This window comes from Psychrobacter namhaensis (assembly GCF_016107545.1).
In the GTDB taxonomy this organism is placed as follows: domain Bacteria; phylum Pseudomonadota; class Gammaproteobacteria; order Pseudomonadales; family Moraxellaceae; genus Psychrobacter; species Psychrobacter namhaensis.
Genome location: NZ_JABASS010000012.1, coordinates 1 through 91,829, shown reverse-complemented (window position 1 = coordinate 91,829; position 91,829 = coordinate 1). Strand labels below are relative to the sequence as shown.

The following is a 91,829-nucleotide window of genomic DNA, read 5'->3' as shown; positions in this document are numbered from 1 at the left end:
CGTAGCGCCAATGGTAGTGTGGTTCGCCCATGTGAGAGTAGGTCATCGTCAGCTCCTTATACTTAAAAAGAGTCATCCTTAACCGGGTGGCTCTTTTTTTTATCTTTTATTCCTAGTGACCTACCCAGCAAATCCTATTGAAAGGATTTGCTCTTGCGCTGCCTTGAGGAGGAATAAGCGAAATACGGTTTCGCCCGACGCAAGACAAAAGCTATGCTCGCAGTTAGCAATGCTTTGCCTTAATGGCGCTCTTCTCGTTCGTCAGCTCTCTATTCCTGATTTGCCCCTTGATATTAACGTATCAAGGGGCTTTTCTTTGTGTGTGGTTTGTTGGGGTTGTTTGGAGCTTTCACAATCAACTGCTTTCTACCGCTCCTCATTTGAACGTTTATGTGTGAACGTCACTTCTTTGCTTAAACCTATTGCATAAAACTCATACCGGACCCTAAAACTCACATAAATATATTTTTAAAATGATTTGACTTATATCATTTTAACTGATAATTTTAAATGGTATGTTATTGAAGCTAACCACATGGAAGTATTAGCTGATTAAATATAACGGCACGTTAGTGGCTTAAAGCACTAAATATAAGTGTTACTCCTATTCTCATAATTATCAAAAGGAATTGATAATGAAGTTAGCTCCTCTTTTTTCAATAGGTGCTTTAGCAGCTATTAGTCTTTTAGGCTGTTCTAATCCATCGGCTAGTACTGCTAATGGCTCATCAGCGACCTCTCAAGATCCCACTGTCTTACGTTTTTCTCACTTTTGGCCAGCAACTTCCTCTATTAGCACAGAAGTATTTGAGCCTTGGGCCAAACAAATAGAAAATGACTCTAATGGTCGCCTAAAAGTAGAGCTGTATCCTTCAGCGGGTCTTGCCAAAGCAGATGTTACTTATGAAGCTGCTGCGAAAGGAACGATAGATATTGGTTCACAAGCTCATGGCTATACCAATGGTCGTTTCCCTTTGACTCAGATCACTGAGCTTCCGGGCTTATCGAATTCAGCCACCCAAATGGGTTGTATGCTGCAAACCCTTTATAATGATGGCACACTTGCTAGTGAATATGAGGACACACACCTTTTGTTCATGTATGGTGCGGGTCCTGGGTCGCTTCATACGACGGATAAGCTGATTCGAACACCAGCAGACATGAAAGGTATGCGTATCCGCCGGCCCTCTGCGGTTGCTGGTGATATTATTGAAAGTGCGGGTGCGTCGCCTGTCGGATTACCTGCCAATGACATGTATACCTCGCTACAGCGCGGAGTCGTTGATGGGCTAAGCTTCCCTTGGGAGGCGGTAACGGCCTTTAAGATTGACGAGATTACTAAGTATCACACCAATATCCCTTTTTATAGTTCGGCACTTATGGTCACTATGAATAAGGACAAGTATGAAAGTTTACCTGATGATTTAAAGCAAGTTTTGGATAAAAACTCAGGGATGGCGCTGGCCAATAAAGTTGGTGAAGTGTTTGACAAGCATGACCAAATGGCCATACAAGCTGCCAAAGATAAAGGCGATGAAATCATTGAAATACCTGATCCCCTAAACGATCCAGACTGGAAAGGACCGCTGCAAAAAGGAACACAAAAATACCTAAGTGATGTCAATGCTTTGGGTCTAGACGCTGATAGTGTCTATGAAAAAGCGAAAGCTGCCAGTGCCGCCTGTAAAGTGGTATAACTCTTTGGAGGCGCTTTATGACATTCTTAATAAAACTTAGTACCCTCATCTCAAGGCTGTGCCAATTTATTGGTGGCATCAGCCTTATCATTATCGTCCTAACCACCATGTTAGACGTGACTGCCCGCTACATCTTCAAGCTCACTGGTGGTGAGCTTGGATTTACGGTCAAAGGGGGTGTGGAGATTGTCTCCTACTTTATGCTGTTTGCGTTGCTGGCCGCCTTTGCCGCTTTCGTCGAGCGCTCACAAATCATCGTCGACGTCTTTACCCAGAAAATGCCTCAGTCCATCAAAGGTTACTTGATGGGCCTCTTCATGCTTGGCTTCTTCTTTATTGGCGTTGTCTTTACTTGGGGTCTTTATGAGAGTGCCATTGACGCGCTTGAGTACGGCAAAGTCACCCAAGATCTGCGTATATCCATGATGCCCATTTATGCCATCAGCGCCTTTTTAAGCCTGTTGCTCGCCATTCGCTCACTGATCGAATCTATTAATATCTTTAAGACAGGCGAGTTCTTTGATGCCGAGGAGACAGGCGCATGAGTCCAGAAATTATCGGTGCAATTGGCTTAATCGTCATGATCTTACTGGTCGTCTTACGTGTACCGGTAGCGCTTGCGATGTTAGGTGTGGGTCTCGTTGGGTTTGGTGCGGTCACCGCCCCTAGCGGCGCCCTACAAATGCTCAAAGACATCCCAGTCGATGTCTTGGCCAAATATGACTTTAGTGCCATTCCTTTGTTTATTTTGATGGGGGTCTTTGCCACCCATTCGGGTATGGCGGGCAAACTGTTTGAAGCCACCCGAACCATATTTGGTGGGGTGAGGGGAAGCCTTGGTATTGCTGGTATCGGCTCCTCTGGTATCTTTGCTTCCATTTCAGGCTCATCTCTCGCTACCGCTTCTACTATGACGAAAGTTGCCTTACCACAGATGGAGAAGTACGGTTATCAGCCAGGCTTTGCCTGCGGTGTCCTTGCTGCTGGCGGTACGCTGGGTATCATGATTCCGCCCAGTATTGCCTTACTGGTCTACGCCATCTTAACGCAGCAATCTGTTGGTGATATGTTCATTGCTGGCTTCTTACCGGGTATGCTTGGCATGGTGATGTATTCGATCACGGTCATGATCATGGTGCGCTGGAAGCCCCACTTAGCGCGTCGCGGTGAGTCTACGCCTTGGAAAGAAAAGCTTGTATCATTAACTGGTCTGATACCCTTTAGTTTTATCTTTATTGTGATTATTGCTGGTATTTTCTTTGGGTTATTTACCCCAACAGAAGGGGCAGCTGTAGGTGCTTTTGTTTCTTGGGCTTATGCTTTTGCCAAAGGCATACGTATGAAAGGATTGAAGCAATCGCTCATTGAAACGCTCGCACTATCTGCGGTGGTGTTTTTTATGCTGCTGGGTGCAGAGGCATTGGGCTACTTTATCTCAGTCTCTCGCTTGTCTTACTCGCTCGCGACTTGGATTGGTACACTCGCAGTCAGTCCGATGGTGGTACTCATCTGTATTTTGATTATGTACTTTTTGCTTGGGCTGTTCATGGATGCTTTAGCGATGTTGGTCATTACCATTCCTGTGGTCTATCCCATCATAGTTGCTTTAGGGTTTGATCCGGTATGGTTTGGTATTATTGCGGTGTTGACGGTAGAGCTTGGTTTGATCACGCCGCCCATGGGGATGAATATTTTTGTCATTAAAGCGATGGCACCGCACATTAAGCTGTCCGATATGTTCCGCGGGGTCGCGCCTTTTATTGTCTCTGATGTGATTCGTCTGGTTATTTTGGTTGCGTTCCCAGCCATATCTCTAGTGTTGTTAACGTAAGGGCTAACGATAAAAGAAAGTCTGAAGAGTTGGTAAGCCGTTGTCTAACAATTTATCTATGTTTTAAGCCATATTGTGGTCATCACAATGTGGCTTTTTTATGGGAAAGCGATAAGTTGGTTTAGAGGCTAGACTGCTCACCATCATATAAAAATAATAAAGACACTTTGAGCTGTTATTTTGTCCGCTCAAGTTCAAGCATCGTTGTACGGTTAAGTTATATTGCACAGTGATAACTTTTCTTAGCATTCTAAGGGCGGGTGAATGTAGTAAACTGGTAGATATTTTCGTATAGATAACATGATAGGCAGAGAAGATACATGGCAGTCGATTTTAGTAACACGCTAATAGTCGCGATTTCTGCAACCGCGCTTTTTGACTTAACAGAGTCAGAAAATTATTTACTGCAGCTCTTAGAGCAGCGACCTACCAGCGCTATTAAAGAGTTCCGTGACTACATGACCGAGCGTGAAAACGATCCTTTGAGTATTGGTGCTGGCTATCCGTTGATCAAAGCACTGCTCAATCTAAACGACTACTGTAATACAGATGGCACAGAGTTAGAGATTGAAGCACCACTAGTGGAAGTCGTTATCGTCTCAAAAAGCAGTCCAGATACAGGCATCCAAGTACTTAACGCGATTCTTGAACACGGGCTTAACATTTCACGATCAGCGTTTATTTCAGGCAGCCTTGTTGCGCCTTACATTAAGGACTTTAACGTCGACTTGTTTTTAACCACCAACCGTGATGATGCGCAGCAAGTTGCCGACGCTAATATCTGCGCTTGCGCGATACTCGATGCGACGCCTGTAAACACGTATGAGTTAGATACCAATCAGCTACGTATCGCTTTTGATGGAGATGCGGTGCTATTTGATGATTCAGGCGAGCTACTTTATAAGCAAAAAGGTCTGCGCGCCTTTCATGATCGTGAAATGCAGATGCGTGACTTACCCATCGAAAAAGGCCCTTATGCGGAGTTACTGATTAAGCTATCAAAGTTACAAGAGCGCCTGCCAGCTGGTCTCAAATACTCTCCAGTAAAGATTGCATTGGTGACCGCCCGTAACGCTCCCGCTGATCTACGTGCGATTAAGACACTACGAGAATGGGGAGTCAATGTCGATATGGCGTTTTTCTTAGGTGGCCTAGAAAAAACAGCAGTACTGAGAACGTTTGCTCCCCACATTTTTTTTGATGACTCGATTAAACATATTGATGCAGCACGTAGCTTCATTCCTACTGCCCTGGTTCCCTATCATTCGACATCATTACTACACGGCGACAGTTACTTAACGGCGGATAAAGATGCGTCCTTGTTGGCTTTTACACCGGTAGAGCGCCCCCTTTTTGCTGTGAGTCATTAAGGTGGTTCTAAAAAAAGTAGGGCAACAAGAAGGTCATTCACAAAAAGACAAGGTGTGGTATGAATTGGCAGCAGTTATTCAGCTTGATTGTGATACGAATAAAGCAGGTGATTGGTTTATATGCTTTTGTATTAATACCCATGTGGGGTATGTTTTTATTGAATGAAGCCGCGCTGTTTGGACTGTGGAATATTTTTGGTATTGTCCCGCGTGCTTTAGATGTGGGCAGTCTGATAGGGGTGTTTGCTTCGTGGACGATGCATGGCAATTTTCCGCATTTACTTGGTAACACTGTCACGTTGTTACAAATTTTATTCTTGTTTGGTTTGTTTGAAAAAAATGCTTATCGTACTGTGCTAAAGCTGATTGTCGCCTCTGGTTTGGTCACTTGGGTGATTGGCTCACCATCTTCTATTCATATTGGTGCTTCAGGACTGTGTTTTGCGATGCTCGGTTACATGATAGGCGGCGCCGTGTTTGCTCGTCGCTGGGGATATCTAGTGGCCTGTATTATTATGGGGACTGGCTATTGGCTGACTATCAAGCAAGGACTAATGCCCCAACAAGGCATCTCATTTGCGGCGCACTTTGGTGGTTTGTGCGCCGGACTACTGTTAGGAGCTAACTCAAAGCATACTTATTCAGCAACTTCGCAGCGCTATTAAATGCCCCAAACACATAAAATTTGATAGAACCGCTCTCATCGTTATGTCTCAAGATCGATCTATTGCTCACGCTTATGGCATTGCTAGTTTTTATCAGTGCAAATACTGGTGAATAATGGATCATCGGTCGCCAAATCTCGCCATGCTGTTGTTTGCTTCACGTGTTCATCAATCGACAGCTGGCTACCTTTTTCGGGTAACACATAGTCTGCGCGTGCAGGGATGCTGCAATCGATGACTTGTGGCACTTTTTGCACGCTTCTACGCCGTTCAAATAAATACAAATTGACCAAGTATATATTTGGGTTGTTGATTTGCACAGTGGCGTTGCCAACATCGGCAGCTATAAAACGTAATATTTGTGGCTTAGCATATGACCATGGGCGGAACCATTCGGTACTCTCCGCGGTTTTTACGACTTGCACGCCTTCTGGTAGCTTACTTACTTGTTGACCATACCAGTTATATTCTTGGTGTATTTGAAAAGCAAACATGCCGATAGCCGCAAATAGAGGGATCAGCCATTTGGGTGCACGTTTGCCTGCCAGTTTACTGAGATGAGTTATGATTAGTGCCAGCCCAGCCATACCAAATGCGGCAGCTATGGTAGCGATAAACTCAAAAAGCATAAAATCTTCCTTAATACGATAGGCACATTGAATAAAGCAAAAATCCACAAACTTTTATAATAAATAGGAGATAAAAAAATCACTCACAAGCAGCTACTGCCTGTGAGTGATATATGGTAACTGACAATATATCATCATTTGGAAGCTTAGTGGTCTATGGCTCCACCAGCGCCACGTGGCGAACGAACGCTTTCTACCAATTCTTGGATATGTAACGGCGGTGCTTTAGTCGCATACGAAACAATAAACGCTACGATAAAGTTCAACAATGCCCCAATCGCGCCAAATGATAATGGCGAGATACCGAACAACCAGTAGTCGGCTGTATCAGGGAAGTTTGCCGTACCGCTGATGAAAAACCAGCCTTTAAAGACAAAGATATAAACCAAGATACTAATCAAACCTGTCAGCATACCAGCGATCGCACCAATATTGTTAACACGTTTAGAGAAAATACCCATCATTAGCGCAGGGAAGAGTGAGGCACCAGCGATACCGAATGCTAATGCTACCACCTGTGCTGCAAACCCTGGTGGATTAATACCAAGCCATGTAGCAACGACAATCGCGACACTCATGGTAATACGTGCGACTAGTAGCTCACCTTTATCACTAATATTTGGATTAAGATTACGTTTAATCAAATCATGACTGATGGCTGAGGATATCGCCAGTAGCAGACCCGCGGCTGTTGATAGTGCTGCGGCTAGACCACCTGCGGCGATAAGTCCAATAACCCATGGTGGAAGCTGGGCAATCTCTGGGTTGGCCAATACTAAGATATCAGCATTGACATCAAGCTCGTTACCCGCCCAACCTGCATCAGCAAAGCGGCCATCAACTTCTAGATCATGTGCGACACGTGCTGTCTCAACAGCAGTGGTCGCGGCAGCCACATCACCGCCCTCAGTTTGTGCAGTGACTAATGCAGTTTCTGCAGCGCCAAGTCCACTGTCGTTATACATCTGAATACGACCATCATTATTAAGGTCAGTGTATTTAATGAGGCCCGTGTCTTCCCATGTTCTCATCCAGTCTGGACGTTGATCATAGTCGATAGCAGGCTCTGCGACACCTTGTGGATAGATAGTGTCGATAAGGTTTAGACGCGCCATAGCACCTACTGCAGGCGCAGTAAAATACAGAAGCGAGATAAACACTAACGTCCAACCAGCTGTCCAGCGAGCGTCAGCCACTTTAGGGACGGTAAAGAAGCGAATGATAACGTGTGGTAGACCAGCTGTACCAATCATAAGCGATAAGGTAAATAGCACCATATTTAGCTTATTAGGGACATCAGCGGTGTAGGCTGTGAAACCTAAATCAGTCACTACCTGATCGAGCTTGGTTAAGATAGGAACGCCAGATTCCACATGGTTTGAAAATAAACCCAAACCTGGAATTGGATTGCCCGTCAACTCAAGTGAGATGAAAACTGCAGGAATGGTATAAGCAATCATAAGAACCACATACTGCGCAACCTGCGTGTAGGTAATCCCTTTCATACCACCAAGGACCGCGTAGAAGAAGACCACAACAGCTGCAATGATAAGACCAGTCGTGTTCTCAACTTCTAAGAAGCGTGAGAAAGCAACACCAGCACCCGTCATCTGACCGATAACATAAGTGGTCGATGCGATAATCAAACAAACCACTGCGATCATAGCGGCGGTCTTAGAATAAAAGCGATCGCCAATAAAATCAGGAACGGTAAACTTACCAAACTTACGTAAATAAGGCGCAAGTAACATGGCGAGTAGAACGTAACCACCCGTCCAGCCCATCAAATACGTTGATGCACCATAACCACCAGCAGCAAGTAAGCCTGCCATCGAGATAAATGACGCCGCACTCATCCAGTCAGCAGCGGTTGCCATACCATTCACCACTGGATGCACGCCGCCGCCTGCAACATAAAACTCACTCGTTGAACCAGCACGCGCCCAAATCGCAATACCGAAGTAGAGAGCGAAAGATAGACCTACAAAAATAATATTAATCGTAAATTGACTCATGGGGCTATTCCTCGTCTACACCGTATTGTTTATCTAACTTATTCATACGCCAAGCGTAGAAGAAAATTAAAATGATAAATACCCCAATGGATCCTTGTTGAGCGAACCAAAAGCCCAAATCGGTCCCACCGATTCTAATACCTGCTAAAAGAGGACGTAATAAAATTCCAAACCCGTAAGAGCATAGCGCCCAAATAATCAGGCTGCCTAAAATGAGACGGACATTGGCACGCCAATAACCGGATGGATCGTTGTGGTTTTCCATAGGACAACTCCTTTTGTCTACCTAAAATACAATTGTTGGTCTAACCCTAATAAATTACGACGATTTGGCACTTATCGATTGCGATGACACTATCTCTACAGCAAAAACTTTGCTTGATAGACAGCCAATACCAAGTAATCTAACAGCGTTAACACAAACAACAATATGAGAGAGGCTTTGGCTATTTTTTATCACTTAAATGGCCATAAAAAATAGATAGGTACTGCTTTATAAAGTAAGCGTTACAAACAGTGAGACCGTTAATGTGTAACTATAAACACGCGTATTTAACCTGTTGTGTTTGCAAACAATCACTCAATCGTCAGGTATCGCATTGGTCACTTTGATTAAGACTGCCATGTAAAAGGCACAGGGTTTATCGAGGAAGAAAGGGGAGGTAGGACAGTCCGCTGTCTTTTTCGCAATCTTGTCTTCCTGACAAGCCTCTTAAAGTTTTTAATGCTTTCACCATTCATGCAGATTATTGAATGGTTAATTTACACTAACATTGATAAAATCGTTTTATCAACAATAAAACATAAAAAATATTCATATAAATCAAGGTTATTTATAATAATTAGTATGTAAGTTGCCACATTAGACGTTGACATCATGGTGATAGTACGTAAACGGTCTAGTTTATGCTATTAAATTGTTACTCAATACATTCTATAGGATATCAAGTGTAAGTAACATTTATTTTATAAATAAAGTTACTGAGTTAATAACCAAACGTGATGATTGTAGACAACCTTATAACTATAGAATGCACGTGACATTTTGATCTCCGCCATTTTAAGTATGCGTTTTTAAGGTTAGAATTGGGCGACAACGATATCAATAAGACATACAAGCAAGATATATAAAGGGTAAATGAGGAGTCCGTATGAGCGAAGGGGTAGCAGGTTGGTTTAATAACATCGTGAATTACGGTGTTGGTATTATCTGGGGAAACAATGATTGGTTGATCGCGAGTAATCCTTGGTACGGACTGTTAATGTTCTTACTGATTGGGGCTGGCCTGTATTTCACCGTGGTCACACGCTTTATCCAGTTCCGTCATTTTGGTCACATGTGGCAATTGTTACGTGTCTCCAATCAAGGGCGTAAAGATGGTGGTATCAGCTCGTTTGAGGCCTTGATGACATCGTTAGCGGCGCGCGTTGGGACCGGTAATCTGGCCGGGGTCGCGATTGCGATTTATCTCGGTGGTCCAGGGGCGGTATTTTGGATGTGGATGACAGCGATCGTTGGTATGTCGACCAGCTTTATCGAATCCACCTTAGCACAGGCGTACAAAGTCCCACACAATGATAATGTCTACCGCGGTGGACCTGCTTATTATATTGAAAAAGGTCTCGGTAAGCGTTGGTTAGCCATATTTTTCTCAGTGTGCCTGCTCGTGGCTTTTGGTTTGGCGTTCAACGGTGTACAGTCAAATACCATTGCTCAAGCGACCAATGAAGCCTTTGGGGTGCCAACGTGGATGACAGGCGCGGTCTTGGTGGCCTTAGTTGCGCCAGTGGTCTTCGGTGGTTTGCGTTCGGTCGCGCGTATCGCGGGTAAAATCGTACCCATCATGGCGATTTTATATATTTTGTTGGCCTTATTTATTATCGTCACTAACTTTAGCCAGTTCCCAGCAGCGATTGTGTTGATTGTCAAGTCAGCGTTTGGTTTTGAGCAAGCAGCTGGCGGGGTTATTGGTTATGGCATTGCTCAGGCCATGATCAACGGTATCAAGCGTGGTTTGTTTTCGAATGAAGCGGGTATGGGTTCAGCACCGAATGCTGCTGCAACGGCGAAGAGTCATCCTGATCATCCCGCGGTGCAAGGGTTTATGCAAATGCTGGGGGTGTTTATGGATACCCTTATTATCTGTACAGCAACTGCGTCAATCATTATTTTGTCTGGTGTGGTCGATCCAAATGTTGAGCAAGAGGGTATTCAGCTCACTCAGTTGGCCCTATCGCAGTATGTTGGTGACTTAGGCATTATCTTTGTCGCGATTGCTATTTTCTTCTTTTCGTTCACCTCCATCATTGCTAACTATAGTTATGGTGAGTCAAACCTTGAGTTCATCTCTGGCACCAAAAATGCCAAAGTCATGATCATGATATTCCGCTTTATGGTGCTGGGCATGGTGTTTGTCGGTGCCGTTGCCAGTTTGCCAGCGATCTGGAACTTTGCTGATCTATCGATGGGGCTGATGGCCTTGGTCAACTTAGTGGCTATTTTACTGTTGTCTCCTGTGGCGCTGAGAATATTGCGTGACTATGAGCGTCAAGTGAAAGAAGGCAAAACAGGCGATCAAATCAAATTTGACCCTGATGATTTTGTGAAGCTAAAAGATGAAGCCAATCGTGATGCTTGGACGGATTAAGCTGAAAGATTCATATTGATGGTTAAACGTATCAGTATAAAAAAGCGCCCTTCTTTTATATAAAAGAAGGGCGCTTTTTATTGGCGTACTGTTACTGTCTTAAAACAAGCATTATCGCAGTTGCGATTTACATGTTTGGATAGTTAGGACCACCGCCGCCTTCTGGTGTTACCCAAGTAATATTCTGCGAAGGGTCTTTGATATCACAGGTCTTACAATGAACACAGTTTTGGGCATTGATGACGAACTTGGCGCCCTCAGCGTCTTTTACTACTTCATAGACACCAGCTGGACAGTACAAACGTGCTGGCTCAGCATACAACGGCAAGTTGATCGACACAGGTACTGTCGGGTCGGTCAATTTTAAATGCGTCGGCTGATCTTCAGCATGGTTGGTGTTAGATATAAAGACCGATGACAATTTATCAAACACCAATTTACCATCAGGCTTTAGGTAGGTTGGTTGATAAGCATGATTGGCACGTTCTAGTTGATCATAGTCTGGGCGATTGTCATGTATGGTAAATGGCATCTTACCTTTTAGCAGGTTGTGCTCAATAAAGATAAAAGCGCCACCCATGAACTGGCCCATACGGTGCATCGCAGGTGAGAAGTTGCGCGACTCGTAATTGTCTTGATAGAGCCATGACTCTTTATACATCGTGCTATAGGCAACGACTTCGTCATGTTGACGATCTGCTTGCAGTGCCTCAAAGATAGCTTCGGCTGCTAGCATACCTGACTTCATCGAGGTATGGGTGCCTTTGATTTTGGCTGGGTTCAAAAATCCAGCATCATCACCGACCAATACGCCACCTGGGAAGGTAAATTTTGGCAATGAGTTCAAACCACCTTTAGTCAGCGCACGCGCGCCGTAAGAAATACGCTTACCGCCTTCTAGCACCTCTTTGATGACAGGGTGAGTTTTTAAGCGTTGCATCTCATCAAATGGAGACATGTATGGGTTGTGATAAGACAAGTCAGCGACCAGACCAAAACTGACTTGGTTGTTTTCATCGAAGTACAACCACCAACCACCGGTAGAGCCAGTTTCTGTTAATGGCCAGCCAAGACCGTGCATGACCACGCCTTGCTCGTGTTTTTCTGGCGCAACTTCCCACAGCTCTTTTAGACCGATACCATAGTGCTGAGGGTCAGAGTCTTTATCAAGACCAAAACGGCTGATTAAGCGTTTGCCCAAATGACCGCGGCTGCCTTCGGCAAAGATGGTGTACTTGGCCAGTAGCTCGTAACCAGGCTCAAAGCTAGGCTTCGCTTCGCCATTGGCGGCCACACCCATATCACCTGTTAAGATGCCTCTGACTGAACCATCGTCGTTATACAAGATATCATCGGCAGGGAAACCTGGGAACATCATGACTTCAAGCTCTTCTGCCTGTACGGCCAACCAGCGAACCACATTACCCAGCGAGACAATATAGTTACCGTTATTGTGCATCGGACCTGGAATTAATGAATCAGGCACTTTGGTAGAGCGCGTGGCTGAGTTTAAGTAGTAGAAGCGATCTTCGGTTGCTGGCACGTTAAGTGGCGCGCCTTTTTCTTTCCAGTCTGGGATCAGCTCGTTCAAAGCACGTGGCTCGATGACGGCGCCAGACAAGGTATGCGCACCGAACTCAGAGCCTTTTTCAACCACACAAACCATAAATTCATCATTGCCGGCTTTAATAGCGAGCTGACGTAGACGGATGGCAGCAGAGAGACCAGCAGGTCCACCACCGACGATGATGACATCGAACTCCATTGATTCACGTTCAATCTCAGGCTCTGATGCGACAGGCTCTACTACTGACTCTGGCGCTTTTTCCGCAGCAACTGTTTCAGTTATTTGCTCTTCTTGAGTCGCAGCTGTTGGCTCTGCCGTCTCTGTTGCTACTGGCGTGCCCGTATTCACAGTGTCACCATCCATGACTGGCTTTTGATTGTCTTGCTCTTGCATACCTACTCCTAAACTTTTAGTGGCTTATCTCAGGGCATCATTAGCTTAACAATTAAATAATAGATTTGCGGCGCTAACGCTACTCAGACATATGGCTGCCCAATAAAAACTGCCTTTGTGACATCAGTTGACCACGTTGCTGTTAAGGTCAATTATTTAAAGACATCAACCTATGACGTAAAGTGTGTCATTAACACAACACCCACTTGACCAATTCAATAAAAAATCGTTACTCATTATAAAAGAAAAGTCTTACAAACACGATACGCATTTATGAGTATCGGTGTTAAGGTAAGTTTAAGATAATAAGGGTATTGACGTAATATGGTTTCATCATACCCGAAACTAAAATTTATAGTAATAATAGATTTGCCAAACTTTGAACACTAGGTAAAGGATGACAAGATGAATAACGATAATAAAAGCATCACGGAAAATGATAACAGTGTGGCTAACTCCCCAAACGACAAGGTATCCAACCTAAATAGTATGGAAGCACTCAGTCACTATCTAAAGTCTACTGCCGGTGAGCGGGCAGGTCGTGCCATACCGCCACTAGAAAAGTGGCACCCTGAGAATGTGGCGGATATGGACTTAGTCATAAAGGCAAACGGGGAATGGTGGCATGAAGGAGGACAGATGACCCGTGAGTCATTGGTGAGCTTGTTTGCCACTATTTTATGGAAAGAAGAAAATAACGGCAAGACTGAGTACTTCTTAAAGACTCCTGTACAAAAAATCCGTATCCAAGTTGAGGACGCGCCATTACTGATCAACGATGTGGGTATAGTCTATGAAGGCGATACCAGTTGGTTGGAATTTACGACGACGACGGGCGATGTGCTACGGCTAGATGAAGAGCACCCCATCATGTTAAAGACGTACAGTAATCAGGAAGTCGCAGTCGAAGCGCAAGTACGGCCCTATATGCCTGTGAGAAATGGTTTAACCGCACTTATCGGTCGCAATACTTTTTATCATTTGACCGAAATTGGTGAGCTGACCGAACAAAACGGCGAGACGACTCTCACCTTACAAAGTGGTGGTAAGTCTTATCAGCTGTCGATGCCAGCCAACTAAGAATCCGTCACTATTTAGAGGAACCATTTAAAGCAACTGATGAACAGCAATTTATTCATTGCAATCCACTGTATAGGTACTATAATTTTTTACGGAACGATTTGCTAGCTACACGCTGCATCGTATTTAACGCACTTTATCAGTGGCTAACTCGTATTAAGATGATGATATGTATATAAAAGTAGCGGTAGCATAACGATGGATATTATCGTAGGTAATGCCAGCAATGTGGTTGAAAAAGGGACAGACACGGTTAGTGGCAAGACTTTGAAGGAGGCTACCACGGCAAAAATAGGGGCCAATAAAGCAGATATTAATAACATTGCTGTTCAGACGGCTTTGACAAATAAAGACCGCAGCGCCCCAATAGGGTTGTTTGACTCTGGCATTGGTGGTTTATCCATTTATCTACATTTAGCCCAGCAGCTACCTGCCGAGCGTTATGTTTATTATGCCGACACCCTAAATGTACCCTATGGCAGTCGTGATAGTGATGATATTGAAGCCTTAACACTCACCGCAGTAGAGTGGCTGTATAAGCAGGGCTGTAAACTCATCGTCATTGCTTGCAATAGTGCCTCAGCCTACGCGTTGGAGACCGCAAGGCGGTGTTATCCTCAGCTGCCCATCGTAGGTTTAGTGCCTGCTTTGAAACCCGCAGTACTGGCGAGTAAAAGTGGCCGTGTGGCGGTATTGGCGACTAAGGCAACCTTGAATGGGTCATTGCTTAATGAGGTTATCAACCACTTTGCTCACCCCAATAACGCGGCAGTCATCAAGTATTTTGATCCCCAACTGGTGCCGTGGGTAGAAGCAGGGATGCCAGAACAGGATGACACAGCGCTACGCTTACGCCAGCAGCTACACACATTTGCGAATGATGGGGTAGATCAGTTGGTGCTAGGCTGTACGCATTATCCGTTTTTTAAAGCGTTTTTATTAGAAGAGATTGCCCAGCAGCAATTATCGATACAGGTAGTGGATTCTGGGCAAGCGATTGCTGAGCGAGTCAAGCAGCTGTTGGTGGCAAATCAAATGTCTGCACGCTCTGATAATGAAACAGAGGGGCGTTATTTAGACAGTAGTGGGGCAGATAATAGTCTATCAAAGCCGTTGAACCATACTAAGGACGGCAAGCAACTCCCACTAACTTTTTATGCCACAAAATCTGATGATAAACTGGACGTTTTAATAGAGCGTCTGCTGGGTAAAAAGGCAGCGTTGCAATACTACTCTAAATAGCCGCTATTGATATTGATTCAATCAATTCCATAACCTAAATAGTGATTTAATCAAATAAATTGAGCTCATCTTTGTAGGATTATGCTAGGCTGTGCCCAGCAAGATATTTGTGCTGTACTTGATATCATACTCTTTTATGCCACGACCTAAGTTTAGAGGTAACTGTGTCAAACTGTCGCTATCATATTCATGTCATATGCGCTGACAATGATCAATTGCTGGTCTTAGACAGCTTATCGATCTTCTTTCAGTCTCGTGCGTTCTTAACCCATGATGTGTCGAGTAAACTACCAAAAGCGTCACTATATGGGCGCCAATGCATTGACTCTTGCGATTATGCGTTGATGATCATCGGAGACAGCTACGGTACGGTACAAAAAACGGGTGTTAGCCAGATGCATTTGAGTTATTTAAATGCCAAAGCCAAACTCAAACCTTTACTGATATTCATCAAAAACCATCATCAGGATGCCAATATCAGTCGGCAACTACAAGAATTCATTAAATCAGTGACTCGGCAAGACAACGAGCTCTATTATTATGATACAGAAAATGACATCGAGCAATTACTTGTACAAGCTTATTATAATGTCGTGAGTAATCATAAAGTGTCTGGTGGTTGGGTAAGAGCCAGCGAGGAGATGATCAAGTTTAGCCAGCAAACGGTGGCCGAAAGATTTGCCGATCTTTTAGCGACTAATAAAGCCAATAACCAAGACAGCAACGCTGATGATGAACTCATAGCAGATAAAGTTAGTAGACCCATTGTGTTAATGGAAGCCTTTGACGTTAAATATAGCGCACAAGCTTATGAAGGCGGCAACTTAACAGACGTCTCTAGAACCATGCTGCTAACGTGGCGAGAGATATTGGTGGTACTAATGAACATTCCGTCACCCTTTTCCAGTTATGGATTGCAAAACGCTATTAACCGCTTAATAGCATCAAAAGCTGAGCGAGACATTAAAAAAGACATGCCAAATGTCCACGCCGTCTCACGCTGCCAAATTTTCCAAGATGATCTAAACAATCTGCAACGCCAGCTGGTGGCTGCAAGTTGGATCCAGCTAACCACCTACGGTACTCGAGTCTCACAAGAGCTTTGGAAATTGACCGCTTATGCAAAAAACCTATTAAGTAATGAAGATATCTAACCTTAACCATCAAAATTGAATGCGAATGGTGTTGGGCTTCTCCCGCTTAATAAAGCTAAGCATCATATCGGTTATAAAATCTCGTCTGCGCCTATGACTACGTTTTGTAATACAAAGCATACGCGTCAATGGTTGTGAATCTAAGCAAGACTGGTAATAATAGAATAAAGCAGCGAGTAATATCGAGTGCATCATTTATATTAAAATTACAACCAGACAGACCGTACAATCATACTGACCAATTAAGGAGAGCGCATAATGAGTAACGCTAAAAATGATGAGTTAAAAAGAGAGCTTGATGGCCTAGAAAAATCTATGCATGATGCGGATCAGTTTCACACCTTAGAAGAGCAAGTGGCAGATATGAAACGTCGCGGCATCGATCCGAGTCAAGTATATAAAGAGATGGATAGAAAAGAAGAGGATGAAGATTGGGGCGATGCCACTTGGAAAGAAAATGGCAAATGGGAACCAAAAACGCCTGCTGATTTAGATGAAAAAGCCCGTGAAAACTGGAATGGTGATAACGGCAAGCCAAATCCGCCCCCTATCGTCTAAATGTATATTGAAGCGTTGTGGTTTAAATATTAAAGTTGCTAGATAAGTGATATTAGAAAATAACGCTCATAAAAAGGCCACGCTATGGTTAGCGTGGCCTTTTTGGTGCAACTATGAATGCACTTATCACTGGTTCGATCGGGTACTACAAACCTTCATCAATACGGACAAGCTTTACGACACCATCAGAACCCGTGACCCGGCGATAGCGTGTGTTGCCAGAGCGTGATGGTTGAGCAGAGGGCTGGGATGAGTAAGTAGTAGGATTGGTCGTTTGTTGCTGGATCAGTTGTCCCATACGATCGGCAGGGGCAGGATTCAAGGGCTGGCTATTTGCTGGTTGGCCGTACTGATTATCGTATTGTGAGCTGCTAGGAGCCATGTTACCTATGATGGTGCGGTAGAACTTTTGCCCTGCACGGCCATCGGCTGGAAAAATACCGCGACTAGATTGGTATTGCTGGATAGCAGTGCGGGTATTATCACCGATGATGCCATCAACACCGCCAATATCGTAACCGGCGTTTAGTAATGCCTGTTGAATATCTTTGGCTTGCTGGCGACTGATACCAGGGTCGTCTGTTGGCCACGCGGTCACAAAATCAGTCTTGCTGCTGTCTTCACGCGTGATTAAGTCTGATAAGTGAGCGATTGCCAATGCGTAGTTTTCTGACGCATTGTACGAATAAAACGTGTCAAAGTTTTTGCCGACCAAAAATGCAGGGCCTTCCAATCCAGCGGGTAACAATAAGCCTGCGCGGCTCAAGTCGTAAGGTAGCGGGCTACCGTTGGCAAGCGTGATACCTTGATTGCGCCAATGACTGATAGATTTTTTATCTTTGCGGTTAGAGGCGGCCCAAAAACCGCTAGGTAGCTTGACTTCATATCCCCATGGCTCGCCCGTACGATAGCCACGTTTGTCTAAAAAGTTAGCGGTAGAGGCAAGCGCATCGGGCACGCTATTCACCAAATCACGACGACCATCGCCATCAAAATCAACGGCTAGCTCTAAAAAGGTGCTTGGCATAAATTGCGTCTGCCCAAAGGCACCTGCCCACGAGCCTGTCATATCGCTTGGCGCAATATCACCATTTTGCACGATTTTTAGCGCGTTAGCATACTCACCTTGGAAATAGCTTTGCCGACGATCAAAACACGATAGGGTCGCCAAGGACTCAAATAAGGGTTTTTTGCCCAGTGTCTGACCAAAATTGGACTCCACACCCCACACCCCTAATACGTGCTCTGCCTTTACCCCATAACGTGATTCAATTTGGCGGAGTGTATTGCCCCACTGATGCTTTGCCCGAATACCATCTTCGACCCGCTCTTTATCCACTAGTGCTGAGAGATAATCCCACACGTCTTTTTGAAACTCCGGCTGGTAGTTAAGTGATTGGATCACGCTAGGATCAGGCTGGCTGGGACGATAGTTGTTAAAGGTAAAACCATCGACACCGCGGAATTTGCTAGAATTTTTTAAGCCATCTAAACATTGTTGAAATTCAGCGTTAGATAAGTCTGGGGCTGGTGGACGGGCGGCTTGAGCAGTACTGGCAAGGCTGATGCCAACAGCCATACTGAGCAGCGATAAAGCAGAGAGGGGAGTCAAACGCATGAAAATATCCTATAAACATCAAAGTAGGTAGCAGAAAGTAAAAAAGGAAAAATGACTTTAACTTAGAGTAACCAATCTAAACAGTAAAGAAAAGCGAACGAAGTGCCACGGTCATAAATGGTTACTATAAGCTGACGTTAGCGTGAGATTATGAGAAGTTTTGGAAAAGATGACCGTTTAATCAGTATCAAATGATTAAAAGTCTGTTAATAGCAACCTATAGCTGAAAAGTTAAAATAGGTACAGCGCTACTGGTATTTAATTGCCCGTGAGTGCTGTGCCTACACTACTCGATGCTACGCGAAGTCAATACCAGTCGCCCGTGGCATAGTATGTGCCAGTTTTATTTAGGATTGATTATATCTACCTATTACTCACTCAATAACCAAACCTGCTCGGAAACTGTTAGGTCAGGCGCAGAACCAATAGTGGCAGGCTCACGTGCCAACTCGGTAATTTGATAACGATTGCCATAGTATTGTTGTACTTGCTCACCACTCACTGAAAAAGGCGGACCATCCTTTTTACTTTGATCATAATGAAGGGTGATTACCAACTGTGGGGCGGTGCCGCTAAGCAGGCATATTTGCTCACTATATTGTGTACGCATATCGGCTGGCAGGGCAATCAATGCTGCTTTGTCATATACCGCATCGATAGAGCCAATATCTGTGGAGGTCAGCGCAAAGATATCGGCGACCCATAAGGTAATAGTTCGCTTAGCCTCACTATCTCCCAGCTCTCCTTGATAACATTTAATCTCGGTGTTTTCTGCATGCTGATATATGGTGGGCTGGATGTTTTGTTCAGCAAAGAACGCTTGCACAGCTGACTCAACCAACTCAACACCCACCACGTCAAAACCTTGTGCTGACAGCCAGACCATATCAATTGATTTGCCGCATAAAGGGACAAAGACGCGGCTACTGGCTGGAAAATTTAATGCTGACCAATATTTTATTAATAGTGAATTGACCTCAGACTGATTAAAGCCAATGCGTTTCTCTTGCCAACGATTTTGCCAAAATTCAGGATTCATAATATAAGCCTATCGGTAAGGGTTGTTATCATAAGGCATTCTTTGATTTTCAGTCCATTATCATAACGGTTTATATAAGAATGTTTAACACAATAAAAAGCCAAACACCTATTGTCTAAGCGTTTGGCTGCCAGTAAACATAACATTTTTATCCAGTCAATCGTTTAGCTGACCATGTATTGACTAAATTCTTTGCGCAGTTTGGCCAGTTTTGGCGGTATGGCAAAGTTACAATAGGCTTGACCTGGATTTCTATTAAAGAAGTCTTGATGGGTTTCTTCCGCTTTATAAAACTCAAGGGCAGGGTGCACTTCTGTGACGACATTGATACCCATGTCACGCAGTTTGTTGATTGTGCGGTCGATGGTGGGCTTTTGGTCTTCATCGGTGTAAAAGACGACGCTGCGATACTGACTGCCGACATCATTACCTTGACGATCCATGGTGGTGGGATCATGGGTCGCAAAGAAAACATCAAGTATCACTTCTAATGGGACGACAGACTCATCAAATTCGACTTTGATGACTTCGACGTGTCCGGTGTTACCGCTACAGACCGCTTCATAATTAGCAGAGACAGCATCGCCGCCCATATAGCCTGATACCACAGACTGCACACCTTTCACGGATAAAAATACCGATTCGGTGCACCAAAAGCAGCCGCCACCTAATATAATGGTTTGCATAGTTTATTCCTATTTTTATAAGTATATAACAGGGGCTGAGTACGATTCGTACACTCAGCAAGACCTATTTAGCTTAGCAGGGCATCTGCTAGCGCTAAGTAACAAACAGTAATGTTATAATGGGCTTTTGCTATCTGCGCAAGCTTTTACAAAACGATTAATAGCGTCAAGCAACACTGCTACCTACTTCCTAACTTCAGTTTTATTTTCAAAGAAAGAGTCGCACCATGAGCCAATCCAATCCTGCTACCGTTAAACATGATACCTTATTTGACAAACCGTTTACCACGCCACTGGATAAGGCCGCGCGTTTTTCCTTTGATGAGCAAGTGGTGGCGTGTTTTCCCGATATGATTCGTCGTAGTGTTCCGGGTTATGGGCAGGTGTTAGCCATGCTGCCTATATTTGCCCGTCGTCACTGTAAGTATCGCCAACAGAGCGATAGCAGTCAGCGTGTCAGCCGAATTTATGACTTGGGCTGTTCATTGGGCGCCGCCAGTATGGCGCTGGCTGGCGAGTTTGACCCACAAGATTTGCAGATCAAAGCGATCGATATCTCACCCGCTATGACGACTGAAGCGGTTACCTTATTAAGTGATAACTATCCTGAACACGATATAGAAGTCATGACAGCGGATATTCGCGATGTTAAGTTTGAGCCGTGCGATATGGTGATTTTAAACTTGACGTTACAGTTTTTGCCAGTCGCTGATAGGGTGGCGGTGTTAGAGAAGATTTATGCCGCGTTAAGCGAGGGCGGGATATTGGTGCTCACTGAAAAGACCCATGCGTTTGATGAGCAATACGATGCGTGGTTGGTTGAGCGGTATTATGACTTTAAGCGTGCCAATGGCTATACTGAGATGGAAATTAGCGGCAAACGTAATGCGCTAGAAAACGTCCTTATTACCGACACATTAGATGAGCATCACGCGCGACTTGATCAAGTTGGTTTTGCTCGTCATTTGACGTGGTTTCAGTTCTTAAACTTTGTGTCGATTGTGGCGTTTAAATAGTGCTGACGTGACCTTTATATATCACGTCGCTTTTTAAAAACCCCTTTCACACTCTTTTTTGATTCATACGGTATCTGCTTTTATGCTCAACGACACCATCACTCACGCCGAACGCGAACTGTATTTAACCCTATTAGAACTGGCTCAGCAGCAGCCGAGTGCTTATAAATGGCTCACACAACTGCCAACGTGGTTGAATGATATCAAGGATAAGGCCAACTATGCTCATGCGCCTGCTTATCAAGCATCGGTCGTACGTTTGCCAGACTTAACGATTGATAAAGTCAGTTTAGATAGTGACATACTGACGATTGACGCGGCGCTGACGGACTCTGAGCGCAAACAAACCACTGCATTGTTAAAACAATTGATGCCATGGCGCAAAGGGCCTTTTCAGATTGGTCGTAGTCAGGCCAATAACAGTCAAAGTAGTAGCGAAAAAAGTGAGCCAATATTTATAGATACGGAATGGCACAGTGATTGGAAGTGGCAACGGGTCGCACCGCATTTAGGCACGTTAAAAGGTCGCCGCGTGTTAGATGTGGGCGGCGGCTCTGGTTATCACGGCTGGCGTATGGCAGGGGCTGGTGCGGACACGGTCATCATCATTGATCCGTCTTGTTTATTTTATCATCAGTTTATGGCGATTCGTCATTTTGTCGGTAGCGCTGACGCGCATGACACAGGCCGTTACCGTACCCATTATATTCCAGTGCCGCTCGAGGCACTGCCTGAGCACAGCCAGCTGTTTGATACGGTATTTAGTATGGGCGTGCTCTATCATCGTCAGTCGCCGTTTGAGCATTTACAGCAGCTCAGAGGGCAGCTGGTAAAAGGTGGTGAGCTGGTGCTAGAAACCTTGGTGGTTGAAGGCGACGCCAATACGGTACTGGTACCGCATGACCGCTATGCCCAGATGAATAACGTGTATTTTTTGCCATCAGTAGCAGCGCTAATGGGCTGGCTAGAAAAGGTTGGTTTTACAGAGGTACGCTGCGTCGATGTAGCCGTGACTTCTACCCATGAGCAGCGTAAAACCGAATGGATGAGTTATCATTCGTTGGCAGATTTCTTAGATCCCAATGATGCAACCAAGACCATTGAGGGCTATCCTGCTCCGATGCGCGCAACGCTCATCGCAAAAAAATAAGCAAACCGTTTGTACTAATAAATAGCGTGTTTAAATAAAAAGAAGGTGAGGGGTAGCGGTTGCTGGTTATATAAACCATCTTTTAAAGGCGACTTCTAGCAATAGCTTGAGCAAAAAGCCTACAAAACCTGCGCCCAGCGCTAAGAAAATCCAAAAAGTACCCGCGCGCCCAGCGTCTGACGTTTTAGAGATATCCCACATGATAAAAAATAAGAACGCGATGAAGATGGGTAATAAAACATACAGTCCCCAACTGGTGATCGTACTGGCAGCAATAGCAAACATGGCATAATCCTATAAAAGTAGTAACGCATCTTCTATCTTTAAGAAGACCAATACAAACGTTCATTATAACGCGGAAGCGAATGGGTATAAACTGCTGCTAAGGACGAGCAACAGTAACGCTACAATTAGCGTGATTCATTTATCTGTACCAACCGGCGGTATTGTTATTGGTCTATTCGTACCGATTTCATCAGCGTTAGCGTATAGATAAGTCTTTTGGTCCGACTAGTGATTTAGGTCAGCTAGCATAACCGTAAGATTTTAGTGCTAATTTTGGGGCAAATGGTGCAATAAAGCGCAAAGGTTGTTATATTTACAGGTTACTTATCTTTTTGCATGATTTTATCCCTTACAGTGTCGGTCGCTATTATAATAAGCAGCTATCGACTGCTCGTATTCGTCAAAATTTCGTCTTGTTTTTGTTGTTTATTTAACTGAGTTCAAACCCTATGTCACAAACCCAAATTGATACACTTGCCTCCTTATTTAATGATGCCATTCATACTCTACAGGCAGATGGCACGCTACCGGCTGATTGGCAGAATAACAGCCAAATCACTCGTACTAAAGATCTTAGTCATGGTGATTTTGCCAGTAATATCGCGCTGACTGCTGCTAAGGCGGCCAAAGCCAATCCACGCCAGCTCGCCGAAAAAATCGTCAATGCCCTGCCCAAAAATCAAGACATTCGCCAAGTAGAAATCGCAGGCCCAGGTTTTATTAATGTCTTTTTAAATGCTGAAGCCAAATTTGCTGTATTAGATGATATCTTTACCTTGCAAGATCGTTTTGGTTTAAGCGACCAGTTTGATGGGCAAAAGATACAAGTGGAGTTTGTCTCTGCCAATCCTACGTCTAGTCTGCATGTCGGTCATGGACGCGGTGCCGCATTTGGTATGAGTGTGGCAAACTTGCTAGAGGCGATTGGTTATGACGTTACGCGTGAGTATTATGTCAATGACGCGGGCCGCCAAATGGATATCTTGGCGACCAGTACGTATTTACGTTATTTAGAGCAAAGTGGTGAGCAGGTAACGTTCCCAGTCAATGGCTATCAAGGCGACTATGTCAGTGATATCGCCCAAACGCTAAAAGCGCAACATGGTGATAGCTATGTCCACAGCTTTGCTAAAATTGCTCAAGGCGTGCCAGCAGATGCGCAGTTTGAGACAAATGCTGAGGGCGAAAAAACATTGCTATCAGGTGATAAAGAAGCGCACATTGATGGTCTGATTGCCAACAGTAAAGCGCTGCTTGGTGATGGCTATGAGCTGTTTTTAAATGCAGCATTGAGTAGTATTTTGGCCGACATTAAAGACGATTTAAATGACTTTGGTGTGAGCTACGAGTGCTGGTTTAGCGAAAGATCTATTGATAGTGAGATCGAGCCTGTCCTACAAGTCTTAGATGACAAAGGCTATCTGTACGAAAAAGACGGCAATATTTGGTTTAAGTCGACCGATTTTGGTGATGAAAAAGACCGAGTGGTACGCCGTGCCAACGGTCAATCTACTTATTTTGCCTCTGATATTGCCTACCACAAGAATAAGTTTGACCGTGGCTTTGATAAAGTCATTAATGTTTGGGGTGCCGATCACCATGGTTACGTCCCACGAGTAAAAGCGGCTTTATTAGCCCTCGGTATCGATGCTGAGCGTTTAGATGTGGTGCTCGTGCAGTTTGTAGCCCTATGGCGCGGTAGTGAAAAAGTTCAAATGTCATCACGTTCAGGCAAGTTTGTCACCTTACGTGAATTGCGTCAGGAAGTCGGTAATGATGCGGCGCGTTTTTATTATGTGGCCCGTAAGCCTGAAGTACATGTTGATTTTGATTTGGAGCTTGCCAAATCACAAAGTAAAGACAATCAAGTTTATTATATTCAGTACGCACATGCGCGCGTCTGCCGAGTGTTAGAAAAACTACAAAACAGTGGTTTTGTGGTAGACGATACGATTGGTTTGCAGCAGCAAAACTTGCTTAGCGCCCCCAACGAAGATGAGTTGATTAAACTGCTAGCAGGGTATCCAGCGACGTTACTACGCGCCGCGACCGGCTATGAGCCGCATGTGCTGACCAACTATCTAAAAGAGTTGGCCGCCTTGTTCCATGGTTGGTACGACAGCAATCGTATCTTGCCCGTGAGCTTGACCTCAGGTGAGACGCCAAGTACAGACGAGATGGACTTGATGCAAGCGCGTCTGCGTTTGTCTAAAGCGGTTCGGCAAGTATTGGCCAATGGCCTTGGTTTATTAGGGTTGTCTGCACCGTCTAGCATGTAGTATAAATAGATGATTGAGAGCAATAAATTGATAACAGTTAGATTCAGTAGGGAGAACCAGATCCATGCTAGCCAAAAAACCTAAAGGTGCGACTGAAAAGCGCAAATCGAGTAGCGTGTCAGGCTTATTGTGGATGTTTGTTGGGGCGATATTGACCCTTATGATCGGGGTATTTATATACCTATCCCCATTGTTTGATTTCAGTCCAGCTGACAGCGCCGCTGAAAATGATCGACAGGTAGAACCACGCGTCGATACGGATACTGATAATGGCGATTATGAGTTTTATGATATCTTGCCCAATCAAGAAATGGCCACTATTCCTGATGAAGACATTGCTGAGATGGATAACGATCAAATGGGTGACATTGGTGACTTTGAGCCTGACGTGGTGGTTACCCAACCTGAGGATACGTCAGCCAGTAATGACGATGCGGGTAACTTTGGTATCGGCGAAAGTACCACGATTGAGCCTAGCCGTGGTAACAATGCGGCAACCAGTAGCAGCGATGATATCGTGATCGTAGAAGAAGATGCGACCTATGATGGTTCGACGCCGGCGAGTAGCGGTGGCAGTTCAGCCAATCGGACAAACAACGCAGGTGCAGGTACGGCGAGCGTTCAGGCCGCTAAACCTGCTGCCACTTACATTTTGCAGATCAATAGCTTTGGTGATGCAGATGAAGCCGATCGCCGCCGAGCGCAAGTGCTCATGGCTGGGGTCGACGCGAGAGTGGTTAAAAATACCACGGGTAATGGCTTGCCCATTTATCAGGTAATCTCACGTCCGATGAATAGCCGTCAAGCAGTTACCACTGCCCAGCAGCGCCTGCAAAATAACGGTATTGATTCTATTATCGTTGAACAGCGCCGTTAGACAGAGTGGCTTTTGATAAATTTAGTGGTTTGTGATTAATAGAAAAAGCGTCGCAATGACGCTTTTTTTGTCTCTTATTTTTAGGAGAGTGGTTTGTTTCCTTTGGTATAGTGTGTCTTATCAAAATTTCCATAAAGAGTATGGCTATGACTGTATCTAACTTAGTAACACCGCCGGCTGGTACTATAAAATCATTTTTTCAAAAGTATTTTATCGATGCGTTTACTGGCATGGCATTAGGGCTATTTGTCACCTTGATAGCCGGTCTTATCATCTCGCAAATCGGTGGCTGGTTAGATCTTCCAGCATTGATAGCGGTGGGCAAGCTTGCATCAGTACTAATGGGGGCTGGTATCGGCGTGGGGATTGCTTATTATCTAAAAGCGCCAACGCTGGTCATGCTCAGCTGCTTGGTGGCGGGGATGCTGGGTGCTCATTCTGAAGCGCTGATGGCGGGGACCCTATTTGCGCCGCAAGTGGGAGGGCCTGCGACATTTGTGGCGTTACCTGGCAATCCGATAGGGGCGTATTTGACCTCCGTATTTGCCTATCGCGCTGGTACGTGGGTGGCTGGTAGGACCAAATTAGATATTTTATTGGTGCCTCTTGTGGTCTGCGGCATTGCTCTATTGGTCTGCGCCCTACTTAATCCGCCTATCGTCGCGGCTGTGGCTGCGATTGGCCAAGGTATCCATGCTGCCACTGAATTACAGCCGTTATTAATGGGTATCGTTATTGCAGTCGTGGTTGGTATTTTATTGACCCTACCGACGTCGAGCGCCGCTATTTGTATCGCTATTGGGCTTGGGGGATTGGCGGGTGGGGCGGCAGTCGTTGGCTGTGCTGCGCATATGATTGGTTTCGCTATCGCAAGTTTTAAAGACAATGGTGTTAGTGGCGTGATATCTCAGGGTTTGGGCACCAGTATGTTGCAGATCCCTAACGTGCTTAAAAAGCCATTGATTCTACTACCTGCGGTCATCGCCAGCGCCATCGTTGGGCCTATCGCAACAGTAGGTTTTGGGCTGGCGTGTACGGCGACAGGTGCAGGTATGGGTACTGCTGGATTGGTCGGGGTGTTTGGCATCATTGAAGCATCGCAAGGAATGATGAGTACGACACAGTTATGGACAGCCATTGTTTTATTGATGTTTGTTTTGCCGGCTATTATTGCTGGCACAGTGGCTTACTTGATGCGCCGTATGGGCTGGTTGGTCGCTGGTGATATGAAATTGCCTTAAGTTTTAGGCGTTTATTGATGACATTAGAGATCAAAAAGCCCAGCTCTTTTTATGAGCTGGGCTTTTTTATGAGACATTTTAATGCGTTATGTTTGACTTTATTTCTATTAACGGCGTACGTCTACAGGCGCACCGCCTTTTGGCCAATCCTTGTCTTTATTGGCTTTTACTGGACGTGGCAGCTGAGTAAAGTAGCTGGCCACATCGATGGCTTCTTGGTCAGTAAGGGTGTTGCCTTGGCCAAAAGGCATTTTACCTTTTACAAACGATGCGGCTTTGTATGTGCGCGCCATACCTGCGCCATCATTAAATGAGTGCTCTCCTGCGATGGCTGGATAGACGTAAGTACCATCATCATTATACTGCCCTTCACCGTTTTCACCATGACAGGTCGTGCAGGTCTTAGCAAAGATTTCTTTCCCCTTTACAGGGTCTGGGGTTAGCGTATTATCAACTTTTACAAACCCACGGCCTTCAGGTGAGACACCAATCGGCATATCTTGCGATAACCAGGTCATATAAGAGATAAAGGCATTCATCTCATCTGAGTCCATATCTAATGGTGTGCCGTTCATTGAACGCTGAAAACAACCATTGACACGCTCTTGTAATGAGTTGACTCGTGCATCACGTGAGCGATAGATAGGAAAAATACCTGGTAGGCCGTTCCATGGTGCAGCGTAAGCCTCTGAACCATTGCCTAAGTGACAGCTGGTACAATTAAGCTTATTGCCTACATTATTGGGCAGCTCTCGATAAGTATGGTTGGCAAGCTCCAATCCTCGACGGACGGCTGCGCCATACTCATCATCAGGGATAGTTGACGCATCTGGCATGCTGACGTTCAGTTTGGCACCTGGGTTTGCCGCCATGTCATCTTTAATTTCTGCGGCCCGTGCTTCGAGTGATTTGACTCGAGCTAAGGCCTCAGCTTCTTCGACACGGTCAACCGCTTTGGTACCTGATTCGCTACACGCTGTAATGCTAGTGGCACTGATAGCGAGGATAGCCGCCATGAGCAGAGAAGCATTGGCTCGCAGAAGTATTTTCATTGGAATATCCTTATTATAAAAAATAATATCTAAATATATATTTCTATGATAGATTAAGGACCATAATGGCTCTGTCTAACTTGATTTTATCAAGATATTAAATAGCCAAGTAATCAACCTGTAATTTGCTAGAAACATAATTGTATCAAATATAAATCATTTTAGTATATAAATACGTAAAGTGTATTTGGTTTAAAGTAGGTGGTCTTTAATGTTGTAAGACGTAAAAAATAGTCTTAAGAGGCCACATCAATCGGCCATAAACTAAAAAGGAGCTCAAACATAGACAGTGTTTAAGCTCACTTTTACAAATAAGGCCTGTGGAACTAAAGCATTTAGCCGTGTTTGGAATGTCTATGACGACGCGGTTTTAATTTACGCGTTACCTTATTGACGCCATTTAGCACTTGACTGTAATGTGAGGGGAATGCTCGTTGTACCGCGTCAACCGTTTTAGCGTCATTGCCAATCAAACAGCGAGGCTGATCGGTCGCTGCCGCATGCAGAATAATCCAAGCTGCGTCGCTGGCATCGAATTTTAACAGCTTGTTAAAACTCTTAATGGCTTTGTCACCAGTATGCATGCCAATATCACTGACGCTGTCATTACCGCGTGCGTTATTAGCAATATTGGTTTTGATACCGCCTGGATGGACACAGGTCGCTGAAACGCCGCAGTGCTGTATTTCTAACTCTTGGCGCAAGCTTTCTGTAAAGCCACGGACGGCAAATTTGCTCGAATTATAGGCAGACTGCGATGGTTGGGCGGTCAGACCAAATAAACTTGAGACATTGATGATATGACCATGTTCAGCAAACTGGCGCGGTTTGCTGTCCTTACTCCCATCACTACTATCACTCGTCACTTCGCTTTGTTTGACGCTGTTCTTGATTAAGGGTAAAAACGCCTTGGTGCCATAAACCACGCCCCAAAAATTGATGTCCATCACCCACTCAAGCTCGCTAATGCTACAGCCCTCTACCGTTGAAGACAGTGCCACGCCTGCATTATTAAAGATAAAATTTACTTTGCCGTGATCGCTCATCACGCTATCAGCCCAAGCTTGCACGGCTTTATTGTCTGAAACATCCAGTACGGTCGTTGTGACTTTAATATCGTAACCGACGAGTAACTGTTTGGTCGCAGTCAGCTGCTCACTGTTGATATCAGAGAGCGCAACATGGCAGCCCATTTGTGCCAAATGAATCGCCAGCTCGCGTCCCATGCCAGAGCCTGCGCCAGTGATAGCAGCGACATGGTCACGGTAATAAGGGGCAATATCGTTATTTTGTCTACTGGGTGTAGAAAAGGGCAAGTGTTGACGTAACGAAGACGCCATAGCAGTGACATGGTTAAACATAATAAACAATCCTTTGTCTTATTAATAATCGGTATTCATATAGGCCACATGCGATGGAGCATATAAGCCAAAAACGAGCGTGACAGGCTATCTACCTTAGCATGAATGGTATGCATGACTGGTGGCGATTGATAAACGCTGCTGTCATTTTATAATTACTAAACAGCCGCCAAGGCAGACACAAAAAAAGCGTCTGAGCACAGGATGCCAGACGCTTCTTGTATGTTAATAGCCAGTAAATAATAGCTGGCTATATTAACTCAATAAAAAATTAAGCAATTTTTGGAATTTTACCTTCATTAATCACTTCTGCATCAACCATGACGGTTTTGGCGTCTTTCATAGAAGGAAGCTCATACATCGTCTCAAGCAGGGCGTTTTCTACGATAGAACGCAAACCACGAGCACCTGTTTTGCGTTCCATGGCTTTTTTGGCAATCGCATCAAGCGCTTCTTGAGTGAAACTGATTTCAGCGCCTTCCATATCAAAGAGATACTTATATTGCTTAACCAGAGCGTTTTTGGGCTCAGTGAGAATTTGTACCAATGCTTCCTCATCAAGCTCTTGTAGGGCAGCTAGCACAGGCAAACGACCGATCAGCTCAGGAATCAGACCAAATTTGATCAAATCCTCTGGCTCAACTTGCTGCAGCAAATCTGAGCTGCGACGGCTGTCATCTTTTGAGCTGACATCCGCGTTAAAGCCAATACCGCCTTTTTCCGTACGCTGCTGAATGACTTTATCAAGACCGGCAAACGCGCCACCAACGATGATTAAGATGTTGCTGGTATCCACTTGGATAAGCTCTTGCTGTGGATGCTTGCGACCACCATGCGGTGGAATGGCAGCAACGGTACCTTCGATTAGTTTTAGCAGGGCTTGCTGTACGCCTTCACCTGATACATCGCGGGTGATAGAAGGGTTGTCGCCTTTTTTGCTGATTTTATCGATCTCATCAATGTAGATGATGCCTTGCTCAGCTTTGCTCACATCATAGTCTGATGCTTGCAACAGTTTTTGCACGATGTTTTCAACGTCTTCACCGACATAACCCGCTTCGGTCAAAGTCGTGGCATCAGCCATGGCAAAGGGTACATCAAGTAGACGCGCTAGCGTTTGCGCAAGCAGTGTCTTACCAGAACCGGTTGGACCGATCAGTAAGATATTACTTTTGGCCAACTCGACCATCGCATCGTCAGCACCGATCTTGGCTTTTTTGCTGTCACTGGCTAACGTTTGACTCACTTTTAAGCGTTTATAATGGTTATAAACGGCAACAGACAGGGCTTTTTTGGCAGCGTCTTGACCGATGACATACTCATCAAGCTTGGCGCGCAACTCTTTTGGCGTTGGTAGCTTTTTATTGACCCATGAGGTATCAATGTCGCTATCGTCATCACCGTCTTCAGCACTGTCTGCGATTAAATCGGTACACAGCTCAATACATTCATTACAGATATTGGCATCGTCAGCAGCAATCAGCTGCTGTACATCGCTTTTGGCTTTGCCGCAAAACGAGCAATGCGGGGTAGTATCTTCTGCCATAAAAGGCGCTCCTAAAATTTAACGCTTAAAAATATTCTAATGGTTAACACGAATGCCAGCGCTTATACGCCAAGGCATTCGATGCTTAACAAGGTTTTTATCTCAATATTATAAAGAGTCAGGGCGACGCTCTAATACTTCGTCAACCAAACCGTATTCTTTTGCTTCTTGCGCATCTAACCAAAAATCACGCTCAACGTCTTTTTCGATCTTCTCTACTGGCTGCCCCGTACGTTCAGCTAAAATCTGATTTAAGCGAGCACGGGTTTTCAGAATTTCGCGTGCATTGATTTCGATGTCCGTTGCTTGGCCTTGTGCGCCGCCTGATGGTTGGTGAATCATCACACGCGCGTTGGCGAGTGAATAGCGCTTGCCTTTTTGACCTGCGGCCAACAAGAATGAACCCATGCTATAAGCACCGCCCATACAGATGGTTGACACTTCAGGCTTGATAAAGTTCATGGTATCAAAAATGGCCAATCCCGCACTCACTGAACCGCCTGGCGAGTTGATATACAAGTGAATGTCCTTGTCAGGGTTTTCAGCTTCTAAGAACAGCAGCTGGGCGACAATGAGGTTGGCCATGTGGTCTTCGACTTGACCGGTCAAAAAGATCACACGCTCACGCAATAGGCGTGAAAAAATATCAAAAGAGCGTTCACCGCGTGATGATTGCTCAACGACCATCGGGACTAAGGCAGCTTGTGTGTTTTGCACTTCATTGTGCGCACTCATTAGCATATCGAAATGTGGATTGGCAGTGATGCGATCATAATCTGTCATAAAAATGTCCTGTTTATAAGTACATAAAATAAAGGGCGAAAGGTTAGAAAACGGCGAAGCTTTTATTGGTGTTTATCATTGTAAATACTGCCGCTCGTTAATAAAGCCAACTAGAGTTCATGGTACGACCTAGAGGCCGCTAAAAATAGTTGAGCCAATGGTAACTTTTTTATGGGGGCAATAGTAATCTTTTCATGTGAAAAATGACTTTCTATTAATAACATGAGTGACTTCCTATTAATAAGGCGTCTGTACACGTTTATCAAGGGGGTTATCTATAAACTATTCATAAAGATAGCCCATAAGCCGCCAATAAAAATGCCTTACCAAAGCGTCCGGGAATTTTGGGTTCTATCATCAAGGAGTGCCTGATAACGGCAATCTGCTGGCTTAAATATCTTGCTGCTGCTGATTATTGTAGCTGATATGACGGGATAGCAAAAATAGAGAAAATGGTAAAAAATGGTGCAGATATAGTGATATATTGTGCAGTTTTGGTGCAGACAAATATTACTCTAAAAAAATTCGCATCGCTGAACAGTTTTTGAGGGGGAATAAAATAAATTGGTTACTGAGTGAAAAATATGTATAGATAAAATCTAAGCAATATCATTAGTTTAAGACTTACTCATAGTAGCGCTTGATAGGAGGTGTACATAAGTTGGCATAAAGATTGTATGGATAATAACAGTTAATGGCATTGGTGAATCAGAAGTCTGTGGTGATGGGGCAGCTATGACCATTGACAAATGTTAGTTCGTATTTGACTAAATAATTAAGTAACTGAGTAGATAAAATGAGTTGGGCTTCTTCTTTAGCATTAAGTTTTGATACTGTTAAACGCACAGATACTGCCAACAGTATGACTGCCACTGGCCTGAAGACGCGTCTGTATCATCGCAAGCACACGGGTGCTTTAATGGTACAACGGCCCCTATATCCTGAGCCTAGTATTCAGAAAGACATTTGCCACATACTGATGCTGTATCCGCCAGCAGGTATCGCTGGTGGTGACATACTGACCATCGACTTGCGTTTAGATCAAGATAGCCATGCTGTCATCACCACCCCAGGAGCGGGTAAATGGTATGGCAAAGACAGTGTCAGCCAAAAAACAAAAGGCTTGTCGAGTCAATCAGCTCCCCAGCCCAACCTCGACGCAAACGCGGCGTTAGAGGGCGAGGCTATTATAAATGACACTGAAGCTGTCCAACTCTGCGGGGCTCAAAACGATACCTCTACCTATGCAAGCCAAGATGTGCAAGCCACGCTTGCGGCACATGCTCGCTTAGAATGGCTGCCACAAGAGAGTATCATTTATAACGATGCCAATATGCATGCAACAAGTCGCTTTGATTTAAAAGACTCGTCTAGCCTCATGACATGGGAGATTAGCGTGTTTGGGCGGCAAGCTTACGATGAGCAGTTTTTGCAAGGGTATTACCATACAGGGTTAAATATCTATCGAGAAGGCAAAGTAATCGTAGCTGAGCGTGTGGCGCAGCCTGCCCAAAGTCGCTGGTTCACGTCAGATTTGGGGTTAGCAGGTCAGCACATTTATGGATCATTCTGGGCAGTACCAAGCTTGAGTAAGCTGCGTGACAATCACGCACGATCGGCTTCCCAAACCACGCAGTCAACTAAGACTGCCCAAGCGACCACCAAACAGGCATTAACCTACTACTTAGACGATACCGTCGTGGCATTGCGCCAAGTCATTGCCCAAGCTGAACTGCCCGTTTATTGTACTCACAACTGCCAAGCGGTGAATGTCCGTTATATTGGTTCAGATGTGCGCGGCTGTTTTGAAGCTTTTTATCAGCTCAGGGAGGTCTTACGTGAGCATTGGTGGCAGCTTGAGCCCTGCCGCCCGCGTATTTGGGACACCTAAGTTTATGTTGGCTGCCCCGACAGTCGTATTTAACGTGCCAAAACCTCTCAATCTGCGACGATGCAATGATAAATATAATAAGGAGTATCCATGCACCTGACCCCCACCGAAAAAGACAAACTCATGCTATTCACTGCTGGCATGGTTGCTGAGCGCCGCAAAAATCGCGGAGTTAAGCTTAATTATCCTGAAGCCATTGCCTATATCAGTATGCTACTCATGGAGGGCGCAAGGGATGGCAAAAGCGTCGCTGAATTGATGAGTGAGGGGGCCACGTATCTGTCTGCTGATGATGTCATGGTAGGCGTGGCCGAGATGGTGGATGAAGTACAAATCGAGGCGACATTCCCTGATGGCACCAAACTCGTCACGGTACATAATCCCATCGTATAGCACTGCTTATCACTGAAATCTATCACCGAAATGATCATTCCAAAATAAGGCGGCTCTCATGCAAGCAGGCGAATACCAGATTCAAGATGGCGATATTATCTTAAACCAAGGGCGACCCGTACAGACGCTTAGTGTCACCAACACGGGTGATCGACCCATTCAAATCGGCTCGCATTATCACTTTTATGAAGTCAATGATGCCTTGAGTTTTGAGAGAGAGCAGGCCCGTGGCTATCGTCTCAATATCATCTCTGGGACGGCAGTACGATTTGAGCCGGGACAGTCACGAGAAGTAGAATTGGTGGCTTATGCTGGCAAGCAGGAAGTGTACGGTTTTGCTGGGCGGGTGATGGGCGCGGTCAAACCAGAGCAGGCATCAGATAAAGCCATCGACCAAAAAGCGACCACCTCGCAGAAGCAGGTGAGTCGACGTATTTATGCTGAGCATTTTGGGCCTACGACAGGCGATAAGGTTCGTCTTGCTGATACCGAGCTTTGGCTACAAGTTGAGGCTGATTTGACCAGTCACAAAGACACGATCACTGACCAAACAGAGGCGCTGCAACGTGGTGAAAGTATCAGCCAGAGCACAGAAATCAAAGGCGAAGAAGTCAAATTTGGTGGCGGCAAAGTCATCCGTGACGGCATGGGTCAAGGACAACTGCTGGGTGCAGAAGTCGCCGATACTGTCATTACCAATGCCTTGGTGGTGGATTACACCGGTATCTACAAAGCAGATATCGGTATCAAAGATGGCCGTATCAGCGCCATTGGCAAAGCCGGTAACCCTGATATCCAGCCTGCCATCGACATTCCTATTGGCGGTGCGACCGAGATTATCTCTGGTGAAGGGAAAATCCTAACGGCAGGCGGCGTCGATAGCCATATTCACTTTATTGCGCCCCAACAGTGTGAGACCGCCCTTATGTCAGGGGTAACCACGATGCTTGGCGGTGGTACAGGACCTGCGCAAGGAACGCTTGCCACCACTTGCACACCGGGGGCTTATCACATTGGTTCGATGCTAAAATCCACGGACAGTATCGCCATGAATATCGGACTGCTTGGCAAAGGTAATGTGAGTGTGCCTGCACCGATTGCCGAGCAAATAGAAGCAGGTGCCGTCGGGCTTAAGCTCCATGAGGATTGGGGTACAACCCCGCAAGCCATTGATAACTGTTTAAGCGTCGCTGATCAGTATGACGTCCAAGTCGCCATTCATACCGACACGCTAAACGAAAGTGGCTATCTTGAAAGCACGCTTGCCGCCTTTAAGAACCGCTGTATTCATACTTTTCATACTGAAGGCGCGGGCGGTGGTCACGCGCCTGATATCCTAAAGGCCATTGGCGAGTCACATGTTTTGCCATCCTCGACCAATCCCACTCGCCCCTATACTGTCAATACCATTGATGAGCATCTCGACATGCTGATGGTTTGTCATCACCTGAGCCCTGCTATCGCCGAAGATGTGGCTTTTGCCGAGAGTCGTATTCGCCAAGAAACCATTGCCGCAGAAGATATTTTGCATGATTTGGGTGCGATCTCGATGATGAGTAGTGACTCACAAGCGATGGGACGGGTAGGCGAAGTGGTCATTCGCACATGGCAGACCGCGCACAAAATGAAAGTTCAACGTGGGCATCTTGCCCCAGACGCAACCGCTGATCTTGAGCAGCAAAACCAGCACATCACGCTAACAGACTACGATCACAGCGCGAACAATGATAATTTTCGCATCAAACGCTATATCGCGAAATACACGATAAACCCTGCGATTACTCATGGTATTAGCGATATGGTTGGCTCTATCGAAGTGGGTAAATGGGCCGATATGGTGCTATGGTCGCCCAAGTTTTTTGGGGTGAAACCAGAATGCATCATCAAAGGCGGGCTTATCGCTGCGGTGCCGATGGGCGATATTAACGCTTCCATTCCCACACCTCAGCCTGTGCATTATCGCACCATGTTTGCCACGTATCCAAAATCGGTTGCCCAAACCAGCATTACCTTTATGTCGCAAGCTGCCATAAACAAGCAAGTGGATAAACAGCTGGGGCTGAACAAAGTCATCCAGCCAGTACACGGTATTCGTGACATTCGCAAAAGCGATATGCGCTTCAACAGTTACTGCCCTGACATGGCCATCAATCCTGAGACTTATGAAGTACGTGCAGATAGTGAGACGCTTACGTGTGAGCCAGCTGACGTACTCCCCATGGCACAGCGTTATTTTTTATTCTAATTTTTAGACACTTATATCTTTTTTAGACACTCATATCTACAGTCAATGTTAAAAACGATGTTAAAGGCGAGGCTAAAAACGATGTACAAGGGATTTTTTGGGTGAGGTTTTGCCTTTATCTCTAGCCCCTTTACCATCCATATTACTGACCAATAGTTTGAGCAACAATCAGTAGAGCAGCCTATTTATGAAAATATTTAACACCCGTTTAAGTACGGTTAGCGACATTCAAAAAGCACAATTAGCAGAACAGCAGCAAGCCGATGACTATCTACTGCTAGATTTTGATACCCGTCAGCATTCTCGCTTTCGAGCCATGACAGTCTCAGGCGAGGCCGTTGGTGTTGACTTGCCTCGTACAGGCGTATTAAAAGGAGATGATGTCCTAATCAGTGCGACAGGCGAGCTGATGCAAGTCATCGCCAAGCCGCAAGCGGTAACCAAAGTAACGGCTGATGATGACTTTTTATTAATGAAAGGCGCGTATCACTTGGGCAATCGTCATGTGCCACTCATGTTTGATCACAGTTTTGATCAGGGTGATGCAGGGTATGCGCTATATTTTGAAAACGATCATGTTCTGGCACAAATGCTCGAAAATCTTGGTCTACATACCGAGTCTACGTCAGTCCCATTCGAGCCTGAGACGGGCGCCTATCAGTCAGGCCAAGGGCATTCGCATAGCCATTCTCACTCTCATTTAAGTAGCGACGCGCATAGTCATCCGCACAGTACCTCACACAGTCATAAGCATGAGCAAGGCCATGAGAGCGGTCACGGACATAGCCATCCTGATGAGCCTGCAGGCCAGTTTAAATGATGGTTGATAACAGTGCTCAGTTACATAAGTCACATCAGTCCGATCAGCTCGGACGGCTGCTAATACTGGCGTCTAGTAATTTACCTATTGGTAGCTACACCTATTCACAAGGTGTGGAGGCAGCGATTGAGTCAGGGGTGATTTTTGATGAGGCCAGTACCCTTGTATTCATGCAGGATTACCTAGAGCTTGCCGTTATTGGCTACGAGCTGCCCATATTGGGGCTGATCATGCAAGCGCTGAGTCAAGGTCATGACGCGCTGGCTGCGAGTTTGGCACACGATTATCATGCCAGCTTAGAGAGTAAAGAGTTTGTACTTGAGTCTCAGCAACTGGCACAAGCGATGGTGGCGTGGCTCAACGAAGTGCTGAGTCTTGGCGTACCCACGGAGGTGCCTGAAGATGGGTTTTTACCGCTTTTCGCCCATATTGCTCAGCACTGGCAACTGCCAATGTCGCAATCAATGAGTACTTATGGATTTGCTCAATTAGAGAATATGGTGCTCGCCGCCGTCAAAACAGTGCCGCTAGGACAAATGGCAGGTCAGCGTATCCTATGGCAATTACAGCGTAAGCTTAGCGTGCAGGTCGATACGCTGAGTGATAGGGTACAGCGTGCCTTTGAGGACTTAACCACGGCGCAAGAGATTGTCGATACGCTCGCTGCAAGTGAAGATCAAGTCTGTCAGCGGCTGTGTCAAGACCTCTATAAAAGTCTTAATATTTCTAATAATTTACCCAATCTGGCTATCCTCTCAAGTATGCATGAGGAGCAATACAGCCGGTTATTTCGCTCATAGTTTGATAGTTGTTCCTATTTATATTTACCGCATATGAACCGTTTAAGGAGCCCAGCATGTCTCTAACCCCGCTCAAACCGCAACACACCCAAACTACCTCAGACTCACTAGCAGGTAGTGACAGTTTAAACCAGCCTGCACCTTCTGCGCTATCGTGTTTGCGCCTTGGTATTGGTGGCCCTGTCGGTAGTGGTAAGACGGCTTTGACCTTACGGCTTTGCCAAAACCTGCGTGATACGATCAATATGGCAGTCGTGACCAACGACATTTATACCAAAGAAGACTCGCAGTTTTTGACGCGCAACAATGCCATGCCAGCTGAGCGTATCCGCGGCGTAGAGACCGGCGGCTGCCCGCATACTGCCATTCGTGAAGATGCGTCAATCAACTTGACCACTATCGCTGAGCTGCAAGCGACCTTTGAGGGCTTGGAGATGATCATCATCGAGTCAGGTGGCGATAATTTGGCCGCGACGTTTAGTCCAGAGCTGTCTGATTTGACTTTGTATGTCATCGATGTCTCGGCAGGCGATAAGATACCTCGTAAAGGTGGCCCGGGTATTACCAAATCTGATTTATTAATTATTAATAAGACCGATCTGGCGCCAATGGTCGGCGCCTCGCTTGACGTCATGGAGCGCGATGCGAAAAAAATGCGTGGCGACAAACCTTTTATATTTAGCAATATGAAAACGGGAGATGGGCTCAATGAGATCATCGCGTTTATCAAAGAGCACGGTATGCTCGCTTAGTCAGCGGCGCTTCACCAATGAAGATCATCGAAAATTAGAATATGAATAATAAGGAAAATCCCATGATAGCAAATACAAAAAGTTCGCGTTTTTCACAAGCTCTCTCAGCTCGTAGCATCGTGACGGGCTCAACTGTGTTGACGACATCACTAATGCTACCGTCATTAGCGCAGGCGCACTCAGGACATATTCACTCAACGACAGGGCAGGCGCTGTCATTTGTAGGCACGTTGCAAGCGGGGCTGATGCACCCAGTGACGGGGCTGGATCATCTGTTTTTGGCAGTAGGTATGGGCATGTTGTTTTATGGGCTGCAAAAACAACGTCTAGGTATGGTGTCACTGACAGCAGGGCTGTCCTTGGGGGCGATATTAGGCACTGCTAGCGTTTTGATGGGGGGCGCGGGATTTGCCGCTGCAACTGGGTTTGTGGAAATGGCCATATTACTATCAGTGGTCGTATTGGCCATGATTTTAATGAGCTCTAAAAGTAGACAAGACGCATGTTCAGTGCAAACGCGACCAGCACGCACACCCAGTATGCAACAGCTGTCATTATTTGGTTTTGGTGGTTTGGCAGTGTTTCATGGGTTGGCGCATGCGCTGGAAGTGCCAGCAAACGTTGGTATGAGCGGTCAGCTGGGCTTTTACGCCGGCATGCTGGTGACTATGGTGGCGTTATATGCAGTCGGTACGCTGATCAGTCAGCAGTTGCAACAACGCTTGGGTGGTAACTTGTGGCTACAGCGTGGATTAGTATTATTGGGCGTAGGGGCGGTGTTAGCGCCTGCTTTGGTGTAACGCGCTCTTTATGTTTTGACTTGTAGGCGTGTGGCTTTGGCAGCTGTGTCTTTGTAAGCACCTTATATGTATTGATGACTTTAGTACTAGATCGTGCTGCCACTGAAATGCCATAACACCATAAAAAATGCGCCCCCAGTCTTTTGATTGGGGACGCATTTTAGTTTTGATAACCGACTAATGCGTGTCTAAAAAGACAGCATGTCACATCAATTACATTGCTTGCTGCTGTTGTTGCTGAGCGGCTAGCAAGTCTTGGTAGCTGACTTCTTTGTCAGTGACTTTGCCTTGCTCGATCAGATAATCAACCACTTGGTCTTCTAGTACTACAGACTCAATGTTAGCGCGCTGCTGCTTGTCATTGGTGTAGTACTCGATCACTTCCGCTGGGTCTTCGTAGTTTTCGGCGGCTTCTTTGATGAAGGTTTCAACGCGCTCTTGATCCACTTCTAAGCCTTTGGTATCGATGATACGAGCAACGATGATGCCAAGACGGGCCGCACGTAATGCTTGCTCTTCAAACAGCTCATTTGGCAGCATGTCTTTATCGAAGCTATCAGCGTTCGCACCGAACTGCTGAGAGAAACGTTGCATCATCATGTTGCGTTGACGCTCGATCTCTTGCTCTAGCATGGCGTTTGGTACGTCAAACTCGTTCTTTTCTAGTAAAGCGTCAAAAGTCGCTTGCTTCACTTGGCTACGCGCAGCGTTTTTGATTTCGCGTTCCATGTTTTTGCGAACGTCTTCTTTTAATTTCTCAACGCCGCCCTCGGTCACGCCGAATAGCTCTAGGAACTCTTCATTGATTTCAGGTAACTTAGATTTTTCAACCAATTTTACGTTGATTTTGAACTGTGCTTCTTTACCAGCCAAGTTTTCAGCTTGGTAATCTTCTGGGAAGGTCACGTCGATGATTTTTTCTTCGCCAGCTTTCATGCCTTTGATACCCGCTTCAAAACCTGGGATCATCTGGTTGCTACCGATCACCAGTTTGAAGTCCTCGCTTGAGCCGCCTTCAAATTTTTCGCCGTCGATTGAACCTTCAAAATCAAACGTCACTTGGTTGTCTTTCGCCGCCATGCCTTTTTTCTCAACGAACTCTTCACGTTGTTTTTGTAGGTTTTCGATCATGGTGTCAACGTCTTCGTCACTCACTTGGGCAGTGTGACGCTCAACTTCGATTTCATTGATACCTTGCACGTCAACTTCTGGGAAGATTTCAACAGTCGCTTGATAGACCAAGAAATCATCTTCAAGTTTTACATCATCAATGTTAGGCATGCCAACCGCGCGGATGTCTTCAGATTTGATCGCTTCAAAAACTGTGTCACGGATCACATCGTTGATGACTTCTTGTTGAATGCCAGCACCGTACTGAGAGCGGATGTGTGACATAGGAACGTTGCCTTTACGGAAACCGTCAATTTTGGCAGTTTTCGCCACTTGACGAATACGACCTTCAACTTTGTTTTGAATTTTTTCAACGGGCACTTTAACCGTTAGCTGGGTTTCTTTATTAGATAGCTTGTTGGTTGTGACTTGTAAATCTGTAGCCATGTTCATTACACCTTTAGGATTAAATAGTACGTTTGATTTAATAGTACTTGGAGTTAAATGGTAATAGACAACCGTGCCTCAACATAGGGGCATGTACTAGGCGTTGCCATTGGAATAAATAGGGGACAATGCATGATAGCCTGCAATCTCGCAGTCAGTGCCAAGCAATCGCCTTTGGCACTAAAGAGTACAAAGCTGTGAAATTGCCGATATTATAAAGGCTATCAAATATCAATCATAAACCGTAAATGGTCCGCATAATAACGCTTTTTGGTGAATTATACAGACAAATAACGGCTTTCAGCAAAATTTTAAAAGTAGAACAGTATAATCTATCTGTTTATTAAAGTAAAAATTATCTCTTTATCGTCCATCCGCTTTGAATCTGCTACATCGTCAATCTCACTTTAAGGACAATTTGCGCTCGATTTCCTTCAGTTGTCTTGTATCCGTATGAGCAGTCAAAGCGCTAAATGGAATCGACTAGAAGCTTTAGGATGATCTACAAAGGCAGCTGTGCCAATAATTGCTTAATTGCCTGACCACGATGACTGATACGGTTTTTATCAGCCGCGCTTAGGCTTGCTGCACTCGCTTGCAAGTTGGGTAGCCAAAACAACGGATCATAACCAAAACCGCCATCACCGTGCGGCGCTTCTAAAATCTCACCATGCCATAGTCCTTGTGCGATAATCGGCAACGGATCATCGGCATGTCGCACCATCGCCAATACGCAAACGAACATACCTTGCACCGCGTTATCCGGCTGTTGTTTACGAATAGGCTGCAACTTAGCGATGAGCTTGGCGTTGTTTTTGCTATCATTGCCGTGTTCGCCTGCATAGCGAGCAGAGTAGATACCTGGGGCATTACCCAGCGCAGGAACGCATAAGCCTGAATCATCAGCAATGGCAGGCAATCCGCTGATACGGCTGGCGTGTCGTGCTTTGATAATGGCGTTCTCTACAAAGCTTAGACCATCCTCGATCGCATCTTCGATATCGAGCTGACCTTGCGGTACGATAGTGACATCCAAGCTCGCTTCTGCAAACAACCTTTGAAACTCAGCCAGTTTGCCTTTATTATTACTGGCGAGCACCCACTGATGATCGGTTGTCGACTGAGTGGCTGATAGTAAGTTTGATGGATTAGTGGCGCTCATAGAGTCATTCCGTCAGGTAAGTAGTGATGGTTTGGTCAATCTGTTTTGGACTTTTGGTTCGGTTGCTGTGGTTATACTACTATGGTTATATTGCTCGACCCAATCGTGAGCTTAATGCTGGTAGCTTACGGCTATAAGACAGGTGTGACTACTCAGTAAAAAATATCCCGTGGCTATACAGATTGTGCCGTCTATAACATTTGGTAACGGATATTAACGCTGACTATTGCTATAATAGGCGGCAAGCTACAGTGAATTATATCTTATGGCTTGTAAATATGACGTTAATAAACGCGCATAAAGTCAAACACTTGGCTTTTGGGCAAAGAATAATAGTTAAGTCAATTTTGGATTCATAATAATACGTGCTACTGTGTTAGGCAATAACACGTATGCAGCGAAAACACTCAGTTCAAACAATAAACTCAGCCAATTTAGGCCGCTATTTTTTAGGGTAAGAACAGTGTAGAATTCAGTTTCTATCACGTAACGGCCAAAAACAGCAAGGATAAAATAATTATGTCAAACATTACTTTACCAGACCTACCATATGCAAAAGACGCGCTAGAGCCACATATCAGTGCCGAGACGCTAGAGTATCATCATGATAAGCATCATGCAGCTTATGTAAACAAACTAAAAGATCTACTACCAGGTTCTGGTCTAGAAGACAAAACGTTGCCAGAGATCATCAAAGCGACTGCGAAAGATGATAGCAAGCAAACGATGTTCAACCAAGCAGCGCAAGTGTGGAACCACACGTTTTACTGGAATTGCATGACGCCAGATAACGGCGGCGGCGAACCTACTGGTGATCTAAAAGGCAAAATCGAAGAAGACTTCGGTAGCTATGATAAGTTCCGTGAAGAGTTCAAAAACGCAGCTACCTCACAGTTCGGTTCAGGTTGGGCGTGGCTCGTGACTGATAAAGTAGGCGGTAAACTTTCAGTAATGAATACTAGCGATGCTGATAACCCACTTGCTCATGACAAAATTGCCGTATTGACGTGTGATGTATGGGAACATGCGTACTATGTTGATTACCGCAATCGTCGTCCTGACTATGTCGACACGTTCCTAGACAAGCTAGTGAACTGGGACTACGCAAACGCAAAATATAAAGGTCAAGACGCTGGCGTTGAAGAGTAATCTTTAAGACTTAAGCATTTGATTTAAAAAAGGACACCGAGAGGTGTCCTTTTTTTGGTTTGAATATACTCGATTGATTACAGTCATTAGCTATTTATTGTTTCAAATACTAACTCCCTATACTGTCCAGTAAACCTGAGCAAAGCAAGAGGGTCGTCAAAACGTTTGTTCTTATTTATCTCTGGCTCAATTTCATCCCACGTACTGATGATGGTTTTCATATACTCTCTACCCCCTATTCTATCGATAGTCCTTATATGAAGAAACTCATGAAATTTTTCTTCTGATAATAGCTGCTTTCTGAACCAGAATAAGCCTACAGTTACCGAATGCAGTTCACAAATATAAACTAGCTCAGAACGACTGAGCTTAATTTTACCTAAAGACTGCACCTCTGCTATATCAAAAAACTCCCATATCTGGGGTAAAAGGTGCTCTAATCTAACAATTACCGAAGGATGAGTACCTTTAGGTGCTGAATCTATGTTTAATGGTTTAATACCGTGAAATTTATATAAAGCACAAGAAAGCGCACATGCAAACGATCCTATAGAATCTTCTAAATCCATACCTTTAAAATGCCTTACTAATTCTTTGATACAGATATATACCGCTTCAAAGTCTGCCGCCATTTCTGTCGTATGATATATGGCAGCAGCTCTTCCTTCTAAGTTCTCTGATTTATAAATATTACATTCATCTATTGAATGATTGTCACTTTGAAGTATTTGACTTCGAATGTGTCCATGTTCCTGATTAAGATGAGCTATTTCATGAAAAAATACCCAAGTTAATGTACTGATAAACATATTTTTTTTGTATTCCGCTTTCGAAAAACTTGAAGGTATTAGTTCTTTATATTTATGGTGGCTTCCAAATAATGTATCGAATATAGGTTTGTCACATTCGCTTTCAATATAAGCGCAATACTCCTCAATATCTCGATATAGCTGACGTGCTAACTCGTAATACATATTTACAGTATGCACTGGAGGCTCATCTACTTTCGAATTTGATTGAGCTGAGGCATTAAATTTTTCATCTGTTCTCCACAAAACTGATAAAACACCGTTAATCTTAGAATATAAGTTTTCATTCAGATCAGCAGCTATAGAAGAAATAACATCTGTAGCTAGATTGTATATTTCAATATCTTCCATTTCATGAATCCAGATAAATGTTCAAATAAGTGTAAAATATTTTAGTAATGAGTAGAAATAGCTACAACACCTCAAACCCAAACTTAACCAACGCCTCTTTAAGCATCGCAATATTATAGTAGGCATGCGCGTTGACGGTGTTTTGAAAGAAGATATAGAGCGTGTCAAAATGCTGGCGCTGATTGGCAATCGCCTGCGCCCAGTCCTTCATTTCCGCCTCACTATAGCGATAATCATGACGGTCGCTCGCACTCATCGCATCCCACCAGTTTAGATTATTGCCATGCATACGCAAATAACCTGTGCGTTCGGTAAATATCAACCGCGATGGCGGGAGCCCGCTCACTTTCGGATAATCGACACTGCACCAAATCAAACCTTGCTTGATAAAGCTATCGACCACTTGCGGGGTGTGCCAGCCGTTATGACGAAACTCAATGGCGAGTGGATAGTCCTGAAACCAACTGACAAGGTTGGCCAGATAAAGCCTGTGCTCGCGGGTACGATCAAAACCGTGTGGAAACTGCAAGAGTAATGGGGCTAAAGCATTCGCTTCGATAAGCGGCGTGAGCGCGGTCAAAAAAGCCTGCGCATGATCGGCAGTGCCTTTACGTGCATGGGTGAAGTCTTGATGTAGCTTCACGGCAAATTTTAATTGGCTGTCTGCCTGCGCATAGGCTTTATCGACCATACCGGCAAAGGCTTTTTGGCCGATGGGTGCGTAGAAGGTGCTATTAACCTCCACCGCGCCATATTGTTTGGCATACTCACGCAAAAAATCCGTTTTTTTGGTGCCAGTGGGATACAGCGTGCCGAGCAGATCGGTATCGCTATAGCCGCCAGTGCCAAGATAAATACGCGGGGTAGGGTTACTGTCCATGTTGACCACTCATTGCCATTCTTTGATGATTAAATTTTTGGTTATTTTTTACGGGCCCATAGCCATTCTATTAACGCTAGTAGGGCATCATTGTCGGTGTTACTGCTTGATTCATGACGGCTCAGCTCACGAGTAATGGCAGCGCGTCCGTCATTAAACAGCGATTGCGCATAAGCCGTTGCGTTTTCAACACCCATTAGTTTGACATAGGTGGACTTGTCTAGTTTTTCATCGCTACCAGCAGGTTTGCCGAGCGTATCCGTGCTGGTGGTCACATCTAAGATATCATCTTGGACTTGGAAAGCGAGACCAATGTGCTGGGCGCACTCTTGTAACGCCATGCGCTGCAAAGCCGTCGCGCCAGCACAAATACCGCCCATGAGCATCGCCGCTTCAATCAATGCGCCCGTTTTATCACGGTGGATGGCTTCTAAATCGCTTTGTGAAATGTGGGGGCTGGCTTCAGCATTGAGATCAAGCATTTGGCCTGCCACCATACGTCTGGCACGCGGCGCAAATATGGCAAATAGCTGGCTTGCGATAGCGGTATCAAAGGGCGCAAAGGTGGGCATCTCTGCGGTCAACACTTCAAAGGCGAGCGTCTGTAGGACATCTCCTGCCAGTAGCGCGGTCGCTTCACTAAAGGCGATATGACAGGTCGGTTGACCACGGCGCAGCTCATCATCGTCCATACAGGGTAAGTCATCGTGCACCAATGAATAGGTATGCAACAGCTCCACTGCCAATGCAGCACGGCGACACATATCATAATCTGAGTCGTTCTCTAACAGCATCTCTAAATCATCATTTAGCGCGGTATCTGTCAGGTTGGTACGATTAGATGAAAGGGCGTCTGAGGCAGTATTTATATTTGTAGCCACCTTCATACCATCATTGACGCTGGCAAAGGCGCTGGCGACCATCAACGGACGCACCAACTTGCCTTGGCCGGTCATCACATAACGACACGCATCAACTAGGGGAGTAGGAAGTTTGGCATAAGCAAACATCACCTCGATATCTTGGGCCAATTGGGCGCGCACGGCACTGTGGAATTGCTCGGTGCTGTGGTCAGCGCCATCAAAAGACATAAAGCTTGGTGTAGAAGAAACAGTCATAACCCAACCATTTATAAGAGGAATAATAAATTATAAGAGGAATAATAAAAATATCGTTAGTGTAGCATGATAGATTGTATTCCTTGTCCGGCAGGTATGGTCGATGAATTATTTTTTGCTGGTTCATGTTAAAAACAGCGTGAAATACGCCAACAAGCCCTCGTTACGTATTGGTGATTTAATTTGCTGTTTGAATGTGCTTTGATAAATGAGGCAATTGAGAGACTGATAAGCTACTGTCGATCGTGCTGAAGCGTGGATATTTGGGATAAAATATCAGTGTGCAAGCAGTCATTTAAAGCACGTTGGCAGGAAGGTAAAGGGCTACTATAGCTTTAAGAGTGACTTGCGAGTATGGTATTAGCTTGTGACAGTCAGGGGCATAATCCCCTACACTAATTGGCGTAAAAGTGGTCTGGTGATGAGAATGGGGGTTTTGCCCATCTGTCTAAGCGAAAAACTCACACGAGACCCAAGCCTAAACCGTGTTTGTCACATTATTATCGGCACCAATAGTATATAAATAACGTGCCGTGTGAGTTTGTGCAAGAGACGTCAAAATAGCAGTGAATACAAAATCATGAGCGCTGGATAACAAAGATATCTTCACTGATTAATCTGCTAGGTGTTTATCATGATGGGGTTGTTTATCATAATGAGCGGGCAGGTTAATACAGTGCTATTACCCATTTTACTAACAGTAACTGGCTATTTATTTTAATCCAAAACGTAGCTTTCGTTATATAGAAAGGAGTTTCAAATGGTATACCAAGGAAATCGCATTACGGTGACAATGCTAGAGGATGGCATCGCCAACATGCAGTACAACGCCGAAAATGAGAGCGTGAATAAGTTTGATGCTGAGACCAATAAGCAATTTGGCGAAGCTGTAAGCGCTTTAGAAAAAGATGACAACGTAAAAGGCCTTATCGTCACCTCAAGTAAAGGCGTGTTTATCGCTGGTGCTGACATCACAGAATTTGTTGGTTCTTTTAAGAAGCCAGAAAGCGAGATTAAAGACTGGGTTGTTGACGTTAATGACGCCTTTAACCGCTTTGAAGACTTGCCGTTTCCGAAAGTAGCTGCCATCAATGGTGCAGCGCTTGGCGGTGGTTGTGAGATGACGTTGGTTTGTGAATACCGTGTCATGAGTGACAAAGCAATCATTGGTCTACCAGAAACTCAGCTGGGCATTTTCCCAGGGTTTGGTGGTACGGTTCGTAGTACGCGTGTGATTGGTATCGACAATGCGCTTGAGCTGATCGCGACTGGCACGCCAAAAAAACCTCTTGATGCCTTAAAGCTAGGCTTGGTTGATGCAACAGTACCAGCTGATGACCTGCAAGATGCGGCGATTGATTTGGTCAAAAAATGTATCTCAGGTGAGCTTGATTGGCAAGCGAAACGCGAAGAAAAGCTTGCGCCTGTTAAGCTAAACCAGCTTGAGCAAGCCATGGCGTTTAACAGCGCCAAAGGCATGATTTTTGCCAAAGCCAATCCTAAACAGTACCCAGCACCAGCAATCGCCATCGAGACGATTGAGAAGCACGTCAATCTGCCACGTGATAAAGCGATTGAGGTAGAAGCTGCCGGTTTTGCAAAAGCCGCTAAAACCCCACAAGCAGAAAGCTTGGTTGGTCTGTTCTTAAACGATCAGTTGGTCAAAAAATTAGCGAAGCAGCACAGCAAAAAAGCCCATGAAATCACTGAAGCGGCGGTATTGGGCGCAGGTATCATGGGTGGCGGCATCGCTTATCAAGCGGCGAGCAAAGGCCTACCAATCATCATGAAAGACATCAAGGCTGAGCAATTAGACCTTGGTATGGGTGAAGCCAGCAAACTGCTTGGCAAAATGGTTGAACGTAAGAAAATGACCCCAGCAAAAATGGGTGAAACGTTAAGCCGTATCCGTCCAACCTTAAACTATGGTGACTTTAGCGATACCGATATCGTCATCGAAGCCGTGGTAGAAAATCCAAACGTTAAGCGTAGTGTGTTAAAAGAAGTGGAAGGCTTGGTTAAGGACGATTGCATCTTAGCGTCAAACACCTCAACCATTTCTATTACTTATCTAGCAGAAGCGCTTGAGCGTCCAGAAAACTTCGTTGGTATGCACTTCTTTAACCCAGTGCACCGTATGCCGCTAGTAGAGGTTATCCGCGGGGAGAAGTCCTCTGAAGAAGCCATCGCGACCACCGTTGCGCTCGCCTCTAAAATGGGCAAAGTGCCTGTCGTGGTCAACGACTGCCCAGGTTTCTTGGTAAACCGTGTCCTGTTCCCATACTTTGGCGCGTTTGACTTGCTACTAAAGCAAGGTGCTGATTTTGCTCATGTCGATAAAGTCATGGAAAAATTCGGCTGGCCAATGGGCCCTGCTTATCTAATCGACGTGGTCGGTTTAGACACGGGTGTCCATGGCGCAGAAGTTATGGCGGAAGGTTTCCCAGATCGCATGAAGCCTGATTATAAAGGGGCGATTCAGCATTTATATGAAAACGAGCGCCTAGGTCAGAAAAACGGCGTTGGTTTTTACAAGTACGAGACAGACAAGCGCGGTAAGCCAAAGAAAGTTGCGGATGATGCCACTTATGAGTTGCTAAAAGCCACGACTGATAATGACAAGCAAGCGTTTGATGATCAAGCGATCATCGACCGCACCATGCTGGCTTTCTGTAATGAAACCGTACGCTGCTTAGAAGACAACATTGTGTCTACGCCATCTGAAGCGGATATGGCGATGATTATGGGCGTTGGTTTCCCGCCATTCCGCGGTGGTCCTTGCCGTTATATCGACCAAATGGGTCTAGATAACTACTTGGCATTGTGTGAAAAATACGCGCACCTTGGCAAAGCCTATGAAGCGCCGCAAAAGATTCGCGACATGGCAGCAGCAGGCGAGACCTTTTACGCAACAGCGTAATGGTCGGTCATTACTAGGATGAAGTGCAGTACGTTTGCTTATTGAGAGGAAAGCCACTGGTGTGACGATACTCTTTAGGGGCAAACGTACGGTTACAGTTGGTTCAAACGCTGGTACAAAGGCATCGCGCGCAGAGGTACCTATCGTACCTTCAGCAAGATTGCGATGTGATAAAGCGTAAATGAGCTGGCTACACTGACAATAAAAATTGAAAAGGAAGATAGTATGACAACTTTAAGTCCAAAAGACGTGGTCATCGTAGATGGCGTACGCTCAGCGATGGGTAAATCTAAAAACGGTATGTTCCGTCATGTGCGCGCTGATAGCATGTCTGCTGAACTCGTACGTGCGTTGGTTGAACGTAACGACTTTGACCCACGTGACGTTGAAGATATCATCTGGGGCTGTGTCAACCAGACGCTAGAACAAGGCCTAAATATCGGTCGTAACATCGGCTTATTGGCGGGCATTCCAAAGACAGCGGGTGGCCAAACGGTGAACCGCCTGTGTGGTTCTTCTATGCAGGCGCTACACACGGCCGCCGCGCAAATCATGACCAACCAAGGTGAGATCTTTATCATTGGTGGTGTCGAGCATATGGGTCACGTGGGCATGATGCATGGTGTTGATCTCAATCCTGAAGCATCAAAGCATTACGCTAAAGCCTCAAACATGATGGGCTTGACGGCTGAAATGCTTGGCCGTATGAATAACATCACACGCGAAGAGCAAGACGCTTTTGGTCTTGAGTCACATCGTCGTGCATGGGCTGCCACCACTGAAGGTCGTTTTGACAATGAAATCATCGGCATCGAAGGTCATGATGCTGCTGGTCGCTTGCAACTGTGTACCGTGGATGAAGTCATTCGTCCAGATGCAACGATGGAGCAAATGCAAAAGCTACGTCCAGCGTTTGATCCAAAAGGTGGTACAGTGACTGCGGCAACCTCATCTGCACTATCTGACGGTGCGTCAGCGATGCTCGTCATGAGCGCACAAAAAGCCAAAGATTTGGGTCTAAAGCCACGTGCTCGTATTCGTAGCATGGCCGTTGCTGGTTGTGATGCGGCTATTATGGGTTATGGCCCTGTCCCTGCTACCAATAAAGCGTTGAAGCGTGCTGGCATGAGCATCGATGACATGCAAACCATCGAGCTAAACGAAGCATTTGCAGCGCAAGGCTTATCCGTATTAAAAGCCCTAAACTTGACTGACAAGCAAGACATCGTCAACATCAATGGTGGCGCGATCGCGCTTGGTCATCCACTCGGGTGTTCTGGTGCTCGTATCACAGTGACTTTGCTAAACGCGATGGAGCAATCAGACACTGAAATCGGTCTAGCGACAATGTGTATCGGTCTTGGTCAAGGGATCGCTACCGTTATTGAGCGTGTTTAATCGAAGTAAGTAAACTATTTTTCTGAATATCTTGTAAACCGAATGCCTCTAGCGTAATGTTAGAGGCATTTTTTGTGGGTATGTGTTTATAGGTGTGTCATGGAAATATTTATAATAATAATTGTATTTTTGATTATATGGTTTTTTACATCGACATCAAAATCTAAAGACGTTAAAACTGCTATCAAATTTGCTAAAGAAGCTAAAGATGGGACTAATAAGTTCCTTGATGAAACTAATAAATTTCTTGATGAGTTGAGTAATAATTTAGATAAGTTTGGCAGCGAATTAGAAGAAAAAAATATTGAAAAATTTAAAAATAGATTGTATGAGCTTTCTGAAAGAGAAGACCTAGAAGACTTCAATGAGCTTAATATAAGTTTAGGGTTAACAGATAATTTTGATGAAGTAACATGGATGGTTAATGCTTTTAAAAGAGCTGGACGTTATGATGAAATATCCCATTTAGTTATCAAGAAAAATGATGTTAAATCTGGGTTTTTTTCTTCTAATGAAGAGAAGTATTTTATTAATCGTGAGTATGGTGAACTTAGAAGAGATAAGCTAGCCAAAGATAAATTAGCTAAAGATAAATTAGCTAAAGATAAATTAGCTAAAGCTTCCAATGATACAGCCAGTATTGAAGATATTAATAAGTATGCAGGAGAGGTTGACAGCTACTTAATTGATTTTTTAAAGATACGTTTCTATCTTGCAGGTAAAAGAGGTTATCCAGACTTACAATGTGTTGATCAATACTTTAATTTTAAATTCTCAGATCTTGATAAAAGTTTTTATAGTTCTATATGGCAAAATATTGTCAGCGCGACAGTTTTTGATAGTAGTAAGTGTAAGAATATTGATGCCATATATCATTTTACTCACAAGTCAAACCTCTCATCTATATTAGAATATGGGATTTTAACAAGAACAAACCTTAACAATATGAACCTTAAATATGCGTTTAATGATCAGATGAGGCTAGATGGAGTTTTAGACTCTATTTCATTATCATTTAGCCATCCAAATTTCAAGATGTTCTATAGATATAGAAAACAAACTAGTGATGATGATTGGGTGGTGCTTAAAATTTCACCTTCGCTTATATATGGAAAAGAGCAGCAAACGTCTAATAGAATTGAAAACTTTAATTATCTTAATAAGGCAGTTTTTTGTAGTACAAACGCAGCGTCTAATAAGGTGAGAAATTTATCTATTGATGAAAGAATGACGTGTAATGCTTTTTTAGAGATGTTTGAGTCACCAATAGGTAGGGCATTACCAACTTATACTTACGACAACCAAGCCGAAGTACTATACCTAGGTAATATTCCAGTAGATTTCGTTGAAGAGATATATACTAATCATCAAGATGAGAGCCTTAACTGGGTTAGAGAGCTTGGGTATAAAGTTACTGAGAATGATATTGTATTCGATCAAAGGAGATATAGAGATGGCTAATCGTCCAGTATTTGTACCTAGTAATTCAAATGAAGAGTTGGTTATTATTGAGGATTTAGATTTTGAATGGTTTGCTGGGTTTAGTGTGGCACAAAAGAAAAAATCAGTCGAATCGCTGCACTGCGCTTTTAAAAAAAAACATCCTACTAAAAATGTATTAGAGATATCCTCTAAATCTGACTCTGAACTAGGTATTATGCTTAGTGCTTTTAACCTTCAAATTGAACTGCGCAATGGCCACAAAGCTAGTGTCGAGAGTCTTTATCAGTCATCAAAGGTCTTCCAGGAAGGAGGCCCTTATGATGATATCCGATATAAAAGTTCATTAGAAGCTAAAAGAGATGAAAGGTTAAAAAGTTCAGGTGATATTATCGCTTTCGAGCATAAAGGTGATAGATGGGATATTGAACCAAAAACTGCTTTTTATAATTGGTTGTATTTAAATGTGTTGAATTTGAATAGCAACCTTAAAAATCAAGTGTTAGAGTATGATGCCTTTACAGATATTGAGTTTAATCCCAAGAAATCTTTTAGTTGTCAAGCAAATGCTATTGCACTATACGTCTCACTAAGACGAAATAAGATATTAGAAGACAGTGATAGTATTCCCAATAAAAAGGATTTTCTACAATTAGTTGGCAGATCCAAAGATAATAAAGGTGAAATGCAAGATATGTTTAAGTGAGTTTTCTTAAAGTGTTGTGATTAAAAGTTATCTCCATTGACGCATCAGCCAAACTGTGACTAAATAAGAGTAAGCTGAGCTAAGACACTATTGATGTTACCTTTAATATCGCTTTTAATAAAAAATGTCAGCCGTACAAGGAGTGTACTATGTCTACTATGATTACCGATCGTACCTATCGCATTGCGCGTGAAAACACACAAGCGATGATTATCGATGTACAAGAGCGCTTAACGCCGCACATTTATGACCATGAAAATATTTTAAAAAAAATAGTAACGCTGATCAAAGGTCTGCAGGCGCTCAACATTCCTATTATGCTCAATGAGCAGTATAAAAAAGGTCTAGGCGATACGTTACCCGAGATACGTGATGTATTAGAAGGTGAGAATGCCAAAAGCTTCGAAAAAGTGACCTTTAGCGCCTGTGATAATAATGACGCATGGCACTATCTGGCGCAGCAGAATCGTAGCACTATCTTGTTATTCGGTGTTGAGGCACACGTCTGCGTGCTCCAAACAGCGCTCGATTTACTTGATAACGGTATGCAACCAGTCATTATTGGTGATGCAGTCGGCTCACGTTTTCCTTATGATAAAAAACAAGCCATTCGCCGTATTCGCCGGGCAGGTGGAGTGATTACCACCGTTGAGACTATTTTGTTTGAGCTGTGCCGAAGCAGTCAAGACCCTGCTTTTAAAACCATCAGTCATTTAGTCAAATAATTGACGCAGCCCGTCGCAGTTATTTGAATGAGATAGCGCTTGATAAAATAAGCGCTATTTTGCTTTTCATCAGAGAAAAATATGTCTTTAAACAAACCTATGTCATTCACCAACGCCTCGCTCACCTCAAACATCGATATCGATGATGTCACGCATTTTTTACTGGAATTAGATGCACTCAAACGTATCAATCGCCGCAGCTACGTGACACAGACCACTCGTCATGAAAACTCTGCTGAACATTCTTGGCATTTAGCGATGGCATGTTGGTCTATTGCTGAGTTATTTGAGCTGGATGTTAATCATGAGAGCGTACTCAAGATGGCGTTGGTCCATGATTTGGGCGAGATTGATGCGGGAGACACCTTTTTGTATGCCAATACGCGACGTGATGCCCATATCGAAGAGCGCGCTGGTATCGCTAGATTGCAACGCGAGCGGGGCAATGGTATTAGGGACTTGAGTGAGGTTTGGGAGGCGCAAGAGACAGGCAGCAGTCAAGAGGCTCAGCTGCTTCGCGTGGTTGATCGTTTATTACCATTTTTGCTAAACCTAAATACCAATGGCAAAACGTGGATTGAGCTTGGCGTCACGCGCACCCAAGTGGCGGGCGCGCACGCCTTTATTAAAGACAGTTTTCCAGCCATTCATGACTGGCTGTCGAAAAACATTGAATACGCGACCCAGCAAGGATGGTTGATTGATGAGTAAGTGGATAAAATCTCTATAAATGACAGACACATAAAAGCCCAGTAACACGTCGTCATCCACGTAGCACTGGGCTTTTATGTCGTGATTACAGCGCAAGCTTATTTGCTATTAGTGACCCCTAATAACTGTCCCATTTTTACAAAACTGTTGGCTTGCATCGTCTCTTGCCAGTCAGCTTTTGCCGCTTTTGGTAGCACGACAATAGCAGTGGAACCCAGATAAAAACGCCCAAGCTCATCACCTTTCTCAAAACGCATATCGTGATTCGCTTCTTGTATGTCCTCAGTACGGGCGATCTTGCCTGTCGCCACTGTCTCAATACCAGCGACGATCATCGCGCCAACCATCACAACGGCCGCTTTGCCATACTGGGTATCAAACATACAGACCAGACGCTCATTACGCGCAAACAAGTCGGGCACGTTAGCAGCGGTGGTGGTATTGACAGAAAACAGCGTGCCAGGCACATAGCGAGTCTTGGTCAATGTACCCGCAAATGGCATATGGACGCGGTGATAGTTACTGGGTGCTAGATAAACGGTCGCAAAACTGCCGTCGGCAAAATAACGACCATCTTCGCTATCAGCCAGTAATTGCCCAACGTCATAATAACGCCCTTTTGCTTGAAACACTTTATGGTCGTCAATCTGTCCTAGTTGAGAGATAATACCATCAGCAGGACTGACAATGCCCTCAGCCGTGTTGTCGATAGGGCGCGCATCTTCTTTTAACTCACGCGTAAAAAAATCATTGAAGCTCTCATAAGCGTTGAGACTTTGGCGCTCATACTCATCCAAGCTGACATTGTAGGCTTTGGCAAAGCTACGAATAAAGGTACGTTTGACATAAGGATGACGGCTGGCGGCCAAACGCCCTGCGACTTTACTCAGCTGCTGCTGCGGGACAAGCTGTTGTAAGGTGGTGAATAAATTCATAATAAGGCTACCAAAATAAAGTTTAGTGTAATCATTAATAGGCAAGTGAATGGCTATATTTTATCATGGACAGCCGTGTATTGTATGACCATAATCTGTAAGGAATCAGTAAATGAAAGCACTTATACAACGAGTACACTGTGCGAGTGTCACCGTCGATGAGCATTGTGTGGGTAGCATCGAGCAGGGGATATTGGCGTACATTGGCTTGGGTCCCGATGATACCCTCCAAACCGCACAGCGCATGATTGATAAAATCCTGACGTATCGTATTTTTGAGAATGACGACGATCCTGCCAAATACGGTAAACTGGATAAAAATGTCCAGCAAGTGGGTGGTGGATTGTTACTGGTTTCACAATTTACCTTGATGGCAAAAACAGACAAAGGTCGTCGGCCTGACTTTGGCGGGGCAATGCCACCTCATGCGGCACAAGCCTTATTTGCTCAATTGGTCGAGTATGCAAAGACTCAGCACTCTACCGTTGCTACTGGTCAGTTTGGCGCTGACATGCAAATTGAGAGCATCAATGATGGACCGATAAACTTTTTATTAGATGTAAATTAAACCACCGAAGTGCTTTAGAGCATGAGAAATTTAAACGATCACTGTCATTAAGCTGTCACAATTAATCCGTTTAATAGATAGAAGCTGACGAATATGTATTGTCTTTTTACCTGCTAAACTTTGTCCTCTAACACTGAGATGCCATATGTACAATGAGCAAATTTTGATTGTTGAAGATGAACCTGCCATTCGTGAGATGGTCGTCATGACATTGGAGATGGCGGGATTTGATAGCCTGCAAGCCGCTGATGTGTCTGAGGCGCACCAGCAAGTGGTCGACCACAGGCCTGCGCTGATTTTGTTGGATTGGATGCTACCTGGCGATAAGAGTGGTGTGGATTTTTGTCGCATGCTCAAAAACGATGAGTTGCTCTCTGAGATACCAGTGATCATGCTAACAGCTAAAAGCGAAGAAGACAGCAAAGTGCATGGCCTCGATGCGGGCGCCGATGATTATATGACCAAGCCTTTTTCTACTCGTGAATTGGTCTCTAGAATCAAAGCGGTATTACGTCGTAGTAATGCACTCAGTAGCGACAAGTCTATCGAAATCGGAAAACTAAGCTTAGATCCAAAAAGTCAGCGTGTGACCGCTGCTGGTAGGGTCATTGACGTTGGACCTACTGAGTATCGATTGTTGGCATTTTTTATGAGTCATCCAGAGCGTGCTTATACGCGCACACAGTTGCTGGATCAAGTATGGGGCGGCAATGTTTATATTGAAGACAGAACCATTGATGTCCATATCAAGCGTTTGCGTACATTGCTGCGCCCTCACGATTGCGATACTTTGATACAGACTGTACGCGGTACAGGCTATCGATTTTCTAGCCTTATTGAGCCAAATTAATCTGGTATAAGCCATGTCAATCTAAGGCAATGGATAGTGGTAAGGATGAGAAATGGATAAGATGGCACCCATACAAAATAAGCAAAATACATTAGAGTCGATCTCCCAGCAGAATACAGCGGAGCAACTGCAAAAAATCAGAAGCGCACTACGAGCACTACGAGATGCGGTGATCTTGCTCAATGATGACGATGGTCTAGAGTGGTGGAATCAAGCGGCGCAAGATTTGCTATCGTTGCAGCCCATTGATAAAGGTCAAAGTATTTTTGATTACATTACGGTACCTGAGTTTCGGCAGTATTATAAAAACACCACGCTGCCCAACGACGGTGTGCATCTCGAGTCGTGGCGTGATCCCAGTCGGTATCTAAAGTGTGAGATCACGCCTTTTGGAGATGAGAAGCTGTTGTTTATTTATGATGTGACCCGCTTGCGGCATTTAGAGCAAATGCGTCAGGACTTTGTGGCCAATGTCTCGCATGAGCTGCGCACACCCTTGACCGTGATGATGGGTTATCTAGAAAACTTCTCAGATCAGCCAGATATGCCACCGAAGTGGCGACGCGGTTTTGAGCTGATGACCCAGCAGACTGCGCGTATGAATAGAATTGTAAATGACTTACTGCTGTTGTCTAAGATAGAGATTGAAGAGGCTCACGAGCTCAATTACATAAATATGACCAAACTGTTGACCAATATCTATGACGATGCGCAGGCTTACAATCAGGCCTACAAACACATCATTCATCTGCATATAGATACTTATGATGGGCTATATGGGTCAGAGATGTATTTGAACAGTGCGTTGTCCAACTTGGTGATTAATGCGATCAAATACACACCGAAAGGCGGCAATATTACCATCAGTTGGACGCGGACGGCAGATGGTTGTCGATTTGCTGTCGAAGATGATGGCCTTGGTATCGCACCTCAGCACATTGCCCGTTTGACAGAGCGCTTTTATCGTATCGATAAAGGTCGCAGCCGTGCGACAGGCGGTACGGGGTTAGGGCTAGCCATTGTAAAGCACGTCTTGCACCAGCATGAGGCACACTTGCAGATTGACTCAGTAGAAGGGGCGGGATCGACATTTAGCGCGGTGTTCCCAGCAGCTTGTGTGCGCTCTGCGTCTACGGATTAAGGATACGCGCTCTGTTAATAAGCGGTCTTTGAACGTGCTAAATAGTGCGTTGCAAACGCTACTCTTTTTGCAAAAGCGGATAAGGGTTCACCGCGCTACCATTAATATAAATGCCGTAATGCACATGGGGCGGTGTGCCTTTTGCGTTGCCACTGTCACCCACATAACCGATCACCTCGCCTTGGTTGACCCAGTCATTGGGAGCGATGTCGGCATAGTCTTCTAAATGCGCATAATAGTGCCCTGCACCGCCCGGCCCTACGACCACGACCACACGACCACCTAAATTATTCTCGCCAACTTTGCTGACGATACCTTGGGTTGTCGACTGAACAGGGGTGTGGCGAGGTGCAAAAATATCGATGCCTTCGTGGGAGCGCCCTTGACTACGCGCTGCGCCCCAAGTGTCTGTCAGGTTTTGCTCTGGGAGTGGGCTGGGTAAGCTATTCTCTGTGGGCAGCGCTTGTTGCAACAGACTCAGCTGCTGCCATTTGGCGACCACAAATGACTGGGTTTGCTGGCTAATGCTCGGTAGCAGTTTGTCCAAGACAAATAATAGCGCTAGCAGTAGCGTGGCCTTGATCAGTATGCTGATCACACGACTGAAAAAAGAGGGCTTTGATTGCGGGATTTTTTCATCTGCTGGCATCGATATCTCTTATATATATTTTATTGCCTGATTCAACATTATATGGGTGTGGCCGATTAACGTGTGTATAGCATTGTTATATCAGCATTTTAACCTCATAAATATAACGCTTCTTTTAAAACACAATTTTTAAAATACAATGGCTGTTATTGATGGCTGACTCTTTATGACTGATTTTTTTATGGCTGCCACAGCGCTTATTATTGACACCGAAACCGATCAAGGGCGTGATCCACGGCCTATCCAAGTTGCGACTATTAATGTAGCGACGGGCTATGAGTGGATGCAATACTTTAACAGCGGCCGCTCAATATCACCTACTGTCATCAAGGTGCACGGCATTACCGATGAGGATGTCGCAGGGCTTGAGCGTTTTGATTTGGCTGAGTTTGAATTACCAGCGTACTTAATTGGCCATAATGTCCGGTTTGATTGGCGGGTGATTGGCAGCCCATCTACTAAGCTGATTTGTACCGTAAAGCTTGCGCGTGCCGCCTTTCCAGAATGGAGCGCTTATGGTCAGTCTAAGTGTATTGAGCAATTATTGGGCGAGGGCGAGGCGAGTGCAATAACGATGGCCGCCCATGACGCGTTAGGGGATGCACGGATGTGCTATCTGCTCTATCAGGCATGCTGTGAGCGTTTGGCGATTGCACCGACCGATTTTGCAGCGGCACATGCTATCTCGAATACCGCCAATCCAGTGAGTAAAATGCCCTTTGGTAAATATAAAGGCAAGCCCATCAAAGAGGTGCCCATCAGCTATGTTAGATGGATGATGGGCAATATTCATAACATGCAGCCATCGCTTTATTCTGCGTTGACGAAGCGCATCAATGCAGAAAAAGGCGCGAAGGAATAAATAGCGTTATTTGAATTGAGGACACGCCCTAAAACAAATACGAGATTATGGCTGCTTATCTAACCAATCTACTGCCATCTGCCACAACTCTGGCGCTTTGGTGTGGGTTTTACTACTAAAATAACGCATGTGTCCGATGTGGCTCAGGCCGAAGTCTTTAGGGTATAAAAAACGTTTTTCCACGGGCATTTTTGTAAACACCCGTATCATATCGTCCATATTTTTACTATTGGCGATATCATCATCGCTAAAGCCTAACCACAATGCTGGCGTGTTTATCTCATCATAAAAATGCGTGTGGATGCTCTTGCCAAACGCCGTCTTGATATAACCTGAGCCGTTGCACCATTCACGCCACTGACGAGCAACCCCGCGTGGCAATGGTTCGCCCATACCGACTTTATCCGCAGGCGTGTAACCCAGCGTTAGGTTGGCCAGTGGAATAAACGCGTCCATAAAGCCCATTGCTTTGAGCTTGTAAGGCATGTCCATATTTTTGATGCAGCCTGAGGAGCAGGCGACATTAAATACGGACGTAATGGCCTTGTAGTTTGGCATTAAACCAAGCAGTTGACCGCCCGCGCTATGACCGATGAGGTGATAAGAAGCATCGGCAAATTCATCTTGCAATGCATCGAGCACGGCTGGCATATCGTGGCGACCCCAGCTGATGAGTGAGGCGTCACATTTTGCCAAATCGGTTGAAAGTGATTCACCAACTCCTTCATTGTCAAAGGTCAGCACACCAAAGCCATTTTTTGCTAAATAAGTTGCAAAGTTGTGGTAAAACTGACGTTTGATACCCGTTGCTGGCGCTATCATAACGGCTGTTTTTACCTGTGTCTTAGGGCGATAGGTTGTCGCTGCTAAAGGGTGATTACGCGCGGTCATGATACTCAGTGAGTAGGTGTCAATATCAGCACCAGCATCGTTATGGTGCTTGTCTCTAGAGCTTAGTCGCCCTATAGAAGGGGGAGTGCGAGTGTTATCCATGGTGTTACCTTAAAGTTTTTTATTGTTTGTTAGCGTAGAGAGTGACGGTTTACTTGACATAATTTATCAATGCTCAGCGCCAAAAATGTCATAATTGTGTAGAGATAAATCGTTGCTACCACGTGGTAGTATCGCTTATGTTAAGATAAATGCTGGTAAGCCAGGCGATCAAATATGACTTCTAAGTTCTATGTGATTTATCCTCGATGACACTGTCCACAAATATTTGAATGCATATCCTGTTTTAAATATTTAACACGCTTTAATAAATATGTCGCCATCAGCAAGCACTCGTAAAAACAATTGAAATGAAAATTAAGGACGTTATATGCAAATGAAAATTAATAATGATACTTATGAGGTCATTACTAGCCAAGACATTACCAATATTGAAAAAGCAGTCGATAAAACAACCTTGATGATGCCACTGGTGGCGGTTTATTGTGGCTCACGTTTGGGCAACAGTGAGGTGTATGAGCAGGCTGCTCGTGAGCTGGGCCTTGCCTTGGCAGATAATGGTTTGGGTCTGGTCTACGGTGGGGCGAGTATCGGGCTAATGGGGGCGGTTGCTGATGAGGTTATCCGCGGCGGGGCGCAAGCCGTGGGGGTGATTCCCACCTTTATGCTCAAGCACGAAATTGCTCATGAACAGCTGACCCGCCTGCATTTAACCGATACCATGCACACGCGTAAAACAGTGATGGCAGAGTACGCCGACGCTTTTATTACGTTGCCAGGCGGGCTTGGGACGTTAGAAGAGATTATGGAAATTGCCACATGGCGACAGTTGTATCAACATGAAAAGCCGATGATTATCCTTAATATCAATGGCTTTTATGATCGTATGATTGAGCATCTAAAATACACCGCTGAGCAGGGCTTTATGAAGCAAGAAGATCTTGAGCGTTTGGTGGTTTGCAACACCATCAATGAAGCCATTGACCTGCTAAAGACAGTGGTCAAGATAGACGACACCGTCGACACGGAAAAAATGGCTGGTAGTGAAAGCTAAAACCTAGCTGTGATTGTGTAAACCATGATGAAATCCGTTATATAGCGATAAGACAAAGACAAAAGGGCAGCAGTAGTCAATGATTGATTACTGCTGCTCTTTTTTGTTTTATTAGCAGCCTATAGGAGCAAAACACATTAGAGCGTTAGGTTTTATCTGATAATAAGTTATCTAGCGCTTTTTCGCGAATACCGTGGTTCACATCCGCCATCGCTGGCGGAAATCCGCGCTCTTCAGCGAGCATGCGGGCGACTTTGTCAATACCCAAGCTATTATTGTGCACAAGATAAGACCATTCATGGGCATAACGATTGCGGTTGGCGGGCGTGTCATTATCAATCAACCCAAGCGCCGTCAACTCGTCCACAATCTGATCGGCAGCAATTAAGGTCGATGACGCTTTAACATTTTCAGCGCGGGCGTAGCGTATATTAGAATACAGACTCACATCAGCAACTCGTAACGTATCGTCTTGACCGGGGATTTGTTGCCCACCATATAAGGCGTTACCGACTGTGCGCGCACTATGGAACGTCGGTACAAACTCCGCTATATGATTGATGGCTTGCTGGCTACGCGCTTGTAGCGGTGCTTTATCCCAGCCCTCTTCGATATAATGTACGTATTGCTGAGGCAACTCTGGTTGGGCGCTGTCTTGACTAGAAGCGACCAGTCCGTCATCGAATAGGGTGATGAATTTACTCATACCATGTATTTGAAAATATCCGCCTGGATAAGGGGTAAGCTGCGCCATACCTGCGGGTGTACCGCGATTACCATAAACAATAATCTCCGGTATCTGGCCGCCATTATCCTCCCAATGCGTAATATAAGAAGACTTAAACTCGACCATGCGGGTGACTTTTACGCCGACCATATCGTCGATCACGCCAGTACGAAAGCCACACGCGTTGATTAAGTAGTCTACCTCGATGGACTCAGATACAGAGTCGGAACCAGCCGCTTGCTGATAGTCGATGCGCCATTTGGTGACATGGTGATCCGCGTTTGAGCAGTTTTCACAATCGACCGGCAGGACTTGCTTAACCTGAGTATCAGTAAAGACGTGAGCATGCTCATCACCTTCTAACGCCAACTGAGCAGAGGCAGCTAAACGAAAAATATTCCAACCATACTCTTGTACGACAATCAGCGGAAACTTGACTTTGCTTAAATCCAAATACTTCGCAACCGGTATCATCCATTCGTCAACGGTACTTGGCACAGTGACTTGCTCACGTTCAGCCAGTTCAGTCAGTTGTTCATGACTATATAGTTGATAGTAGTTCTCAGGCTCACCCAGTACTTTATTGTTGCTATCTTGGGAAATAAGGTCGCGATAAGCGTCTGTCAATATATCAAGGCGTGGCAACAAGTCCTCGGGCAGGCCTTCATCACGAGTGGGGACGGCAAACACAGTGGGACGTACATCGATGGTATAAGGATAAAGACGCAAGATATCGATACACTGTTTGAGGAGCGCAACGCAGTCCTCATCAGGAATCTCACGATAAAGATTGCCACCCGCATGCAAATGACACATCGGCGGCCCATCGATAAGCGACTTATTTTTTTCAAATAAGTAAGTTTCAAGCCCTAGCGCGGCTAGGCGAATAGCAATGGTTGCGCCTGCCGTCCCACCACCAAGAATGCCGACGCGTTTGCCGGAATGAACGGGTTTTTTATTAGTAGAGTGAGTCATTATCGTTGTTGTATCCTTGATAGCATCCCCATCAGGTCATGCTCGGCGTATTCATTAATGAGTTTGTGAGTGCTGATATGCGTGCAAAGCGCGTCAAGTTCAACACTTATATTAAGCCGCAATGGTCACATCTATCACTGTTTAGTAATTCTTAATTTGCGTGACGATATTCTACGAAAAACTACAAGAAAAGTAACGGCAAATACGTAAGAAGATACATGAGTTTTGTCAACGAATAGAGACGGTTTTATCAGTGATAGAGGAGTGGCGGCAAAATTAAGCTCATTAGTACAAAATGGACAATAGCAAACCGCAATAAATATTTGCATACGCTTCACCTTGTTATTAGAACTGGGTGGAGAGCTGACGTCTGTACCGTTAAGGCGCTCGTTTACCCAATTGTTAAGAATGATACGCTTTTGTAAATTCGGGAGTGGATAGAGACGACTCTTTAAAAGCATGTGCTATATTAAAACGGCACAAAGCTAGGTTCAAACCGCTCTTTATTGCCCTCATAGGTGATAAACGATAAAAAGACATTCAAATAAAAATTTACGATGACAATGACAACGATAAGGAAGTTACTATGAAACGTGTGCTTATGTTATCCGCGCTCACTGGTGTTTTGACGCTTAGTGGGTGTTCAACGTTAAACAATGTATTCGGGAATGATGATTCTGGCATGCATGAGGTGCAAGCCACCACGACAAATACGGCGCCAGTAGCCAGTAAAAACGGCGTACTAGTCGATGCCACTAACCATATGACCTTGTATACTTTTGACAAAGATTCTATGAATAAATCAGAGTGCGGTTCTGCATGTTTGTTGGTGTGGCCGGCGTTTATGGCGCCTAGTAACGCACAAGCTTCTGGTCAATTTTCAGCGTTTCAACGTGAAGACGGCAAATACCAGTGGGCAGTGAATGGCAAGCCTTTATACTTCTATGCCAATGACACAAAAGTTGGCGACCAAAATGGCGATAACAAACTTGGCGTTTGGCATGTCGTTAAAACCAACTAATGCGCCGCCCATACGTGAGATTTATGATTGAGCCGAATCAAAAAAGCAACCATCAAAGTGGCTGCTTTTTTATTTTAATCAGAGAGAGTAACGTTCTTTTTTAGTCTAAAAGCTAGGACTATTTTGCTTTTTTCTCTACTAACTCACCATCTATTTGAATAGGCACGCTGGTAGTAACGCCTTGAGAATACGCATCCATACCATAAGCCGTACGATCGATAGTCCCTGTCGCACGGAAGCCGATAACAGGCTCATTTGTCATTGGACTGTTAGCGACTTTCTTTAACGTTAGGTTAAGCGTTACTGGTTTGGTTTGACCCAGTAAAGTGAAGTCACCGGTTACTTTTGCTTGTTGTGGGTTTATAAAGTTAACCTGTGTCGATTTAAAGCTCATGGTAGGATATTTTTCAACATTGAAAAACTCATCGGTTTTTAGATGCTCGTCACGCGCTTTCCAAGCAGTGTCAATACTGTCTGTATCAATGACAAAGTTAAGCTGGGCTTGGTTTGGGTTTTTAAGGTCAAATTGTACGGTACCCTCTACATCACTAAAGTGTCCCATAACGGTAGAAAATCCCATGTGTTCAACAGAAAAGCCGACGCGAGTATGCGAGTCGTCTAACTGCCATTGACTCGGAAGTGCAGCACTAGCCATGGTAGTAACAGCAAGGGTGGAGCTGACTAGCAGGGCTTTTGCGGTGTTTTTCATTGCAGCGTTTATCATTAGCGTATCCTTATTGAGTGTGCATTAATTGAGCGTTCATTCATGACGGTCGTTTATTGATGTAGGCTAATAATTAGTAGAGAAACCCTTATCATACCAAAGCAGTCAGGGGGAGATAGTAGGTAGTCACTTACCTCATTACCCATGTCCTTTGTGAATGACAAACGTCTCCCTATAAACTACTATTATTAAATTAATCTATAACATTAGATAAGATTGGTTACCTTATCTAATGGAATATTGTACTGGTATAAACCGCATATCTCAATACCGCGGTTGTTTTGCTGACAACTTATCACATATAACCCTCATAACTGCTGCTTGCATAGAACGTCGAAAACCGTTAAAATCGCGTTTTGATTTTCCCGCTGGGGAAAGGCTAAGTGAGCAGGGGTGTGGTGCTCTGTGCTGGAATAAGCCAGTGACGCAGTTGCCATACTTATAAATGTCCTTAGTGCCTCAGTTACGTATGTCATTGCTGGTTTGACCCACCATAAAGATGGTGTAAAAATCACGCTACATACATCGGACCTAGAGAGTTTATTATGCGTAAAGATATCCATCCTAATTACCAAGAAGTTTTGTTCCATGACACTAACGCTGACGTGTTCTTTTTGACTCGTTCAACCGTTAAGACGAAAGCCACTCGTGAATACGAAGGCACAGAATACCCATACTACCCACTTGATATCTCAAGTGCGTCGCATCCGTTCTATACTGGCGAGCAGCGTAAAACCTCTACTGAAGGCCGTGTTGCTAGCTTCAACAAACGCTTTGGTGCATTCGGTGGCCGTAGCAAGAAAGCCGCTGATTCTGCTGAATAATTTACACTTATTGTGTAAAGGTCGTTCGCTAAACCATAAAAAACCGCTGATGAGTCAGCGGTTTTTTATTGGGTGGTTAAAAGTAAATCCCCCCTGTTTTACAGCTAGAAAACTAAGACGTGGAAGCATCAAGCACCTGAATGATTCGTTCGGCCACCTGCTGCGCCCAGTAACCATACATGAGGCTGCTAGGATGAAAACCGTCACTGGCAAACATGACTGCGATATCAATTGGCTTGCCATTAGCGTGCTCTTCTATCATCCGTGGAAAGTCGGTTGCCATATAGGTGACGCTGTCATTAGCAGCACACTCTTGCTGCAATACCTTGTCAAGAATTGAGGCTTTTGCGCCAACAAAGTTATTGAGCGGGGCCGGTATCGCCGGCATTTGTGCCATCGGCGGTAGACTTAAAAAAATCAGTTCGCGTACGCCAAATTTACGCTGAGCGATAGCAATGATGTCTTTAATTTGCTGTTGCCATTTATGCACAGAGACGTTAGAGGTCGTGTCATTCACCCCGACACTCAGTACCATCACATCAACAGGCTGGCTGGGCGGAGGTAGGATATATAGCCTACGCAAGATATCAAAGCTGGTATGGCCAGTGGTCGCTTGCAACGACCAGACCAGCTCATCAAACTGAGTATAAATATCGGACTGCTGCGCTAATATGGGAATCAGCTTACCGACTAGCGCCTCTTGCTGGGTCTGACTACCAACCCCCGCTGCTGCCGAGTCACCAACAATCATGAGATTTAGGGTTGGCTTACGCTTATTTTTGGCCGTAATGGTAGCTTCTGGTAATGACACATGACCGTGCCTTTCTCCATTTGGCTCAGGTAGGCGTACGGTATCACGCTTGATTTTGCGCCCTTGATACAGGTACACAGGGGCGAGGAGCACATCTCTTGCGACAGAGGTTACTTTATTGCTATTTATCATATTGCTACCATCCTGCACGCTCCCGAATAGTGGTAAGACTGTCGTCGATTAATAATTCACCATCGATATAGACATCCCGTAGCAGATTGTCAGAAACTGTGGCCAACGCCTCAGCTTTGATGGTTTTTAGTGCGCCGCTGCTGTCTTTTATCAAGGCTAAGCGCCCTTTTTTTGAGCGTTTAGAGCGGCTGGTCACAGGGTCTTTGTAGATGTCTTTCCATGCCCCATCGATAGAGATAGCACTGGCTTTCATCGCCCAACTCATGGTGTCGCGATTGACTTGTTGTAGTAAGCCGCCGCCCATACCGAACGTCACGTTGTCAGCGCTAAAGCCTGCTTTCATCACCACATCAATAATCTTACTCAAGCTTTGTGGACTGATGCCATCGCCTTGGATGACGCGTACATAGTCCGGCAGTACTTTATAACCCTTACTATTGATGCTCGTACCAAACTTCACCGCCAAACGCTCTAACGCCTCACGAACCACTTTAGCAGGGTCGCCACTGTCTGGTCTGATGACCAAGGTGCCGCCCATGTTTTTTACCTCGTCTTTTAAGCTGCCACCCCACACATTGTCAATGGCATTCCACAAGTCATAGCTGTCAGAGACGACAGAAAAACTTTTTCCCTTACCACCAAACTGCTCAATCATATTGGCAAAGGCGGCGGTTTCGCCGTCACGTCCCCATGCCGTCATGGTGCTGTGTTCGGCCGCTGGGATAGAAAACGCTGGCATGTCTTTATCCATCTGGTACCAGCGACTGGCAGCAACCAGCGCAGTCATAGAATCGGTGCCAGCAAAATTCACCAAATGCGCCAAACTGCCGAGGGCGACCGATTCTTGGCTAGAAACGCCTCGCGCGCCAAAATCATGCAAACGAAAAGTGAGCGATTCTGTGTTGTCCGCTGACTTCTCCAGCGCTTGACGAATGATGCATTTGCAGTAGTGCGAGACACTAGCGACCGTTGAGGGATACCAAATCGCGCGTAATAGGGCCGTTTCGATATAACTGGGTAGCCAGTAAAACTCAGGATCGGTATTGATGACTTGGCAGACCACATTGGATACGGGCACGATGCTGCCTTCGGGTACAGCTTCGATACGTAGTGGCAAATAACCATTGTGTTTATCGACCAAACGCTCCCAGCCCGCACGGTTAAAGGTCAAGCCATGTGCTTGAATGACCATTTCGGCTTCGTCAATGTCTTGATGCGTGATAGGGGTGCTTAAGTACTCTTTAATAAAGGCTTGTAAACCAAAAAACACCACATCGTAGTCGCCTTTACGCGCTTCAATATAGCTCGACAGATAGTCACTACCGCTTGGGTATTGCACCCAATGTGAGGTTTTATAGCTGTCACTATTGAGTATTAAGTTATTCAAATTACTGGTGTACATCACAGAACTCCTCTGCTTTTAGATACCGCAGCTGCTTTAATGAAGATCAACTGCGGTTAGATTAACCATTGACGTCTATCGGCGTTGGCATAAAAGTATATAAAATAAATGACATAGACTGTCATTAGTGAACCACTGGTAAACAATGTATCAATCGTCAACGACAAAAAAGGCTACAACCCAACCATTTTGGTGATAATTGCATAATGATCTTCAAACATCATTTTGGCATCAAGTTCTGCCAACGGTAACCAAAATGCCTGTGCGGCATCGTCGCCGCCTTTTACTTTTGGTAAGCCTTTTGGGTCGTTTTTAAGTTGAAAATAAAATGCTTGCGTAATCGTGCGACCGCGTGCTGAACGATAAGGATCGTCAAAGGTATGCTGACTGTGGCAAGAGCCACGCAAAACGGGCTCAGGTACTTTAAGTCGGGTCTCTTCGCGTAGCTCGCGGATACACGCATCAAACAGCGTCTCTTTTGGATTGATAAAACCACCTGGTAGTGCCCATAGTCCACGTCCTGGCATGCTACGGCGCTCGACTAACAAGATATGCCCTGACTGCACAATCAAGGCATCAGCTGTCATAAAGGTAGGAGGATAAGGCGCAGACTCCCACTGTCTTTTGTATTTATCAATAAAATCGGCTTCTTCATGCAGCTGTTGGTATTCATCTGTTTTTTTAAAATCGTTCAAGACCTTGCGCGTCGATTCTGGGGTGCGCTCAGGCGTTGGGGTCGCGCCCATCAGGTAGCTGTCACGAATAGGAGTGGCGGACAGGTTGTGGTAATTGGGGACAGAAACCGACGCCCAGTTTGGAAAGAGCGACAAATAATACGATGAGCTGTCTTTTGAATGGCCAATCAAACCGATGTCAGCTTGCAAGTCGCCTGTGACAGATTTTACCCCAGCTTGCACATATTGCAGCCAGCGCGTGTCATTATAGAGCGCATCGTCTAACCCAACGCAGTGAATACGCGCGGCTTCCTCTGCAGAATATGCGCCCTTAATCATGGCGGCACGCTCAGCCACGCTAAATGGGTTGCGTAAGCTACGTGGAAGGTTAGCTGAGCCGATAAGCATAATCACCTCATCCGAGCGTTTTAATGCCTCGTCGATGACCGCTTTATGCCCTCGATGAAACGGCTGAAAACGTCCGATAAACACCAAGTAATGATAGTGTTTATCGTTTTTCTTATCTGAATGTTGTTCTGATGAGTCACTCATATGCGCCAATTTCCTACTACTCAAGTTTCATTGGTTAAAAATAAGTTAATGCGGCCAATACTGACACAGCCCATCACTGGCTGACAAGTGTAAAGTTGTTTAGAGGTGTGATGATGTGATAAGCGTAGAAAAAGGTCTTTCTCGTTTTGGCAGTCATACATAGTTAATACACTTGAAAATAGGTACAGTGCTACTGGTATCAATCTCCCTTGCGTGCTGTGCCTACGCCGCTCGATGCGACGCGCAATCAATACCAGTAGCACGCAGCATAGTGTGGGCCTCTTTTATTTAGTATTGCTATAAGCTGTCTGGCAGACCACACGGCTTTGTTCGTTAGATGTTGAGGGCGCTTGATAACGCTTGCCGTTGTCTTTATATAGAGGGGTGACGTATCAATGACCAAACAAGCTGTTTTTACCGTAGTACTTTTTATACTTTCGTTGCTTAAGCGGCTTTTTTGCTTAAGTTGCGTTGCTTAAGTGGGTTAGATAAAGCCATTAAACACTAAGTGTCATTAAATAATAAGTGTCATTAAAAAAACCGATATGAGTCATTAGGTATCGCTGTGCTTTAAATCACAGTGGCGCAGTCGGAATTATCGTTTAAGTGCGGTATAATGGTCGCCATAGATTTTTAAAAACGTGATAACAACGGCAGTCAGGGCTTCAAGCCGATAGGCCGCGATAATTGATAATCCCCATAAATCACATCAAACCAAATTCAAGATATAACCACATTCACGACACAGTAGCCCTGATAGATATCGCATTTGTGTCATAACGTATAGGAAATATTATGAGTGAGCACAACCAAGCTGATAGCCAGTTGGACCAGTCAGCAGACTATGAGTCAGCGCTAGATACTGAGCAAACTGAAGCAAAAAGCAATATTACGATTACCGAGTCAGCCCAAGGATATTTGGCGGAGTTATTATCTAAGCAGGATACCGATGGTATCGGTGTGCGTATCTTCGTTGAGCATCCTGGTACCCCGCGTGCAGAGTGCTGTATGGCGTATAACCAGCCTGGTGAAGAAGACAGCGCTGATCTGCGTTTTACGTATGCTGATTTCTCTGCTTTTATCGAGGCGGCATCAGTTCCTTATTTAGAAGACGCGGTAATTGATTATAATAAAGATCGTTTCGGTGGTCAGCTGACCTTCCGCGCGCCAAACTCTAAAGTACCCAAAGTGGGCGCGGATGCCAGTGTGGAGGAGCGCATCAATTACGTGTTGCAATCAGAGATTAATCCAGGTTTAGCCGCGCATGGTGGTGACGTACAGTTGCTTGAGTTGATCGATGAAGAAGGTGTTGGCCTGACGGCTGTATTGAAGTTCGGTGGTGGTTGCCAAGGTTGCTCAGCGGTTGATATGACGTTGCGTCAAGGTGTGGAAGTGCAGCTAAAGCAGCAAATACCCGAGCTGACTCAAGTGATTGATGATACTGACCACACGCGTACCGAGAATGCCTACTATAAATAAAGGCTAACTGGCTGCTATCAATCGATAAGTATGTCCATTATATTTTTCACTTATAACTTTTTGTCATTAAGTGCTGAATAATTGGCTGTTCTTTTCATAAAGAAGTTGAGTTATGATTAACTCAGCTTTTTTTTGTGTCTATTGTTTAGTAATAGGCGTTTTAATAGGAATTTTTCAGCGTTTTTTGCTGTTTAAGTATTTAATTGATAGTGAATGAACATAAGGAGCACAATATGAGTGACGGACAACCGACTAAGCAAAATGAGCATACCCCGCGTCTTGAGACACTAGCGATTCATGCAGGTTATAGCGTTGAGCCGACCACCAAAGCGGTGGCAGTGCCCATTTATCACACCAGCTCGTATGCCTTTGACAATACGCAGCACGGTGCTGACTTATTTGATCTAAAGGTAACGGGTAATATCTACACTCGCATCATGAATCCCACGAATGCCGTGCTAGAAGAACGCGTGGCGGCGCTTGAAGGTGGTATCGGGGCGCTGGCTGTGGCCTCTGGTATGGCGGCCATCACGTATGCGATTCAGACCATCTGTGAAGCGGGCGATAATATCGTCGCGGTATCGACGCTATATGGTGGTACTTACAATTTGTTCGCTCACGCCCTGCCGCGTCAAGGTATCGAAGTGCGCTTCTTTGATCACAAAAACCCTGAAGCGATTCGTGACTTAATCGATGATAAAACCAAAATGGTCTTTGCAGAGAGTATTGGCAACCCACTGGGGAATATCGTGGATATTCAGGCGCTCAGTGACATCGCTCACGAGTATGGTGTGCCAGTCGTGATTGACAATACAGTCGCCACGCCTGCGTTATGTCGCCCGTTTGAGTTCGGGGCTGATATTGTGATTCATTCATTGACCAAGTACATGAGCGGGACAGGGACGTCAATTGGCGGTGCGATTGTCGACAGTGGTCAGTTTGCTTGGGGCGATTACCCTGAGCGTTTTCCACTATTGAACACACCAGATGCCAGCTATCATGGTGTCAATTTTGTCAAAGACGTGGGCGCGCCAGCCTTTATCGCGCGTGCTCGTGTGGCGCCACTACGTAACACTGGTGCCGCGCTTAGCCCGTTAAATGCCTTTAGTATTATGCAGGGTATGGAGACGCTCAGCCTACGTATGGAGCGTCATGTACAGAATGCACAGGCAGTGGCAGAATACCTACGTGACCACGATAAAATCGCGTGGGTGAAATATGCGGGTTTATCAGACCATCCTGAACATGAACTTGCTCAAAAATACATGAAAGGCACGCCTTCTGCCATTTTGACCTTTGGGGTTAAAGGTGGTCTAGAAGCAGGGGCGCGCTTTATCGATGCGCTACAATTGATTACCCGTCTTGTGAATATCGGTGATGCCAAATCATTGGCCTGTCATCCAGCAACGACGACCCATCGCCAATTAAATGGTCAAGAGTTAGAGCAGGCGGGCGTGAGTGCAGACATGGTACGTTTGTCTATCGGTATCGAGCATATCGAAGACATTAAGGCGGATCTGGCGCAAGCCTTGGCTTCTGCTTAATTAAAGACGGCTTACTTAATGAAGCACATTATTTAAGCAATTCTAGCGAATAAAAAAGCCCATATCGATTTGATATGGGCTTTTTTATTCGCGTCAAACACACGTATACAGTGACTAAGCGGTTAGCACACGTTGAGCGATATCTCTATAATCTTGTGAGGCCAGACGCGGACCGAATTGTTGGATGACTTGTGCGGATACTTCGCTGGCAAGACGCCCACATTCTGGCAAACTATACTGTTGAGATAAAGCATATAAGAAGGCACCAGCGTAGTTATCACCAGCGCCATTGGTGTCGATGACATTGGCCACCACTGGCGTCGCAATATCATGAATCTCAATCTCTGACTCGTCATCAGACCTGCGTGCGATGACTGCACCATTAGCACCATCCGTCACCACTGCTGTTTGGCAGTAATCAAGCAATGCACGTGCGGCGGCTTTGACTTGTTTTTTATCGGTGAACAGCTTGGCTTCTTCACTATTACAGAATATCACGGCAACTTTATTGCCCAGCATATTAAGTAAGCCCTCTTTGGCAAACTTTACCACCGCTGGATCAGCAAAGCTCACGGCGATTTTTGCATTATGAACCCCCGCTTGTTGCCGCAACTGAGTCATCGCTGGTTGAATGCTCTCAGACATAGCCAAGTAGCCTTCTAGATAGAGCCAGTCAGCCTGCATTAGCGCATCAAAATCGACATTGTCGGCCGTGATCTCGCTTGACGTGCCAAGATAGGTCTGCATGGTGCGCTCACCGTCTTCTGTGACGGCGACCACACATGAGCCAGTCACGCCGCCTGCGTGTATGGATTTGTCCGAGGTTGTCACGCCTGCTTCATGCAGGTCTTTTAGGTAAAAGGCCCCTTGAGTGTCATCACCGACACGGCACGCATAAAAAGGCTTACCCCCTAGGCTGGCAAAGGTATACATTGCATTGGCTGCTGAGCCGCCACCCGCTTGTTTTGATGGCTCAATCTCAGCAAGCTTGAAGTAAGCCAGTAGTTGCTGTTGCTCTTCGATACCTGCTAATGTCATATTGCCACGGGTTAGATCTGTCTCTTCCAATGCGGCATCCGACAACACATATTCGTGATCAACCAGCGCGTTACCTATTGCCATTACGTCGTACATTGCTTACCTCTCCTCAATTAATTTGTAAATCTACATCTTTTTTATTATGGACAATTATTCAGCCTGTAACGCAAGCAAGCGCTGATAGAGTGCATTCTTTTTTACGCCCGTAATGTCAGCGGCCAACGCGGCAGCCTTTTTCACTGATAAATCCTCTAACAGACGCTGCAATAGTGCGTCATGAGCGCTGATATCGTCAGCGTCTTTTGCCGCACTGACACCAGCGACGACCACCACGATTTCACCACGCTGTTGGTTGTCGTCTGCTTTTACAAAGTCAACCAAACTGCCAAGTGTACTCTTATGTACTGTCTCAAAAGTTTTGGTCAGCTCACGGCAAAAAGTCACGTCGCGCTCTGCACCAAATATAGTTGCCATGTCCTCTAGGCTGGCGACGATACGATGCGGCGCTTCATAAAATATGAGGGTTTCGGTGCGTGTGTCTAAGGTGGCCAGTTGTTTTTGGCGTCCATGGGCTTTGGCTGGTAAGAAGCCAATAAAGCTAAAACGGTCTGATGGAAGACCTGCGACCGACAGGGCAGCAATAGCAGCAGATGCACCCACGATAGGGGATACCGTAACGCCTGCCGCGTGTGCAGCCTGCACCAATTGATAACCTGGGTCACTGACCAGTGGCGTGCCGGCATCACTGATTAAGGCGACCGAGTAACCTTGCTCGATCATCTCAATAATCTTAGGAGTCTGCACAGCGCTATTGTGCTCATGATAAGCCCAAAGCTTATTGTGGCCTTTTTGTTTGGTCGTCGTATTGGCATCATGGTCAGCATCATGACTCAATAAATCTTTTGTGTCGTCAGTTTTACCGCCTTTGGTCTCAATACCAAAGTGTGACAGCAGCTTACCTGAGGTGCGGGTGTCTTCACAGGCGATAATAGCGACCTGCTTTAAAATATCAATCGCATGCGGGGTCATGTCGGTCAAGTTACCAATCGGCGTGGCAACGATATAAAGACAAGCTGGCATCGCAGTAGGGGCAGACATGAAAACCTCGGGTCGTTAAAAATAATAGTGCGCCATTATAGACAGTCGTTATTTACCGTTTTTTCGGTCAAATAGTGAGTGAATAATCCCATAGATTTTGAGAGTAGATAGCGCAGAAGTGGCTAGTTTAGCATGTTGTGCTATGATAATTCTGAAATGTTAACCAGACCAAGCAACATCATGGCAAATCATAAACCGCTCCATAAAACCTTGACCCTAACCTCACCCACACAGCGTCAGGGCAGTCGGTTTGAGCAGCAGGCATGTGAGTTTTTGCAAGCGCAAGGGCTATGTTTGATTGCACAAAACTGGCAACAGCCAAAAATCGGTGAGCTAGACTTGGTCATGATTGAGACAGGGTCAGCATGGTCAACGCTGGTATTTATTGAAGTTCGTCAGCGGAAGCGTTCAGATTATGGTGATGCGGCGCTCAGCATCACGATGAGTAAGCAACGTAAAGTCATTCAAACCGCCAAGTGTTTTTTGCAGCAGCATCCTGAGTATGCTCATTATGACTGCCGGTTTGATGTCATTGCCTATAACACCACCGGTAAAACATCGCCAAACGAGCAACTGGCAGACACTCAACCAGAATGGCTCAAAGGCGCTTTTATAGCGAGCGCATGGTAATAGAGGCTGGCAAGCCATGACCGTTACCAAAAACCTAACCGCCACTCGCAAAAATTAAGTAAAGTAGCTACATTCAACGCTACTAGATTAAGACTTGCTCACTTAACCGAGTTTATATAATCGTCACAACCATGCTCTAAGAGGTAAACTATGACACGTCTGCATTTGCGCACGGCTATTTTTGGTTCATCACGTCGCACTGCGATAGGGGTGATGTTGATGGCTAGTGTGGTCAGTACTGGCTGTACCACCAACTATTTAACCAACAGTACTGAAGGAACTTATGGTGTGCCAATGACTGAGCGCACCATTCCGCAGCGTCTGCTTGATCGAAGTATTGAACACACGGCCAAAATCAATGTTTATGGCTTAAGAGAAGATCTGCAACAAACCAGTCGTATGGGCATCGATAGCTTCAACAGTGAAGTGTTACTGACAGGCGAAGTACCGACTGAAGCGATCAAAGCAGAAGTAGAAAAAGTCGTCAACTCTATGCCAGATGTGCGCCGCGTCTATAACGAGCTGGAAGTGAGTGCCTCAAAAGGCTATAGCTCGACTGTCCATGACGGTTATATCACCTCAAAACTACTGGCAAAAGTGGCCACAAGTGATGGGGTTAAAGCGTCACAGATTAAAGCGGTGACCAATAATGGGGTGGTTTATATTATGGGGCGTATGACCCCTACTCAGCAGAGTTACTTAATTGATATCGCCAATAGCACGGTTGGGGTGACAGAGCTGGTGTTACTGACGACGGTCGTCGATAATAGGGGCATCAAAATCGGTGAAGACGATATTATGTATGAGAATAATTTGGCCAGCCCTGCCGCAGTGCCAGTAGTCGAAGGTGGAGCAGTGTCGAGCGCCAATAATGTACCCACATCAGACGTTACTAGTACTGCGACGCCGATTATCCTCACAGAGGAAGAGGCTACTGTTGACCAGTCGTCATCAAGCCCATACATTGATCTTTATCAGGGTCAGTAAAGGCCGTTGCGTAAAAGTCGACTTGAGATAAAAACCTCGTGATAAAAAATGTTGTTATTGAATGCTGGTGTTTATCAAGCAGATAGAGCAACAGCTTGTCACACAGTCGATTTATTTTAAACAGAGTAGAGTCCTTACTTCGTGTTTATAGTAGCCAATAGCGTAGGATTTTCAATGACAATAAACCTAACCGTGATAACAGTAAAAGCACGATAAACTTTTTGTCAGTACGTAAGATATGAGCAGTAAAAATAGAGGGGACAGCACCAATAGCATAATAGTAAGCGCTACTCCCTCTACTATCCATTGACTGACGTATATAGGAATAGGGGCTATGAAGGATTCATCTACAGAAAGCTCATCTAACAAAGCGCGGGCGTTTAAACTCACCGGTAAAGGCGTTACTGCGGCGTTAGCGGTAGGCGGGATGGTATTGGCCACACAGCAAGCACAAGCACTGTCTGCTCTGGCGATCGTCAACGGTATCACGGCTAATAGTGGTGTCGGTGTGAGCAAAAATATTTTGTACGGTGATGAGCCTTCACAAGACTTAGACCTTTATTATCCCAAGCCGTTAGCGCAAGCGATGAAAAACCAAAGCACGATCAATACCACTTATCCAATGGTGGTGTTTGTCCATGGTGGCTCATGGGAAAGCGGTAATAAAGAAGAATACGCTTTTGTTGGCCAAAGCTTGGCTCAAGCAGGTTATGTGACGGCAGTCATTAACTATCGCAAAGCACCTGAGCACGTCTATCCAGACTATGTCAAAGATGCGGCACAAGCGATTGCATGGAGCTATGACAATGCCAAGCGATTTTATGCTGACCCTGAGCGTTTAGCCGTGATCGGGCATTCTGCTGGGGCGTTTAACGCAGTCGCTGCCGTCGCTAATGAAGATTTTTTAGCGCCCTATGGTATAGAACCCAAAGACTTGAGCGCTGTGATTGGTATCGCTGGCCCTTACAGCTATGATTTTCGTAAGTTTAGTAGTGCGACGGCCTTTGGGGCGAATGCGACGCCAGATGAGGTCATGCCCGATCGCCAAATTAAAGGCGCGCAGCCACCATATTTATTACTGACAGCCGAAAAAGACAAGGTCGTCCATGCGACCAATACTATGAAGATGACCGAAGCACTGCAAGCTGCGGGTGTCACGGTCGAAAACGGTGAGATCAAAGGTGCAAGCCATGCCACCAGTATTGGGGCGATGGCGCCGCCCCTACGCTGGGTCAATGATGTGCGCGCGCAAGTATTAACGTACTTGGATAAAACGCTAAGATAGTCAACTTTTATTATATGTTTTGTCTAGAGATCATTGATAGAGATTTTGGCTGTCTGTAACGCGATTTCTCACACTCATATGCAGTTGCGTAAGACAGTACTGTAAGATACGCAAACTCTTGTTATAATGTCACACTTTACATCTATACCCCATTTTACTTTAAGGCAGAACACTCTATGAGCATGAACGCTGATGACCTGATTGCATTTTTACAGACTCATTTCCCAGACGCTTTTATTCAAGCGGCCAACCAAGGTAATAAGTTTGATGTACGTGTGGTTGATGCCAGTTTTGAAGGCAAACGCGCCGTACAGCGTCAGCAAGCGATCTATGCGTTAGTCAATGATAAGATTGCGAGTGGCGATATTCATGCCCTCAATATTCAAGCATTAACGCCTGCTGAGTGGGATGCTCAAGCAAAAAGCTAAACCATTATTATAGGGCTAAATTTTTTAGACTGGCCATGGTAAGTGGCGGGTTTTAATCAGTTTGGTTTTCACCATTTTTTATACTCATCGTTAGGTTGTCACCTTTATGGATCAATTTTTAATCACTGGTAGTAGTCGTATCGCAGGGGAAGTTACTATTTCAGGCGCCAAAAATGCCGCGTTGCCGTTACTTGCAGCCATGATACTGGCCGAGACCCCAACGACATTGCACAACGTACCATCGCTACAAGATGTGCGAACGCTGATTGAATTGATTGGTGGCATGGGTATTAAAATCAAAAAAGAAGGCGATACGGTCACGTGTGATACCAAGAGTATCGACAATTTCTATGCACCATATGATTTGGTGAAGACCATGCGCGCCTCCATTCTAGTGCTCGGGCCATTATTGGCACGTTTTGGCGAGGCAGAAGTGTCATTGCCAGGTGGCTGTGCCATTGGTTCACGTCCTGTCGATCAGCATCTAAAAGCGTTTGAGGCGATGGGCGCTGAGATTAGCGTAGAAAACGGCTATGTAAAAGCCCAAGCCCCAAAAGGTGGCAAACTGATTGGCTGTAACTTCTCGTTTGATATGATCACGGTTGGCGGTACTGAAAACGTCATTATGGCGGCAGCTCTTGCCAAAGGTACGACGGTTTTGGGCAACTGTGCCCTTGAGCCAGAAGTGGTCGATCTGGCCAACATGCTGGTCGCCATGGGCGCCAAAATAAGCGGTATTGGTACCTCAACCATGACGATCGAAGGCGTGGAGCGTCTGCACGGTTGTGAGTATTCGGTGGTAGCGGATCGTATTGAGACCGGCTCCTATCTGGCTGGCGCGTTGATGACGCGGGGGGATGTATTGACCAAAAACACCTCCGCTTTATTGTTGACCCCAGTATTAGAAAAGTTCGAAGACATGGGTGCGATTATTACCACAGGTGATGATTGGATTCGTGCGCAAATGAAAGGTCGTCCAAAGGCGGTTGATATTCGCACTCAGCCGCATCCTGGTTTCCCCACCGATATGCAAGCTCAGCTAATGGCTATTGCTTGCTTAGCCGACGGTACCAGTACTTTTATCGAGAATATCTTTGAAAATCGCTACATGCACGTGCCTGAGCTTAATCGCTTAGGCGCTTCTATCCAAGTAGACGGCCACACGGCGGTGGTGAAAGGGGTCGAGAACTTTACGGCTGCGCCTGTGATGGCAACTGATTTGCGTGCGTCCATGTCACTGGTCATGGCAGCGGCGACCGCTGAAGGCGAGAGTTTAATCGACCGCATTTATCATATTGATCGTGGTTATGAAGATGTTGAAAATAAACTGCGCGGCCTTGGTGTGAATATTGAGCGTATCAATACCAAAGACTAGTATAAATGGGCGTACCAGACCTTCTCACATACAACGCTTAGCCTTATAAAACCAAAGCATCCTCTTCGGTGGGGATACCAACTGTACATGGACACGATGTCATTATGACTGAAGCAATCAAATCAATACCTGCCAGCGGTTTATTAAACGAAGTAAATGATGAGTTCTCAGGCTTAACACTGGCCTTATCAAAGGGTCGTATTTTAGAAGAGACCATGCCATTGCTGCGTGCTGCTGGTGTCGACTTGCTAGAAGACCCTGAAGCATCACGCAAGCTTATTTTTCCAACCTCAAATCCTCATGTACGTGTGTTGATTTTGCGTGCCAGCGATGTGCCAACCTATGTAGAGCATGGCGCGGCTGATTTTGGGGTGGCGGGTAAAGATGTGTTGCTTGAGCATGGTGCCAATCATGTTTACGAGTTGTTGGACTTGCAGATTGCGCAGTGTAAGCTGATGACCGCTGGTGTGAAGGATGCTCCCTTACCCAATCGTCGTTTGCGTATCGCCACCAAATACGTCAATGTAGCCCGCGCTTATTTTGCCAGCCAAGGTCAGCAAGTAGATGTTATTAAGCTTTATGGTTCCATGGAGCTTGCCCCCTAGTTGGTTTGGGGGATTTGATTGTCGATGTGGTCGATACGGGCAATACGTTGCGTGCGAATGGCCTAGAAGCGCGTGATCATATCTGTGATGTCTCCTCTCGCCTTATCGTCAATCAAGTCAGTTATAAACGTAAATTTGCATTACTAGAGCCGATTTTGGATAGCTTTAAAAACAGTATTGCCAGCGCTTCATGAATCCCTACCAATCATTGGTAATCTAAAGCATTGTTATACGAATTTTTAAACCAGTTTGGCGCTCTATGATAGACATAGCGTGCTAAACTGGTTTTGTTATATTTGCTTGCCAGAAACTTATCAGACAATAGAGACTCAGTACAATCTGAGTCAGATCAGCATACATAAGCGGTTGTACAGTTCATTGCGACCTTTGATTTGTTTTAGGTTTTTAATTTTTATAGCAGTATTTTATGCACGAATATAGGATTAAGTCATGCGCCAATTAAGTACTCAAGATGCCGACTTTGACAGTCAGTTGACCCAACTGCTTGCTTTTGAAACGGTCAATGATGCCGATTTATTAAAGACCGTTGATCGTATCATCGCGCAAGTGCGCCATGATGGTGATAGTGTGGTACTGGCGTTGACCCAGCAGTTTGATCAGCACCCAGCAACGACGATGCAAGAGTTGGAGCTGTCCAAGGAAGCGCTTGCTGACGCATTTGCCAATCTTGATGATGAAGTAAAAACAGCGTTAACCACGGCGGCGAACCGCGTACAGACATTCCATGAGCGTCAAATACAAGAGACGTGGCAGTATGAAGATGAGCTGGGTAACCGCTTGGGGCAAAAAGTCACGCCACTTGATCGCGTGGGCATCTATGTGCCAGGCGGCTTGGCCTCTTATCCGTCCTCTGTCCTTATGAATGCCATTCCTGCCAAAGTGGCTGGGGTTAATGAGGTCATTATGGTCGTACCCGCGCCAAAAGGCGTACTTAATCCCTTGGTACTGGCAGCAGCGCATCTGGCGCAAGTCGATCGCGTTTTTACCATTGGTGGCGCGCAGGCTGTCGCAGCTTTAGCCTACGGTACTGAAACCATACCCGCCGTGGACAAAATCACAGGCCCTGGCAATAAGTATGTGGCAGCGGCCAAACGTGCTGTGTTTGGCCAAGTTGGCATCGATATGATTGCAGGCCCTTCAGAAGTACTGGTATATGCAGAGGGCGAGGCGCAAGATCGTGCGGACTGGTTAGCCATGGACTTACTGTCGCAAGCTGAGCATGACCGCATTGCTCAAGCCATCTTTGTCACGACCAGTAGCGAGCAGTTAGACGCAGTCGCAGTTGAGATAGAAAAAGCATTGGCCGAATTGCCAAAGGCTGATATCGCCCGTGATTCTCTACAAAACCGTGGCGCGCTTATTTTAGTGAAAGATCGTAGTGAGGGTATGGCGGTAATCAATCGAGTTGCGCCTGAGCATCTAGAGTTGTCGGTTGATGATCCTGATGCGCTACTTAGTGACATTCGCCACGCTGGTGCCATCTTTATGGGCCGTCACACGCCAGAAGCCATTGGTGATTACTGTGCGGGACCTAACCATGTGTTACCGACTTCGGGTACCGCGCGTTTTTCTTCTCCGCTTGGTGTCTATGATTTCCAAAAGAAATCGTCCATTATTTATTGTAGTGAAACGGGCAGCAAGCCGTTAGCGGAGACGGCAGACATTTTAGCACAGCGTGAGGATCTAGAGGCCCATGCGCGCTCGGCTCGTTATCGCTATCAATAACTTGTTTTGATTACCGTGAAAACACCTTAATAATTACCTTTGACATTTATGTTTAATAGTCTTTGTGGCAAATAGTAGGATAACTTATGAGTGAGTTAAAGATAGACACCAGACTTTGGTCATCTAAAGCACGTAACTTGTCACCTTATGTCCCAGGTGAGCAGCCGCAACATGATAACTTATGCAAGTTGAATACCAATGAAAACCCATTTCCGCCCTCACCAAAAGTAGGGGAGGCAATCACAAAGGTCTTAGAGCAGCAAGCGGATGACTTGCGTTTGTATCCAGCGCCTGAGTCTGATGATTTGCGTGCCGCGTTGGCACAGTTATATGATCTTGGTGTCAATCAAGTGTTCGTGGGTAATGGCTCAGATGAGGTATTGGCACTCGTGTTTGCCAGTTTTTTCCTAAAAGAGCGCCCTGTGTTAGCGCCTGATATTAGCTATAGCTTTTATCCCGTATACGCGCAAACGTTTGGTGTAGACCTGATACAAATCCCACTAGAAGAAGACTTTAGTATTGACCCTGATGCCTATCGTCAGCCGTGTAGTGGTATCATCATTGCCAATCCTAATGCGCCAACGGGTTTACTGTTATCGCTTGCTGATATTCGTAAGCTGGCTGGTGAGCATTCTAATTCGGTGATTGTCATTGATGAGGCTTATATCGATTTTGCTCAGGTAGAAGCAGGTAGCGTCGATGCGCAGGTCTCAGCGGTAAGCCTCATTAGTGACTGCGATAACATTCTTGTGACGCAAACTTTTTCAAAATCACGCTCGCTTGCAGGACTGCGTGTTGGTATGGCCTTTGGTAATGCTTCATTGATTGAAGCACTGACGCGTATGAAAAACAGCTTCAACAGCTATCCACTCGATAAATTGGCGCAAGCTGGGGCGACCGCTAGTGTTTTGGACACCGCGTATTTTGAACAGACCTGTCAGCAGGTGATCGATTTGCGCCAGTCACTAACGGCAGAATTGACAGCACTGAATTATCAAGTATTGCCATCGCACGCCAACTTCATATTTGTCCGTCCTAAAGATGGCAACGCTAGTGCGGTGGCCAGTGCGTTACGTGAGCAAGGCATTATCGTTCGTCATTTTGATAAGCCGCGCATCAATGAGTACTTGCGTATCACTGTTGGTACGGCAGAGCAAAATAATCGCTTGATAGAGGCGTTACAAGCCTTGCAGAAAAATGCAGAAGCCGTGACTGATTAACAGCTTGTTCGCGATTGACACTGTAATAATCGATGGCTAAATCACGGTAGTCATTTTAATAAAAAAGCCTGCCAACATCATGTTGAGCAGGCTGTATTTTTTGCCATATTGGGGTATAAAATTTGCCGTTATCCGCTTACGTTGTTTGAGCGAGTACTGATAGCAGATTACCGACTTTATCCAAGCACTCTTGATATTCCGCATCGCAGTCGGATGCCACGGTAATACCGCCGCCTGCCCATAAACTGACATGACCTTCTTGATCTATTCCATTATCTGATGATAGGTTGGCCTGAATGGTACGAATCAACACATTCCATTGACCACTACCATCAAAATTCATATAACCCATGGTGCCACAGTAAGCGCCGCGCGGTGCGGTCTCCAGCTCAGAGATAATCTCAACTGCCCGCTTTTTGGGTGTGCCCGTGATGGAGCCCGCTGGCAAACTGCCAAACAATACGGCCAATGGATGCGTGTCGGTTTTTAGCTCAGCGCTGATGGTACTGACCATATGATGCACATTGCTAAAGCTCTCAATCGCAAACAACTGTGGCACTTTAACGCTACCTATCTTGGCATATTTGCCCAAATCATTGCGCAGTAAATCCACAATCATGACGTTCTCAGCACGATCTTTTTCACTATCAATCAGTTGCTGTTTATAGATACTGTCTTGTTCAGCCGTTGCACCACGCGGCATCGTTCCTTTGATTGGTTTGGTACGGATATGGTGCTTGCCAGTCTCGTTGTCTTTGCTAAAGGTAAAAAATAATTCTGGCGAGCAGCTTAATAGTTCAAAATCACTTTTTTGCTGAGTAAGGTTATTTTGCTTACTGGTATTGTCTTGTGCACTAGTATGGATTTCATTGCTAATATGCGTAATGCCTAGATACCCAGCAAATGGTGCGTTGGTATTACGATGTAGAGCGGGTAAATAGTCAATGATTTTTGATTTTGATAGTGGTTCATCATGTTTATTTTGATGGGCAAGACAACCGTGCCACTCTTGGGTCAAATTGATCTGGTAACAGTCGCCTTGCTGTAGATAATTTTGGGTTTGTTCAAATACTTTTTGGTAATCATTTTTAGCCCATCGTGCTGTTAGTGCTAATGGAGCAGGTTGTGATGACGCTTTAAGCGGCGTTTGATTTAAAGACTTATCAGACAATTTTTGATCTAATTCGTCTAAGTAGGAAATAAGTGCTGTTACAAGTGCATTCTTATTCTCATCATTATTGTTGTAATCATAGGTTCTATTTACTTTCAATTGCCAAACTGATTTGTTGCATTCATCGGTTGGGGTCAGATAAATATCGTAATGTCCCAATACGGCACAAGGCTGCGATGCCAGTTTAATGTTGGCTGTCGGGCTTAGCTCTTGAGCGGCCACATCATAACCAATAAAACCGACTAGCCCATGGTGGTAACTGGATTTGGTGCTTTCTTGGATACTGATATATGACGTGTCGTTATCAGCTGCTTGAGCGTTACTATAAGTGATAAGTTCATCTTGCCACTCTAGATAGCTCATATAAGTTGTCGTGATAGCATGGCCACTATTAGCGCTAGTACCGCTACTCACATCCGTACTGCGGCAATGTTTGACCACCTTATAAGTATTTAGTGAATCACGGGAAGATTGCTTATCAGTGGGATAAATGGACCAGCTTACTTTAGGTAATAAGCCAATCACTGGTCGCCCATCGTTGTTAAGCCAAACCAGTTGCCAGTTTGGCTCAGTATCTTGCGTCAGCAAATATTGCTGTAGCTGCGGCAGCAGTTCGGCCGCAGGCAGATCACCAAAACGCCAGCTAGGTTGACTGGCTGGCGATGGGGCAGAGTCTGTCTGCTCAGTGGTATTATCGTTTGCTGCGAGCATGTGCTAAGCGTCAAACTTTTTGATGATTAGGGTTGCGTTGGTACCGCCAAAGCCAAAGCTATTGCTCATGAGCGTCTCAAGATTGGTCTCACGCATTTGAGTGACAATATCAAATCCTTCAGCCGCAGGGTCTAACTGTTCGACATTGATACTAGGGGCGATAAACCCTTCTTGTAGCATGAGTAAGCAGTAGATTAGCTCTTGCGCGCCGACGGCACCTAAGCTGTGGCCTGTCATAGACTTGGTTGAGCTGATGGCAGGGACGTTACTGACATCATCACCAAACACCTTGGCAATGGCTTTTAGCTCAGTGATGTCGCCTAGTGGCGTGCTGGTACCGTGGCTGTTAATGTAATCGACACTTTGCAAGCCTGCCTCGGCCAAAGCTTGTTGCATACAACGTACCGCACCTTCACCGCTTGGTGCGACCATTTCTGCGCCATCGGAGCTGGCACCATAACCGACGATTTCGGCCAAAATATTGGCGCCGCGCGCTTGGGCGTGCTCTAAGCTTTCAACGACAACCATGGCACCGCCAGCGGCAATGACAAAACCATCACGATCTTTATCGTATGCTCGTGATGCCAGTGATGGCGTGTCATTATATTGGGTACTCACGGCGCCCATGGCGTCAAACATGCAAGACTGTGTCCAATGCTCAGCCTCACTACCGCCCGCGAGCACCACATCGGCTTTGCCTAGCTGAATCAGCTCAGCGGCGTGACCGATACAATGGGTGGAAGTCGCGCAAGCCGACGTTAAGGAGTAGGAGACCCCTTGGATTTTTAGTCCCGTTGCCAGTGCCGCTGATACCGAGCTGCCCATGGTTTTTGGCACCGCCATAGCACCAACACCGCGCAGGCCTTTTTCGCGCATCGCATCCACAGCATTCACGATATTTTCTGTCGATGCTCCGCCCGAACTGGCTACCACGCCCACACGCGGATTATTATTGATGGTTTCAAGGGATAAGCCGGCGTGCTCAATCGCATTTAAGGCGCTGACATACGCATAGAGGCTGGCTTCACTAAAAAACCGTTTTAATTTACGATCAATGCCGCTGGTATCAAGCGTCGATTGATTGATACTACCGCTAATTTGCGACTTAAACTCATGCTCAGCATAAGCGTCGTTAAACGTAATGCCAGACTGTCCTTGCTTAAGAGCGGCAGTAACAGTGGCTAAATCATGTCCGATACAAGAGACAATCCCTGCTCCAGTGATAACAACGCGGCGCATATTCTATTCCTTATGAGTAACAACTTTTTATCATTACTTTTAATAATCGTTTTTAAAGACCCGTTATTTAACGTCAACCGTATGCCTCTATAATGGCAACCATCTTGCCACGAGGGCTTTTGAGCGTTAAATGCTTCTGTTATAGTCCTCACTGCTGTCATCATACAATCAAACGTTTTACAAGTGGCACAAACGGTTCTACAAAGTGACGTTGCAATCAGGCTTTAACGGATGACATATGATAACGTATCAAGCACTCAAAATCTTTGTACAAGTGCAAAATAGCGACAAAATAGTGTCCTCTAGTAGAAGTTGCTTAAATGTCTATAGGCCAAAAACGCTAACAGTAGCGTGCTTGTGAGTGACACCAAAAATAACCTCTAAGAATTATCTCTAAGTAAGCCTCTAAGTAAACCTGAAAAAAATAATGGGCGAAGCAACTGATAAAGTAAGTGATACGGTTAGATACAAAATTTGTGATTGCAATAACATTGTTCGCACTGACACCCAGCAAGCTGATTCGCTAAAATGACGTATTCATTAAGGTTAGCGACCTAGTATATAATAAAACAAAACCAATCATCATATTAAGGATATCACGATGGCAAAGCGTAGCACTCTCTCTAAAGGTATCAACACTGTCGGCTCTTTTACTCGTAATAACTTAGAGCGTGTGGGCGCCGTGATTGACAGTATGAATGCTAAGACAAGCAAACCACGCCACTATAAAGCGGTCAATTTGGGTGACGAAGACTATCAACAAGATTTATTTCGCGAGCAAACCCTAAAAGCGACTCAGCAATTATTGGGGCCCCGTTTCGCGACTTATGGTAAATATGCCAAAAAAGTGGTACCAAACAGCTTTTTTCAATCGACTGTCGATGGGGCTTTTGCTCAAGTAGCAAATCTTGCGTCTCAATGGAGCCAAATTGATTTACCTAACGAGCATCGTTTTGCCAATATCGCCAGCTTAGATGACGAAGAGCGTTATGCCTTAGCCACTGACATCGCCAACCAAAACCGGGCATTGGCCACGATGGGCGGCCTGACAGGTTTAGCGGGACTACCAGGTCTACTTGCTGACACATTGTGGTTGTTATTAGTGTCATTGCGTACGGTTTATCAGCTAGGTGCTGTGTATAACAAGCCTTTGACCGGTAAGCAAGGCGTCAAAATGGCGTATGAGCTACTCGCCAGTGCCGACTTAAGTAAGATGCAAGAAAAACAAGCCTTGCTGGCTGGTATTGGTATTGGTAAAGGGTTACTTGATAACGCCCAAAGCAATGGTCTACACAACGAGCTTAAAAACCTAGGTCTAAAAAATAAAAACGTGAATTTTTATGCCAAACAAGTTGATCGTCTTGCCAGTCAAGTTGGTGTTGACTTGGATCAAATCAATTTAACGTGGGTGCGCCGCTTGTTACCAGCGACAGCAGTCGTGATTGGCATGCGCTACAACAGCCATCTGATTGATGAAGTGATTGGCGTGGCCCAAGCGACTTTTGCGCCAGATGCAAAACTTGCCAATCGTGCTATCACAGATGACAGTAGTAGCGAAGCTGAGGTTAGTAACGCGGCTGATAGTCAGGGTGATGATCAGCAAGACGCTAAAGATCAAGCAACAGAGACAACAAAAAAAGATACTGAGAAAAACAGTAATAAAAAAAAGGATAGCGTGGATGAGTCAGCGGACTCTGAAAGTCAATCAAATGATACGGATAAAGCTGCCAAAAAGTAGCGCAAAGAAATTTTATATGAACGCCCGTTAGTTGGCGATTTACGCTTCAGCAAACGAGGCGAATAAGTTAGAATAGCTCAGTAATCTTTTCTTAATAGTGGCGACACTGTTTTATTTCACTTGAAAAATAAGACAGTGTCGCCATTTAGTCATTACAAAGTACTGCTTTTTAGTGCTAAAGATGTGTCTCACACCATACGTTATTCTACTTTTGCTATCTCGTTTAGTGGGTTGTTTTTTAGCCAATTTTTAATTAAAAACAGATAAAGTGGTATAGTAGTAGGCTGAATGCATATCTATCAAATGTTGTAAAGCACAATCACTCATAAGTGGTTGAAATAGCAGCAACAACTCTTTATAATACACTGTCCTAAAAATGGGTGCGCCAAAATCTGTCATAATGTCAGATAGATAGCGCAGTACCCCATTTTTTTGTTTTATACCAAACGGGAGAAGGATGCCTTATGGCAACAACTAACCAATTGATTCGTAAAGGTCGCAAAACCATCAAGGAAAAGTCAAAAGTTCCTGCGTTGGAAGCGTGCCCACAACGTCGCGGTGTATGTACTCGTGTATATACTACCACGCCAAAAAAACCTAACTCAGCCATGCGTAAAGTATGTCGTGTACGTTTGACTTCAGGCTATGAAGTATCAAGCTACATCGGCGGCGAAGGTCATAACCTACAAGAGCACAGTGTTGTTCTTATCCGCGGTGGTCGTGTAAAAGATCTACCGGGTGTACGTTATCACACTGTTCGCGGTGCATTAGATTGTGCTGGCGTAAAAGACCGTAAGCAAGGTCGCTCTAAGTACGGTGCTAAGAAGCCTAAAGTTTAATAACTAAACGTTATTAAGTAAGCTTTTTGCACTACCCAATAACTGTGCATGGGTTTGGTGTCACAGATAGTATTACGGGTATATAAATAATTTTATATCAGTAATCATCTTTAAAGCATACCACCATGCAGTAAGGCTAACTGACAACTCACTACTATATTCTGTTGACCCGTGTGATGTTGTGAATGTTGGACACTCCTGAAGATAAGGAAAATTATTATGCCAAGACGTCGCGTCGTTGCTGCCCGTGAGATCCTTCCAGATCCTAAGTTCGGTAGCCAAACTGTTGCAAAATTCATTAACCATGTAATGAGTGATGGTAAAAAATCTACTGCTGAGCGTATCGTTTATGGTGCACTTGAGACAGTAAGCGAGAAACGTAAAGTCGAAGATCCAGTATCTTTCTTCGAAGAAGTGCTTGAAAATGTACGCCCAATGGTAGAAGTAAAAGCTCGCCGCGTTGGCGGTGCAACCTATCAAGTACCAATGGAAGTACGCCCCTCCCGTCGTACTGCCTTGGCTATGCGTTGGTTAGCTGAAGCTGCTGCTAAGCGTTCTGAAAAATCAATGGCTTTGCGTTTAGCTGGCGAATTGAATGATGCTGCTGACGGCAAAGGCGCTGCTATGAAAAAGCGTGACGAAGTTCACCGCATGGCAGATGCTAACAAAGCATTCTCTCATTACCGCTTCTAAGCTACTCTTTTACATTATTGTTTGATAGTAGCTTTAGATTAACGGGCTTCGGCCCATTAATCTTACATTGTTATTTATTCTATTGATTGCCGCCATCATTAATCCAATTACAAATAGGCTTTGCCTGTGAGTAATAGAGATGGCGGACGTCTATCAAGATGCTTCTCCAAAAACACACTGTTTAATTGGAGAGCGTCCCAAATTTGATGCCGCACTATTCTTAGTATTTGCTCTTTTTTTGTCCGTATTAGGCTCAATAATCAGTAAGTAATATTACGAAGCTGACCGCTTTGTCATAGAGTATGAGGTAGAGACACAATACATTATTATATACACGACTTTTCCTAGGAAAACACTATGGCTCGTAAAACTCCCCTAAAACGCTATCGCAATATTGGTATCTCAGCGCACATCGATGCTGGTAAGACGACCACTACTGAGCGTGTTTTATTCTATACCGGTGTTAGCCACAAAATTGGCGAAGTACATGATGGCGCAGCCACCATGGACTGGATGGAACAAGAACAAGAGCGTGGTATTACTATTACCTCAGCGGCAACCACTTGTTTTTGGTCAGGTATGGCAAAACAGTTTGACGAACATCGCATTAACATCATCGATACCCCAGGCCACGTTGACTTCACAATCGAAGTTGAACGTTCTATGCGTGTACTTGATGGCGCTTGCATGGTTTACTGTGCAGTAGGCGGCGTTCAGCCACAGTCTGAGACCGTATGGCGTCAGGCGAACAAATATAAAGTACCACGTCTTGCTTTTGTCAACAAAATGGACCGTGTTGGTGCTGATTTCTATCGTGTTATTGAACAAATCAAAACCCGTCTGGGTGGTAATCCTGTCCCATTGGTTATTCCAATTGGTAAAGAAGATGACTTCGAAGGCGTTATTGATCTGGTCACTATGAAAGCTATCTATTGGGACGAAGCGTCTCAAGGTATGCAATACGAAGAACGCGAAATCCCAACTGAACTACAAGAAAAAGCAGCAGAGTATCGCGAGCATCTAGTAGAAAGTGCGGCTGAAGCCAACGAAGAGCTCATGAATGAGTATCTTGAAAATGGTGAGCTGTCTGTAGAACAGATCAATACAGCTATTCGTCAGTTGACGATTGATAATGAAATTATCCCGCTACTTTGTGGTACTGCCTTTAAAAACAAAGGTGTACAAAAAATGCTAGACGCGGTCATTCAGTATCTTCCAGCACCAATCGACGTACCTGCAATTCGCGGTATTCTTGATGACAAAGACGAAACTGAAGGCAGTCGCGAAGCGTCAGATGACGCGCCGTTCTCAGCGTTAGCATTCAAAATCATGAACGATAAATTCGTTGGTAACTTAACGTTCGTTCGTGTGTACTCAGGCGTTATGACGCAGGGTAGTAGTGTTTACAACCCAGTTAAAATGAAGCGTGAGCGTGTTGGCCGTATCGTACAGATGATGGCAAACTCTCAAGAAGAGCTTGCAGAGATCCGTACTGGTGATATCGCAGCGTTAGTTGGTATGAAAGATGTGACCACTGGTGATACGCTATGTGATGAGCAAAATGTTATCACGCTTGAGCGTATGGAATTCCCAGATCCAGTTATCTCTCTAGCCGTTGAGCCTAAGACCAAAGCTGACCAAGAAAGAATGTCAATCGCTTTGGGTCGCTTAGCAAAAGAAGATCCATCATTCCGTGTACATACTGACGAAGAATCTGGCCAGACCATCATCAGTGGTATGGGTGAGCTACATCTAGAGATTCTTGTGGATCGTATGAAGCGTGAGTTTAACGTAGAAGCCAACATCGGTGCGCCGCAGGTTGCTTATCGTGAAACGATCCGTAATACGGTTGAACAAGAAGGCAAATTCGTACGTCAAACAGGTGGTCGTGGTAAATTCGGTCACGTTTGGTTACGTCTTGAGCCACTTGATCCAGCGGGCGAAGTTGAGTATGAGTTCGCTGAAGAAGTTGTTGGTGGTACAGTACCAAAAGAATTCCATGGTGCGGTCGACAAAGGTATTCAAGAACGTATGAAAAATGGCGTACTTGCTGGTTACCCAGTCGTTGGCGTAAAAGCAACCTTGTATGATGGTTCTTACCATGACGTCGATTCTGATGAATTGTCGTTCAAAATGGCAGGTTCTATGGCCTTCAGAAAAGGTTTCATGGCAGCTGATCCAGCATTGCTTGAGCCAGTCATGAAAGTTGAAGTAGAAACACCTGAAGACTACATGGGTGATATCATGGGCGATCTTAACCGTCGTCGTGGTCTAGTACAGGGTATGGAAGACTTACCTGGTGGTACTAAGCAGATCCGTGCAGAAGTACCGTTAGCAGAGATGTTCGGCTATGCCACGCAAATGCGCTCTATGTCACAAGGCCGTGCTACTTACTCAATGGAATTCCAAAAGTACGCTGAAATTCCAAAGTCAGTTGCTGCTGAGATCATCTCTAAGTACAACTCTAAAGATGATGACGAGTAAATAAAAGTTTATTGAAGGTGACAATATAAAGCAGATCTCTATATTGTCAGTCGAGAATACGCCAATAACTTGTTAAAAGACTTGTTATTGGTCGTGATTTTCTTATAATATCTGCACATTAGTATGTGCGACCTTTTAACAATTATCTTAATGTGGTCAAGATTGTCTTAGATAGCGTATTTATACGAGCTAAGCACTTGACCCCAAAAAAAGAGGAAATACCCATGGCAAAGGCCAAGTTTGAACGCAACAAGCCAC

At 45.1% G+C, this 91,829-nt stretch carries 78 protein-coding genes and 1 pseudogene; 50 read left to right on the top strand and 29 right to left on the bottom strand.

The window, feature by feature from the left end:
* The first annotated feature begins 635 nt into the window (after positions 1-635).
* The 5 genes from JFC06_RS09665 (at position 636) to JFC06_RS09645 (ending at position 5,563) form a co-directional block, all read left to right on the top strand.
* Positions 636-1,697 (top strand): TRAP transporter substrate-binding protein, encoded by a 1,062-nt coding sequence (locus JFC06_RS09665; RefSeq protein WP_198334881.1) that lies wholly within the window; start codon positions 636-638, stop codon positions 1,695-1,697.
* 17 nt (positions 1,698-1,714) lie between these two features.
* Complete coding sequence (locus tag JFC06_RS09660) at positions 1,715-2,242, top strand: TRAP transporter small permease (RefSeq protein WP_198334880.1); 528 nt, start codon at positions 1,715-1,717, stop codon at positions 2,240-2,242.
* The gene (locus tag JFC06_RS09655; RefSeq protein ID WP_198334879.1) at positions 2,239-3,528 is read left to right on the top strand and encodes a TRAP transporter large permease; all 1,290 of its coding nucleotides are present in this window, start codon (positions 2,239-2,241) and stop codon (positions 3,526-3,528) included. Before JFC06_RS09660 ends, JFC06_RS09655 begins: the two co-directional genes overlap by 4 nt.
* 320 nt (positions 3,529-3,848) lie before the next feature.
* Entirely contained in the window at positions 3,849-4,898 is a 1,050-nt protein-coding gene (locus JFC06_RS09650) for a 5'-nucleotidase (protein WP_198334878.1), read from the top strand.
* A gap of 59 nt (positions 4,899-4,957) precedes the next feature.
* A complete protein-coding gene (locus JFC06_RS09645) occupies positions 4,958-5,563 on the top strand; it encodes a rhomboid family intramembrane serine protease (RefSeq protein WP_198334877.1) in 606 nt (201 codons plus the stop codon).
* An 83-nt stretch (positions 5,564-5,646) separates the two neighbouring features.
* Here JFC06_RS09645 and JFC06_RS09640 read toward each other — a convergent pair whose 3' ends face one another.
* The 3 genes from JFC06_RS09640 to JFC06_RS09630 form a co-directional block, all read right to left on the bottom strand.
* A complete protein-coding gene (locus tag JFC06_RS09640) occupies positions 5,647-6,192 on the bottom strand; it encodes a DUF721 domain-containing protein (RefSeq protein WP_198334876.1) in 546 nt (181 codons plus the stop codon).
* Between the two features lie 146 nt (positions 6,193-6,338).
* Positions 6,339-8,207, bottom strand: coding sequence for a sodium:solute symporter family protein (locus tag JFC06_RS09635; protein WP_198334875.1), 1,869 nt, complete (start codon positions 8,205-8,207; stop codon positions 6,339-6,341).
* Positions 8,208-8,211: 4 nt separating this feature from the next.
* Positions 8,212-8,472: a DUF4212 domain-containing protein gene (locus tag JFC06_RS09630; protein ID WP_193004696.1), complete on the bottom strand. Its 261-nt coding sequence runs from the start codon at positions 8,470-8,472 to the stop codon at positions 8,212-8,214.
* 886 nt (positions 8,473-9,358) lie between these two features.
* Between JFC06_RS09630 and JFC06_RS09625 the strand changes: the two genes are divergently transcribed.
* On the top strand, positions 9,359-10,855 hold the full coding sequence (locus JFC06_RS09625) for an alanine/glycine:cation symporter family protein (protein ID WP_193004695.1): 1,497 nt from the start codon (positions 9,359-9,361) through the stop codon (positions 10,853-10,855).
* A 127-nt stretch (positions 10,856-10,982) separates the two neighbouring features.
* Here the strand turns inward: JFC06_RS09625 and JFC06_RS09620 are convergent, their stop codons facing one another.
* Positions 10,983-12,620: an electron transfer flavoprotein-ubiquinone oxidoreductase gene (locus JFC06_RS09620; RefSeq protein ID WP_193004708.1), complete on the bottom strand. Its 1,638-nt coding sequence runs from the start codon at positions 12,618-12,620 to the stop codon at positions 10,983-10,985.
* 600 nt (positions 12,621-13,220) lie between these two features.
* On the opposite strand from JFC06_RS09620, the gene JFC06_RS09615 reads away from it, so the two are divergent.
* The 4 genes from JFC06_RS09615 (at position 13,221) to JFC06_RS09600 (ending at position 16,849) form a co-directional block, all read left to right on the top strand.
* Positions 13,221-13,895: a DUF1285 domain-containing protein gene (locus tag JFC06_RS09615; protein WP_198334874.1), complete on the top strand. Its 675-nt coding sequence runs from the start codon at positions 13,221-13,223 to the stop codon at positions 13,893-13,895.
* Between the two features lie 198 nt (positions 13,896-14,093).
* The gene (gene murI, locus JFC06_RS09610) at positions 14,094-15,137 is read left to right on the top strand and encodes a glutamate racemase (RefSeq protein ID WP_198334873.1); all 1,044 of its coding nucleotides are present in this window, start codon (positions 14,094-14,096) and stop codon (positions 15,135-15,137) included.
* A gap of 164 nt (positions 15,138-15,301) precedes the next feature.
* Complete coding sequence (locus JFC06_RS09605; RefSeq protein WP_198334872.1) at positions 15,302-16,291, top strand: DUF4062 domain-containing protein; 990 nt, start codon at positions 15,302-15,304, stop codon at positions 16,289-16,291.
* 258 nt (positions 16,292-16,549) lie between these two features.
* Positions 16,550-16,849, top strand: coding sequence for a hypothetical protein (locus JFC06_RS09600; protein WP_193004692.1), 300 nt, complete (start codon positions 16,550-16,552; stop codon positions 16,847-16,849).
* Between the two features lie 145 nt (positions 16,850-16,994).
* Here JFC06_RS09600 and JFC06_RS09595 read toward each other — a convergent pair whose 3' ends face one another.
* The 3 genes from JFC06_RS09595 to msrA form a co-directional block, all read right to left on the bottom strand.
* Positions 16,995-18,467, bottom strand: coding sequence for a lytic murein transglycosylase (locus JFC06_RS09595; protein WP_198334871.1), 1,473 nt, complete (start codon positions 18,465-18,467; stop codon positions 16,995-16,997).
* Between the two features lie 370 nt (positions 18,468-18,837).
* The gene (tmpT, locus tag JFC06_RS09590; protein WP_198334870.1) at positions 18,838-19,506 is read right to left on the bottom strand and encodes a thiopurine S-methyltransferase; all 669 of its coding nucleotides are present in this window, start codon (positions 19,504-19,506) and stop codon (positions 18,838-18,840) included.
* A 164-nt stretch (positions 19,507-19,670) separates the two neighbouring features.
* Complete coding sequence (gene msrA / locus JFC06_RS09585; RefSeq protein WP_193004687.1) at positions 19,671-20,192, bottom strand: peptide-methionine (S)-S-oxide reductase MsrA; 522 nt, start codon at positions 20,190-20,192, stop codon at positions 19,671-19,673.
* 227 nt (positions 20,193-20,419) lie between these two features.
* Here msrA and cmoA point away from each other — a divergent pair, with 227 nt between their 5' ends.
* Entirely contained in the window at positions 20,420-21,208 is a 789-nt protein-coding gene (gene cmoA, locus JFC06_RS09580; RefSeq protein WP_198334869.1) for a carboxy-S-adenosyl-L-methionine synthase CmoA, read from the top strand.
* An 82-nt stretch (positions 21,209-21,290) separates the two neighbouring features.
* Positions 21,291-22,358 (top strand): tRNA 5-methoxyuridine(34)/uridine 5-oxyacetic acid(34) synthase CmoB, encoded by a 1,068-nt coding sequence (gene cmoB, locus JFC06_RS09575; protein WP_198334868.1) that lies wholly within the window; start codon positions 21,291-21,293, stop codon positions 22,356-22,358.
* Between the two features lie 66 nt (positions 22,359-22,424).
* On the opposite strand, the gene JFC06_RS09570 is transcribed toward cmoB, so the two are convergent.
* A complete protein-coding gene (locus tag JFC06_RS09570) occupies positions 22,425-22,643 on the bottom strand; it encodes a DUF2788 domain-containing protein (protein ID WP_193004684.1) in 219 nt (72 codons plus the stop codon).
* 449 nt (positions 22,644-23,092) lie between these two features.
* Between JFC06_RS09570 and argS the strand changes: the two genes are divergently transcribed.
* The 3 genes from argS to JFC06_RS09555 all read left to right on the top strand — a co-directional run bounded on the left by argS (position 23,093) and on the right by JFC06_RS09555 (position 27,040).
* Positions 23,093-24,922, top strand: coding sequence for an arginine--tRNA ligase (gene argS, locus JFC06_RS09565; RefSeq protein ID WP_198334867.1), 1,830 nt, complete (start codon positions 23,093-23,095; stop codon positions 24,920-24,922).
* A 64-nt stretch (positions 24,923-24,986) separates the two neighbouring features.
* Positions 24,987-25,799: an SPOR domain-containing protein gene (locus JFC06_RS09560; protein WP_198334866.1), complete on the top strand. Its 813-nt coding sequence runs from the start codon at positions 24,987-24,989 to the stop codon at positions 25,797-25,799.
* Between the two features lie 146 nt (positions 25,800-25,945).
* On the top strand, positions 25,946-27,040 hold the full coding sequence (locus tag JFC06_RS09555) for a PTS transporter subunit IIC (protein ID WP_227670101.1): 1,095 nt from the start codon (positions 25,946-25,948) through the stop codon (positions 27,038-27,040).
* 107 nt (positions 27,041-27,147) lie between these two features.
* Here JFC06_RS09555 and JFC06_RS09550 read toward each other — a convergent pair whose 3' ends face one another.
* From JFC06_RS09550 to clpP, 4 genes are all read right to left on the bottom strand, one after another.
* Positions 27,148-28,092 carry a c-type cytochrome gene (locus JFC06_RS09550; RefSeq protein WP_198334864.1) on the bottom strand — a complete coding sequence of 315 codons (945 nt, stop codon included), beginning with the start codon at positions 28,090-28,092 and terminating at the stop codon, positions 27,148-27,150.
* A 335-nt stretch (positions 28,093-28,427) separates the two neighbouring features.
* Positions 28,428-29,453, bottom strand: coding sequence for an SDR family NAD(P)-dependent oxidoreductase (locus tag JFC06_RS09545; RefSeq protein ID WP_227670100.1), 1,026 nt, complete (start codon positions 29,451-29,453; stop codon positions 28,428-28,430).
* 271 nt (positions 29,454-29,724) lie between these two features.
* On the bottom strand, positions 29,725-30,999 hold the full coding sequence (gene clpX / locus JFC06_RS09540) for an ATP-dependent protease ATP-binding subunit ClpX (RefSeq protein WP_193004680.1): 1,275 nt from the start codon (positions 30,997-30,999) through the stop codon (positions 29,725-29,727).
* Positions 31,000-31,107: 108 nt separating this feature from the next.
* Complete coding sequence (clpP, locus tag JFC06_RS09535; protein ID WP_062845552.1) at positions 31,108-31,782, bottom strand: ATP-dependent Clp endopeptidase proteolytic subunit ClpP; 675 nt, start codon at positions 31,780-31,782, stop codon at positions 31,108-31,110.
* A 796-nt stretch (positions 31,783-32,578) separates the two neighbouring features.
* Here clpP and JFC06_RS09530 point away from each other — a divergent pair.
* The 7 genes from JFC06_RS09530 to JFC06_RS09500 all read left to right on the top strand — a co-directional run bounded on the left by JFC06_RS09530 (position 32,579) and on the right by JFC06_RS09500 (position 39,483).
* Positions 32,579-33,673 carry an urease accessory protein UreD gene (locus JFC06_RS09530; protein WP_198334863.1) on the top strand — a complete coding sequence of 365 codons (1,095 nt, stop codon included), beginning with the start codon at positions 32,579-32,581 and terminating at the stop codon, positions 33,671-33,673.
* A 90-nt stretch (positions 33,674-33,763) separates the two neighbouring features.
* On the top strand, positions 33,764-34,066 hold the full coding sequence (ureA, locus tag JFC06_RS09525; RefSeq protein WP_198334862.1) for an urease subunit gamma: 303 nt from the start codon (positions 33,764-33,766) through the stop codon (positions 34,064-34,066).
* Positions 34,067-34,124: 58 nt separating this feature from the next.
* The gene (gene ureC, locus JFC06_RS09520; RefSeq protein ID WP_198334861.1) at positions 34,125-36,311 is read left to right on the top strand and encodes an urease subunit alpha; all 2,187 of its coding nucleotides are present in this window, start codon (positions 34,125-34,127) and stop codon (positions 36,309-36,311) included.
* A 187-nt stretch (positions 36,312-36,498) separates the two neighbouring features.
* Positions 36,499-37,131 carry an urease accessory protein UreE gene (gene ureE, locus JFC06_RS09515; protein WP_198334860.1) on the top strand — a complete coding sequence of 211 codons (633 nt, stop codon included), beginning with the start codon at positions 36,499-36,501 and terminating at the stop codon, positions 37,129-37,131.
* A complete protein-coding gene (locus JFC06_RS09510) occupies positions 37,128-37,931 on the top strand; it encodes an urease accessory protein UreF (protein ID WP_198334859.1) in 804 nt (267 codons plus the stop codon). The genes ureE and JFC06_RS09510 overlap by 4 nt, the downstream gene beginning before the upstream one ends.
* Before the next feature lie 56 nt (positions 37,932-37,987).
* Positions 37,988-38,683 (top strand): urease accessory protein UreG, encoded by a 696-nt coding sequence (gene ureG / locus JFC06_RS09505; protein WP_198334858.1) that lies wholly within the window; start codon positions 37,988-37,990, stop codon positions 38,681-38,683.
* Between the two features lie 62 nt (positions 38,684-38,745).
* The gene (locus JFC06_RS09500) at positions 38,746-39,483 is read left to right on the top strand and encodes a HupE/UreJ family protein (protein ID WP_198334857.1); all 738 of its coding nucleotides are present in this window, start codon (positions 38,746-38,748) and stop codon (positions 39,481-39,483) included.
* 213 nt (positions 39,484-39,696) lie between these two features.
* Here the strand turns inward: JFC06_RS09500 and tig are convergent, their stop codons facing one another.
* Both tig and rdgB read right to left on the bottom strand, forming a co-directional pair.
* The gene (gene tig, locus JFC06_RS09495; protein WP_198334856.1) at positions 39,697-41,040 is read right to left on the bottom strand and encodes a trigger factor; all 1,344 of its coding nucleotides are present in this window, start codon (positions 41,038-41,040) and stop codon (positions 39,697-39,699) included.
* A gap of 502 nt (positions 41,041-41,542) precedes the next feature.
* A complete protein-coding gene (rdgB, locus tag JFC06_RS09490; protein WP_227670099.1) occupies positions 41,543-42,202 on the bottom strand; it encodes an RdgB/HAM1 family non-canonical purine NTP pyrophosphatase in 660 nt (219 codons plus the stop codon).
* A gap of 519 nt (positions 42,203-42,721) precedes the next feature.
* On the opposite strand from rdgB, the gene JFC06_RS09485 reads away from it, so the two are divergent.
* A complete protein-coding gene (locus JFC06_RS09485) occupies positions 42,722-43,351 on the top strand; it encodes a superoxide dismutase (RefSeq protein WP_193004671.1) in 630 nt (209 codons plus the stop codon).
* A gap of 86 nt (positions 43,352-43,437) precedes the next feature.
* Here the strand turns inward: JFC06_RS09485 and JFC06_RS09480 are convergent, their stop codons facing one another.
* The 3 genes from JFC06_RS09480 to JFC06_RS09470 all read right to left on the bottom strand — a co-directional run bounded on the left by JFC06_RS09480 (position 43,438) and on the right by JFC06_RS09470 (position 46,509).
* Positions 43,438-44,511, bottom strand: coding sequence for a hypothetical protein (locus JFC06_RS09480; protein ID WP_198334855.1), 1,074 nt, complete (start codon positions 44,509-44,511; stop codon positions 43,438-43,440).
* Positions 44,512-44,572: 61 nt separating this feature from the next.
* On the bottom strand, positions 44,573-45,391 hold the full coding sequence (locus JFC06_RS09475; RefSeq protein ID WP_198334854.1) for a DUF72 domain-containing protein: 819 nt from the start codon (positions 45,389-45,391) through the stop codon (positions 44,573-44,575).
* Positions 45,392-45,432: 41 nt separating this feature from the next.
* A complete protein-coding gene (locus JFC06_RS09470; protein WP_193005192.1) occupies positions 45,433-46,509 on the bottom strand; it encodes a polyprenyl synthetase family protein in 1,077 nt (358 codons plus the stop codon).
* Positions 46,510-47,269: 760 nt separating this feature from the next.
* Here JFC06_RS09470 and fadB point away from each other — a divergent pair.
* From fadB to JFC06_RS09440, 6 genes are all read left to right on the top strand, one after another.
* Positions 47,270-49,429 (top strand): fatty acid oxidation complex subunit alpha FadB, encoded by a 2,160-nt coding sequence (gene fadB, locus JFC06_RS09465; RefSeq protein ID WP_193005193.1) that lies wholly within the window; start codon positions 47,270-47,272, stop codon positions 49,427-49,429.
* A 225-nt stretch (positions 49,430-49,654) separates the two neighbouring features.
* Positions 49,655-50,827, top strand: a complete 1,173-nt coding sequence (gene fadA / locus JFC06_RS09460) for an acetyl-CoA C-acyltransferase FadA (protein ID WP_193005194.1) — start codon at positions 49,655-49,657, stop codon at positions 50,825-50,827.
* A gap of 99 nt (positions 50,828-50,926) precedes the next feature.
* Complete coding sequence (locus tag JFC06_RS09455) at positions 50,927-52,288, top strand: DarT ssDNA thymidine ADP-ribosyltransferase family protein (protein ID WP_198334853.1); 1,362 nt, start codon at positions 50,927-50,929, stop codon at positions 52,286-52,288.
* Positions 52,281-52,973: a DarT1-associated NADAR antitoxin family protein gene (locus JFC06_RS09450; protein WP_198334852.1), complete on the top strand. Its 693-nt coding sequence runs from the start codon at positions 52,281-52,283 to the stop codon at positions 52,971-52,973. Before JFC06_RS09455 ends, JFC06_RS09450 begins: the two co-directional genes overlap by 8 nt.
* 149 nt (positions 52,974-53,122) lie before the next feature.
* Positions 53,123-53,698 carry an isochorismatase family protein gene (locus JFC06_RS09445; RefSeq protein WP_198334851.1) on the top strand — a complete coding sequence of 192 codons (576 nt, stop codon included), beginning with the start codon at positions 53,123-53,125 and terminating at the stop codon, positions 53,696-53,698.
* 81 nt (positions 53,699-53,779) lie between these two features.
* Complete coding sequence (locus tag JFC06_RS09440; protein WP_198334850.1) at positions 53,780-54,409, top strand: HD domain-containing protein; 630 nt, start codon at positions 53,780-53,782, stop codon at positions 54,407-54,409.
* A gap of 98 nt (positions 54,410-54,507) precedes the next feature.
* Here the strand turns inward: JFC06_RS09440 and asd are convergent, their stop codons facing one another.
* On the bottom strand, positions 54,508-55,344 hold the full coding sequence (gene asd, locus JFC06_RS09435; RefSeq protein ID WP_198334849.1) for an archaetidylserine decarboxylase: 837 nt from the start codon (positions 55,342-55,344) through the stop codon (positions 54,508-54,510).
* Positions 55,345-55,456: 112 nt separating this feature from the next.
* On the opposite strand from asd, the gene dtd reads away from it, so the two are divergent.
* The 3 genes from dtd to phoR all read left to right on the top strand — a co-directional run bounded on the left by dtd (position 55,457) and on the right by phoR (position 57,903).
* Positions 55,457-55,912, top strand: a complete 456-nt coding sequence (gene dtd / locus JFC06_RS09430) for a D-aminoacyl-tRNA deacylase (protein WP_198334848.1) — start codon at positions 55,457-55,459, stop codon at positions 55,910-55,912.
* A 145-nt stretch (positions 55,913-56,057) separates the two neighbouring features.
* A complete protein-coding gene (phoB, locus tag JFC06_RS09425; protein WP_198334847.1) occupies positions 56,058-56,762 on the top strand; it encodes a phosphate regulon transcriptional regulator PhoB in 705 nt (234 codons plus the stop codon).
* A gap of 52 nt (positions 56,763-56,814) precedes the next feature.
* Entirely contained in the window at positions 56,815-57,903 is a 1,089-nt protein-coding gene (gene phoR / locus JFC06_RS09420) for a phosphate regulon sensor histidine kinase PhoR (protein ID WP_227670098.1), read from the top strand.
* Positions 57,904-57,961: 58 nt separating this feature from the next.
* On the opposite strand, the gene JFC06_RS09415 is transcribed toward phoR, so the two are convergent.
* Positions 57,962-58,552, bottom strand: a complete 591-nt coding sequence (locus tag JFC06_RS09415; protein WP_198334846.1) for a M23 family metallopeptidase — start codon at positions 58,550-58,552, stop codon at positions 57,962-57,964.
* A 166-nt stretch (positions 58,553-58,718) separates the two neighbouring features.
* Here JFC06_RS09415 and JFC06_RS09410 point away from each other — a divergent pair, with 166 nt between their 5' ends.
* Positions 58,719-59,414, top strand: a complete 696-nt coding sequence (locus tag JFC06_RS09410; protein ID WP_198334845.1) for a putative quorum-sensing-regulated virulence factor — start codon at positions 58,719-58,721, stop codon at positions 59,412-59,414.
* A 45-nt stretch (positions 59,415-59,459) separates the two neighbouring features.
* Here the strand turns inward: JFC06_RS09410 and JFC06_RS09405 are convergent, their stop codons facing one another.
* Positions 59,460-60,407, bottom strand: coding sequence for an alpha/beta hydrolase family protein (locus JFC06_RS09405; RefSeq protein WP_198334844.1), 948 nt, complete (start codon positions 60,405-60,407; stop codon positions 59,460-59,462).
* A gap of 328 nt (positions 60,408-60,735) precedes the next feature.
* On the opposite strand from JFC06_RS09405, the gene JFC06_RS09400 reads away from it, so the two are divergent.
* Positions 60,736-61,419, top strand: a complete 684-nt coding sequence (locus tag JFC06_RS09400) for an LOG family protein (protein ID WP_198334843.1) — start codon at positions 60,736-60,738, stop codon at positions 61,417-61,419.
* 145 nt (positions 61,420-61,564) lie between these two features.
* Here JFC06_RS09400 and JFC06_RS09395 read toward each other — a convergent pair whose 3' ends face one another.
* Entirely contained in the window at positions 61,565-63,121 is a 1,557-nt protein-coding gene (locus JFC06_RS09395) for an FAD-dependent oxidoreductase (protein WP_198334842.1), read from the bottom strand.
* 586 nt (positions 63,122-63,707) lie between these two features.
* Between JFC06_RS09395 and JFC06_RS09390 the strand changes: the two genes are divergently transcribed.
* A complete protein-coding gene (locus JFC06_RS09390) occupies positions 63,708-64,142 on the top strand; it encodes a hypothetical protein (protein ID WP_198334841.1) in 435 nt (144 codons plus the stop codon).
* Positions 64,143-64,260: 118 nt separating this feature from the next.
* On the opposite strand, the gene JFC06_RS09385 is transcribed toward JFC06_RS09390, so the two are convergent.
* Complete coding sequence (locus tag JFC06_RS09385) at positions 64,261-64,866, bottom strand: YceI family protein (protein WP_193005206.1); 606 nt, start codon at positions 64,864-64,866, stop codon at positions 64,261-64,263.
* 545 nt (positions 64,867-65,411) lie between these two features.
* On the opposite strand from JFC06_RS09385, the gene JFC06_RS09380 reads away from it, so the two are divergent.
* Positions 65,412-65,690 (top strand): type B 50S ribosomal protein L31, encoded by a 279-nt coding sequence (locus JFC06_RS09380; protein ID WP_193005207.1) that lies wholly within the window; start codon positions 65,412-65,414, stop codon positions 65,688-65,690.
* Between the two features lie 112 nt (positions 65,691-65,802).
* Here JFC06_RS09380 and JFC06_RS09375 read toward each other — a convergent pair whose 3' ends face one another.
* From JFC06_RS09375 to JFC06_RS09365, 3 genes are all read right to left on the bottom strand, one after another.
* Positions 65,803-66,633 (bottom strand): SGNH/GDSL hydrolase family protein, encoded by an 831-nt coding sequence (locus JFC06_RS09375; protein WP_198334840.1) that lies wholly within the window; start codon positions 66,631-66,633, stop codon positions 65,803-65,805.
* A gap of 4 nt (positions 66,634-66,637) precedes the next feature.
* A complete protein-coding gene (locus JFC06_RS09370) occupies positions 66,638-68,035 on the bottom strand; it encodes a nicotinate phosphoribosyltransferase (RefSeq protein ID WP_198334839.1) in 1,398 nt (465 codons plus the stop codon).
* A 173-nt stretch (positions 68,036-68,208) separates the two neighbouring features.
* The gene (locus JFC06_RS09365) at positions 68,209-69,261 is read right to left on the bottom strand and encodes a bifunctional nicotinamide-nucleotide adenylyltransferase/Nudix hydroxylase (RefSeq protein WP_198334838.1); all 1,053 of its coding nucleotides are present in this window, start codon (positions 69,259-69,261) and stop codon (positions 68,209-68,211) included.
* A 795-nt stretch (positions 69,262-70,056) separates the two neighbouring features.
* Between JFC06_RS09365 and nfuA the strand changes: the two genes are divergently transcribed.
* Both nfuA and JFC06_RS09355 read left to right on the top strand, forming a co-directional pair.
* Complete coding sequence (gene nfuA, locus JFC06_RS09360) at positions 70,057-70,740, top strand: Fe-S biogenesis protein NfuA (protein ID WP_193005211.1); 684 nt, start codon at positions 70,057-70,059, stop codon at positions 70,738-70,740.
* A 233-nt stretch (positions 70,741-70,973) separates the two neighbouring features.
* Entirely contained in the window at positions 70,974-72,284 is a 1,311-nt protein-coding gene (locus tag JFC06_RS09355) for an O-acetylhomoserine aminocarboxypropyltransferase/cysteine synthase family protein (RefSeq protein ID WP_198334837.1), read from the top strand.
* A gap of 114 nt (positions 72,285-72,398) precedes the next feature.
* On the opposite strand, the gene JFC06_RS09350 is transcribed toward JFC06_RS09355, so the two are convergent.
* The gene (locus JFC06_RS09350) at positions 72,399-73,418 is read right to left on the bottom strand and encodes an adenosine kinase (protein ID WP_198334836.1); all 1,020 of its coding nucleotides are present in this window, start codon (positions 73,416-73,418) and stop codon (positions 72,399-72,401) included.
* 54 nt (positions 73,419-73,472) lie between these two features.
* Entirely contained in the window at positions 73,473-74,420 is a 948-nt protein-coding gene (gene rsmI, locus JFC06_RS09345) for a 16S rRNA (cytidine(1402)-2'-O)-methyltransferase (RefSeq protein ID WP_198334835.1), read from the bottom strand.
* A 132-nt stretch (positions 74,421-74,552) separates the two neighbouring features.
* Between rsmI and JFC06_RS09340 the strand changes: the two genes are divergently transcribed.
* The 8 genes and pseudogenes from JFC06_RS09340 (at position 74,553) to hisC (ending at position 82,696) form a co-directional block, all read left to right on the top strand.
* Positions 74,553-75,050 (top strand): YraN family protein, encoded by a 498-nt coding sequence (locus tag JFC06_RS09340; protein WP_198334834.1) that lies wholly within the window; start codon positions 74,553-74,555, stop codon positions 75,048-75,050.
* A gap of 150 nt (positions 75,051-75,200) precedes the next feature.
* Positions 75,201-76,037 (top strand): BON domain-containing protein, encoded by an 837-nt coding sequence (locus tag JFC06_RS09335; protein WP_198334833.1) that lies wholly within the window; start codon positions 75,201-75,203, stop codon positions 76,035-76,037.
* A gap of 334 nt (positions 76,038-76,371) precedes the next feature.
* Positions 76,372-77,322, top strand: a complete 951-nt coding sequence (locus tag JFC06_RS09330; RefSeq protein ID WP_198334832.1) for an alpha/beta hydrolase — start codon at positions 76,372-76,374, stop codon at positions 77,320-77,322.
* A gap of 182 nt (positions 77,323-77,504) precedes the next feature.
* Positions 77,505-77,750 carry a BolA/IbaG family iron-sulfur metabolism protein gene (locus JFC06_RS09325; protein WP_198334882.1) on the top strand — a complete coding sequence of 82 codons (246 nt, stop codon included), beginning with the start codon at positions 77,505-77,507 and terminating at the stop codon, positions 77,748-77,750.
* 106 nt (positions 77,751-77,856) lie between these two features.
* Complete coding sequence (gene murA / locus JFC06_RS09320) at positions 77,857-79,125, top strand: UDP-N-acetylglucosamine 1-carboxyvinyltransferase (protein ID WP_198334831.1); 1,269 nt, start codon at positions 77,857-77,859, stop codon at positions 79,123-79,125.
* Between the two features lie 104 nt (positions 79,126-79,229).
* Positions 79,230-79,924, top strand: a pseudogene (hisG, locus tag JFC06_RS09315) (ATP phosphoribosyltransferase).
* A 256-nt stretch (positions 79,925-80,180) separates the two neighbouring features.
* Positions 80,181-81,476 carry a histidinol dehydrogenase gene (hisD, locus tag JFC06_RS09310; RefSeq protein ID WP_193005220.1) on the top strand — a complete coding sequence of 432 codons (1,296 nt, stop codon included), beginning with the start codon at positions 80,181-80,183 and terminating at the stop codon, positions 81,474-81,476.
* 86 nt (positions 81,477-81,562) lie between these two features.
* Complete coding sequence (hisC, locus tag JFC06_RS09305; RefSeq protein WP_198334830.1) at positions 81,563-82,696, top strand: histidinol-phosphate transaminase; 1,134 nt, start codon at positions 81,563-81,565, stop codon at positions 82,694-82,696.
* Positions 82,697-82,832: 136 nt separating this feature from the next.
* On the opposite strand, the gene JFC06_RS09300 is transcribed toward hisC, so the two are convergent.
* Both JFC06_RS09300 and JFC06_RS09295 read right to left on the bottom strand, forming a co-directional pair.
* Complete coding sequence (locus JFC06_RS09300; RefSeq protein WP_198334829.1) at positions 82,833-84,578, bottom strand: anthranilate synthase component I family protein; 1,746 nt, start codon at positions 84,576-84,578, stop codon at positions 82,833-82,835.
* Positions 84,579-84,581: 3 nt separating this feature from the next.
* On the bottom strand, positions 84,582-85,817 hold the full coding sequence (locus tag JFC06_RS09295) for a beta-ketoacyl-ACP synthase II (protein WP_198334828.1): 1,236 nt from the start codon (positions 85,815-85,817) through the stop codon (positions 84,582-84,584).
* Positions 85,818-86,418: 601 nt separating this feature from the next.
* Between JFC06_RS09295 and JFC06_RS09290 the strand changes: the two genes are divergently transcribed.
* From JFC06_RS09290 to fusA, 4 genes are all read left to right on the top strand, one after another.
* A complete protein-coding gene (locus JFC06_RS09290) occupies positions 86,419-87,555 on the top strand; it encodes an EcsC family protein (RefSeq protein WP_193005224.1) in 1,137 nt (378 codons plus the stop codon).
* A gap of 464 nt (positions 87,556-88,019) precedes the next feature.
* A complete protein-coding gene (rpsL, locus tag JFC06_RS09285) occupies positions 88,020-88,394 on the top strand; it encodes a 30S ribosomal protein S12 (RefSeq protein ID WP_011281154.1) in 375 nt (124 codons plus the stop codon).
* 219 nt (positions 88,395-88,613) lie between these two features.
* Positions 88,614-89,087, top strand: a complete 474-nt coding sequence (gene rpsG, locus JFC06_RS09280; protein WP_057761735.1) for a 30S ribosomal protein S7 — start codon at positions 88,614-88,616, stop codon at positions 89,085-89,087.
* Positions 89,088-89,444: 357 nt separating this feature from the next.
* Positions 89,445-91,571: an elongation factor G gene (gene fusA, locus JFC06_RS09275; RefSeq protein ID WP_198334827.1), complete on the top strand. Its 2,127-nt coding sequence runs from the start codon at positions 89,445-89,447 to the stop codon at positions 91,569-91,571.
* Positions 91,572-91,829: the final 258 nt, after the last annotated feature.

Bases quoted from the DNA above. Each gene is read 5' to 3' on its own strand.
- JFC06_RS09665 (WP_198334881.1), top strand. From the start codon at position 636: ATGAAGTTAGCTCCTCTTTTTTCAATAGGTGCTTTAGCAGCTATTAGT.
- JFC06_RS09660 (WP_198334880.1), top strand. From the start codon at position 1,715: ATGACATTCTTAATAAAACTTAGTACCCTCATCTCAAGGCTGTGCCAA.
- JFC06_RS09655 (WP_198334879.1), top strand. From the start codon at position 2,239: ATGAGTCCAGAAATTATCGGTGCAATTGGCTTAATCGTCATGATCTTA.
- JFC06_RS09650 (WP_198334878.1), top strand. From the start codon at position 3,849: ATGGCAGTCGATTTTAGTAACACGCTAATAGTCGCGATTTCTGCAACC.
- JFC06_RS09645 (WP_198334877.1), top strand. From the start codon at position 4,958: ATGAATTGGCAGCAGTTATTCAGCTTGATTGTGATACGAATAAAGCAG.
- JFC06_RS09640 (WP_198334876.1), bottom strand. From the start codon at position 6,192: ATGCTTTTTGAGTTTATCGCTACCATAGCTGCCGCATTTGGTATGGCT.
- JFC06_RS09635 (WP_198334875.1), bottom strand. From the start codon at position 8,207: ATGAGTCAATTTACGATTAATATTATTTTTGTAGGTCTATCTTTCGCT.
- JFC06_RS09630 (WP_193004696.1), bottom strand. From the start codon at position 8,472: ATGGAAAACCACAACGATCCATCCGGTTATTGGCGTGCCAATGTCCGT.
- JFC06_RS09625 (WP_193004695.1), top strand. From the start codon at position 9,359: ATGAGCGAAGGGGTAGCAGGTTGGTTTAATAACATCGTGAATTACGGT.
- JFC06_RS09620 (WP_193004708.1), bottom strand. From the start codon at position 12,620: ATGGAGTTCGATGTCATCATCGTCGGTGGTGGACCTGCTGGTCTCTCT.
- JFC06_RS09615 (WP_198334874.1), top strand. From the start codon at position 13,221: ATGAATAACGATAATAAAAGCATCACGGAAAATGATAACAGTGTGGCT.
- murI (WP_198334873.1), top strand. From the start codon at position 14,094: ATGGATATTATCGTAGGTAATGCCAGCAATGTGGTTGAAAAAGGGACA.
- JFC06_RS09600 (WP_193004692.1), top strand. From the start codon at position 16,550: ATGAGTAACGCTAAAAATGATGAGTTAAAAAGAGAGCTTGATGGCCTA.
- JFC06_RS09595 (WP_198334871.1), bottom strand. From the start codon at position 18,467: ATGCGTTTGACTCCCCTCTCTGCTTTATCGCTGCTCAGTATGGCTGTT.
- tmpT (WP_198334870.1), bottom strand. From the start codon at position 19,506: ATGAATCCTGAATTTTGGCAAAATCGTTGGCAAGAGAAACGCATTGGC.
- msrA (WP_193004687.1), bottom strand. From the start codon at position 20,192: ATGCAAACCATTATATTAGGTGGCGGCTGCTTTTGGTGCACCGAATCG.
- cmoA (WP_198334869.1), top strand. From the start codon at position 20,420: ATGAGCCAATCCAATCCTGCTACCGTTAAACATGATACCTTATTTGAC.
- cmoB (WP_198334868.1), top strand. From the start codon at position 21,291: ATGCTCAACGACACCATCACTCACGCCGAACGCGAACTGTATTTAACC.
- JFC06_RS09570 (WP_193004684.1), bottom strand. From the start codon at position 22,643: ATGTTTGCTATTGCTGCCAGTACGATCACCAGTTGGGGACTGTATGTT.
- argS (WP_198334867.1), top strand. From the start codon at position 23,093: ATGTCACAAACCCAAATTGATACACTTGCCTCCTTATTTAATGATGCC.
- JFC06_RS09560 (WP_198334866.1), top strand. From the start codon at position 24,987: ATGCTAGCCAAAAAACCTAAAGGTGCGACTGAAAAGCGCAAATCGAGT.
- JFC06_RS09555 (WP_227670101.1), top strand. From the start codon at position 25,946: ATGACTGTATCTAACTTAGTAACACCGCCGGCTGGTACTATAAAATCA.
- JFC06_RS09550 (WP_198334864.1), bottom strand. From the start codon at position 28,092: ATGAAAATACTTCTGCGAGCCAATGCTTCTCTGCTCATGGCGGCTATC.
- JFC06_RS09545 (WP_227670100.1), bottom strand. From the start codon at position 29,453: ATGTTTAACCATGTCACTGCTATGGCGTCTTCGTTACGTCAACACTTG.
- clpX (WP_193004680.1), bottom strand. From the start codon at position 30,999: ATGGCAGAAGATACTACCCCGCATTGCTCGTTTTGCGGCAAAGCCAAA.
- clpP (WP_062845552.1), bottom strand. From the start codon at position 31,782: ATGACAGATTATGATCGCATCACTGCCAATCCACATTTCGATATGCTA.
- JFC06_RS09530 (WP_198334863.1), top strand. From the start codon at position 32,579: ATGAGTTGGGCTTCTTCTTTAGCATTAAGTTTTGATACTGTTAAACGC.
- ureA (WP_198334862.1), top strand. From the start codon at position 33,764: ATGCACCTGACCCCCACCGAAAAAGACAAACTCATGCTATTCACTGCT.
- ureC (WP_198334861.1), top strand. From the start codon at position 34,125: ATGCAAGCAGGCGAATACCAGATTCAAGATGGCGATATTATCTTAAAC.
- ureE (WP_198334860.1), top strand. From the start codon at position 36,499: ATGAAAATATTTAACACCCGTTTAAGTACGGTTAGCGACATTCAAAAA.
- JFC06_RS09510 (WP_198334859.1), top strand. From the start codon at position 37,128: ATGATGGTTGATAACAGTGCTCAGTTACATAAGTCACATCAGTCCGAT.
- ureG (WP_198334858.1), top strand. From the start codon at position 37,988: ATGTCTCTAACCCCGCTCAAACCGCAACACACCCAAACTACCTCAGAC.
- JFC06_RS09500 (WP_198334857.1), top strand. From the start codon at position 38,746: ATGATAGCAAATACAAAAAGTTCGCGTTTTTCACAAGCTCTCTCAGCT.
- tig (WP_198334856.1), bottom strand. From the start codon at position 41,040: ATGGCTACAGATTTACAAGTCACAACCAACAAGCTATCTAATAAAGAA.
- rdgB (WP_227670099.1), bottom strand. From the start codon at position 42,202: ATGAGCGCCACTAATCCATCAAACTTACTATCAGCCACTCAGTCGACA.
- JFC06_RS09485 (WP_193004671.1), top strand. From the start codon at position 42,722: ATGTCAAACATTACTTTACCAGACCTACCATATGCAAAAGACGCGCTA.
- JFC06_RS09480 (WP_198334855.1), bottom strand. From the start codon at position 44,511: ATGGAAGATATTGAAATATACAATCTAGCTACAGATGTTATTTCTTCT.
- JFC06_RS09475 (WP_198334854.1), bottom strand. From the start codon at position 45,391: ATGGACAGTAACCCTACCCCGCGTATTTATCTTGGCACTGGCGGCTAT.
- JFC06_RS09470 (WP_193005192.1), bottom strand. From the start codon at position 46,509: ATGACTGTTTCTTCTACACCAAGCTTTATGTCTTTTGATGGCGCTGAC.
- fadB (WP_193005193.1), top strand. From the start codon at position 47,270: ATGGTATACCAAGGAAATCGCATTACGGTGACAATGCTAGAGGATGGC.
- fadA (WP_193005194.1), top strand. From the start codon at position 49,655: ATGACAACTTTAAGTCCAAAAGACGTGGTCATCGTAGATGGCGTACGC.
- JFC06_RS09455 (WP_198334853.1), top strand. From the start codon at position 50,927: ATGGAAATATTTATAATAATAATTGTATTTTTGATTATATGGTTTTTT.
- JFC06_RS09450 (WP_198334852.1), top strand. From the start codon at position 52,281: ATGGCTAATCGTCCAGTATTTGTACCTAGTAATTCAAATGAAGAGTTG.
- JFC06_RS09445 (WP_198334851.1), top strand. From the start codon at position 53,123: ATGTCTACTATGATTACCGATCGTACCTATCGCATTGCGCGTGAAAAC.
- JFC06_RS09440 (WP_198334850.1), top strand. From the start codon at position 53,780: ATGTCTTTAAACAAACCTATGTCATTCACCAACGCCTCGCTCACCTCA.
- asd (WP_198334849.1), bottom strand. From the start codon at position 55,344: ATGAATTTATTCACCACCTTACAACAGCTTGTCCCGCAGCAGCAGCTG.
- dtd (WP_198334848.1), top strand. From the start codon at position 55,457: ATGAAAGCACTTATACAACGAGTACACTGTGCGAGTGTCACCGTCGAT.
- phoB (WP_198334847.1), top strand. From the start codon at position 56,058: ATGTACAATGAGCAAATTTTGATTGTTGAAGATGAACCTGCCATTCGT.
- phoR (WP_227670098.1), top strand. From the start codon at position 56,815: ATGGATAAGATGGCACCCATACAAAATAAGCAAAATACATTAGAGTCG.
- JFC06_RS09415 (WP_198334846.1), bottom strand. From the start codon at position 58,552: ATGCCAGCAGATGAAAAAATCCCGCAATCAAAGCCCTCTTTTTTCAGT.
- JFC06_RS09410 (WP_198334845.1), top strand. From the start codon at position 58,719: ATGACTGATTTTTTTATGGCTGCCACAGCGCTTATTATTGACACCGAA.
- JFC06_RS09405 (WP_198334844.1), bottom strand. From the start codon at position 60,407: ATGGATAACACTCGCACTCCCCCTTCTATAGGGCGACTAAGCTCTAGA.
- JFC06_RS09400 (WP_198334843.1), top strand. From the start codon at position 60,736: ATGCAAATGAAAATTAATAATGATACTTATGAGGTCATTACTAGCCAA.
- JFC06_RS09395 (WP_198334842.1), bottom strand. From the start codon at position 63,121: ATGACTCACTCTACTAATAAAAAACCCGTTCATTCCGGCAAACGCGTC.
- JFC06_RS09390 (WP_198334841.1), top strand. From the start codon at position 63,708: ATGAAACGTGTGCTTATGTTATCCGCGCTCACTGGTGTTTTGACGCTT.
- JFC06_RS09385 (WP_193005206.1), bottom strand. From the start codon at position 64,866: ATGATAAACGCTGCAATGAAAAACACCGCAAAAGCCCTGCTAGTCAGC.
- JFC06_RS09380 (WP_193005207.1), top strand. From the start codon at position 65,412: ATGCGTAAAGATATCCATCCTAATTACCAAGAAGTTTTGTTCCATGAC.
- JFC06_RS09375 (WP_198334840.1), bottom strand. From the start codon at position 66,633: ATGATAAATAGCAATAAAGTAACCTCTGTCGCAAGAGATGTGCTCCTC.
- JFC06_RS09370 (WP_198334839.1), bottom strand. From the start codon at position 68,035: ATGTACACCAGTAATTTGAATAACTTAATACTCAATAGTGACAGCTAT.
- JFC06_RS09365 (WP_198334838.1), bottom strand. From the start codon at position 69,261: ATGAGTGACTCATCAGAACAACATTCAGATAAGAAAAACGATAAACAC.
- nfuA (WP_193005211.1), top strand. From the start codon at position 70,057: ATGAGTGAGCACAACCAAGCTGATAGCCAGTTGGACCAGTCAGCAGAC.
- JFC06_RS09355 (WP_198334837.1), top strand. From the start codon at position 70,974: ATGAGTGACGGACAACCGACTAAGCAAAATGAGCATACCCCGCGTCTT.
- JFC06_RS09350 (WP_198334836.1), bottom strand. From the start codon at position 73,418: ATGTACGACGTAATGGCAATAGGTAACGCGCTGGTTGATCACGAATAT.
- rsmI (WP_198334835.1), bottom strand. From the start codon at position 74,420: ATGTCTGCCCCTACTGCGATGCCAGCTTGTCTTTATATCGTTGCCACG.
- JFC06_RS09340 (WP_198334834.1), top strand. From the start codon at position 74,553: ATGTTGTGCTATGATAATTCTGAAATGTTAACCAGACCAAGCAACATC.
- JFC06_RS09335 (WP_198334833.1), top strand. From the start codon at position 75,201: ATGACACGTCTGCATTTGCGCACGGCTATTTTTGGTTCATCACGTCGC.
- JFC06_RS09330 (WP_198334832.1), top strand. From the start codon at position 76,372: ATGAAGGATTCATCTACAGAAAGCTCATCTAACAAAGCGCGGGCGTTT.
- JFC06_RS09325 (WP_198334882.1), top strand. From the start codon at position 77,505: ATGAACGCTGATGACCTGATTGCATTTTTACAGACTCATTTCCCAGAC.
- murA (WP_198334831.1), top strand. From the start codon at position 77,857: ATGGATCAATTTTTAATCACTGGTAGTAGTCGTATCGCAGGGGAAGTT.
- hisD (WP_193005220.1), top strand. From the start codon at position 80,181: ATGCGCCAATTAAGTACTCAAGATGCCGACTTTGACAGTCAGTTGACC.
- hisC (WP_198334830.1), top strand. From the start codon at position 81,563: ATGAGTGAGTTAAAGATAGACACCAGACTTTGGTCATCTAAAGCACGT.
- JFC06_RS09300 (WP_198334829.1), bottom strand. From the start codon at position 84,578: ATGCTCGCAGCAAACGATAATACCACTGAGCAGACAGACTCTGCCCCA.
- JFC06_RS09295 (WP_198334828.1), bottom strand. From the start codon at position 85,817: ATGCGCCGCGTTGTTATCACTGGAGCAGGGATTGTCTCTTGTATCGGA.
- JFC06_RS09290 (WP_193005224.1), top strand. From the start codon at position 86,419: ATGGCAAAGCGTAGCACTCTCTCTAAAGGTATCAACACTGTCGGCTCT.
- rpsL (WP_011281154.1), top strand. From the start codon at position 88,020: ATGGCAACAACTAACCAATTGATTCGTAAAGGTCGCAAAACCATCAAG.
- rpsG (WP_057761735.1), top strand. From the start codon at position 88,614: ATGCCAAGACGTCGCGTCGTTGCTGCCCGTGAGATCCTTCCAGATCCT.
- fusA (WP_198334827.1), top strand. From the start codon at position 89,445: ATGGCTCGTAAAACTCCCCTAAAACGCTATCGCAATATTGGTATCTCA.